Genomic DNA, 83,390 nt, shown 5'->3' on the forward strand with positions numbered 1-83,390 from the left:
CATTTTCGGGATTGACCAGGGCAACACCGGCCGTCCATTGACGTGTTGCCCAGGCTATAGCGTAATCTGTTGCCGACGATTTAACTAAAACTTGGCCTGCCGTGCCGCCCGCAGGGATACCGGTGCCTGCTGCGCCAGGGTCCCCTTTCGGCCCCTGCGGTCCAATTGGTCCCGCCTTACCTTGTGGTCCAGCGGGTCCCTCAGGGCCTTGTATTCCTTGGGAGCCAGCGGGTCCCTGGGGTCCGGCTGCGCCTTGGGAAGCTAATAACGCCCAGTAGGTTTCAGAAGAGGCGTTTCCCGTAGGTGGTACGTTCGTATGCGCGTCTAAACAAAAATAAGACGCGCCCTGATAGCCCACGGCATCGTCTTTTTGGTAGGTAGTAGTATTAGACCATGACCCTTTCCATGCCAATCCTGCAGGACCACCCGGACCGGCGGGACCTCGCAGCCCCTGAGGGCCTGTCGGGCCAACGGGTCCTTGCTCTCCTTGTGGGCCGGCAGGACCCTGTGGTCCGGGCGGTCCCTCGGTTCCTTCTCCGCCGCCAGATGTATACAGCGCCGATACGGCAGTGACCAGGTTTTCAAAGTTTTCATCTGTGACCGTATACCCCTGCTGAGACAATGCCTCAGCGATGGCCGCACACATCATGCTGACCTGGTAAAACAGTTTATTGTGTAGTTCCGGGATAGCACGGCCGGGGATGACACCGTTTTGCCGTTGCGTTGCGGCAGCATATTGCTCATCGGTCATCATGCTCGTTTTGGTTTCATTGAAAATTTTAAAATTTGTAGGCATGTCTTCCCTCCCTTATGCAATCTGCTCGATATACGCCAAACTATAAAAAGGCGGCATATTCGTGTGTGGCTGACCATCGCCAGTTTCGGTCGTTGGGTAAGTCCAGTACTCTGGACCCACGCCAGCGCCCGCCTGCCCTAATTCCCGGCCTTCGTGGATGCCATCGGAACTATGCGAATAGTATTGTGACCCATGACTATGTGAGGGTATTTGGTCTATGGATAACGTTACTGCTGCGGCCCCGCCTGAGGTGCCTGCAGGATACGCTGAACTGGCGACAAGAATAAACCTGCCTCGCAGATCCTGGGTACCGTCGGTGCCGTCGCAAATGTGCCAGGAAGTATTAATTTTGCCACTGAGCCGGTCAATCGGATATTTATTGCCTGTGCCGCCAAAGCTGCCGCGAAACGGCAGCGCTACCCCGGCAGGTGGTACGCCTCCGGACACCAGCGCACTGCCGCCGGCATGAGTTACCCAGCGGACCGTATTATCTGTAGTTATCCCTTCATTGGCCGCCCATGTCGGCTCGGCAGCGCCGCTTATGCCGCCCTGCGTGCAGTAAAACCATTTGGCCATACCTAAGTTCTTACTGTATACGATATCGCTGACCGTGTATTTCGTGTTTGGCTGCCAAAACAAAACGCTACTACCGGCAAGGGACAACAGCGCTTGCGTAATATTATTGGTAAGCAAAGCCAGATCAGCGTCTGACGCGTCAAAGCCCTGATTGGCCACAAACTGCCCAAACGCGGTAACCATCATGCTCCACTGGTAAAACATCTTGTTGTGCATGGCGCTAGGCGCGATTCCTGGCGTTACGCCGTTTATTCTGTAATTACTGCTTTGATAAACTGAATGATCAATCATGTTTTGCTTATTCTGATCAAAAACAAGAAAATTGCTAGTTGCCAATTAAGACCACTCTCCTTCCCCGTATCCCTTGTACATGTCGTCTTCATCACCGTAGGCAAAAACGTACGAATCTGCTCGCAGACCGCCGCCCTGCCAATAACCCCGGTCATAACCCTTCATGGCTGGTGTGTCCATGTCGTAGGCGAATAATGGCCGGCCAGTGGCGGTCAGGTTGATTCTGACCGTCTCAGGTTTCGGAAATAGGTAGCCATGCTCCAACAGGTCCTTTACAAGCGTTCCGACATTCCCAACCAGCAGCACGTCCATGCTCATGTCCTGATTGTCGTAAATCTCCAAGTGATATTCCGGAAAGTGTTCATCCCAATAAGAGTATATAGAAGGCGTCATACCGTCCCATATATTAATCAGGACTTTTGCTTTTAACGCGAACCGGTAAGTACTGTCCCCCATAACCGGACTATAGCCGCCCGAGGGCTGAAAGTCCAAAACACGCTTACGGCCAATGAATTCGCCAAGAATGTCAAGCTGCTTACCTACGGCTGTGTCCAAATCAAAGTATGTGTGAATATTTCTGGCCAGCTCAGCAACATCCTCGCCTTTTTGCAGGCCGGCTTCTAACCAGGCCATAAACTTAGGTTTATCGCGGTATAGAGAGGTGATTAGATTCAGATATTTTTCCATATGCCCTCCTAAGCGGGGTTAACCTTAATATTGGCTAATTCTCCCTTGGTAACACCGTGAAACGGGATCACAATATCCGCTGTACTTTGGGCTTTGCCTACGGTCCCGGCTGTCAACGACTGAATAGAAAAAGACGGCATATGCAAGTCTACATTCGCCGTCATAGCTGCGGCCCATAAAGCCGACAGGGCCAAATCCTGGCCAATGGCCAGGTTGTTGAGGTATGCCACAAGGTTAGCATTTATGTTTTCGAGCACATTGCTGGTGTACCCGGTGAGCTGCTTGATATTCAGTGTAACGGCCATATTATAATAGGTCGGCCGATAGAACCTGATCAGCACATTCTGCCCCCGGTCATTCATAACCAGTATAGCAGTCGTTCCGTTTGTATATCCCCCCGGCGTTTTCCGGGTGTGGATGGTTCTGGCGATTTCCTCATCGTTGCCGCCCTCGATAACTGCAGTCAAACTATGGGGCGGCAGGCCGTTATCATCATACTGGCCTGTATCATTTTCGTAAAGAATATGACGGGTTACACCCGGCAAGGCATAAATCGCGCCATCGATGCCATCCAAGACAGTGGTACTGGGATTTGCCGTACTGGCAGCCTGCCGGCCACGCAGGGCTGAATCGACTTCCGCTGCTTGCCCCGGGCTGGCAGCTGCAGAGTTGGACACGTTCAACCAACCGGCTGTAGGCGTCATGATCTTGTTAATCTCTCCCGACTGCGCGGTTATGTTACCCAGGGTTTGACAGGTGGCTACCGATGATGTGGAGCCGGATGTGCCGATAACTACAGAGGCAGGCAGCGCCCAGTTATACCCGGATACGTCCTGGACAATGCCGTTTGTTATCACCGTGCCGCCTTGGCCGGTGAGGATGACAGGGACAGTTGAGTAAGACGCTGCTTTGCGGTTGATACCGTTAATTCTCACGGTACCATCCAGCGCTGCGTTAGTAGCCGTACTCGGTGATCGGCTGTTATATGCCAGTTGCAAGGTTTGCAGTACGTCATGGTACTTGAGTGACAGCGCGGAGATATATTGGTAGTCGGCGCTGTCGTTTTCTAAATAGATGTCCTGCCCGTAAATCCGCTTTGCCTCGGCAATCATGCCATCTCTGATATCTATATAACTGGGGAGATGTAAGCCGCTGGCGTCGATGTATGGTTTAAAATAAGCCATCAGAATGTCACCTCCTCATCCAAGGTGATAGTGCCATATACCGTATCCACACGGCACTGGAATACGTATTTGCGTGTCTCGTTATCAAAGGTACTGGAAAAATCGAATATATCCGTCACGTCCGTAGTATTTCGGATTCGTTTTTGCAAAATCAGGTCAATGGCCTGGGTTCCCCTGTTTGTTCTGGCACCAAGTATAACCTGAAATAACGGCAATCCATCCTCGGTATCCTCCCACCATTCTGTTAGCAGCAGCTTTAGTCGCGTATAAACTGCCTGTGCTACCGCTTCCTCTTTCGATAGGAAAGCTTGCCGATTTTGGCCAAATGTATAGTCGCCGTTCGCATCCAAACGTCGATAGATCATGTCACGCCTCCTGTTGTGCCGCCGCCTGGTTCCACACCGCCATGGGTGTGCCCCAGGAAGGAACGGCCATCAATGGTGGTATTGGGGCCAATATTGATGTTGCCAGAATTGATGTTGATGTTACTGTCTGCAATTTCTATGATTGCGCTGCCGGCGTCATTCCGAATTTGCAGACTGTCGGTGGACACCCCTGACAATCGGTTCGGCTGTGAAATTTTAGTTATGATGGCCAGCCCGTCGGACAGGTCATGCCGGCGGCGGTCAATTTGATTTTGCACCCCGCCCGACTGCCAGAAAGCGTCATAGCAGCAATCAGCGAAGATCACCAAGCATTCATCATTTTTTTTGACGGGGAAAGTGATCGAATAGCCACCGGCGCGGGGGAACATCACCGGTACATCTACCAGCAAAGGGATATCTGTCCATTCTTGATTCCCGCTTATATTTACTTTCTCACGGATGGCCGGCTTTATGGTAGCCGTCTGTCTGTCAGAATCATAGGATTCGATGATCCCCGGCATGGCCACGCGAATGTCCAGGGCTGTCATAAGCGCCAGGAGCCGGAATAGTTCGGTTTGATCTCCCAGTCGTTCATTGATTGTGAGCATAAAATCTAACCTCCTATTGCGGGTTCTGGTCTGCCGTGGCCAGCATGAGCGGCATCAACCCGTAGCGGCTAACGCCAATAACTTCTGTATACCATTCATCGCCCCGGGTATCGCCAATATGATTTAATTTATATACCTGGTACTGCCCATCCTCGTCCAGTTTGGAAGGTATAAGCCCAATCTGGTACTTGGCTTGGCGAATAAGAACATTATCCAGTTTGATCATTGTCTGCAGTTTGATTGCCGGATTCAACAAGCACCGGAAGCTAACCCCGTCTTGTACTTGCTGCGGCGAACCGATTAAACCGGTTTGCGGTGTCAAAACCAGAGCCTCGTCGGGGGCAATGTCCGTTGCTTTAGCAATGTAAATTTTCCCTTCATCTACCCAGAAACTAGCAGCATTGTCGCGGGCAATATCGCCTAAATAATTTTTAGGCATCCCGAAAAACACTTTACCACGCGGCAACCGCTGAGTAGATAACTCTGGCGATATGCGGCCAATTTCAGTTGGTTTCGTTTTATTTGGGACAATGGACCGCTGAGCAATATGCTCAACGATTTGCCGCTGCGTCACGCCGGCGTTAAGCGTCGTTTTAAGAATGCCATTGTTTAAGAAGGCGTCGCCGTCTAAACAGATTAAAGACAAAACATAATCCACGTTATCTTCCCGGGAGCGGACAAACTGAATAATGTCTCCGTCAAAGATTTTCCCGTACTGCTTAACCTCTGTTTGCTGGCCAGTCTCCGTATCGATAATCCCGTCATAGCCAGCCTCCACGATAATCCGCACGCCTTCTTTGATAATCTCTGTTTCGGTGTCGTTGGTCAGGTTATAAATGTTGATCTCTGCATAATTGGACACCGCTCTGGCCTTTTTCTCAATGCTGAAAGTGCAGCGTAGGTTTGACACATCCCAGGCGTTATCCGCTTTGTCGGCTACGTATACACGGAATTTGCGGCCATACAGATAGTTGCTCATATCGGCGTATCACTCCAAATTAAAATCCAGTCTACCCCTAGATTTGAGTCATTCGGGAATTCTGTTGCAGAATTGCCGGTATTCACCACGTAAGCGCTGCCAATGCCAAGGTAAGAGTATTGTTCTAAAATATTAGCTGCGGGTGGGTCCCCCGGAATCAGCGGAATAGATGAAAGCAGAACGTTGTTCGTCGCCTCATCAGTAATGCCCATAATCCAATAGCCGGCAATCGAATTCCAGGCAACAAAAAAGGACAGTGCTTTGTTCTGTCCATCAATCTGCAGCGTACAAGTGAATTTTTGATTTGGGGCAGTTGTCAGTGGAATTTTTTGATAAGCCATAAAATCACCTTTTGTTATTTTTTACAAGGGAAATTCTTGGTTTTTGTAGAAGTATTGCTTAGAAAGGAGTGAGTCTATGAAAAAACTTATTTTAATCCTGTTTTTCCTCATGCTTTTCAGCGCGCAGGCTTTAGCCCGGCCAATAGTCATGTACAGCACTATTAACGATGGGCTTGCTGTGCCAATTTTGGTTTACTCCTCCGAGAAAGTAGACGCTTATATACCTGATGATATGATTAACTTTAATTTGTTTTGGAGTAAATATCCTCAAAATGGAAATTTCAGTTTCACCGTGTATTACGAGGCTAAAGACGAAGCATTAAGGCAAAATATGGTTAGCGGATTTAAAGAACGCATAAAAAACAGAACTGTAATTTTATTTGGGGGCGCCAACCCCGACTGGTTGAAGGGCTCAATGGAAGCTATCTATTTCGATATGCAAAATAAACAGGCCGTTTCAACAAAGGAAATCTTTGTTGATGCGTATGGGAATTTTATGGGCTCACGAGGAGGATTTAGGCAAGTAACACCTTTAAACGAAGAGCACAAAGTATATTCGAAAATCGCTGAAAACATAGCGGTCTTGTTGGAAAAGGCAAAAAACGACCCTCGTTATGCGTATTTAATAAGAGAGTCTGGGAAAGCGGATAATTAAAAAACTAGTTGCTTCCATTCGAAAGGCTTTTTTCTATCTGGTACCCATACGTTCCTGGGTCCTCAATGGCTTCTGCTTGCAATTGCCCCCGGTCAGTGAAGTCCGTGTCATGCGGCCTTGCACTGACTTTTGTTTTTGCCACATTCACTATAAATATTTCTTTCAGCGTTACCGTGCAGCGAAGGCCGTACAGGGCTTTGGAATCATCAGGCACAGAAATGGTTTCAATCAGCATGTTGTCGTACTGCGTCAGGCGGGTCAAAACACTGACGGGTATCCGCCCTTCCTGAATTTCAAGCAAGACATGATAGGCCGATTTGCTTTTACTTTTATCCGCAGCTGCGTTACCTGGTGCAACATAGCTAATAAATTGCTGATTATACATATCGTCCACAGCATCGGACATTAGGATTTCCATAACTAATACTTTCGGCTCAACTATGGAATGGTCCGTAATATTCGCGCCGTCCTGTACCGGGTGCGAAGTAATTTTTAGGGAGGACGTATGATCCTCCCTGATTACTGCGTCAAAAAAGAATCCGGCGATATTGGTCTTAACCAACACAAGCTGTGATAATTCTGTCGGTAGCCCGTTCCACTCTGGCGGCCGGTAAGCAGTCTTGTTCTGATCCCATTCTGGCGCCTGCTGCTTCTCTTCAGCCCGTTTTAAAACTACTTTCGCAAGATTGTAGTAACCCCATGCTTTCTGTATATCCATATTAAACCATCACCGGCCTTAACTCACGAATTTGAATAGCGGTATTCCGCTGTTGCGCTTGCTGAACGCCTGTTGTAACTGCCTGCTGTATTTGCGCTGGCGTTGCATTCGGCTGCGTGATATTGATATAAACAGGACCGACGGATAGCGAGGAACCGCCTCCTCCCTCGGATACTGGCGCATATGGTGTATAAGCATTTTGCTGGTAAAACGCCATATTGGCTCTTGCATTAGCTAGGGCATTGGAGGTGTCAAAGCCGGTAAAGGCTACAGGGCGTGCAGAGTTGTAATCGTCGTAATACCCTAAGACTTTATCCACATAGTCTTGTGTTTCCCTATACGGCGGAATACCCCCGTACTTCTCAACAGCTCCTGGTCCTGCGTTATACCCGGCCAGTGCTTTTCTCACATCCCCGTTAAATTCATCTAGCATCTGCCGTAAATATTTTGTTCCGCCTAAGATGTTTTCACGAGGGTCATACATGTTAACACCTAAACCGGATGCTGTACCAGGCATAAGCTGCATGTATCCATAAGCCCCTACAGGCGATTGAGCCGTTGGGTTAAAGCCTGATTCCTGCTGAATAACTGCCCGAATCAGGCTTTCTGAAACCCCATATTTTCTAGCCGCCTCCTGTATATACGCAGTAACGTCGGCGCTTTCATTTTCGCTTTTAACTCCGCTACCGCTTGAATCGTCAAAAATACCGCCGACATCTCCCAGAATAGATTTGCTGATAGCTCCGGCCTTCTTGAATTCGCCACCCATGATAGCCCAATTCAATTGTACCAATTTGGCTAGGATGGTTCCAAACGCGGCAAGGCGCTTCAGTTCCCGGCTGAGTTCATCCCCGAACCATTGCCAAAAGCCCTTATACTTTGAGCTACTGGACAAAAGTCCAAGTTGCTCCATTACCTTGGTCAGGCTGACAAAAATATCATCAATGGCCTTTCCGATTTCGTAAAACATGTTTCGAAACGATTCTAATACACCGTTTTTCGCAAGTGACTTGGCTATCTCCCCGAATGCCTCCGCCAGCAAAGGCGGAATGTTTTTAATTGTCGCTTCCAGCAGTTTAAAAACGTCATGCAAAATTTTTACCGATAGGGCGTACCCATCGGATTTTTTTATTTCAGCCCAAAAATCCTGCAAATACCTTTTAATAACAGGCAACAGTTCCTTGATTTTATTAAACCAATCAATTAACTGTTGCCAGATAGGAGCTAGTGTCTTAGATGATTTCCGGCCGTCAATGTAACCATAAAAATCTTCTAGTAAAATTAAAAACGCGGTGATTACCGCGCCTAGGGGGCTAATTTTAAAAGCCAGGCCGATAGCAGCAATTGCCATCGCGGCTTTTTTTACACCGACGGGCAACAGGTCAAATAGTTGCATGATTCCCCGGTATAAATCCCGGATAAACCGGGCACCGGCCATACCAACATTCATAAAGGTAACCAGTACCTCGGCAATCCGCTTCGTCCAATGCGGCATTGTGGCTGTTAGCTTATCATTAAACTCGCTTAACTGCTTTTTTATGTTCGCCAGCGGACCACTGAGATACTTGCCTAGGTAGTATGCCACCCATTCGGTGGCGTATTGTACTTCAAGCTTCATGCGCTTGAACTCAAATAAGATCGAGCGGATATACTGAAGCTGCCCACCGGCGTCGCCGGGAGTTTGCATTTGCCGGCCTTGGCGTACTAGCTGAAAGTACTGCTGCCGTAGCTCTGGAATCCATGCCACGTCCTCCATACTCTCGCCCATGGCGTCCAGTACGGTTTTCAGTTCCTTAGCGTTTTCCTTGGTAGTCCATAATCTGAGCGCGAATTTCTGATACTGCATATCAGCATCAGCTTCTTGTGTCATTAGGCCACCTGTAGCAGCGCCTATAGCGGCCAAAGCCGCCGTGACGCCGGTGGCGGCGGTAGCAAAGTTTTTGGCCATGCCCGCGGTAGTTGATTGAATAGTACGGCCTAAGTCGTTTACAGCCTTCTGAGCCTTATCAAATTCTGGTTGGTTGACCTGAAAGCCCAGGGCAACCAGGTATGATTTTATGACGTCCAGCATGGTCTATCCCCTTTCCGCCGCCTGTCGGGCCCGTAGTTCATTTTCCTGTTTTACGGTTAGCATTTCATGCGCGTCCAACAAGTCATCCAATGTATAGGTGCCGTCCCAAACTTCATGCTGCCGCCACATGCCAGCCATTACTGGGGTGTAGGCAAGTTCTTCGAGATTAACGCACCGAATAGGGTCGTACCCGAGAAGCTGGCGGTTAAGTCCTTCAATGCGTTTCCGTCGAAAAAACTTGAAATATTAAAAATCAGTGCATGAACTGTCAACGTCATAACCGTGACTGTATCGTTTTCCAGCCCTGCCACGCCCCAGGCTCCATTTTCACCGATAACAGGAGCTTTGCCAGCAGGAAGCACCTCATAGCAAACCCCCAGGCAATCGAATTGTAGTTCGGTAAACTCCTGCCTGCTCATAACAGGTAATTTAGGCCCTGGGACTATAGTATTAGCGGCTTCCCCTTTCACCAAGGCATCCATCCCCATTGGTAATACCTGCCCCATAACCTTATAGGCAATATAACAGCCGGTCAGAGCATCGAATTTTTCAATTCGCCACTTCCGGCCGGCCAGTTCCACGATTTTATGATCTTCTCGTTTACTCATACGTCCTCCTTATATCGGTAGTGTTTTCAGATCCGCACACATTAGCGGCCACGTCACTCGCTGACCCTGCGCCTGGTATGGCGTGTCGCCGACTTTCTGAGGGCTTACGCCTATGCCGACATGGGACCGCCCCATCTTCGGCGCACGAATCAGGATAGTAGTTTGTGTCCATTCATCGGTATCAGCCAGATACAGATAGTTATACCAATTCATCAGCCAGTTGTGCAGGCTGGATGTTTGCTGAGCTTGAATTGTGATGATACCATTTTCCCCAGCTAACTTGCTGACCATAACCGCACCGTCGGCAGCTACGTCGTGCGCTGTCCGGTCTGTGGCCATGGCGATAGTCATTTCACCAATGCCCTGGCCGGTGAACGTATACGCGCCAACAGACGGGTGAACAATATTCCCCGTTAAGTCCAAAAAACTATAGGTAGAGATATCAGGCAATTTAACTCCTCCTTTTTACTCGGTTTGTATGTCGGCCGCCATAAGGTTCCATGTGACTAAGTCCCCCTGCGCCCGATAGGGGATATCCCCGATTTTCTGAGGGCTAACGCCCCGCGCTGTGTGCTGAATTTTAAGAGTCCGGCCACGAATCAGAACCGTGGTCATTAGCCATTCATTACGGGGTGTTCCTGGCCCCGATAGGTAGTTATGCCAACCTAGCAGCCATTTATGCAGAGTGGACGTTTGTTGTACTCGGATAGTGATCATCCCATTTCTGCCGGGGATTTGTGTAGGAATGACCGCGCCATCCACGCCAATATCGTGGTTAGTCGAGTCCGTGGCCATGGATATAGTAATTTCACCTACGCCTTTCCCTGTTAGGGTATAGGCCCCGAAGGACGGGTGATTGATTACCCCTGTCAGATCGAGAAAACTATAGGTAGATACCGGCGCAAACAGGGAGGATACGACAGCAAGAGCGGATTTCCAAAAGTCAGCCATGGTTATCTGTTCACATATACGCCGATAACGACACTGTGAACCGCACCAGCTTCTTTAATGGCGATATAAATTGGTGGTGCTTTCCTTGCCTCCCGATCTGCTTCGGTCTGATCGGCGATAGCCTCAGACTGCACTAAGAAGCCCTGAATTAGATAATCGCCGGTGTTGAGGTTCAGGATTTCCTGCCCTGTCCACTTCCCGGGAGCTAAGAATCCCCGCGTAACAGCTTTGTTACTGGCAGAGATACAAGCTTCCACCAGTTGCGTGACGCCGGCCTCGGTTTGCGGAACTTTAGGCAGTTTGTACAACTTATCCATTACGTTAAGTTGGATATCATTGGACAGCATATCAAGATTGAGGACTTCATCGAAAAATGATCCGTCCGCCATGACACCTTCCTCGAACATGTCGTAGTACATACCGCGATTGATGTACACATTGCCATTATTGGCCTTGATATCGAGTAATTCAGTAGAGGTTATCGGCTCTACGGTTACACCCGGCTCCTGCTTGAATTTCAATGTGTATGCGGAATTGGCCATACCTGTATTAGCCCGCATAGCGTAGCCCATGATCGACACTGCCGCATGGGAATTCGTTGTAGAATATTGCCCTATGGAGCGTTTCCGCTTCAGCGCCTTGAGAGCAGGAAACACAGTAGCGTCGTTGGTCGTATAGACTTGCACCGTGGTTGGCGTGGCCACCTCAACATACTCAGCTATTGCCAGGATTTCTTCTTTAGCGGCATCCAGGCAGGATACAGCGTACCATTCCGCATTTTTTCCCCGCAAATGTGCAACCGCGGCGGCGAAGGTTGCTGCTCCTACAGAGGTAATATCAATGGTGCAGCCGGTACCACTGCCGGAGGATACAGTAGTTATCTGGCCAATAGCAGTACTATACCCCGACCCACCACTTAACAGCGTAAGCTCCGCGATTGCGCCTGCTGCGCCGACGGCCACAATATTAACTGTGCAGCTGGTACCACCGGCTGGCGTTACAGTGGTTGTCTGACCGGTAGATATGGCATAACCGCTGCCAGTCGTGTCGATATCAACACTAGTGACAGATCCGTCTTCGTCAATTCCCGTTACAACCAAGGTACAACCGGTACCGCCGCCAACGGTTAAAATGTCTCCTTCTTTATAGCCAGTTCCTGCGTTGGCTATAGTAACTTGCGCTACGCCACCAACCTGGTATACCTCGGTAACCATAAACCGGCCGCCACTACCTCCATCAACCGTCAGAATATTGCCCACAGCATACCCAGTCCCCTTGTTCGCGATAGTATAGCCGGTAATCGTTTGTAACTCTGTTGTGCCTATCATTAGTTTACGCGGTCTAGGGTTTTGGCTGAAATAGAGACTAGCCGCTTTGTATTCCGGCGTTTCAGCCGTAAATCCGTCTTCCAATATGGCATCAAGGCTTTCATATAGTTGGAAAGCGTCTGCCGCTGGGATTAACTCGCTGCTGCCAACAATCATCCCGGTATCAAAGGCCCGTCTAGGTGCGGACAGTGGCGATACCTGGACAACAACATCAACAACAGAGTTTAAGCTTTGTGTAACCATTACACACCTCCATGTGTTTTTGTATTTTTGTCGACGATAACTACGGGAAACACTGTCGTCGTATTAGTTATGCCTGACTCAGGATTACTTTGTATTGTAACCTCAGCAGATTTGATATACGGCACAGTACTGTCATACCGAACTAGAGTATTGAAGCTGGCCGCTACATCCGCCCGTTCCCACCAGCGGCCGCCGAACAATTCCGGCAGGCGCTGCGGCGTTTTAACTCGTGGAATCAGAAATACCTGGTTAGCGGTCAAAGGCTCGCGGTATGGCTCATCGTAAAGGAGCCTACGAATCTTGCTGGCGTTGTTCCAACTGTTCGGACCATACAGCAGCCAATGAACACGGATTACACGGGTCTGGCCCGTGGTCTGATTTGCGCTGTCCTCATCCCCCGCTTGCAATACATTATCACGGAGAATATTTATTTCGTCGTCTTCTTCATCGATACGCAGAAAGGCAACATCTTCATGGATTTTCCACGCCGGTGCGCCTTCGGTTGGCCAGGATATGCGAACAGGCATGAAGGTTGGCGGGTTATCCGGGTCGTTATACTCATCAGGATTAAATCCCAGCATCAACATGGTTACTTTCCAAAACAAGTCCTCCAGTTGCTCGGTTGTTAAGATCAAATCTGCCATTTAATCACCTGCAATTCGCTCGCCTAGTGCCTTGTAGAAACCGTTGGCTTTACGTGGCCAAAGTTGGAAAAGGCGGTACCGTTCACCATTCCAATCTACGTTGTCTGATGTTCCTTTCTCATTCGTTACTAGTAAATCTTCTGTATCGTATACGGCTATAATCCCTTTCACCCGGTCGCCTTCAGGCACTTGCAGCAAGTCTTTGCTAGTAGCCGCAATAATAACGCCACTACGCTGTATATCTTTCTCCGAAGTTCTCGGACGGCCACCGACCAGAACTGTAGTTTTCCGGTAAAGCGTGTACGGCTTACAAAAATCCGGGTCCTGGATAATTTCAGCAACGTTAATCATTTATTCACGCTCCTTCACAACATACGTGATAGCCTGGCGCAACGCTCCACTATCGATTAGCGGCCGGTCGCTGCCTTTAGACTTAGCCGTTTCAGGCGTATTCGGTGCCCAGCCATTTTCAGGATCAACAAAATAGTCTTTTACCTTGTTAGCCGCAAACAGGCCTGCCTTTTCCAGGCCATCCTGCGCCCCCTGGGCATTGCCATTTAATGCGGCTTGCGCCGCCGGCTTCAGTTTTTCGGCAATGGATTCTTGGTGCTTTTTAATCGCTGGTTCGATGATAGGACGCGGCGGCGAATGCCAAAGGGGAGAGCCATGCTCCTGCACGTACATTTCGTAGGCCTTGGAATAGGGTTTCCCCGCATCTATCGCCGGTTGCATTTCCTCGCGCATAGAGCCCGCCCGTACTCCGTGGGTATGAATATAGGCCAGTTCGGCATTGTTAATCTCCTCACCTTGCCGGCTGGCCTCTTCTTCGGGGATACCCACACATACTTCCAGCTTGCCTAAATCGGCCATAATCTTTTTTAAGATGTTTGGGTCGCCTTTGGCCGTGACAGCTACGGTGCCTTTTACCACACGTACATCCCGCCTTTGCCTACTATACGGGCCAAGGTTGCATATTGCTGGCCGAAAGTGGTCAGGTTCCAGGCAGCCCAGCCGTCAAGTCCCTGGGCGATAGTGGAAAAGTCATAACTAACAGATACATCACCGACTGATTTACTGGTCATTAGCCCTCGTGCTTGTCCCGCAGCGACGACCTGCGCCGCAGTGCTGTTTGCATCGACAAAACTCTGCAAGTACAGTGTAAGAAAATGAGCTATAAATAAGCCCATGGCAAACTTCCACCGCTTACGCCAGCGTGATTCCTTCACTACTGCATCCGCCAGTTCGATGTACATTTCGATGATAGAAGTGTCTACCAGGTAGGTAGTCGTCGGCTCACCGTCGGGACCTTCGGAAGGTGTTTCTCTAGGTCCGAAAGCTGGGTACAGGACGTAAAAATCATCCAAAGCATATGGCGGATTATCACCAGAACGCAAATTGGAAGCGGCAGCAATTATGCTTGCACCGCCGCTGTCATATACATACATGATTATTTACTCTTATCGGCAGCAGCCTTGGCTTTAGCATCTGCGTCAGCTTTTTCCTTGGCTTCTGCCTCAGCCCTGGCTTTAGCATCTGCGTCAGCTTTAGCTTGCGCATCGATGTCTTCTGCTGCCTTTTTTTCGGCTGCCGCTTCTTCCTTGGCTGTTTCGGTTACAGTGATATCGCCGTCCTTTTTACCCCACGCAAAAATAGGATCCGATGTTACCCAGTCCGGCACGTCAGCAAAATCAATCGGACGGGTCACTACAGATTCCCCGTCCGCGTTTTTAAACTCAAATGACTTTTTTGTAAAAATTCTCATATGGTCCTCCTTTAAATTCCGTCCGCGTAGCGAATAGGCTGCGTATATCTAACCTGTACTTGACCAACGTTACCTACATACAAACTGTCGTAGCTGGCAGTGCCAACAACGGGCTGTGTCATAACACGGGAGAGGGACACTGGCACAGGCATATTTACAAATCGTTTAGTATTTACGTAGATCACCATACGATTTGTGCCGCCAGAACCTGCACCTAAGCACCAGCGGCAGTCGCCGATAAACAAGTCAGATCCCTTTTCTTTCGCAATGTTGTTGTCGAGCAGGAAGGTTAATATTGTCTTGTCCGCATATCCGGATACCTTCGTACTTGCAATATACGCATAGTTGGATGGATCAATCAAAATATGATTGGCAACCGCCGACTGGTCATATTGGGCTGCGGTCCAGGCAGCAGTAATTCCCTGGTTTATGTCGTTCAGAATTTCGTCAGGCGTCTTGTTTTTCCATAGGGTAGATGTACCACCCTCATTCTGGGCTACGGAGCCAACCGTTACACCCGGCTGGTTTACCAGGCCATACGTGCCGTAAGATGCCTGCCCTTTATAAGTGTTGATATCCAGGTATTTGTCCCAGTCTAGACGGATTCCGTCATCATAAATTTGCTCCAGGCTCCGGCCAGTGACTTTGCCGCGCTCCATATCGACGAATTTAATCTTCATCGCTACCTCGTACGGAAATACCTTGAACAGGTCCTTATCCAAGTTTGCCTGAATAAGACGTACATTATTTTGGACGCCGCCAACAGCATCAGCTTGACCGCCGGACACCGCATAGTCAACATTCATGACAGATGTGGTTTCTACCCAGCCGCCGCCGCTCTCTATGGTAATATCCCTTGCATAGGTTGAACTGGTGAGCGGTTCCAATAGAGTCGGGTCCAGCTTCTCCAGTTCACTTACTAAAAACGCATTACCGCTGGAAATGGCAGCGGCGTCCATGGTCATCGGGCGTACTGCAAATCCGCGGGGAATGCCAGCTGCGCCGTCAAGTGTATAAACTTTTTTCATGAAAATCCTCCTTATACGCCCTGCCGGGTCAGAATGGTTAGCTCTGCCACGCCGTTGGCATCTTTCAATATCGCCCATTTGGCGTTCGTGAGCTGAATAGTATTAGCACCGTCGGCAGCCGCTTCGAATCCGCCGATTACTCCGGCGGGGATAGATCCGTTTGCAGCAATACGGATGTATACCGCACCGCCAATGGTTGGAGTACCTACATTCACACTGACAGTGACGCCACCACGTTCCAGTACGTCCGTAGGCTCAAGACTGGTGTAAAAGGCGCGGTTCTGTGACAAATACTGTGTGGCGCCTTTAATCCGACGCATAGCAACCCCAGCAAATTGGGCTGCGGTATTGCCGGCGCCAAACTTTTGAAAGGTTCCGTCTGTATTTAAAATAACAGGATCGCCAAAATACAGATCCTCAGAACCTTCTTTCAGTGGGCGGGTCCGGCTGATTTCATCGCCTAAACGGGAGATAGTGCCGGGATACCCGTTGTTAAAGGATATTCCTATTACTTTACCAGGCATTATTTACCCTCCTTCTTCATGTGCGGATTGTGCTTGGCGCAATTCTTTCCAAAGTCTCCAGGTTCGCCAGCTTTAGCGTCAGCCACTTTTTTACGTTTCAGGATTTCGGTATAGGCATCCTGAGTAGGAGCTGGCTTTTGCATAGCAGCCCTAAGTTCCTTAGTAAGCGCGTCGGATGCTTTCTTGCGTTCAGCAGCAGGCAGGCCTGCAATGATAGGCTTAACGGCCTTAATAGTTGCCAAAATAGCCGCTTTATCCGTAGTCTTAGCGTCCATAACCTTAGAGCCGTCTTGATTTTCCATCTCCTCTGCCGGAATAGTAACACTTTCCTCGGCATTCTCATCAGTAGTAGGATCATCCGGCTTGCCGTTGGTCATTTCCTCTTCCAGTTCGGAAAGAGCATCCTTGACCTCAGGGGCCGTTTTACCAGCTTTAATTTCAGCTACATCAGCCTGCAAAGCTTTAATAGCAGCCAGAATTTGAGCGTTAAAATTCTCTTCACTCTGCTCGTTGTGCAATTCCTCATCCTTAGCTGGCTCTTTTTTCTCGCCTAGCATCTCATGAGCGGCAGCCAATTCTTCCGGCTCGGCATCCTGAGAAAAAGCTTTGAGAATTTTTCCTAAAAGAGTATCCCTGTCAATCTTCATCTTTTTTCCTCCTCGTGTTTTTGGTTTCGAATCTTGTATAGCAACCTGCGGCCCAGCGCGGCCCCTTTCCACTATGGCCACGTGATTCCCACAGATACCAACCTGGTCATATCCTTGGCCGTCGTCACGGGGCACATAGTTGCAGTCATAGCCACAGGATACTTCCCGCTTGCCGGATTCAATTTCCGATATCAGGATAGGGTCTGTGATCACTAGATCAGCCAGCAGCATATCAGACTGATCGCCGCTGCCACGGTGAACGTTCTGCGCATGGCCTTTTCCATAAGCAGCGATATTATCCGGTCGCACATCTTGCGCGGGGTGATCGTCCGTAACCGCTTTTGCCTCAAAACTGGCGATAGTTCCTGGGGAGAATACTTCCTCTTCTGACCGATACACCTTGACCGAACTATCACCCGGCAGACCGATTTCTCGCGGCAGATAGTCCTGCCAGCCAGTCCGGGCAATGGGTACGTTGTGACAAATTAAAAAGCCCTCCGGGGTCTTGGTCATATTGGGACTAAAACGTGTCCCGTAAAACGCTCGCAAAATAGCGCCTCCTCTCGGGCATAAAAATAACCGCTATTAAGCGGTAACTGTAACTATAGATTTGGACTTGGTAAGGTTGCCTCTCGAAATGGATAACTCGGCGTATACAGATAACTTTCCACTTGCGCCGCTGTAAAAACATACCCTTCATCAGCAAGCGGGCGCTCAAACTGTTCTTCCATGCGGTCAATAATACTCTCATCCAGCCTTCCTAATGCCTTGTTTCTTTCTCTGCAGACGTCAGCCGGTGTTTTTACATGATAGATCGTGAGCCCTTTTTTAAACTCCCTCGCCATGTAAACCCACATTTTACGACGTTCAACGGTTGTATTTGTCGCATCGATTATAACCGTATTCCCCTGCATAAGAAATGTCCTCGCCATTGTCTGAGCAATAGCCCACACAAACGGCTCAGCCCGTCCTATAAACTGGTTTCCATGCAAAGCAAGCCGTATCGTATCCGGGCAAACAACAACTACATTCGGCATGTACTCAGAGCAATTTTTTACCAAAGTGCTTTTTCCGCTTAGAGGTAGACCCACAGTAATAATTAAATCTCCACTTCGTAAAGGACTTATTAAATCCAAGTCAATCATAATTACGCCACCTTTCTAAATTGTTCTTTGCTCATCCTAACAATCCGGCCGCCGTAATGCACCTTATGCGGCCAAGATACATCAGTTATATCAATTAACGGTTCCGGGTAACAGCGGCAATTATAAATTTCACCGGCATTATACGCGCCGACATTCTTTTCCCCGGCCAGCAGCTCAGGAGACGGCGGCGTATCAAATCGGCATAACACACCTTCCATGTGCTTATGGCTGCTCCTGACACGTCCGTCCTGGCTTGTACGCCACACGTACCAGGCTAAGCCTAATCTGTCCGACCTGGCTTGAATAAGGGCTGTATGCGACTTTGACGCCTCAGTGCGAGCAATTAACGCTGCTTTCTTGGCCGACATATGCGGGAACTTTGCTAATAGTTCCTGCGCAATCTGCTCCGGGCGTTTTCCTTCTGCAGTCTGTTCTTGAATATACAATGTCGCTTGGCTGGCCAAGTCGTAAGGCATACTGCGGATGATTCCGGCATTGCGGTCGATGAGCGCATACACCGTATTACCAACGGGGCCTTGCATTTCTCGACGTAGAGTCTCGTATATCAAGCGGCCTTTTGAACCGCCCTTTGCTGCTTCCCGCCACGTCTGCGCCGTATCGAAGAATGCCTGTGTAATCATTCTCTTAGCTGTAGCTAATGCAAAATGATCGAAGCTACCCGTATTAGCCAAACGTTCCAGCCGACGAACAAAGTCCCAGGGATTCAGCAAGTCCGGATCAATACCGATAATCTGCCAAGTGCGTTGTATGAGGCGACGTATTGCCCGGTCATAATCCGTTTCTATGCGTCGCTGGGCTTGCCAGCCTTCAGGTTTCATTGCTGCTCACCTGTTGTTGGTAAGCCCAAATCATTTAGATCCGGCAGCGCTTCACCCTGCTGCGTGGAATCGTCAGCCTTTTCGATATCCTCGTCAGTAATATTCGTCCACATGCCCGTATCCTCGGACATTTGCCTCAATTCCTTGAGCAGGATCTTTTGACTGATTCCTCCGGCCACATACACCTCTTTCGCTGCATTTGTTCGTGTACTGGCTAGATCAGTGCTTTCCTTGGCATTTGGCGTTCGTACCGGATTGATATTGTAGTCCAGATCGTCCGGGATCGCCCCGAACTCAGACATAAACATAATTGGCAGCAGTCGGTCAAGCGGGTCACGTAAATACGACTCTTGTTTTTCCCCTATACTTTCATCATAGTTCTGATTGTCGCTCTCACCCGTAGCATTTAAACCGGCAGGGGAGCGGCCAAACAGCTTTGTAACAGGCATTTCCGCCGCGCCAGCTAGATCCATCATAAAGTTTTCGTACACCTTATCTACGCCGGAAAAGGAATATTGGAATGTCTGAAACTTATCATTTTTCCCTAGCAACTGCGTACCAGTATTACTCATAAGCCAATTCTGCGCTTGAATAACATTGTAAATATCCTGGACGGACTGTTCGTCCATGGTAGTAAACGCCTGCTCCAAATCTTCAATATTCATGACTCTGATATTGGCGTTGAATACCAGGCTGGCTATATTCCAACTAGTATTATCACGCTTTTTTAATTCGTCGAAGACATGTTCAACCTCGGATGCGCCCCAGTACATTTCTTGTTGCTTTTCCCAAAAAGGCAGGTCTCGACCGGTAAACCGAACTATCCGGCTGTGATGCACTTCAATGCCTCGGCTGATCGTCTCGGTCGATATAATATACCTATCCGGCAGACCAAAATCCGGGTCGTTTAAGTCCGTAACCAGTTCTGTAGACAGCGGCATAATGCCGGACCAGCGGTCTAGGATTAGCAGACCCTTGAACGTACCCGGCATCACCGTATCCAGGTCTAACGGCTCGGCCAGCATATCGCCCTGGCCCTCAATAAGGATAACACCGGCAGCTCCACCATACAGACGGCCCCAGCGTAAGCCCTCTAACAATCGCTTTTTCAGCTGAGTCTTACGGACCAAGCTATCAAACCGTTTCAGTGCATCCGGCGGCATTTGACTTGTTATCTTAATCCAGTTTTTCAGCATATCACCTGGTACTACGTCAATAATGCGCCGAATAAGCCAATGCGAGCGGTACAGGCTATTTAGGAGCTGCCAGTTTTGAGTTAGCCTGGTCATTGGGTACTCGGTAGCCTCCAAGAGGTTTGGCGTGCCGAAACCCAGCCGCGCCAGTTGGTTGCGGAATGCATCTTTTGTTTTAACCGTGTCATTGGTCTTTACTGATTTAGCAGCCTTCTGTGCGGCTTTTTTTCTACTACTCATGCAGCTAACCTCCTGGCTGTAATCATTGTTTTTACTACATACCGTGCAGCATCCGGCGCGTGATCATCAACCTTAACCGGCTTTTCTTTGCCACCGTTTGTTATGGCCTTTTCATCCCAAACATAAGATAAGAGTTGTTTAACAAGCACTGGACATTTCTCCTTGTGTATCCGCATTTTGCGCTGTGCCATCATGGAAGACACCATACGGATACCATCCACCACAACATGATCGGCATTGATAATTTCCTCAGTCTCCCGTACTTTCAAATGTCGCCGGCGTAGTTCGGCCTTAAAACTGGCCGCGCTGGGGTCAATAATGAAAAAGGACGGCGCTATGCCGTCTGTACCGATAAAGGTTTCCATATCGTCGGCATATTGTCCGTCTGTCTTTTGTTTCAAACCGTTTTTCTCATCCCGGCTGTCGTAGTAGTACTCATTCACAAACCACAATGTCCGGCCATCGTCAATAACATCCAGGTATACCGTTGCATTCGCTGTGCCGTAGTCAACGCCGATATAGCGGCGATAGGCAGGGTTGTTACACAGGCCTGGCTCCATATCGTCATCAATGAATAGAATCTCATCAGACCAGCAATCCCGATAAATAGCGCCCTGTGCAACTACCCATAGGCCTAATATGAAGCGCTGGAAGAATACGCCGGTATACATAGACTTGTACCGGGTTTTGGTCTCTTCGGCCAGGCTGGGGTTATCGTCCATGATGAAGTGCAAGTGCAGCAGGCGCTTTTCCTGTGCCTTATCCAGCCATTGCACCTTAAACCAGTGCATGGGGCCGTCCGGGTTACAGTTAAACCAGAATTTTGCCCCTGTTACGCTGCAGCGGCCAGTCCCCTGGTTAACAAAGCTTTCCGGCATCAGCGCTACTTCATCGAAGTAGATCCCCGCAAGCGTAATACCTTGTATTAGGTCTTGACTGCGTTCGTCTTTGCCACCAAAAATATAAAAATAATTTACGCGGCCCCGGTGCTGAATGACGATGTGCTTTTCAGGCCCCGTGCGGACTTCCATAACTGTATAGCCTCTGGCCCGGAGCGCCGGCCGTAACCAACTCCACACATTACGGTGGAAAGAGCCTATCGATTTACCACACATACCGAAGTTCTGACCATCAAACTCCTGCATAGCCCAGAACACAAAAGAAAGAGCCATCGGCACCGTTTTACCGGCCCTGATAGCCCCGTCAGCAATGATTCCCGCGTAATTCCTGTATGGACTCAGCGCCATCCACCAAGTAAGGATTTGAAGCTGTTTAAGTGAAAAAGAAACAAACTGAATAGCAGCTTTGGCCTTAACCCGGATACGCTGCATTATGGACATGGTTCTTCACCGCCCCATATATCCGGTACTTTCGCCCCCAACGCTTCCAGGAATCCATCATCGGGCAATTCTTCACCAGCGCCACCGGCTTTAGCCTCGAGAATAGCCAGCTTCTGACGTTCGATTTCCAAACGCGCCCGTTCAAGTTCCCTCTTGTCGTTTAGCTCTGGGTTCATGCGTTTCATATCGAAAAACAGCTTAATTGCGGCGATATTACCTAGTTTGCACTGCCTGAGAAGGGCTTTCCAGACTTCAGACAGTTCGCTATCCGTATACTTGTCAATCTGGTCATTAAGGTATTGAATATATCGCGCGTCTTTCATCCAGCGATAAAAAATTGTTTCCGACAGTCCAGCTGCTTTTATTTTTTCCGCTTTAGACCGTCTATCGTCAGGATTGATAAGGAATTGCGCCATTTTAACAAGTTCAGGACGCGGCACCCAAACACTGCCAGTTTTTTTACGCTTTGCTGTTCGCTTTTTTGGCTTTTTCTCCATCATCACCACCTGCCAATATGTCTGGTACATCGTTGCCAAAGCCATTCCAACGCAAGCCATATTTGTCCAGAATGCTCTGGAAGTCTTCAACGTCATGCGGCTCAATTCTTATCCCTCTAGGGCCAATGCCAATGTGCTTAAGTTCATGCAGCATCAGCAATTTACGTTGATTCTCGGTCATATAACTCATATTGGGCTCGTAGAACGTCACGATAAAGTCAAACGGCAAATACGCCTTGTAAGGGCCAGTCACTTTCCTGCAATCAGCATCTATGATTTTACCGTCTTTCTTTTTAGACTCGTAGCTTAATACATAACCGACGCGGATATCATAAGCCAGGATAAAAGCTAACTCCGGCATACCAGTGATAACCTGTTCACCCAATAGCCGGAGTTCTTCGGATACTTCGTAGTCAATAACGCCTATTCGCTTGGCATATTCTCGGATTAATTCCGTTTTTGCTTGTCGGTCTTGCTCTTGGCCGATTTTGTGTAATGCCTCAAGCGCACTGCAAGGTGCTTTCTCTTTCTTGCAAATTGCTATGTGTAAACACTGTGCACAAACAGGATTCATTTCAGCACAAACCCCGTTAGCCCTTTCTTTTTAGGTCGTGGCGCGGGCGGGTGCACAATCGCAGTATGAGTTAATACCGGCTTTTGCTTTTTATCGGCCATCATAGCTACCTCCTAAAAATGGGCATAAAGAAAGACCGCCTATATCTAGACGGTCGTTTTATGTAAACTTCTCTATGTTAGTACCAATTAAATTCAATATAACCGATTGTCAAATATTTGTCAACCGTTAAACAATTGGGCATTTAGTACAGACACACTTTTTTTCTTCATACGCTCCTTACTTGATTTGCCATTTTTGCTACTCCCTCCTTGAATCTTAACCCCTTCTTGCAAGCTACAAGACCGGTATTCAGCATTTTTTTGCTGTTCGTTCCATCTATCGACGAATGTACCTTCTCTGTCCGGCCAACTCTCATTACGGCATTCTGTGCAATAAAAGTATCCTTCCCGCACTTGCATAGGGACGATATTGCCCGTTGTTAGGCACACATTACAGATCATTTGCTTCGGCATAACTATGCTGCCCCTTTCTCAACTTTTTCTATTCTCGCTTTCAGTGATTGCATTAACGCTTCCTGACCGGTATCTTTCCGCTCCAAGGCTTCTATAGCGTCCTCGTCCCGCGTCCCCTCAGTTACCAACCGTAAAACTACGATTCGCCGCGTCTGCCCCTGCCGATATACTCTGGCATTTGCCTGCTGGTATTCTTCTAGGCTCCATATCTGATCGAACCATACAACAGTCTGACAGCTGGAGTCCTGGAGGTTAAGACCATGGCCGGCTGACTTAGGATGCAACAACAACAGTGGAATTTTATCGCTATTCCAATCGGCAATATCCTGATTGCCATCTCTACCTTTTCGAAGTATCCGGGCTTGCGGGAACCTTTCTTGCATCCGGCTAAGGCTATGCTTGAAATTATAAATCACCATGACCGGTTTACCGTTAGCCGCTTCGATTATATCCTCCAAGGCATCCAGCTTGGCGTCATGGATTAGCTTTACGCCACGCTCTTCGTCGTAGACTGCCCCTGAAGCCATTTGTAATAACTTATTACTCAGTACAGCGGCAGTGGAGGCCACCACATCGGCATCTTTGTAGGGCAGCAATAAATCCCTTTCTAACTGTTTGTACAAGGCCCTGGCATTGTTGTTTAACTTAATCGGGATAATACGGTCAACCCGCTCGGGGAGCTGCAGCCAATCTTTCGCTGCCATGGATACCGCGATATCCTCTATCGCCTCATAAATCCTTTGTTCGGATTCCTTTTTCTGCTTCCAGTTATACACCACATGGCCGCTGCGCTCTCCGGGGACAAAGTATCGGTCCCGATAGGCCGTAATGGTTTTACCTAATCTCTGCCCCTGATCCAGCAAGTAAATCTGCGGCCATAAGTCAATTAACCCATTCGGTGCCGGTGTACCTGTTAACCCGATTACTCTTTTGATCATTGGTCTTACGCGCCGCAAGGCTCTAAACCGTTTGGATTGATGATTTTTGAAACTTGATAGCTCGTCTACCACGACAGTATCAAAATCCCATTTGGTGCCGAGTTCTCCAACTAACCATTCGACATTTTCCCTGTTCGTGACGTAGATATCAGCATTTGCCCGTAAAGCCCTACGGCGCTGATCCGCGCTGCCCAATACTTTGCTAATCCGTAAGTGCCTTAAGTGATCCCATTTATCAACCTCGCGGGCCCAGGTGTCATCCGCTACCCGTAACGGCGCTATAACCAGGACTTTGCCACTGTCGAAGTAGTCATGTAGCAGCAGGTCAATGGCGGTCAGTGTAGATACTGTCTTACCTAGGCCCATTTCCAAAAGCAGGGCTATGAAAGGCGTGTCCAATATCCGCTGTGTTGCGTATTCCTGATACTGGTGTGGTCTATACAGCATTAGCCGTTACCTCAAATATGAATTTATCAATATCCGCCGCTGAATCAATTTTATAAACCTTATGCCCTAACTTCCGAAGAATTTTTGCCCATCTAACCTGTAACGGTTCTAATGGCTTACCGGGTGCCTTCATTTCAACGTACATCGTCCGACCGTCAGGGAGAATAATAAGCCTGTCAGGCACACCTCTGTTACCGGGAGATACCCACTTAGGGGCTTTACCTCCTATTCGTTCTACAGCACTGACTAATTTACGCTCTAGAAATGATTCACGCATTTTATACAACTCCTTAATTAAGTTGCCGTTAATTCTCACACGCACGTATATGTTTAATTTTCGCGTTTAGCATAGGAAGCATATATATATATATTTATCCATTTCCTATGCTAATTTACTTTTATCCTTAATAGTAAAAAATACGGCAACACTAGCAACAATCTATCTAGACCATTGGTAAATACTAGGTTTATGGCTGTTGCTATAAACAGATATTTACGGCAACAGTTTGGCAACATTGGAAACAGCCTCTGTTGCTAACGTTGCTAACGTGTTGCCGAAGAAATAACATAATTAGCAACGCTCAAAAATAAGCTGTACACCATAACCAGGAATGCGGGCTTTGCCTTTTCGCTCTTTCCATCCAGGTGTGCGTCGCATAATATCGCAGATTTCTCGTCCTTCCCATGTGCGCATAGAACCTTTTTTATTACCCAGGCATTCCGTCCAGATTTGGGCGGCGCACACACGTGTACGCAATTCACCTTTATTCTCGCTGTCCCATTCATCCTCAATAGGAGACTCCAGCCATTCCTGAATAAGCCCCTCACGGGGGTCTAGTTCCATATGCATAGCTTGCTGCTTTGTTGCTTCTTCGCGAGATTCGCTATCCAGTGTTAATGATTCTCCCGCCTTAAACCACTCCATAACCTCTGCCCATACTTGGCCGACTACTTCATTAGTAAGATGATCCCAATGGCTTAATTCGGCATTTTCCGGATGAACTTCAATGGGCCAAAAGCGACGGTTACCAGTAGCATCCCGCAGAAAGTCCCTTGTATTGGTGGTGCCAAAGAATACGCATTTGCGGGGAAACTCCGACACTTGACGATCATAGGCCACCCGATAACGGTCTTCTGTTTTTGATAAAAAAGCCTTAACCTCTTCCACCTCAGACCGCTTCATGGCCGACAATTCACCAATTTCAAATATCCATCCAGATTGTAAATGCTCTCCGGCTTCCTTGTTTTCAAATGTCCGCAATGAGTCGCTGAACCACTCGCGGCCTAACTTAGCTAACAAACTGCTTTTCCCGGCTCCCTGCGGCCCTATTAGCACCAACATTTCATCAAATTTACAGCCAGGCATATAAAGCCGCTTAATAGCCGCCAGTAACATCTTACGGGTTACTTGACGCACATAATGACTGTCATTGGCCCCCAGATAGGTGATAAATAGCCGCTCCGCCCGTTCTTCACCATCCCAGACGTAACTCTCCAAATAAGCCTTAATCGGGTGAAATGTGTTCATATGGACTACCTCCGTAAATGCATTCTGAATGGTCTTTGATGAATTAAAATCATGCTTTTTTGAAAACCAATGCTGCAGCCGTTTATCGTCGGCCCCTAGCCAAGGTTCATAGGACTTGTGTGGCCTCTCCCGCTCTCGCCAGGGCAGCGCCTTTTGGATTACCTCAGAATTGCCAAAGGCATCATAAGCTAAGGCACCGTGCCATACACCATGAGACAGGATAAGCTCTATATTGGCCGCAGTCGGTTGTGGTAAGCCGGTCTTGGCATCAACCTCTAATTTGTCCTGCCATGAGTCGTCCTCCTCGTCATCGGTAGTGGCAAACTCCTCCGACAACTCTGCCAGCCGCTCCCGCTTTACCTTCTTATCATTTGCGGCAAAGGACATCATAGCCATATAGCTTGGCAGCTTGGTGACGTTAGTTTTTTCGCTTACCCGGTCATCCATTTTACTGAATTTGTGAATGCGTACTAAATCAAAAGCATTGACCTCCCTGCCGCTGCAAGGATCGCTTTCATGATGGGAATAGGCGAAGGTGTCATCATCATAGACTACAAACCCACCATAACTGGACGCGCCTACAAAGGTATACCTGGTAGTACTGCCGGCTACTTGCTCATATACTTCCGGTAAAAATTCATCAATGACCTCACTGATCGTATAACAGCGGCAGAATGCGCCCACTATGCCCTGCTTGGATCTCGGGTCTTCCATCCGTTTTGCTGATTGCTGTTTGGCTACATCTCCCGCGTGACGCGGCCACTGTAAAGGGTCCCGCCAGTTGTCGTATTCAGCCAATAGGGAGTCTACACAAACTGGCTCCCCTTCGCCAATCTCCAGCACTGGCTCAGCGTCTAAGGAGCAGCTGGGCAAATACATCAGCCGGGCTACATCAAAAGTGGTCTTGTCAAAATACTCCATGCCAATCTGCTCGGCCAGCTTCCGACTCACGGCGGCGTGCTCGTCCGGGTTCATTGGCTTGTCAGCCGGCAACACTAAGCGGTATTTAGGTTTCTTCGGTCTGTGGCTGTGCGTGGAGTATATGGCATAGGAGCAGCCACCCAGGACAAGCTCTACGGTAAATATAAAGTTCTTATCCGCATGGTCAGCGTCCAGGGTGATTAGGCTGCGCGTGTCGATGTTTTCTTTTTTGCGTCGGCCGCCTCGGACGAGCCCACCGACGAAGGCAGGCCCATCCTTGATTTTATGCCGAGCAATGTTATCCATTAGGTCATACTGTGCCATGACTTCCGGTGTCCGGCGTACTTTACGCAGGCGCTTAAGAAACTCACCCCATGTTAGGTATTCCGGCTTCCAATTCGTATCGGCGCGGTGTTTACCAAAGCTGATATCAAGTTCCATGGCAAAGTACCCCGTATTCCCACCAGCACAAACTAGGATTAGGCTGTACATTGGCAGGCCATATACGTGGTTCGCCAATTAGACCTTCCTTCTCCAGCCGGTGAAATACATGCTGAGCTGCTTCCTGTATTGTTTTTGCAAATACTCTTCCTGTGATGTACTTCATATTTGCATCACCTCTCACGCCAGTAAATCATCGAAAGATTCCTGAACGGCAATTCGCAAGTTGCTAACAGCACTTTTGTAATAGATATTTTTAAGCTCTACGCCAACGAACTGCCGCCCCATTTTAATAGACTGATAGCCTTCACTGCCAATGCCGGCAAATGGGCTAAATACGATATCGCCTGGATTACTCCAAAGCTCTACGCCTCGGGCGATAACATCAAGTTGCAGAGGGCAAATATGTTTTTCGTCTTTTTCTTCACGCGCTGACCGGTATTGCAGGGTATTGTTAGGGTTAATGTCCATCCAAACCGGAGAAGCATATTTTTGCCACACTGACACGGATCGCCACATTTTAAACGGCCATGGCTCCCGCCCATTCGCCCGGACTTTGGCCACATGCTGGTCATAAGCTGCGCAGCTTACGTCCAGTCCTTCGCCGATAAATTCCTCAAATTCGCCAGTAATCGCCTCAGGATTTACGCCTGGTTTTCTCATGGTAATGAGATAATCCGGGATTCCCTGCCGGCTCATGGCGCTATCTTTTACAATCTGTTTGTGTAGCAAGCCCAGTGCCTTTGTTCGCTGCTGTGCTATAACAGGGTCTTTCCATATGCATACTTCGGAATGATATATCCAGCCCTCAGCCTCAAAAGCGCGGATCAGATCACCTCTAAAATCCCGAATACCTATGTAGCCGTGGTGAGCTTTGGACGTGGGCAAATTCATGCAATGAAAGCTGACCAGCCTACCTGGCATGATTACCCGGTACAGCTCACGGATCAGGAAGTGGAAATGCCCAAAGAACTCTGTGTCGCTGCTGCAGTTCCCCATGTCGCGGTCACTGTTGGAGTAGGTATATAAAGAGGCAAACGGCGGGGAAAAGATACTATAGTGAACGCTGTTATCCGGCATGTATCGGGTAATCTCTACACAGTCGGCGTTATAAATAGCAAACTCCGGTTCTATGACTTGCTCTATGGTGTTAGCAGGCAATAAACTCACTCCTTAGCCACGCCGGAATTATGATAGGTGTGGTCGCTTTGTATTTGGTAGTTTCTCGCTCCGTAGATCTGATAGATTCTGACGTGATATCCTTGGTGTATTTAATCATTTCATTGATCATCTTCTGAAAGTCTGCTTCTTTGCGTTTGATGTTTTCAGCAGTTGCTCCCTCCCGGCTGGAGGTAATCATATGCACCTGTACAGGCTTTGTTTGTCCAAAACGATAGCAGCGCCGGATAGCCTGGAATACCTGTTCAAAACTATCTGATAGCCCGACAAAAGCTATATTAGCGCAATGCTGCCAGTTCATTCCGAATCCGCAAAGAGAGGGCTTGCTGACCAGAACGCGGATCTTCCCTGCTGAAAAGTCGAGCATTGCTTTTTCTTTATGTTCCCGTTTATCTGATCCTGTTACCTGGACGGCACCGGGAATAGCGGCTGTCAGCATTTCCGACTCAATATTCAGGTCACACCAGACAAGGAAAGGTTCATTTGAGGCATTGACGATTTCAGCGCATGCGGCCATGCGTTCGGCTACCGTTTCGCGACGTGCCTTTTGCCTCTGAGATAAGGTTTTGGCTGGTTCTCCCTCGACTTCGATAACATGATCAGTAATTGTAAGCGGAGGCAGTACATATTTATCATCTGGATAGCCAAGGTCAGACGGCTTTTCTAATACAACGCCCCATGAGGCCACCCAGCGCCAGAAAACATCTTCAGCATGTCCTTTTAGCCTCCATTTCTGAGTTTCTCCTCCATCGTGTACAAAGAACATACTTAACATTTCCGCCCGGCTCATGACGCCCAAGAATTCAGCGTGATTGCCAATCTCCATATAGTCATTCGGCGCCGGTGTAGCTGTGCAGGCCAACCGATAGGGGGTATAGGTAAAAGACTCTATCAGTTCTGTGCGGGTTTTCCCTGTAAATGATTTAAGAATAGAACTTTCATCCAGAATAACGCCATCGAATAGAATTGGCTCAAAGTGGTGTAGCATCTCGTAATTGGTTACGTTGATTCCGGGCTTTACATCATCCTGCGAACGGCAGAAATGAAGCTTATAGCCAAGCGCTGCGCCTTCTCTGATTGTCTGCATGGCCACGGCCAAGGGAGCCAATAGCAGCACGTCCCCGCCTGACAGTTGATGTACTTTTTGGCCCCATTCAATCTGCATACGCGTCTTGCCTAGCCCAGTACCGGCGAATATGGCTGCACGTCCCCGCTGTAAGGCCCAGCGCACTAAATCCCGTTGGAAGTCGAATAAACTAGGATGAAATGTATCTTCATAAAAACCGGAAGGCAATGCAACAGCATGCTTATTTGAAATAAAATCTTCATAATCTTGCATAGGAATCAATCCTTTTGATAAAAGTCGCATTCATACGCCGCGGCTGACAGTGGCAATCCTGGAGCCCAATCGATAGGCTGTCCCATTACGGCGGTTACATGCTTAATCGAGCCAGTGCCTATGGGAGCATCCAGGACAACCTCATCGTGTATGTGCATCGCAGTTTTATAGCCCTCAACGTCAAGCCGCATCATACTGACTGCTAAACAATCACGAGCAATAGCCTGTACAAGGTTTTCCACCAGTCTGCCACCGTAAGTCCGCTGCGGCATCCATTTTTTCTTTATTTGGTCCATGCCCTCAAATACAATGCCGTCTTTACCGAAATTTGGATCAGGCTTTACCCTGGCGTTTACATATGCTAGGCAGCGGCCACTCGGCAGATCCGCGAATAGTATACCGGTTTCATACCGATACTGCACACCGTGAGCCAATTTCACTGTAGTTTTTTCCCGTACTGCCGTAACGGCTGCATTCTCAGTGGCGTACCATAGTTTAACAATATTCGGATTCGCTTTCCGCCAATGTTTGATAATCCCTGGCAGTTCCTCTTCAGGTATACCGCTTTTCAGTGCGCCCATGGCAATAAGCGCCGCAGGGCCTCCTTGATAACCACAGGCCAAAACTGCTACTTTGCCTTTGGCTCGGAGTGCATAATTCTCATGGCCCTTGACTATCGTTTCTATTGGCACATGGAACATTTGGGCCGCGGTGGCCTCGTAGATTTTTCCGTGTCCTTTAAATACATCAAGTACCCAGCTTTCATTTGCTAACCAGGCTATTACACGCGCTTCAATCGCGCTAAAGTCAGACACTATAAGCCGGCAGCCCGGCGATGGTATTAACGCTGTACGGATAAGCTGCGACAAGATAAACGGCGGCGAACCGTATATAATTTCTAGTAAATCAAAATCCCCGGAATATAAGACCTCCCGCGCCCTCGCCAAGTCTTCCACTTTGTTTTGCGGCAGGTTATGCGGCTGAAAGATACGCCCAGCCCAGCGCCAAGTACGGTTTGCCCCACAGAATTGAAATACTCCTCGGATACGACCATCAGCACATACACTGCGTTCCATTGCTTGGTATTTTACTACACTGGTCTTTGACATTTCCCGGCGCAGTTCCAGCACTCGCTTTGTCTGTTCATTCGGCGCGGCATCTAGTAAAGCCGGCATTTGATCTTTGGACAAGCCGTCAGGAGTATCTAGCCCCTGCTCTGCCAGCCACTCTTTTAATTGTGTCAAACTGTTTGGATTGTCCAAGCCGGTCAATTCCTGCGACTCTTGCACTAAACGGGCTCCATACTGGTCATCGCATTGGATTGCTTGTCTTGCCAGAACCTGGTCCAGCCGGACACCAAAATCATTGATACGCTGATCCAGCGCCCACAACTCCCATTCATGGCTAGGTACAGGAAACCGCGATATTTTGCGGCGGATTTCTCTTTCCACCACTACGTCCTGTCGGTTGTAATCAATGAACTCTGCCCACTTCTCCGGGTCATGATGCGGGTAGTTGCGCGTTCTTTGCCCATTTGATTTCGTAGGCTTGCAAGGTACAGAGAAATATTTAATCAAGTTTTTACCCCGCGTGTCCTTTTGTGCCGATAGTTTTAATACCTCGGCCACTCCCGCCAGATTACCAGGCAGGCCAAGCGTCAGGGCATGCACAGAAGTACATTTCCATTGCCTTGAGTCACACGTGATATTAAAGTGCTTGGCAATACAAGTTCTTTCAAAGTTGGCGTTATATGCGGTTTTCGTTACAGCCGGATTAACCAGGTCCTGCATAACCTTTTCCGGCACGTCCTCAAAGGCCATCAGGTCAATTACTCGGACTGGATCATCATCGTAGGCATAAGCGAATAAAAGAATCTCAAAATCGGGTGCCTCAGCATATCGGTAAACGCCGCAGTCAGCCAGGTTAACACTGGAGTACGTTTCAATATCGATTTGTAAAATAGTCATAAGCTTTTCTCCTAGAAGTAGGGGGACTCCGTAGAGTCCCCGCAGTTTTTTAGCTCATGAAGTCGTCGTCATCGTCATAGAAGTCTTCATCAAATTCAACATCGGCAAAGTCATCCTGGAGATTAGCGCGTCCGCCTAAAAATTCTCCGTCTTGCACTTTAACAACATTATTTAGGCCTGCTGCAATACCGCGGCTTCCTTTTTTATCAAAGGGAAAAAAATTTAAACTTACACGGGCATAACAGCCAGAATAAACTTCGGTAGTGTCGGTAATTTCTTGAAACTTCATTTTACCGTCAGCCCCTTTACCTATGGGTTTCGCTATACCAGGCTTATTTTTGCTTGAAGCATTGAGAAAGTAATGGCCCGCATATGCTTCATCATCTGGGCGCTCTTCGTCCCCATCTCGTAAAGGTGTCTTAATATTTGAAGGTATTTTTCCGCCCCATTTACTTTTTCCCATTTCTTTAGCAGCATCAACGGCGGCTTTAATGCGGCGCAGTGTTTCCTTATCCGTTTTAGGAATAAGTATAGCTGTACTATACTTCTCCTCATCCTGGTCATCTTTTTTAGGGGTAAAAATACTGGCATATGAAAGCCGAACTCTACCAGTTATAACTTTTGTGGTTTCTTGAGCCATATTAGATCAACTCCTCCATATCAATGTCAGCAAAATCACTCTCAATGCTGTTTAATTGTGGCCTACTGTCCGTTTCTGGAACCAACGCTGGTTTACCAGGTGGCTTAATAATCATGTCTTTCAGTACCCCCGCAATGGTTTTCTTGCCATGCTTCTTTTCTAAAGCACTGATACCCAGCATTTCCTGTGGCTTCATAATTTGATCTAAGGTAAACTCAGCAGCAAGTAATGCGCTCTTGGCTGCTTCTGCATCCTTAATAACCCTGTCACTCTTACCCTCAACGAGTTTCCATTGTGGTATAACTACCCCGGCTAGTGCCTGGTCATAAGCGAAGTCTTTAACGTTTTTAGCCCAGGCCTGCAGCTGATCGGCAATGAACAGAATTGCGCTGATTTCATCAATGGTAAGTAACGCAGGGTCTTTAAACTGATAAGATAGGGATTCCATATTCTTGTCAGCCCGGGCTTTGCAGTTAGCCTTTGCTAAGCACCACTTGCAATGGTCGCCGGAACTAAAGTCCCCTTTACCATCGAATGCGAGCTGCGCAGCAGGCCTGACCGCATTATCTGCCCATTCTAGTAGTTCATCAATCGGTAGTACCTCAGTGCTAATATTGTCACGACGTGGCTGGATAATGGTCATACGCACTTCGCTGATATCATACAGATAGCTGTATTCATTCCAGGCACCCAGGCCATATAGCCGTATTTGGGGATTTCTCTCTGCGCTAACGGGGACGCCCTGACCATATTTGAGGTCAATTACTTCTAATACGCCCTCGGATATAATCACTACATCACAGGTGCCGAATGACTCCGGCACCCATTCGCTAAGGTCTATAAGCTCCTCCAGTAGGATTTGAGCATCTTCTGACCGGGCTTTAGCTTCCATGAAACGTTCTGCGACCTGTTCAACATATTCCTGAATGGTATGCTCCATCTCAGAATTGTAGTATTGGTCCTGCTTTACTTGCTCCAGTTCTTTGTCCAACACTTCCCGCTGTTTGGAATTGCAAACGGTTAAATTACGGCGGAGTTTAATCTCAGCAAGTTTATGCGCTACAGTACCTTCGTCAGCGTAAGAACTCCCATTATCAGGCATCTTCTCAGTTAGCCGGGCGCTAGGTGGACAGTTAATCCACCTAGCTGCGCCTGACGCACTTAGTAATGCGTGACCGGACATTATAACTCCTCTAGTGCGGCGAGGAACGCAGCACGCTTGTCCTCGGGTATGGCGGAAAGGGATTTGCTCTCGAATGACACTAGTAAATCCTTAATGGCTTTTTTTCCTTCCAGGGTCTTGCCCTTTTCCACAGCAGCTTTTTTGATTTCTTCTACCGTTGGAATTGTGTCCGCTGCTTCCTCGGCAGTTTCTGATGTAGCGTCATCATCAGACGGGGCAGTAGTAGTTGCTGGATCGGGTTCAGGAGTTTTCTGGGCAGTTGGCTTATTATTGCGTGGTGCGTTCTTCTTAGGATCTGCAGCAGCTTCTGCAGGCTTAGTTTGGGTATGTACTACACCCGTTGCAGATAGTTCCTTAATAGCTGCTAAAATCTCTTCCGTTGTGTCAGCCTCAATGTTCAAATGGATATGCATGGTGTAAATTTCCTCCTTTTATTTAGGCCCAATTTGGGACATTCATCAGGGATACAAAAGTGCCGACGGGGGCAGATATCGCAAGGAAATTTAATCATTTTTACACTCTCCCTTGCATTTTTAAAAATAACGGTGTTATAATGGTGATGAAAAATTAACGAATCTCCTCTGAATTGGTCGCTGCGCTAACAGCGGCCTTTTCTTTTGCCAGTGTTTCCATTTCGTCAATGGTAAAATATTGCCGCATAAGTGCTCTGTTGTTTAAATCACCATCGCAAAGTAGATCAATTATGCTGTCATACATAAGTCTGTCCCTCCTTTCTACACGCGGCGTTTTTCTTTTGTGCGGATATTAGCCAATTTCCAATACCTGCGTATCCTGCGCGGTTTTGCTATGACGTAGATTAGACCTATTAGTGCTAAGGCGACTAGGCTCCATTCCAATTTGTTCTACCTCCTTTTGGGTTACGATGTTGAAACAGACAGTACCAAAACAACCGAGATTCTCAGGCAACGGCTTGTCCTGGCATTGGCCAGCAGCGTTGTGAACGCAAGTGCTGGCGTTGATGATGCACATCATTACGATTCACCTTCTTTCGCATCGCCTACATATTCATAGAACAGTTTAGGCGAAATATAATAATTCCATCGGGTATGAACCTTAACTGCGGTTCCAAATGGCAACAAACCGCGTTGCAGCCCTACACGGACAAATTGCTGACACTTACCCATGATTTCAGCGGCTTGCTTGACAGAGATTTGATTTTGCATGAAACTCACCTCGCTTTCTCGAATTGGGCATTGTGTAACATCCTTTCCCTTAAATTTATTTTCGCGTATCCGCGACAAATTGACTAAAAAAAATATCGCATGCTTCTGAGGTAGTTAATTGTAGTTCTTCTACAATAAGATCGGCGTCCCGGATTGTAATAGGGCATTGGCCGTTTAATTTGCGGTAAAGCGTACTTTTATTAATACCAATTGCTTTTGCAAGGGCTTCGACAACAAAACCTTTTTCTATGATCTTTCCTTTTAATTTTTTAGTGTTAACCATAATTACATTCTATCCTCCTTTGTCGCGTATTCGCTACAGCATTAGTATAAGGCAGCAGTTTTCATAAGTCAATATCATTTTCGCGTATCCGTAATTTTATTTGCTTATTTTAAATATTTTTGTTGCATATTTGCGAATATCGATATATAATAAGTACCAAAGAAGGAGGAGTACCACCTGTGAGTATACATGAGCGGATCAAAGCAAGACGTAAGGAATGTGACCTTTCTGTTGACGACGTAGCCTTGGAATTAGGGGTATCTAGAGCAACTGTATATCGTTACGAGTCTGCTGAAATCAAAAATATGGGGATCGATAAGATTGAGCCTCTCGCTAAAGTATTAAAAACTACACCTGAGTATTTAATGGGATGGGTAGATGATCCTGTCAACTATAATGATCCTGAACTAATTGCCGACTTGCAGGGACCAGTATTAGACCATTTCGACGGCGATGTAAAAAAAGCTCTAGAGTTTAGAAAGGCCGTTGATGAAGATGCTATCTCCGATATTAGGGATAAAAATATAAAAACCTCTAATAAAACTCTTCCACCCCTCACATCTAAAGACGAACGAGAAATTGCCAAAGACCTTGAAGCCATGTTAGCTGCACTAGACGATAAATCTGGTATGGCGGCTTTCAATGATCCTGAAGATGAAGAAGATAAAGAATTACTTAGAGCAAGTTTAGAATACTCCATGCGTTTAGCGAAACAGATGGCCAAGAAAAAATTTACTCCCAAAAAATATCGTAAGGAGTAACATATCATGGATACCAAACAAATTGTCGAAGAATTGATCACAAAGCATGATTCCAATAATCCTTTCGTTATTGCAGACAATTTAGGAATCCCCGTAATATATCGTAATATGAAAAACGTTCTTGGATTTTTCAATATGTACAAGCGGATTAAAATCATTCATCTCAATAATAATCTTTCAGAAAAATTAGAAACCTTCGTTTGTGCCCATGAATTGTGTCATGCTATCAAACACTACGATAGAAATACTCCTTTTCTAAAGCGTCACACACTATTTTCCACTGACAAGATTGAGCAACAGGCTAACACCTTTGCTGTTGAACTACTAATGCCGGACAGTCTGCTCCGTGAATCAGAATGCAGTATCTACCGCATGGCTGCGGTATTAGGGATTCCAGAAAAACTAGCCGATTTGAAAAGAAAGGACTAGCGAACAATTATTAAACAAAATTTTCGAGAAACAGTCTGCCTGGAAGAATACAAAATAAAAAGACCGCCCAGTGCTACCAACACTAGACGGCCTTGCGTACCAATAACCAAATGTATGGTCAATCGGCACCCTCAATAACATTATACCCGATTGGCCTCCCAAAAAACCACTTAAATTTAAGGAGGTCTATTTTTTATGCCCAAAATGAGACTCCCCAATGGGTATGGCAGTGTTTTTAAACTGTCTGGTAACCGTCGCAACCCATGGGTTGCGCGGAAAACTATTGGATATAATGATAAAGGCCATCCTATTTATGAGCCGATAGGATATTTTGCTAAAAGCATCGAAGCTTATCAAGCGTTGGCAACGTACAATACTAACTTACTTGATACCGATACCGCTCCGGTTGACAACTCCCCAACTCCCAGTTATCCCCAGACATCTAATAACGTCCATAATAGCATTCCAGATACCGCCTCTAACAATAAAAAAACCATCATCAGGGAAACTTTTACAGATGTTTATGAGCGTTGGATAAAATATAAGTATACCAATAAGGGCAAACAGATTAATAGGGGCTATGTTGCGGCTTACAAGGCCTGCAGCAATATACATAAAATGGCTTTCGCGGATATTAAAACTGAGCATATGCAAAAAGAGCTTGACGGCTGGGAAATTGGACATGCCTCTAAGCAAAATATGAAAATACTGTTCGGGCTGCTTTATAAATTCGCCATACAAAATGACATCGTTGAAAAAAATTATGCCGAGTTTGTAGAGTTAGAGGCGCCAGAAGATGAAGAAGATCAAATACATAAACCATTTACCACCGAGGAGTTAACCATCCTCTGGGAAAATTCAGCAGACAAAGCCGCGCAGTTAGCTCTTATATACTGCTATTCCGGTCTGCGCCCTTCTGAGTTCATAAAGATAAAGACGGCTAATGTACACTTAGAAGAACGCTACATGGTTGGCGGCATAAAGACCCGAGCTGGTAAAAATCGTGTGATACCAATAGCGGAAAAAATACATAAATTCATCACTACCATGTATAATCCCAAAAATGAATATTTGCTGACTGATTACGATGGCCCCTTGTCCTACGGTAGTTTAAACTGGAGATATTGGACGCCATTGATGGAAAAGCTAAGTATGGACCATTTGCCCCACGATGGCCGTCATACCTGCGCCACACTGCTGGACAATGCCGGCGTTAATAAAACCATAGTCAAAAAAATACTCGGTCATGCAGGCGAGGGTGTAACCGAAAAAATATATACACACAAAACAATACAGCAGCTTGTGGAAGCTATTAACCTCATATAAATTTGTTACTAATGCGTTACTAGCTTGTTACTAGCATTAAAATTTTTATCGTTTTTTACGTGTTCTTATCAGGAAAAATTTCTAGTAAATCCGGGTATTCCGGGATTTGTTGGTGTTAAAACAGTTCACTGCAAATTAACGCAATCTTAAATAAAAAAACAAGTAGTTATGCTGTAATAAAACAAAAAGAATTTCTTCACAATAAATATGAGCAGGATTTTATCAAAAAAAGCGAAAAACAATAGTAATCTTTAACATGAGAGTAGTTAGGAGCTGAACATTTTGACCGAACGGGTAGCAATCATTGATTTAGGCTCGAATTCGGCCCGCCTGATTGTGATGACTATTTATCATAATGGCGCGTATAATCTAGTATATAACCAAAAGGAAACCGTCCGGTTGAGCGAAGGTATGGCTGAAACGGGACTACTCGCCCGTGATGCTATGTGGCGCGCTATTGGCACATTAAAGGTCTTTGCTCATATGTGCGAACTGGTGAAGGTGGATAAGATCCTGGCAGTAGCCACTGCCGCGGTGCGCAATGCGAAAAATAGCGCCGAGTTTATTGATTTGGTACATCAACATACTGGTATTCCTCTTAGAGTGATTAGCGGTGAGAATGAGGCCCATTTTGGCTATACTGGTATTATTAATACGATTGATATTGAGGATGCGCTGCTTTTTGACCTGGGAGGCGGTAGCACTGAAATAACATTAGTTAAAAACCGCCAATCGGTTAAAGTCTTTAGTATCCCTTTTGGCGCTGTCAATCTTACAGAAAAATTTTCCTCTCAGGATAAAATAAGTGATTCGCAATTAACAGCCATGCGGGAATATATTGTGAATCATCTGGAAAAACTACCTTGGCTTAAGCGGTTAGGGCTACCCCTTGTAGGTGTAGGCGGCACTGCCCGTAATATTGCCAAGATGGATCAGAAGCATAAAAACTATCCCTTTCCCAAGGTACACAATTACCGGTTTAGTCTGATGGCCTTTGAGGAGTTGTGGCGGGAATTGACTAAGACCAGTTTGAATCAACGCCGCAAATACCCCGGTCTCAGCAGTGAACGCGCTGACATTATTATCGCTGGAACCACTATTGTTAAGTCACTGGCAGATATATCACAGACCACCAACATAATCGTCAGTGGGTGCGGCGTCCGGGAAGGAATGTTCCTGGAGTACTATTTATCCAAACAACAGTCTTCCGTCATTATTCCTGATATTCTGCTACACTCCACTCGCAATATGCTGTTATTCTACAAGGGCAATGAGCCCCATGCCTATCATGTCGCTAAGTTGGCGGATACTATGTTTGAAAAATGGCAGCCTATTTTACGCCTGTCCAGTCGCGACCGGCATCTCCTTTGGGTAGCCGCCTTACTGCATGATATTGGCATTACCATCAACTACTATGATCATGCCCGTCATAGTGCCTATCTTGTTGAAAATGCCCGACTATTCGGCCTGACTCACCGCGAACAAATGCTGGTTGCTGTTGTGGCTGGCTGGCATAATGGACCGGCCGCTAAATACGTCCGCAATAAAATCTATAATGAATTTCTCGATCAACACAACTGGCAAACAGCCCGCAAGCTGGCACTTTTACTGGCGCTGGCAGAAGGTCTGGAAACAACCCAGCTTGGCTTAGTACAAGATGTTGAACCATCCATCACCGGCAGTCAAGCTTTGCTCAAGCTAATCACCAATGATCCTGTCAGTATCGAACGTCAGGCGGCATCCGAGCACCGCAAATGGTTCAAAAAAGAGCTGGGATTTGAACTGATTATTGAGTAAGTAAGTCAACGGACAAAGGAGGGCGCTATGGTTTCGTCTCTGACCACTTCCACCTCAGGCCTTATCCTTTTAATCAGGTTTGTGCGGGAAGTATTTCCGCTTGTAGACAAGGAGCTGGCTTGTTGGCAAGGTTATGCAGCCACACATGGCATGCGCGAACTATCAGAGCAAGCCCTTGCCAGTATCCGCACCAAAAAATTTCACTGCCAGGGCGGCAGTGTCTATAGCTTATATAAGGGCATGCCTACTGGTGATTTTGTCCGGCTGGTAGTCGCATTACAAACCATCAGCGATTACCTTGACAATCTCTGTGACCGGGCCGGCATTGCCGACGAAGCGGCCTTTCGCCAGCTGCATCTGGCCATGACTGACGCCCTTGATCCGGATCGGCCATTAAGCGATTATTATGCCGCCTATCCGTATAAAGACGACGGTGGTTATTTACAGACGCTTGTCACGACTTGCCGCCGGGAAATTGCTAAACTACCCTCTTACTATCTAGTTAAGCCAGAGGCACTGCGCCAAGCCGGATTATACAGCGAGCTTCAAACCTATAAACATCTTGACCCCCTGGTACGGGAACAAAAAATGCTGACCTGGATTAATCCCCACCTACCTCACTATCCGGGTATTACCGCCTGGGAATTTGCCGCTGCCACCGGTTCAACCTTAGGGCTGTTTATGTTATGTGCAGCCGCCCATAATCCTAACCTCACCGCAAGCGAGGCTGAGACAATTGGTCATGCCTATTTCCCCTGGATAAATGGTCTGCATATTTTGCTGGACTATTTTATTGATGAAGCCGAAGACCGCCAGGGCGGCGACCTAAACTTTGTCTCTTACTATGGGAGTAGTCAGGAAACCCTGTCACGACTGACTCTTTTTGTTCACCAAGCCCGCTCACAAGCCAATTCGCTGCCAGAAACAGCTTTTGTTCGAACCGTGGTTGACGGTTTATTGGCTATGTACCTGTCTGATCCCAAAACCGCGCCACCTACAGAACGCGCTATCCGCGACAGTCTACTGCACTCAGCTGGTTGGTATCCCCGGCTTATGTATGGTCTCTGCCGCTTGCTACGGAAAAGACATATGCTATAAATAGCAGCACCAACTTAAAAGCGAGATTGCCACGCAAACACTCACACTGGCTGAAGAAAAGGTTAGGGCATTGGGTGAGGTACGTCGTGGCAATCTCGCTTTACATTTCTATAGCTCAGTTTGTCCGGCAGCCTTAATAATGGCTAGAGCCAGCTCACTAATGGCATAGAGATCTTCCTCCTTGATGAACTCATCAGTGGTATGCACTTTCGACATACCGGTACCGAGTACGGCTGTCGGAATACCATAGCTATTAAAGAAGTTAGCATCACTGCCGCCGCCAGTTGCCTTAATTACTGGTTCGAGTCCAATACTTGCGGCAGCCTGACAAGCCAGTCGTACAACAGGTGCTGTCTCTGGCAATATATAAGCGTCATATTCTTTGGTTACATTGACTTGTGCTTTGCCACCAGCAGCCTTGACAGTTTCTTCAAATACCTGGCACATATGCTTAGTCTGAGCGGCTAATTTTTCCATGTTACGGCTACGAGCTTCAGCCAGGATTACCACTTTATCAGGCACAATGTTCGTGGCTGAGCCCCCTTGGATCGTGCCGATATTGGCCGTGGTTTCCGAATCAATACGACCATCATTAATTTTGGCTAAGGCTTTGCCTGCTAATATGACAGCATTTACGCCTTCTTCAGGTGCAACGCCAGCATGGGCTTTCTTCCCATAAATGTTAATCTCCAGCCTATTCTGACCAGGAGCCATGTTGACAATCTCCCCCGGTGATCCCCCGGAATCCAGCGCATAACCAAAATCGGCCCGGAGTAATGCCGGGTCAATACTTTTGGAACCCTTGAGACCGCCTTCCTCGGCGACCGTGAAAATGATCTGGATATTGCCATGAGGAATATTTTGTTCTTTAATCACGCGAAGAGCTTCCAGGATAGCCACTACCCCAGATTTGTCATCAGAGCCAAGGATGGTATCACCTGTCGAAGTAATAATGCCGTTTTTTAAGGCAGGTTGAATATTGCCGCAAGGTTCTACGCAGTCTAAGTGAGCGGTAAAAAGCAGGCTAGGTGCGCCTGCCACTGTACCGGTAAGAAAGGCCAGCACATTGCCGCAATTGCCGCCAATTTTGCTGCCGGTATCGTCTTCTGCCACCTCCATATGTAAGTCAGCCAGTTTTTGCTTAATAACATCAGCCACCTGCCGCTCGGCGCGGGTAGGACATGCAACCCGTACCAGTTCATAAAATTCATCAAGTATCCGTTTCCGGCTAATCATTACCATCCCTCCTGCATATTTAGTGCTGCACCCAGTTATATTAATGTTACGTCTGACATTAGCATTTGTAGAAAGGGTGCTCCTCATGTCAAAAACAATTGCGTTAGCCCACTATAATGACAAACTGGCTAACGAACTTACCGCCCAAGGCTTCCGGGTAGTAGACAGTTCGCACCTTGGCCGTCCGGGTCAAGCCGCTGACGCTTATTTATATACCAGCTACCATCCTGATACAGATACCTGGGCTGGAACTCAGGCTGAGCACGCAGACATTACTGTGGGTAATTACCATTATACTATCGCCGACCATCCGGCCACTATGCTGCTCAATATTACCGGTTTAACTACCGACCAGATTGCCGATAAACTACGTCATTGTTTGGCCCGTTGTTCCCGATTGTAATCTATATGCAACATGGTAAAAATTCTTGCTGCTATCGCTGCCGCGCTATCATGGAACGCCCGCGGGTAACAGCAGCTTCACCAAAGCGCTCTTTTACCTTGTCAATAGCTTGGGCAACTGCCGCCGCCTTTTCATCGCCCTGGTCAAAAAGAGACATCTGTCCCCCTGCAGCCACTAAGCCGCTTACTGTAACTCCCAATAGCCTTACCCCCTCGTTTAATGCAACCTTACTTACTATCTCTTCCGCAACATGGTAGAGGGTCTCGTCAAGGCAGGCGGCTACTGCCAATGTCCGGCTGCGGGTAATCGTGCGAAACGAAGCAAACCGAATCTTGATTGTTATCGTTCGTCCGCTTAACTTTTGCCGTCTGAGCCGCCAGCCAACCTTTTCCACCTGGGACCATAACTCAGTCTTGAGATCCTCCAGGGCCGTAAGGTCTTTGGTAAAAGTAATTTCTTTACCAATTGACTTGGGCTGCCACTCAGAATCAACCAGGCGGCTATCCTGACCATTTGCCAGCTGATGCAAAGTATGCCCAAATTGTCCACAGTGTTTAGCAAGTAACTCCGGCTCAGCCTGTGCCACTTGCCCGATGGTCTTGAGCCCTAACTTAATCAGTATCTGTGCTGTTGTCTTACCTACTCCCCATAACCGGTTAACAGGCAAATCGGCTAATATAGCAGTAATCTCTTCCGGACGAATAACCATTAGACCATCAGGTTTATTCATATCTGAGGCCAGTTTGGCCAAAAACTTATTCGGAGCTACTCCGGCGGAGGCGGTAAGATCAAGCTCAGCTTTAATCCGCGCCTTAATTTTGACAGCAATATCAACCGGGCTGGCAAATAAGCCCTCCATGCCGGTGACATCAAGAAAGGCTTCGTCCAGAGATAATGGCTCCACCAGGGGCGAGAAGTCCGCAAATATATGTAAAATTTCTTGTGAAACCCTGCTATATTTCTTATGGTCTGATGGCAAAAAAATGCCTTGGGGACAGCGCCGTCTAGCCTCAAGGGATGACATAGCCGAACGAACTCCGAATTTACGGGCTTCATACGAGGCAGTGGCTACAACGCCGCGCGGCCCCGTGCCTCCGATTATTACCGGACAGCCCCGCAGTTCAGGATTGTCCCGTTGCTCAACTGCTGCAAAAAAAGCATCCATATCTACATGAATAATCCAGCGCTGCATAAACTCACCTCCTATCCGTTTTGGAACATATGTTCTTGTTAATTGTACAACAAACTACCGGGTTAATCAACACAGCTATTGATTAATTCTTTCCTAATAGCTGCTTATATGCTACACTAATAAGTAGAAATACGGAGGATTGACGCATGAAAATAAGCTTGGTCCTATTTGTTTTACTGCTTACACTGCTACAGCCTGTATCGGCTGAGATAGCACCTATTCTTTGGTCCGAATCTATACATACTAAGCCAAAGCCGACAACTGAGTGGCTCAATGTAGATAATTATGTGATTATCAAATCAGACCGCACCCTTTCACTGGATCTGACAGATCATTCACCGATAAAAACCATTATCCTGCGTCCAGATACTAGCTCCTCGGCATATTTTGAAAAGAAATCTTTTCTATTTACGATTGAGTTATCTGATAAAACAAAAAAGTTTATTGATATTCCTTTTGGCGAACATAAGTTTAATTAAGCAAAAGAAGTCCGTGGCGGCTGAGCACCGTCAGGACTTCTTTTTTACTTACCAAAGTATCGCACAATACTATCAAGGATGTCGGCAACCATGTCAGCACCTGCCCATTGATTGACATTGACCAATTCTACAGCAAAAGTTATGTTGTCCAACTTAATAAACGGCACCAAGGCATGGTTTGTTTGCAGAAATGTCGGAGCAGCAAAGGTATGTACTATGGTTTGCTGACCACTGGCTTTCTGCTGTTTGCCATACTGGTCAAAAATTCCCTGCACGGTATCCAGGCAATTTCCCGCTTCATCATAGATGAAACTATATTTAGGCTCTACACTCACCTGTACTGGCTCATCACCCAGTCCGGCCTGCTCCTTGGCTTGTTTAACCCAGGCTTTATCAACACTAACTTGAACGTTGCTGACAACTGGCTCCCATATTTCATCGACAATCGGTTGAGTGAGCTCAAATAGCAGAATACCCGCACTAGCTGCCATGTCTTTAATATCCTTCTGGTACACCGGTTGAGTTACGATGACCCCCATAACCTGCCCCGGTATATCCCTGAGCATCCGCAAAAAAATAAATAGTTCTGCCAAACTTGCCTGCTCTTTGGCCTGAATAACAGCCTTATAGGTAATATCCCCATCAGTAAATTCCCAGTACACATCAGCCTCATGAGTTGAGGTTTTGCCTTCAATTACAGCATTGTACTGGACCTTACAGGTTTTAACAGCATCAACGCCAGCAATGGCTTCGTATATCTCGCGAACGGCTTGCTGATAGACATTTAGGCTTGTCAAAATACCACCACCATACTTATTAATTCATCGATCTGTTTTACCATCGTTTTTTAGCTTATCATGCTAAACTTGGCCGGTATACCTCTCGCCGCAGCGTAGCACTGCGGTTAAAGCCGCCAGGCTCAGCCCGCCCGGTCTCACGGGAAAACTGCTCGGTTTTCGCGCTAAGATTATCCAGGTAATGCAACAGCTCGGCCTCCAACAACATTGGTTCCACCGGACTGCCCCACTCGGCCTGTCCATGATGAGAAAGAATACAATGCTTGAGCATTAACCCAAGTTCTGGCGCCAAGTCCACTGCCTGGCAGGCGTGTTCCAGCATCTCCATACCAAGTGAAATATGCCGCAACAACTTCCCCTCTCTGGTAAAGCCTATGCCCATACCAAACGCATCCACCTCAATCTCTCGCACTTTACCAATATCATGAACCAAGGCAGCCGCCAAGAGAACATCCCTGTTTATCTGGTCATTGCGGTTACAGTAGTCCAACGCAGCTGCGGCCACCTCAAGAGTATGCGCAAGCAAACCGCCAATATATGCATGATGGTTCTTGACAGCGCCTGGATGTCGCTTAAACTTTTCGGCAAACGGCTTATTGGTATCAAAAATAGCGACCAACAAATCCCTGAGCCCTTCCTGCTTGATACTAGCGATAATAGCCGTTAATTCACTAACCATATCATCAATCTTCCTGGGAGCCATCATGCCCAAACTTTGCAATGATTGATCGATTTCCACTGGTGATGGTACATACCCGGCGACAATTGTCAGCTGCGGACTGTCTTTAAAAAAATCTAACATTGCTTCCAGCCGCAGTATTCCATTTTGCTGAAACAGCATTGCACTATCACCAGATATATCCCAATACTTAGCAGGTACCTCAAAACTGTGGTCACTAATGAGGCAATCCCCGTAAGACTTACCATTTCTTGCTGTTTTAACTTCAAACCGCGAAATCCGGTAAATACCCACTACCTTAAATCCTTTTGGGTTTTTAACCAATTCCCCAAGTGTCATCCTGTTCCCCTCCACCAATAAGCTTCCTCTCCTTATGATAATCTCATAGGAAATTCTCCTGGGTACAGGCAAAATCCTTTATTTTAAAGAAAACACACTTGTTCCGGGGCTTGACGACTCCATGTTTCCTTTATCCTGCCAAGATCTTGCACACCTTTCAAGCTTACCAGCAATATATTGTAACAAGGAGTTAAAAGGAGGTTTTCAGATTGGCTTCTTATGACAAAATGATAAAGTACCTGGTAGAAAAGCTTCAGCTTGCCCTAACACCACTTGAGCAAATTGCCAAAAACCAAAGCATCCTGGTAGCGCAGAACAAACAGATAATTGATTTGTTAGCACAACTTAACGGCAGCCGGGAAACGCCCACCGAACCGGAACAATCAACGGCTAAAGAAAGCCAGGGAACTACCACTCAGCCGGCTGGTGATGACACTACAGAGTAACCTCACGTAGTAGACTGAGTGTGGCCCAATCCACATGGACTCTTCCCGCTGGCGAAGCATCGCCACTATTTCTCATTTAGTAACTATATCAAAATTTCTTTCTCTTTATGCTAGCTGACTTGACAGCATCACCAAATTATGAGAAATTTTAATAAAACGCTAAGGAGTATCCCATGAAAACAAACGCAACTTTGGAAGAAACTTGCTCTAGCTGCAAAGGATCAGGCAAAATTGGAACCGAGCCTTGTCAAACTTGCCAGGGAACAGGAACTGTTCTTAATCAAGAAGGGAAAGAAATCCTCAATTTCTTACGAAACAGTATTCGCTCCTCCGAACATTGAATACCCATTGACTATCACTGCCTGAGGCAGAAAAACAGCCGTCCTACCCGGAGCGGCTGTTTTTCTGGATTAATTCCTAAAGAAAACATTACTTGCTCTACTTAAAAATTGCTGAGATCGAACTGCAAAACGTGTAAATAGTTAACAAGGCTGTAAATATCACAATAGGATTATGGCGAAATCGAAGCAAACTAGCCCTCACCTCACTCTTTACTAAGCTAGTTTATACTATTCCCAACTTCCCCTCTTGTTAAACCAATTATTCTCCAAAACCAATCATGCCACATACATAGTATTCATTTTCTCACTCTATTTTATCTGAGACCAAAAGCCCGACTACCCTTCAGATGAAGTTACAACCTCAGTTGAAGCTAACTTCCACTTGATACACACAAGCTGTCTCGCCTTGTGAAATTCGACAATTAGGCGATCCAATTCCCTGCTAAGAGAAATGACATCAGGATCTTGCATATCGAATTTCTTCGCTACCACTAGAGCATTCAGCCGGACACGCATATCTTCGATCTTTATTGCTTGCCGCATGCGTAACTCCCCCTTTTGTCATTCGAGTATTTTACCTAACTTTATATGCAAAAAGCGCGCCAAAATGTACGTCTTCCCTATATAATTTTAAAATAGTCTTCCGGCGACCCTGAAAGGCGCATTACTCTTTCGTAAATTTAAGCAGACCCGGTGGTAATAGCGACAGATTTTTCCCCAATTCAGGCTATAAACTCATAAATTTCATACAAAAATTGCATAGTAATGCAGTTTTTGTATGAAATTTATAGTAATGGACCTAAGTAGTAAGATCATGAAGGCTCCCGGCTTAGCCGAGAGCCTTCATGATTTACCACTATAACTATCGACTAAACTTTAGTTGGGGTTAAATCTTCAGTCTTACCATATAACCGGCGCCTCATAATACATACCTGTTTCGCCTTTTCAAAATCGGCAATCAGACGATTCATCTCATCACTTAGCAAGATGAGTTCAGCATCTTGCATATTAAAGCCCTTCGCCAACACTAATTCCCCCAGTCGAGTCCGGGCATCTTCGATTTTTAATTCCTGCTCCTGTAACTCTTCCATTCATGCCATCCTCACTTTCACGTTTCTTTCCAGTTACTTACGCCGCCTGCCACACCTGTCATCAAAATTGCTTACTGTTTAGTGTAGAGTGACACTTTATTGATAACCAGATCAAAATGTGTTCCACATCCTACCAACTACTAATGCAAAAAGCGCGCCAAAATTGGCACGCTTACTTATTACTATGCAAATAATAGTATTACGATAGGCAAAACACAGTATCTTCGCCAGATTCACAGACCATATACTCAGCAGTAGCACCTATGGTTTCTCTACACAAAAGTTTACGAAGCTACTATTTCTACCAAAAGTTGCAGTAAAATGAAGTTTTTGTATGAAGTTTATTTCACTAGATCCTACTAATTTCTTGCTTGATCCGCTTTTTTTCTAGCCGATAAAACAGCGCCCGCAAGGAAATCCCCAGATATTTAGCTGCGGCTGCATAATTACCTTCACAGGCAGCTATAACCTCGTCAACAATATCATCACAGAAGCTTTTTAATGAATAGCCGCCAGACGGAAAGGGTAACACTAGTTGTTGCTTGGCCGCATCCGTACCCAGTACTTGGCTGAATGCCTGGCTGCGGCTTTCCTCCCCCAACAAATGTGAAAGATGGTTCACTTGCAGTTCTTCCGCATCATAAGCAAAAGCAACATATTCGATAACATTTTTTAGTTCTCTTATATTTCCCGGCCACGGATATTCGTTCAGTAGTCTTGCCGCCGCAGAAACTATATGGTGAAATCGTTTCTTTTTTTGCCGCGCGGCATCAAGCAGGAATGCGTTCGCCAGCGGCACAATTTCGCCTTTTCGCTCTCGCAGCGGTGGTACTTTGACATATCCAACCTTCAGGCGATAATAGAGATCCTGGCGGAAAGCACCATTTTTAACTTGTTCCTCAAGTAAACTATTGGTAGCACAAATAATCCTGATATCAATTTTAATCTTCTTCAGCCCGCCAACCCGGTAAAACTCTTTTTCCTGAAGTACCCGCAGCAGTTTTGCCTGCAAATTAAGCGGTATTTCACCGATCTCATCAAGGAATAATGTCCCGTTTTGCGCCATATCAAATTTCCCTTTCGCACCTTGGGTTGCACTGCCGGTGAAGGCGCCAGCCTCATAACCAAACATTTCACTTTCAAACAGGGAAGGCGTCAAAGCACTACAATTAATAGCAACAAACGGTCTGTTTGTTAATTCATCTATTTTCACACCATAGTGGATGGCTTTGGCTATGACTTCTTTGCCAACACCAGTTTCCCCTTGAATAAGCACAGGGATTGACCTATCAGTATGAAACTGCTGCGCTTGCTCCAGCAATTGGCGAGTGCTTTCCCCAAAAACCCCCACTTGACCGATGATTGACTCTGCCAAAACCTTCTTAACAGTAGAGAGTTCGCGCCTGGTTGCCTCAGTTGCCGCACAGACTTCATCCTGGAACCGATCAGTTAGCTTTTTATTTTCCCGCAACAAGGCCTGATGCTCAGCAACCCGGTCAATCGTTAGTGCCAGCTCCTGCGCATCAACCGGCTTTTGCAGATAATCATAAACCCCGGCACGTAAAGCGGCTACAGCAGATTTTATATCCGCATATCCTGTAAAAAGAACAATATCGGTCCGCCAACTGTCTGACAGTTGTTTGATAGCCTGCGCCAATTCAATGCCAGACATGCCCGGCATATTAATATCAGAAAGCACCATTGGATAATCTGCATCAACAAGCTTAGCAAGTGCCTCAGCCGCATTAGAACACTCCGTAACCTCGCAGTCGCTGTTCTGTAAAAGACGTTTCACCACAACTCTGCTGACCTGGTCATCATCCACCAGCAGTACCCGCATTTCTTGCGCCTCCTTGCTTACATCTAGTGTCTAGTAAGTAATACCTATCTGTAACTGCCTATTAATTCCGGTTGCGTAATCGGCTAATAAGCATTAATTATACCATAATAATACATATTCTCTACGACTTTCCAACTTTCCTTTATGTGTCATGTCACCAAGTCTATATTCTACGCCTAAATCCGCAATCTTGTATAAAGAGTTTATCTTAAACCGCCATTGGTGTATTAATAAAAAATTAAGCTATAAAAACAGAAAAAAGTAAAGACAATGAAGGCTCCCGGAAAACCGGGAGCCTTCATTGTCTTTATTACCATGCACTATAACCATTCCAAGCCAGTCGTCGCTTTTCTGTTTGGCTGTGGTTGAATACCTTAGAATTTGTAGTTGGTTCCAACCATCATCCAGGTGCCTGGGTTAGGATAAAACAGTTCTTCCTCATAGTGTTTGTCGAAAATATTATGTACGGTAATATACCAATCCTGTTTTTCACTAACTTTGCGGCTTATTTTTAAATCTACCACATGGTAGCTGGGAAGATTAGAGTAAGTGGTATTAACTGACCGGGTATCACCGCTGTTAGTATCAGCAGTATAGCGCCGCCCCACCAAATGGCCGGTAAGATTAAAATGATACCCTTTATCAGCCTGATAATTAAGCCCATAGTTTATATGATGTTTCGGGGTATAAGTAAGCTCTGTCACCGTTCCATCTGTATTTTCAGCGGAGGTATCTAGATAAGTATAATTGACAAAGCCGTTTAGTCTGTCCGATATTTTTTTGTTCAATTCAAGTTCTATTCCTTTAATTTTAGCCCAGTTAAGATTACGATATTTAGATTTTTTATTAAGTCTGTCAATTTTATCCTCAATATCATTTTGAAAAATAGCAATATCGCCTGTCAGGGTTGCATCAAATTCATGTTTTAACCCAATTTCATAGTTTTTTGCTTTTTCCGGTTTCAGGCTGGCATTACCGGAGGTATCAGCAAAAAGCTGCTCGGCACTAGGAAAATTGTAAGTCTGCCCATAAGACGTGCGTAGTGTGTTACGCTTATCCATCCGGTAAACCATGTTGACTGTGGGATTTGTAGATGAACCATTGATACTACTGTTATCCACATTTTCTACTTCATTGGTGTCATGCCTGACACCAATAGTAACAGTAGTTCGGTCATTAGCAAGAATATTATCCTGCACATAATAGCCATAGCGTTTGTTATTATAATCCAGCCATGAATAATTATCCGGATCTGAGAGAGCAGAGTCAGATTTACTCCAATTGATCGTATTATACAGCATGCCAAAAGTTACAGTGTGCATCTCATTTAGCTTCCAATTGCTCGCCAGCTCCACCCCAGTTAAGTCGCTATCCCAGTAACTGACATTCCACCGATCTTTACTATAAGTAGACGGGGTTACCCCCGAATTTGCGTCATAGTCTGACCCGTTAGCCCACAGGCCTTGGCTTTCGGTAAACCGATATACTTTTACGTCAAAATCCAGTTTCTTATTGACCTTTTTGGCATAATCCAGGGACAAGTTGGTCTTTTCCCAGTCGCGGTATTGCCAATTGTTTAATCCTGGCCAAAAGCCGGTCTTATAACTTATCGTCTTACCACTTACCGGATCAATGGCATTTGGGCAATCTTTATCTGTTGTCGAATACCCTCCCGTAAAAGTCAGTGATGCATCATTATCAAACGTCCATTTTAATTTCGAATTAAAGTACTGGGTATCCTTTTCGTAACTCCGATAACCGTCAGTACGTTCAGAACCGGCGTCAAAATAATAATTAAACTTTTTATCGCCGCCGCCATAAGAAACTGAACCATTCATCGTCCCCCAAGTGCCTGCGGCAAGCGAAAGGTTGCCTCCCTGATAGGCGCTGCCGTTTTTCGTGGTAATTAATATTACCCCGCCTTTGGCGTCTGTGCCATAAATAACCGGCGCTGGCCCTTTAATTACTTCAATTTTAGCAATATTATTTACAGGAATCATGGAAATATCTACCGCTGCGCTGCTGGTCATTTTAGCAAGCGGATTCACTAACACACCATCAATATATATTTTTACTTCTGATGAACTAAGACCGCGGATTTCAATAGCAGTATTGCCTTTTCTTCCCTGATGGAGATTCAGTCCTGGCACATCCTCTAATACCTCGGTCAAATTTCGCGCCCCTTTGGCCTCAATATCCTTGTCGGTAATGACACTTGTTGTAACCAGATATTTTTCCAAAGGCACAGCAGTAACCACTACCTCTTCCAAAGTTATGCTTTCCGCATCTGCCGCTTTACTATCTGCCGCCCAAGCCAAACTAGGCAGCAACAGTAACAGGCAATTAATAATTGCCAGTTTATCACGAATATCCTTATTCATTTTACCCTACTCCTCTCTGTGCAATTTTTATATCATCGGGTTACACCCGTAACTTCCACTTATCGCTATCCTCTCACGATAACAGCGGCACACAAACCTTCAGCTGTTTTGACACCCCGTCGTCAATTTCGACGATCTTGACCTTGGTTGTATACAGATCACTTAGAATACTGTCAGTAACAACCTCTTCCGGAGTGCCCATCGCCGTAATTTTTCCGTTTTTCATAATCAATACTTTGTTGCACAACAAAAAAGCATGATTGGGAAAATGGGAGGTCATAATAATCGAATAACCCTGTTTTGCCAGCCTGTCGATAACCCGCAGTATCCGAACCTGGTTCCCATAATCAAGGCTGGATGTCGGCTCGTCCATAATTAATAACCCCGCACGCTGCGTCAAGGCACGGGCAATGAGTGTCAGTTGCCGCTCACCGCCACTGATACGACTAAATAAACACTCTGCCAAATGGGCTATACCCAGTTCAGAGAGCGCCGCTTCCGCCATAGCATAATCTTCATCAGTGGGAACCGCAGTAAAGCCCACATGCGGTGTACGTCCCATAACAACAATATCCAGCACCCGGTGCGGAAATACTGTTGTTGCCGCCTGCGGTACATACGCCAGGTCGCTAGCCAGCTCCCTTGCTGGTATGGAACCGATTTTGCGACCCCTAATCTTGATACTGCCTGTCCGCACCGCGGCAATCCCCAGCAAACACCGCAGCAACGTGGTTTTGCCGGCGCCGTTCGGCCCTAGGAGACAAACAACGTCTCCCTTAGCGACGGAAAAGGAAAGATCAGTAAGCAAATCACCAGCCGATGGGTAACCAAAACTGATATTCTCTACTGCAAGCAAGTTTATCCCTCCTCATCAACACATTCAAACGCCTACAATGACAAAGGCTGCCCACCATACGTTCGCCCGCATATTCGCTATCTTCCTTTCTGTTCGATAGCTATCGCCAGCTTAGATATCCCGGCTTTATGCATTTCATCCATAACCTCCACTACCCGCCCGTGGCTGGTTTCCTTATCGGCCTGAATAGATACCGTCGTTTTTCCCATACCGTTTACCGCTGCTGCCAATTGCTCTTTAGCTACCGGCTGGCCATTCACCGCAATCCGTCCATCCTTAGCAATTAACACTACAATCTGTTTTTCTGCTTGTTTTTCCGCCGACGCCTGGGGCAAATTTACAGCAAAGCCGGGATAAACGGTAACAAAAGCCGTTGTCATCATAAAAAAGATGACTAGCAGCATCATTACATCAACCATCGGCGTCATATCAACATGCACCCCGATTTGTTGCCGCCGCGTTCTACTGGCCACTGTCATTTCCCCCTTTAATTAACAAAGACGAAAATTCTTTCGCTCTGGTCTCCAGCATGCACAGCCGCCGCGCCGACCAGTTGCGGTAATGATTGTGGCAGATAATGCAAAATATTGTAACAAACAAACCAGCAGCTGTATTATACAGAGCTTCCGAAATGCCTTCAGCCAATAACTGGGGATTACCTGCCCCGCTCATTGCCGCAACATGAAAAGTTTTAATCATCCCCAGCACTGTGCCTAGTAAGCCAAGCAGTGGCGCAATCGTAGCAATTGTTGCCAATATATATAAATATTTCTCTAACCGTAAACTCTCTTTATCCAACACCACTTCGGCTGCCTCACTCATTTGACCGCTTGCTTTCGTGCAGACTTCCTGCATAACAGCCCACAACCTTGCCAGCGGCCCGTCGCTATCGCCAAAAGGCCGGGTATTGCCGGCGGCAACAGCCTGGCCTAACCCCGGCATATACTTGCTGTCTTCCCGCTCTACCGAGCGGTAAAACCACCAACGCTGAATCGCAACTGTCATCGCCAGCAGCGAGCAAGCAATAATAATACAAAACACGACCCCGCCCTTCGCCACGACATCATACATACCGACCATCTCCTTAAGCACTTGCTGTAATAATTATTCCTGTATAAATAATTCCTGTTCAGATAACTGACTTGCTGTATTTATATCAACATCCGGCCGCACCGTTAGCGTGAGACTCTGGTCGTTTTTCAACCACTGTACCCTATTACGCAATGGATTATTCTGGTAAATAAACCTAGCTGGATTAGCCAGGCGCGCCCGGGTCAAGCCCTGGAGGACATCAGCTAAGCATGCGTCTCCTTCCACCTTCAGCTGGAGATATGGCGATTGAATTTGCCCAAAATGAGTCTCAACCAGCAGAGCCATTTTTACCGCCAACTCCAAACCCAGACATTGCTCGCCATGATGGGCTAACGCCTGTTTATAATAAAGTGCTTTGCGCGTTTGGTATTCACGGGGCAGCAAATAAGGAGTTTTAGGGGAAAAAACAATATCTGCTTCAAAATATGGCTTTATATCCAGCACTAGCGTCCCGTCCACCGCATCAAAATCACGCACATATAGCCGATCTTCCTCGACCTTTTCCAGTTTCACCAAGGTTAATGCAATTGGATTAGGACGTGCCGCGCTTCGCAGTCCAAACACGCCATGTTTGGGTAAATCTGAATTTACTTTCGACGGTACAACCTGCAGCACCGATCTGTCAGCCTGTCCAAACCAACTCAAAATCCACAGATGGCTATGATCGCCAATCCGATACAAAGCAGGCTGATACTCTGGCTTAATATGAATAATTGCGGTTACTCCACCAAGCGGTACAGCTAGAGTGCTTTGCCAGGGGCTTTCAACATATCCTACCGGCTGGATCGTACTGCCATCGGTTATTGTTAGCTCAGTCACAACTACACGCTCCTTCTCTTAGGACAAGTAATATACTCTATTATTGGGGAACAGCAGTTACTCCCAGCCCTTTTTAGCTTTGGCCAGCAGAAATACAAAAAAAGGTGCACCAATTAAAGACGTAAGAATACCCACCTGGATTTCCAGCGAAGCTATGCTGCGACTTAAATTATCCATTATCAACATATACGTACCTCCTATGACCAATGACGCCGGCAGCACTGTTGCAAAATTTGCCCCAAACAGCATCCTGGCCACATGGGGAACCAGTAAACCTACCCATTGGATAATGCCGCCAAGACTGGTGGCTGCAGCAGCCAGCAAGGTGGCGCAGACCAATACCACTAAGCGGGTATGCCGGACATTAATACCCAACGTATGTGCTTCTTCTTCGCCAACACTAAGTACATTAATCTGCCAACGCACGAAATACAGTACTATCATCGGAACAAGTATGGGAATAAGCGACCATAATACATCTTGTTCCTTGACCTTCGACAGCCCGCCCATCAGCCAAAAGCTGATTTCCGGCAAGGTATTCATCGGATCAGCGAGATATTTTAGAACCGAAACCAGCGCCTGAAAAAAGGCGGAGACCGCAATCCCGGCAAGCACTAACGAAATCATTGACTTATTGCCAAAATGCGAGCTGACGGCAATCGCAATGAAAACAGCCACCATGCCGAAGACAAAAGCCGATGCCTCCACCCATATCCAGGATAAGTGGAGAATCATACCCAGCACTGCGCCAAAAGCGGCCCCCCAGGTAGCGCCTAATAGGTGCGGCGCCACCAAAGGATTACGAAACAAATTCTGATAAGCTGCCCCGGAAACTGCCAGCGCCCCGCCCACCAGCAAGGCAGCTGCAATCCGCGGCAAGCGGATTTCCAGCACAACCGTTTCCATGGTGTCAGTCCAAACCTGTGGCAGCGCCAGCACTTTGGACCAGAGAATAGCCATCACCATATCGGGTGCAACCGGGTATCGCCCGATTAAAAAGGAACCAAAAAAGGCGATTACAAGTACTACCAGCATTACAGATACCTTCAACATCCCCCCGCGCGCCTGCCTCGTCCGAGTGCCTCTGTCTCTGCTTGCCACCCGGTCTGTCGGCATATCATCTTCCTGCTGGGTTGTTGGTAGGCCATTTCCCATATTCATCGCCTCCTTATACTGCTGCTTGCGACTACCGCGTTACCGTTACTGCGCAGGCAACACAAGCAATCTTACCCTCACGTAACCTTGTCCATGGTTCCATCACTTGTTCACCACAATACTCACAGCACGGCGAATTATAGATCATTTCTTTTTCCGGTAAAACAACCGTAACCGGTTCCACTTTAAGCAGCGTCTCGTCTGGAGCTGTCATGATCTCCCGTATCCGCGCTTCGCGTTCACTCTTATAGCGGCGGTACTCATCATCTGACACCTTGCCGCTCATTACCCTTCTCGTTAATTCATCACTTTCCGCTGAATACTTGTAAGGCCGCTGAATCACCCGCACAGCCTTGCCGCTATTCCGGCACCCCACAGTAAAAGCCTGTTTGCCGGTAGAATTTATGTACAACTTACCTTTACCAATAGTACAACCAAGTACAATTTGAAAGGGATCAATTGTACAGCGATCGCTTTCCGCAATCGTCACCAAATCCCCCTCTTCCGGGTCCTGATACCCCAGTGCCGCCAGTGCCGCCTTGGCCAGACGGTAGCCAATGGCCAACCCCGGACATACATGTCCATGAAACTCAACTACTTTTCTCCAATCTGTCGAACATTCAGATTCCATTCCCTCATCCTCCCACATTCATTTTATCTGATTGACCAAGCTGCTCTAAAACTCTCTCTTCTATAAGCTTAGTCGAACAACTTCTCAGGAAGTTGTTCGACTAAGCTTCAAGGTGGGCTCAACCCCCCCTGAAGTAAGGTTCACTTTATCGATGAATTACCCCCAGGCATCCCTGATTAGCCAAATTCCTGGCAAAACATTCAATCGCAATATCTGTGCCTGTCACTGTATGCATAAACATACTCCGGTTTCCCACGGCAATGCTCTTGCCGTCAAACCGTTCCCCCACCGTACCGGACGGAATCGAGGTCAAATACCCGGAAAAAGGATATTCCTTGTTTTCATCATCTTCCTGATAGGATCTATAGCCGGGCGGATAAGCAAAAACCTGATGTTTACCTGTACTTATTGACAAATACTGCGCTTCACCGTTTTCATAAGCATACCAGCCTTTGCCGTTAGCGCACGAAGTATATGGCAGACGGAAATCCTTGATTCCCACACCCTCGACTAAAATGAGCGCCACTTTTTTCTCCCGCAAAATAGCGTCAATACCATCACTGATATCTGTGATGGAGTTTACCTCTCCCAAGGCCGCTGATACCGGAATAGAATAATTACAGGCTGGTATCATTACTGGCTGCCGCAATAATGTAGATCTGAAGCAATACCCCTCTTTGGCTACTGCCAGATATTCCGGCAACCGATCAGCAGACACCGGTTCACTGCTGAATAAAGACATGAATTCTTCTTTGCTGACCAGCCTTTCAATCCTGGCAAGCTGCCGCAAATAGCGCATATCGGCCGGGCTGATACCATAAAGACCGGCATACCGGGTCATCCAGTGGCTCGTAATAGCCAAGCCATCCAACCGGCTCAAATCAATATATTCTTTTACTGGAATCATGTCACCGGTTCCCACAACTACCGGAAAAAATCCCGATTCTTCTCTAAAGCGTTCCACTTCTTCAAAGACGTCGTCAATGAGCTGCTGGCGCTTAGCCTCCCCTGGATGTTCAAACCGAAATGAATAATACTGCTGTGCATAGATTAAAAAAGCAAAGTTCGGGTCATACCTGTCAACTAAATCCAATGCCGTATCTGTCACCCATTGGTTACCCTTGTCATCAATATCACCAGGAAACGGATGTTCTCCCAGCACAGCTTTTACCATCTGGGTTTTCGGAGAATTATCCTGCCGTTTCTGACCTGTCTTAAGATCAAATGTATTCTGCCACGCTCTGGCATCAATAATTGCCAAACTCATAGCTGACCTCCTTGCCCATTCCACTCAATGCGATCGCCATGCAGCTTAATCCTATAACCACATTCAGGACACGCCTTATTCCGGCAGTTATAGCGATCCAGCTTATCCCCGCCGCACCCCAGGCTAAACCGTTCTATTACCGCACTGCCACACTGAGGACAAAGTGTATTGACCCAGTCAGAGCCGACAAAATTATGAAAATAAACGTAAGACAATAATTGGCGGCTTTTTTCTAATGCACCATTTATCGCCTCAATATTGGGATACTCGGCTTCTTTCATTTTGTATTCCGGCAACAGACGAAAAACATGCCACGGAATTTCCTTGTCAACATCGGCCAGAAGGGCCGCAATTTGATCCAGCTCATTATCATTAACTGACTCGATTACCGGAGTTGTAACCTCCACATGAGTCAGCGATGCCAGTCTTGTAATGTTCCGCAATATTGGCTTAACATCTGGAATTCCTACATACTGACGGCAAAAATCTGCCGCCAGCCCTTTTAAGCTTATATTAACAAACGAAAACACCGAAGCCAGAAGTTCTGTCGCTTCCTCGGTAGTATACGCATTGGTGAGACAGCCCATCGGTATTCCCGCCAAGCGCGCCTCCTTAGAAACCTCTAGCAGTGAAGGCAGCGAAACGGTCGGTTCATTAACATTAAATACGATATTATGACACCCGCGTTTAATCGCCATCTGGACAAGTTCTGCCGGAGTAAACGTATACATTGTATCCTGAAGTGTAACCGGCTCTTCTTTGGCAATAAAAGCATTTACGCAATACTGGCATGCCATATTGCACCCGGTTGTGCCAATAGTCATACTTCTACTGCCTGGATAAGCATGATAAAATGGCACCGATTCAACCCGCGAAATGACATACGTGCACCACTTATGAGGAAAGCGCTCTTTTATCGTCCCGCCTTCCTCCTGATACATGCGACACACACCATAGTTATCGCCGCCCAGCTCACAACGCCATTCACAATAATTACACTTCATGCTATCCCTTCCTTCTTCATGCTTCCCTGAGATAAGAAACGGTAACAATTTACTTTCTTTGCGTTCCGGTAACCAGCTTGTCTAACTCCTGCTCAGAAAGCTGATAATGATAAAATAGCGCATAAAATCGCTTAACCTCAGAACGAAAATCAAAAGGATATACATCAGGATACAGCAAATTTGCCACCCACCTGATACCAATAAGGCGATTTATCCCCGGCGGACGGTCAAACCAGTTAAAGGGACCGGTAGGAATTTCATACACTCTTCTGTTGCCTACCGCCTGGATATTTTGCCATCCTTTGTCGTCCATGATCGCTGGAAAGCTGCTGCTTTCGCCGTCGCGAAAGTAACCTACTAATATAACTTCCGGATTCCAGACTATCACTTGTTCCAACGACACCGGACTACGGCCAATATTGCTGCCGCCTGGCAAATCAGGGTCAGCGACATTTTCTCCGCCGACAAATTGAATAATCTCGGTATGCCACGATCCACGCGGCTCAGTTTCCAGACCGCCGCGGCCTTCCGCATAGTAAACTGTGACTGGTTTACGGTTCGCCAAAAGTGCTTTTTTTTCTGCTACCATTCCAATCGTCTCCCGGCAATACGCCGCAAGCTCGGTTACCCGTTCCTCGCGGCCAAGCACTTTGCCGGCAGCCAAATAAGTTTGTTCCATTTTAGTCATTTCTTTATCCAGCAGAACTACTGGTATTTTTGTAATTTTTTCCAATTCGTCCGCATATTCCTTATTCGCCGGGGTGATATCATTCACCATCAAGATGATGTCCGGATTCATCTTCATAATTTCCTCAACATTGCCGGTAGAGCCGCGATTAATCCAGCCAAGAACCGGCAAGTCGCGATAGGCTGGCAGAATATAGTCCGCCTGATCAGCACCCATATGATAGCTCCAACCTGGCAGAAACTCAGGATCAATAGTATAAAGCAGTATCGATTCCACTGGCGACACCGGGTACACCTTCCGGATTATCTGCGGTAATACAACCTTACGTCCTGCCATGTCGGTAATAACCCTGCCGCTATTTGCCTTGACCGCCGTATCAGAACCTAAGTTATTTTGCTTCCCGCACCCTGTTATAATAACAAGAATAATGACGACAATCGCTATCCGCAACAAACATAGCTTTTTCATATTTCCCTCCAATAAGAAATCACTAACTGGCAATTGTCTTAACACTCATTTATTAATGAACTTAGCTTATAGTTTGCAAGATAATTACTAAGCTTTTCCACATAGTAAGTAAATGACACCGGTCACCAGTATTGTGGCCGGTGTCATTTGGACTGCTTATCATTTCTATTCGACAGTCGTCCCACCTAATGCACGGATACGTTTTATAGCTGCATCCCGATGATGCGTATCTTCTAGCGGCACATTTTCCAACATGCTGCGATATGTTGCAATTGCTTCTTTATATAAATGCTGTTTTTCATATGCTGTACCTTTGTTTAAATACCCCGCAGGATACTTAGGATTAAGCTCAATGGCTTTATTACAGTCAATAAGGGCTAAATCATATTTACCAATTTTATTGTACATAAATCCCCGGTGGTCATAAGCCATTTCATATGTAGGATCATTGAATATTGCTAGTCGATAATCCTCAATCGCCTTATCATCCTCGCCTCTTTTCTCATAGAGATACCCCTGATCCAAATAAGCGCCTGCGATTACTCGATTATAATCTTTGAGAGCTAAGTCATATTGCTTTTGCGCAAAATATGCCTTACCGCGTTTATAATAAGCCACTGTATCATAAGGATTATCAGCAATAATTGTATTACTGTCGGCAATTATTTGGTCATTATCCACCGCGGGTTGTTTTTCAGCTGCAAAACCTACAGCACCTGATATCCCAAGACCATACAATAATAAAACGAAAGCAATAATAATCCCCTTTTTTTTCACACTAAACGCCTCCCTCAAACCATATCAAGTAAAAGCCTATCCCATTAGAACTCAGTTTCACAAATGCTGTATATGAATACCGCACTCCTGATGTTGAATATTATGGATAACCAGGCAAGCTTTTCCCTTATTGACCATAATACTATAAAAACAGCTATAAATCAACACAGTCAAAGTATATTTATCCGCATTGTTTGTTTTTGTTTGTTTTTGTATGTTTTTTTGATAACTATCATAGTAAATAAACCCGCAAGAGCCTTTTACTCTTGCGGGTTTATTTACGTCACTTCCCCGTTGATGCAGTTAATTTATGATTTCTGGCAAATGTTTAACTAAGTTCCCTGAAAACACAGCCTAAGTTAAACCAACTGCCGCTTTGCCAATTGAGCAAATAGTCCTTGCTTTTGCATAAGTTCAGTAAAATTACCTGTTTCCACAATTGTTCCTTCATGCAAAACCATAATTTTCGTTGCCTTTTGAATGGTACTTAATCTATGAGCTACAACAATCCTTGTCGCGTTTAGCTTTTCCAGTGTTTCCGCAATAATTGCCTGGGTATGGTTATCAAGCGCACTTGTCGCTTCGTCAAAAATAATAATACGCGGTCTGTTTACAATGGCGCGGGCAATCAATATACGCTGCCTTTGGCCACCAGATATATTGTTGGCGCCTTCACTAATTACCGTGTCTATCCCCATTGGCATTTCCTTGATATCTTCTTCCAGGCCAGCTAGTGCTGCTGCTTCGATCGCATCTTCCCGGGTCAATGGCAGTGAACCGATAATATTATCTAAAATACTGCCTGCCATAAGCTGGCCATGCTGTAATACTACTCCAATTTGCCGGCGTACAGAAACAGCCGTTACTTTATTTAAATCAGTGCCGTCATATTCAACAATCCCATTTTCCGCTTTTTCCAGCCCCAGAAGTAAGCGCAGCAGAGTAGATTTGCCGCAGCCTGAAGCACCTACTATCGCGATAAAATCACCCGGATTGGCGGAAAAAGTAACCTCTTTTAACACCAATGGTTTTCCTGCGCCATAGCGAAAGCTCACATTATCTACAACAATTCTACCGTTAAATTCCCCGGCTTCCAATTGATCACCACTACCCTCAACTTTGGTTTCCAGAATTGGCCTTGCCCTTTCGCCAAGCGGCAAGATAGCCAAAGAAGTACCAATAGCCGATAATAAACCCATTATCGAACTGCCTAAGCCGCCCAAGGCCGCATTAAACCCTAAAAAATCCGGTTGTGATAAAAAAGTAACCTTCTCTTCTATTCCAATATCAAGCCAATGAATTGTCATCCAAAAAATCAACATGGTAAGCAGCATATTCATGACTGCATTTAGAAAGTCCAAATAATTTTGCTGCCAACGGGATTTCCGGTTCCATTTCCATTCTTCACCAAATTTTTCCGCCCATAAACTAAAGGCCCGTATTTCTGCCGCCTGTACCCTAAATTTACTGATGCTATTAAATAGCTGGACTGTCTGTCCTGCAACCTTACCAAGCGCTGCCGTTTTTTTTCGCTGATATCTGACTAAACGAACCGAAAAGAAAATAGCTGCCATTGCGTAGACCGCCCAAAATAGTAGCGCAACAAGCGTCAGTTTGGGACTGTAATAACACATCACAAAAATGTTCCAAAAAGAAAACATCCCATTAAAAATGCCACTGGCAACAACAGTGGACATACTGCTATAAATCTGCCCTACCCCCTGCATACGCTGCGCTAAATCACCGATATGGTATTCCCGAAAAAAACTGGCAGGCAAAGATAATAAGCGCAGCCACAAAGACGCTTCTGATACAACATGCATTTTATTTTTAATGCGCAGTACTGCCACGCCGCGCACTAAATTCACCATTACACTGACTGCTGCCGTAACAAACATAACCTGAACAATAATTAAATGTGCCTTTTTGTCATGGCTTGGAATAATATCCTCAAATACAGTCTGCGTAATAAATGGTGTAATAATCGGAATAATTCCGGCAATGATACAGGCAAACAATAAAATCCATAAATCGCGTTTCCAGCAAAATTTCAAAGACCATTTCAGCCATTTGTGAACAGAAGTTATCTCTGATGGTAACTGTGGGTAAAAGGTATAGGCAGTTTCTTCTATTTCCTCAGCAAGCTGTTGATCAATTAGCTTCACTACCCCATTCACCGGATCAACGAATTGATATCGAGAACTGGTTACCGGTGTCGCTGCATAAGGGTTACCATCAATAAAAATCAACAATTCGCCATGATCATGTAAATACCAGTCCCCTGTTAGTTTCACTTTCCGTTGGATCATACCGGCAGCAGTAGCCGCGGCCTGTACCAACTCATTTTGCGTCACTTTTAAAAGACTGGAATTAGAACTTTTAAACTGATATGCTGACAAACCCATATTTTGAGCAATAACGCGAGCAACAACAAAAATCGCCGGCAGCTGCTGCTCATTTCTTTTTATTACTGGCGGCAATGACTTTACATCATTTTTCAGCAATTCATGAATAGCATAGTTCATAACCGTGTCATTCTGCTGCTTGTCATTCAGCATTTTTTCACTGTCACTTAAACGATAGTCTACCATGTGATCGGCAATGACAGCTAAAAACCATTGCTGTTCTAACGTAAACAGATTAAGAAGTGCATTTTCTTCTTTTAGTTTTGCAAGCATTTCTGTAGAATAGGCAATACACTGCGTTTTTTCAGTGCTTTTTAGCCAGATATTGCGGGAAATAGCTACAATATCACCTTCGAATACTGTTCCTTCCCTCGCGCCGCATAATTGTAAGCGGCCAACGGTAACCTCAATCCACAGAATTTCATCTAAATCTGCAGTTTTTATATATTGACTTACTGCCAGCTCCAGCTTCTGCCCTGCTTGCACTGGCTGATAAACACGGGGATTTAAATATTTATCCGGCCAATTTAAGAGAATTTGCAAAATAGAATCTACCGTATCTGCGGCTACACCTGTCTCTTTCCACGTTCTAAAGCTTGCTTCGCCGGCCGTTGTTACCAAAGCCAAAAGACGAATTTTATCGGCAGATACCGGCAAGCCGACCATAGATTTGCCTGCAGCTAGCTCATCAATATAAATGCGCCTGCCTTCGGGCAAAACGATATAAAGTTCAGCTGTCGCAGTAAATAGTTCCAATAATAAGTCTGCCTGGTCAAGCCACAGCCATTGTCCTGCTTGTAACGTTATCACGTTCTCTTTATATGCCATATCCATCATCAACCTTCACTGTCAATCAACTGCCGGTATGCACCGCCTGCCGCAATAAGCTCCTCATGTGTACCTCGCTGCACAACCCGCCCCTTTTGAAGAACAATGATTTCTTCACAATCACGAATTGTACTCAAACGATGCGCAACAATCAGGCACGAACAACCTCGCCTGCGAATATTTTTCATAATCTTTTTTTCCGTTAACGGGTCAAGTGCACTGGTAGCTTCATCAAAAATCAATAACCGCGGATTCTCGGCCAGTGCCCGGGCAATTTCCAGTCGCTGCCTTTGCCCGCCGCTGAAATTATACCCGCCTTCAGCTACAGGTGCATCATAGCCGCCGCTTAGTTTTAAAATATCCTGATGAATTTCTGCATCCTTTGCGGCCTGAACAATATCCTGATATGATATTGCGGCATTAAACAGCGTAACATTCTCAATAACAGTACCTTCAAATAAAGAAATATCCTGTTCTACTAAAGCTACAGAAGAAGCCATAATCTGACGCGGAATTTCCTGGCGTGAATTATTGTCAAATAGTATTTCGCCTGACCAGGGTTCAAGTAAACCTGCTGCCAGTTTTGCAACCGTCGATTTCCCGCTCCCTGAAGCACCAACAATAGCCACCCGTTTACTGGGTTTTAACTCTAATTTGAACTGTTTTAATATTGGTTTATCCAATTTACTGTACCCAAAGGATACTTTATTCATGGTCAAACTGCCACTCAATTTGCTAGGCATAGTACCAAGCGCCTTTTCACTTTGGGTTAGAGGGTCGACTTCATAACGCAATACATCCTCTAACCGCACCAATTGTGAATGATATTGCTGTACGCTTTGGGCAAGAGACAATACTCTGCCCACAGGCTCCTGAAAATTACCCATCAATCCCTGAAATGCAATAAAGATACCGATACTCATAAAGCCGTCCATTATCTGAAAACCACCGACCATCATGATAATGGCACTATTAACTCCTGCCAGCAAAGCTGGTACAAGATTAATTAACTGGCTATAATACTCCGAACGTTGGGTTAAAATCAACATTCGGGTATTAAAACCAGCCCATTTCATAAAAAAGTCCTGTTCATTGCCATTGGCTTTTAGCGTTTCAATTGTTGCTATTCCTGCAATTGATAAACCATACAATTTTGCCGATTCCTGTTGAATAAGCATTTGCTGTTCTTTCAACCATTGAAAAGAATAATAAAGAACCACCATATTGAGTGTCGTAAACAGCAGACCAACTATCGTTAACTGCACATTATATTCAAATAGCAAAAATAAATAAAATAGAGCAATTGCAATGTCAAGTACAACGCGGGCCAGCTGTCCGGATATAAAATCTGCAATACTTTCAGCAAATTGGGCTCTTGCCGCTACTTCACCGGAATAACGCTGCTGAAAAAACTCAATCGGCAAATGTAGTACATGGTGAAAAAATTCTGCGGAACGCCCAATCGTCATACTCCCTTGCCATTTGGTCAATGTCCAGGAATTCAACAAATTAAGTATACCTTTTATTACAAGGATAATAGCCATACCAAGCAGCAAATCAAACAGCCATTCCCGGTGCAAATAAGTCAAAATCTCATCAAAAAAAAGCTGCGTAAATACCGGTGTAACCATTCCACAAATAGCGGTTCCTAAACCAATCAACAGGACAAACAGCAATACAACTTTATTGTTGCGGCATAATTGCTCATAAAACGGTTTCCACAATGAAGGTTCCTGACCGTTAGCAGTAAAGTCTTTCCCCGGCGCTACCAAAATAGCAATCCCGGTATAATTCTCTTCAAATTCCTGCAGGTCTACTGTCCGATGTCCGCGTGCCGGATCATTTAGATAGACTTTACCGTTTTTGCTGCCTTCTACAACCAAAAAATGATTAAATCCCCAGTGTACAATCGCTGGCATCGGTGCTTTTAGCAGCCGTTCGGCAGAATACGTATACCCTTGCCCAACAAGACCATATTTTTCAGCAGCTCGCAGAATATTCCCTGCCTTACTGCCATTGCGGCTAACGCCACAGGTAAGTCGCAACTCTTCTAGCGGTAAAAACAAACCAAAATGCCCCAGAACAATTCCCAGCGCAGCCGCACCGCATTCAGTTGCCTCCATTTGCAGCATCAAAGGCGTTTTTTTACGTTGATTTATTTCTGGCATTGTCGTCAATCACTCCGTACCCACTGGCTGAATTTCCGATATGCCTTAACAATCGGCGCATCCCGGTGAACAATAACCTTGGCGGTACAGGCCGTTCCTGTGGTAATTTTTTCATCCGGGCCAACTACTGATGTCCATAAATACCCGGAAGGTGTAGCATTATCTTTAATCAGTTCTACGTTCACTTCCAACATAGAGCCGCCAGACTTACCCGCAATCCAGCTTACCAAGTCTTTATTCCTGGCAACCCAAACCATAATAGAATCGCTGCTTACAGGATATTCGCTCACACTGACAACCCTGCCTACCATAGCCCCATGCTGAGAAGAATCAACTGAGCCTGGTGAAATTTGAATGGTCATCCCCTCTTTTACCTTTTTCCCTTCTAAAACGGGAACATATACCACAGCCATGATATCTTCGCGCGCAGACATCTGACGCAATACATAAAACGTTGTACCTGTTGAAACAAGATCGCCTTCTTTCACCCGTTGTTCTACAATAATGCCATCAAACGGGCTAACAACCTGCACTTCTCGCTGCAGTTCATCTTTCGTTGAACTGTATTGCGCTACCCGGTCCCGCATATCGGTACTCGTTTTCCCTAAAGCAAGCCGTTCTTTGGATAGTAACGCATTTTGCTCCAGTTGTGGTTGCTCTATATATGCAACTATCTGTCCTTTTTTTACGGTTTCACCAATCTTCACAACCATCTTTTGTACCCGTCCTGCCGATGTATGCGCAATTGAACTGACCCCTGCGGAATCTACAATAATCCCATAGCCATTCACTTTATCTGCCATTACACCAAAAACAGACCAGATAATACCCGAAAACAAGACCAGCATTACAGCAGCAATCAATAGCCAGCCAAGCGAACTTGTAATTGTAAACAATTGATCAAGCTGCATCGGTTTCCTCATTTTATCCAATGCTTTTTTTTGAAACAATGGTTTATTTTCCATGGTTAAGCACCTTTTCTTCATTATGAATAATCCGTACTTGATCACCGGTTGTAAGACCTTGTTTTCCGGAAATTATCACAGTTTCCCCTTCACTGAGACCAGATAAAGTTTCAACATAAGTATCGTCTCTTTGTCCTAATGACACCTTCCGAACAGCCAGCTTATTATTGCCATCAACGACAAAAACCTCCGCGTCTTCCGGGTGATAAATATCATTATATATCAGCGCCGATAGCGGAACACCCAGAATTTGAGTACCATTTTGAGCAATAATATCCACATCGCCATAGCTTGTCGGCTCAATTGAGCCGTCTTGTCCTACGATATGCCACGTCAAGGTACGAACATCAGCCGGTTCTGAAAAAGCCGGAATAGCTTCCACCAGTTCTACCGGAACCCTTGACTCATACCCCTTACGCTGGCTGTCATTAACATTATAGGCCCGATTTTTCAAAATGGTTTTATTAAGAGGAATATAAAAATTCTTTATTTTCCATAAATTTTTGGCAATTTCATCATCAAGTGAAGTCTGAAATATCATTTTGGAAAAATCACCAATTAGACAGATTGATTCACCGGTGCGAATATAATAACCCTGGTGACAGTACAAATTTAAAATATCACCTGTTCGCGGCGCAATAATTACATTTTTACCTTGTTTAACTAGTAGCTGCTGGCGTTGAGCAATGGCTGCATCCAGTTCGCCCTGGGCAACAGCCATCGACATTTTGGCATCTTCATATTGTTTTTGCGAAGCTGCACCCTGTTCAGCTAAAATGCGGTACCGTTCAACATCCTGTTCAGCCCCGACTCGTTTCGCCTTGGCCTGGCTGATAACGCCTTCTGCCTGTGCAATCTGTGCCGGCAAATCCACGTTTTCCACTTCGGCAATAACCGTGCCTGCCTGGACATGATTACCTGCCTGGATAAAGACTTTTGTAACCATGCCATCAATTTGTGCCTGAATGTCTTCCATCCATTCGGCCCGCACAGTAATACTCTTATGGGTTAGCGACGGATGAATTTCATAATAGCCAACTTTAGCCCCTGTTACAGAAGCATACTGGGCCTGTGTCATTTTTTCAACATGCTGATTGCTTACTACGTTGATATAAATTCCATAGCCAACAATCAGCACAACTACCAACATAATCGCTACAATTCCTATTTTTAAATATTTATTTTCCATTCTATTCACCTAAATTATTATATAAAAAAAACAAAGAGCAACCCTGCACTCTTTGCTTTTTTTGCTCCATCAAATAAATACTATCGCACCGACGACAACAACAACTGCAGCAGCCTCCGCTGCACTCGCCACAGTGGTTACATTCACAGCAAGTTCAACATTTGTTCCAATATTGACATTCACTCCATAATTAATATTCGATACGGAATTTTTGCCACCGCCAGCAACCAGGTCAAGCTCAGCTGCTGTTAGTGTATCAGGTGACGGATGCAAAACAATATACCTGGTATCTTCCGTATTCTGCACAATTCTGAATTCAACGCCTTCCGGAACAACGGTCTGTTGTTCACTTTCTACAGCGGCAAGCATCATTTTCGAAATCGCCTTGACCGATTCAGCTACCTTCTTATGTGGCAGCACAATATATTTTACCATTTTGGGTGCTTCAATTACTTTGTACTCCACACCTTCTTCAATTGGTACGCCAAACTCTTCCATAACCTCCCCGGGATTGGCGATGAATTTAGCCTTAAAAGCATCATCCTCCCAGCACTTGGCAATCAATTCACCATAAAGTACCTGTACATCCTTTTCCGTCATAATAATCCTCCCTCATTAATACTCTACCAAGCAGCCTGCCTTGAAAAGATAATTTATACAGTAAAACGTTTCCGCCGGCGCAATGTCATTTTTTGTCAAAAGCGTACTTGCGATCTGCCTAGCGGTCCATTTTTTCTGTTGTATTAATTCTCCAATCATCCCATAAATATCCTGCTTTATTTCCGGAGAATTTTGAAAATTAACTCGAAATTTTGCCTTGCTTGCAAGAGTAAAGCCCTCTTTCGACGGACAGCTGGTATAATACTCCTGAAAACGCAGGATTTGTCCAGAATCCAAACTTATTGGCATATAGGTATTAATCATTAGCGTCATCTTTTCAGCAAAATCAGCGCTATTGGTAAACAGCATCTGCCCTGGTTTAATTTCTCCGGTAGGATGTGCTTCATCTGCATTGCAAGGTGTCGTCAGGCGAATACTTTTTTCCACCAGATTAACTATAAAGCCAGAAGCGCAACTAATTGTCTGGGCTACTGACTCCTCACCATTTTCTTCTCTAGCCCGTCCCGCTTTGGTCACCGTATTATACGCTGCTGCTTCCGGAAAGCGAGGCAATAACTCGACAAACAACAATTCTTCCGGTGCGAAATACTGCAAAATTTCCCGATACAACTCCAAAGTTAAAACTGAAAAACGATGAATACCTGGCATTTTTGCCGCTTCCTGAAGAAATTTTTTCGTTCTCTCTGGCTGCCGCATGGCCGCTGCCGTAGTTACCTGCGGTACTACACCAAATATCTCCTGATAAATCCGGCTGAACTCTTCATAATCGGGATTATCAAATGGTTCTGTAGCACAATAACATACCCCGGAACCGGCAGCATCACCGATAATCTCCCGCGACTTAAGCAAAATATCCCGCCATAGGGTGCTATTCTCCGTTGTCGCCCGGAATATACCCTCCAGTTTTGCCGATGCTAGTGCACAAAACTCGCACCCCATAGAACAACCTTTTGACAATTCAAAAACAAGCGGTACATGAATAAATCCCACATTATTACTGCCAAGTTCACCCCAGCAGCGATTCAACTGGCGTTGCCGCCAAGCTTTAAATGCGGGATTTTTCGGAACGCAGTCATGTTCCTGCAAACGATTGCGGTGGCCTATCTTTTCAAGCATATAAGCCGAATACCATTGTACCGCTACAGGTAAATTTTCATATTTACCCTGATATAAATTACATAGCGGATCTTTACAAAGGCAGTCCATGTCTTCGACCTTCACATTTAGCTGGTAGCAAGCAAGAGTTTCCGATGGTGCCTGTTCATAGGCTGCACGAAAATCCGGATCACCAATATACCACTCTAAAAACCGTTTTACCTGGGCCACTGTATGCATTTGCCTGCTATTACGTTCCCCAGACTGAATGATTTTCGGCACGGCCTCCATCATTTTTAAAAATTCTTTATTCACCAACTATGCCACCCTCTTTATCTTCAAAATGAATATTCCCGACAGGAAGTCCGCTCCCGCGGCGATACGGAAGAGCAGGAAACTGTACTGCCAAAGCAAGAATTTCTTCACCAATCTTTATCATCAGCCTAGCCGTCAATAAGCCTTCGATAGCACCATCAATCTCAGCTGCGGAATACTTGCCGTCTAACAATTCTCTTACTTTGCGGCAGGTAATTGCTATAGCGGCAAATAAATAAACCTCTTTATCCACACCTGTCAGCGTATACACGCTCTGCACCGCACAATCTCTTAAATCACTGATTTCCAGGCAGTTGTCAAATATACTCATCACCAGACGGTCACCACGGCCAACATTATAGAGCTCAATCCATTTAGAAATCTGTGCTGCAAGTTTTTGCCATAAGCCTACCTTAGTACGATATAAATCATCGTCGGCAATTGACTTTGGCAAATAATATTCTGCTGTTCGCTGAATAAAATTCTCATCATCCAAACCAACATAGTGATACAACTCAATCGGCTCCAGCTCGAGTCCATATGCTGCGGGATTCATGGTATACGAGCTGTTGCGCTGAAAAATAACCGAATTCAAATGTGTCGGCGGCTGTAAATGACTAATTAGCGGCAATAGCTCCACCATTTCCTGATACCATTCAGCTTGATCACCAGGCATGTCCTTTAATAAATTCCATACAACTAAGATGCCATAATAACGGCAATATTTTAATAATTCAACATGTTTAATCGCCCGGTTTCCCTTATTCATTAACCCCAGCAAATTATCTTGCAAGCTCTCAATTCCCGGCTGCAAATAGGAAAAACCGGCTTCGCGAAAGGCCTTAACATCATCTTTTGTTAGATTTGATTTCACTTCGGCAAAAAATTTAAATTTTTGTTCATTGTTGGCCAGGCGTGGCAGCAACTCCCGAATATGATCATTACTTAAAATGCAATCAGTAAAAATAAAAGTATCTATTGTGTACCGTCCATACTGTACGTTAAGTTCTTTGATAATGTCTTCGCTGCTTTTCTGGCGATACTGTAATGTTTCTTTACTTGTATGAATTCCGCAAAATGTACAGCGTTTTTTTTGTCCCCACCAACACCCACGCGAACCTTCTATTAATAAGCAGGGAACAATATGTTTTTTAAAATCAAATTCTTCCAGACTACGAAAATAGTCATAAAAGTCAGGTATTGCCATATTTGCCATAAGGCTGCGTCCCCATGACATTTTCTGCCCGCCAGCAACCAACGCACTGGGAAACAACGTATGGATAAACTCCTTAGAATCTCCTGCTAACACATGCTTGCAAAACTCAGGAAATAGATCGTCAGCTTCGCCGGAAAAGACATAATCGACAGTTGGCATATAATCCGCAAGTGCCTGTCCGATACTGCCAGTACAACTATTTCCTCCCAATACTGTCACAATTGACGGATCACGTTCCTTAAGCAGCCTTACTAATGCCAAAGATGCATTTTGCTGCTGATAGGTAATGTCACAGCCAACAATTCGCGGCTGATATGACAAAATGACTTCCACCATTTCCAGCAAGAATGAGTCGATAAACGGCTTAGTAGCTTCAAACCGGGCATAGCAGGGTTCATATATCTGCTCTACATCAAGATGGTTTGCCTGTATTTCCTGTTTGGCATACGCAAAATACTCTGCCGAATCACGATGTTTAGAAAATCCAGCCAAGTGACTGAATATCAATTCACCTAGTAACTCAAAGGAACCAATATCTTTCATAAAATCGCTGTATTTTTTTAATCCCAGCCTTTTGGCAAACCGCAAATTACCGTATTCAATCACTGCCGACAAACCTGCTTTTTGCACTTCTCCCTTCAATACACTCAGTGCCATCGACGGATTACCTAACATAGAAAAAGGCATGTGCACTAGACAAACATCTGCCACTGCTACCACTCCTAAACTAAAATCGCCTATTTATTCTTGATTAGCCGGTTTTTATGGCATCTCCTTGTAAAGGGTTTTACTTATATGTAGCGAAACATAACCTTGATTAAAAATGTATAAAAGGAATGTGCTTATGGAGATTATTGTATTACACCAAAAGACAGCACGACTTTTTTATCAGCAAATGCTAACAAAATGCCATAGCTGTATCAGGAATCCAGCTTACATCGCCCTGGGCGCAATTGATGAAACCACTGGCACGCCGCTGGGTGCATTAGTCGCATTGCTGGAAAATGAAACTATATTCATTCAATCATTATACATAGATGTGAATTATCGGCAGCAAGGTATCGCCAAAAAATTGCTTTCAGCACTCAAAGAAACTGCCAATGAAAAACACTGCCAAAAAATATCCATTTACTATGTACTACCTAAATCTGAAATTGCAGTGTTTGATCATCTTCTCTGTCAGTGCGATTTTCAAACACCCGTATATCAAGGAGAAATTTTCTGTTTTAATCCATACAATATTGTAAGTACTAAATTTACCAGCAAGACACTTGCCCGGGGCAGCGCCTTTTTGCCGGAAGGATGGAATGCCATCCGTTATAATGAATTGACCGAAAATATCAAGCAAAGATTAAACGACACAGAGGAAACGATTTTTCCCAATTATCTAAGTTATAAACTTCATTGGGAAACGCTGGATCTACCACACAGCATCATTTTGTTAAACGACACTGACATTATCGGTTATTTATCTCAACAACGGCTGGCAGCCCATTCTGTATCTGTTCCCTGCTTTGCCGTCAATCCTAATTATCGCGGTGCTGGTCTCTATCTACTGAAATACTATATGTACGTTGTACACTTCGAAACACCAGAGATTTATGAAATCCGCTGTCATTTCACCCCCAAAACAATCACAGGCTGGAAACTCTTCGAAAAATATACAGAAAATCGTTATCACCGTCATTCTATTGAGAAAACGGCAGAACTTCTGTTGAACTACTAACACGCTGCTGGCTGCTATCTTTTTTGCAATTACTTACATAACTAGCCTTATTTTACCTTTTCTGGAGATACAGCAACATTTCCTCCCATTTTTATTTCTTATGTTATTTTTTTAGTAATATCCCAATAAATATTACTAATCCTATGTTAAAATAGTAATATTATTAGTTAGGATGGTGTTTGCAGTTGGAAAAAATCATACAGAAACTTAAAGAAAAAGGCTGTAAAATTACCCCCCAGCGTAGAGCCGTAATACAATCCTTGCTCAATTTTAGTAAATTCCCTACTGCCCTAGAGGTTTTTAATGATATTAAAGCAACAAACCCTGACGTGGGTTTGGATACTATTTATAGAAATCTCAATCTGCTTGTTGAAATTGGCATCGTAAACTCGATTAATCTGCCAGGTAAAGACGTGAAAGTATTTGAGTTGTCTATTGATGGGCACCACCATCATCTGGTTTGTCTTAGTTGTGGGCAAGCCGATTGTTTAGATTATTGTCCAATTGATGAGCAACGTCTGCAAACGGCCGCCGGCTCAGAATTCCAGATCACCGGGCACTCACTGGAAATCTACGGCTACTGCCACAAGTGTAAATCCGCCCCCAAGTAAAGCAGCTTCTGTTGTAAGCTAAGTAATACAAGGTTAGTAGGTGCTTAGCTGCCAGCAATATTATAGGAACAGAAAATTATACTTGACTAGGGAAAAAATGGTATATATACTGTAGTTAGGAATATTCCTATTTGACACCATTCCTATTTGAGTGATAATTACGTTTGGAGGTATTGTAATGTTTTCAAAATTTGTTAAGTTAGTAGTAATAGCGGTCATCAGTTTTGCTATGTTGACTGGTTGTGGACAAAGTAAGGTTTCTAATACGCAAAATTCCATCAATACGGGACAAAAAGAGAATTTTACGATAGTAACATCCTTTTATCCCATGTATATTGCCACTATTAACGTTACCAAAGGCATTCCTGGTATTGAGGTAGTTAATATGACAAAACCACAGACTGGCTGCCTGCATGACTACCAACTAACTCCGGAAGATTTAAAAACGCTTGAAAAAGCAAATGCTTTTGTTATCAACGGAGCAGGCATGGAAGCTTTCTTGGATAAGACAATAAAGCAGCAACCGCAACTAAAAATAATTGATGCCAGCAAGAATCTTGAACTGCTAAAAGATGAAACCGGGGAAGAGAATCCTCATGTATGGGTTAGTGTTTCTAATGCCATTCTTCAGGTCAATAATATCGCCGAACAACTGGCGGCGGTAGATACGCAAAATGCAGCGCAATATAAAAACAATGCGGCTGAATACGTGAAAAAATTGGAAGCCTTGCAAGATACCATGCATAAATCATTGGATGGTGCCAAAAATAAGGATATCATTACCTTCCATGAAGCCTTTCCCTATTTCGCCAAGGAATTTAAGCTAACCATTGTTTCAGTTATTGAAAGAGAGCCTGGCTCAGAGCCATCCCCGGCGGAATTAGAAGCTACTATCAATACAATAAAAAAATCTCATATCAAAGCATTATTTGCTGAGCCGCAGTATTCGTCAAAAGCTGCTCAGACAATTGCGCAGGAAACAGGCGCAAAAGTTTATACCCTTGATCCGGTGGTAACTGGTGAAGCCAAGCCTGATGCCTATGATGCGTATATCCGCACAATGGAAAATAATTTAAAAATATTACAAGAGGCATTGCAATGATAGAAAATAATTGGCATCCATGTTCTCACAGCGAAAATGACTGCAGTCGGTTATGCTGCACCAAAATCGAAAATTTTAACGTTACTTTTGGAAATACACAAATATTTCATGACGTAAATCTCCATATTCACTGTGGGGAACTTACGGCAATAATTGGGCCTAACGGGGCAGGTAAGAGTACCCTTTTGAAAGCAATTCTTGGTGAAGTGAAGCATTCCGGAGTACTTAAGTATTTTGATGCAAAGGGTGTCCATAGCGGACACCCTTTGATTGGGTATGTTCCACAATACCTAAATTTTGATCTCAGTACACCGACAAGTGTACTTGACCTGTTTACAGCCTATCTAACAAACATTCCCTGTTGGTTAACTAGTTCCAAACGTATCCGGGACCGAGTCGGTCAAATTCTTATCAAAGTAAAAGCGGAGCATCTCATTGACAGAAGGCTTGGCGCATTGTCAGGCGGCGAACTGCAAAGAATACTATTAGCACTCTCGCTTGAACCCATACCAGACCTATTGCTGCTGGATGAACCTGTCTCCGGAATTGACCAAAACGGATTAGAATTGTTTTATAATATCGTTTCAGATCTTAGGGCCAACCATGATCTGTCAATTATCTTAATATCTCACGACCTTAACTTGGTTGCAAAATATGCAGATAGAGTCGTTCTCTTAAATGGAACTGTGATCTGTAATGGTTCCCCAGCGGAAGTATTTAATGATCCTCGAACCCGAAATGTGTTTGGCATGCTAGTGCAGCATACTATGCAGGGGAAAGTCCAGCCTGACAGGGAGGGCGCTTCATGTTAGATGTGTGGTATGAGTTGACTACTTTCCTGCTTCCTTTTCAATGGCTGAGCCATACCTTTATGAAAAATGCGCTGCTGGCAGTGCTGCTGGTTACGCCGTTGTTCGGCTTGCTGGGCACCATGGTAGTTAGCAACCGGATGGTATTTTTCTCTGATTCACTTGGCCATGGGGCATTTACCGGCATCGCAATCGGGGTGCTAATTGGAGGCATTAAGCCCCTTACAGCCCTTGTCCTATTTTCTTTATTTTTTTCCATTGTTATTACCGTTATTAAGAACAAGAGCAGCGTTTCCACAGATACCATTATCGGAGTATTTTCATCCACAGCGATCGCATTAGGTTTGATGATTATGTCTCAGGGCGGCAGTTTTGCTAAATTTTCATCCTACCTGATTGGCGACTTATTAAGTATAACGCCAGTTGAAATTGGTATGCTTTTTGGTGTGTTTATTGGCATCGTGTTGTTGTGGCTTGTCATATTTAATAAAATACTTGTCATTAGCATCAATCCATCTTTGGCGGCAAGTCGGGGTATTAATACATTACTTATCGAGATATTGTTCTCCTCAGCACTGGCTATCGTTGTAGCCATTAGCATCCAATGGGTAGGGCTTTTGATTATCAACTCCATGTTAGTTCTGCCGGCAGCCGCTGCGCGAAATGTAACAAGCAATGTCAGGCAATATCATCTTGTTTCTGTTTTGCTCGCTATTTTCGCGGGTGTGGCAGGATTAATACTTTCGTACTACTGGAATACGGCAACAGGAGCAACCATCATTTTGGTGGCGGCAATGCTGTTTTTTACTACATTTTTACTCCGAAATCGTTTTATAGAATAGCATAACACCTGCTACAAATTAAAAAGGGGCTGAGGAAAACTTAGAAATAAGCTTTCCTCAGCCCCTTTTTCGATACATCAAATAAATAGTACGGCTTTCGTTATATCTCTCATCTTATTTTGAAACGACGTCTAATATAACGCTTTAAATATGTCACGAATTTCATTTCTGCTAAGTGGAACATAATTATTTACTAACAGTCTCTGTTGACCTTCTATTACGGTATCCGTAAAAATTTCAACTTCTTCTTCTTTCATTCCATAGTCTCTAAGAGGTTTTTTAGCTAGTAAATTGTCAAGACGTTTTGAAAGCTCATCATAAACAGTAGTAGTATCTGAAACTTTTAAAATTCCAGCCAGTATCTCATTAAGTTCTTTTATTTTTCCATCAGGATTCTTTTGGTTGTAGGTCTTAAATACTTCAATAAAAAATTGATAGTTTGCTTCTCCATGAGGAACGTGGTAGTTTCCACCTAGCGGATAGGATAATGCATGTACCGCTCCCACACCAGTATTTCCAAAAGCTATTCCCGCAAAATTGCTGCCAATTAGAAAATCTTCTATTATTTCTAATCGATACTCAGATCCTTTATCTAGTATATCCATATATCCCTTAAGTATTAATTCCATAGCTTTTACACTAAATAATTCGGTAGAACTATTAGATTTAGGCGAAACATATGATTCGACGGCATGAATTAAAGCATCAATTGAACTTGTTACGAAAAACTTATAGGGAAGTTCTTTTACTAATTCCGGTATTAATACTGCATAATCAGGATATAACTCATCTACTCCAAGGCCCATTTTGGTATGTTTTGATTTTATCTCAGCTATTGATATATTGGTAACTTCACTACCTGTACCACAAGTAGTTGGAACTATTATCAGTTCTCTTCCTTTTATTAAAGGAATTTTCTTTTCAAATAACGCTAGCGCACTTGTAGCATCTTTGATAACTAAAAGCTTAGCTATATCTATCACCGAACCACCGCCAATAGCAATGATTCGCCGATAATCTTTGCCACCCATGCCTTTCATAATAGCATCGATCATTTCATCTGAAGGTTCACCCTTCCCATACTTTTCCCGGAACATGAAGTCAGCGTTAAGATTTAATCCTTTCATATAGGAGTTATATAAAAATTCGTTTGTTAATACGAAATCTCCAGCTGCAATAGCAAAAAATTCAGCAAAATCTTTAAAATGAGTAAACTTATGAATTTGAGGTTTCACTTGAAGTAATTTCATATTTTTCTCCTTTTATAGTAATATTTCTATTTTAAACTTTTATACCGCTTTTGTCACATCCAGACAGCCGATATCCAATATATATAATACTTGGATAATTTAATCTCGCCCCCTGTATACAGGCTATTTTAACAACTGAGTAAATATTCTTCAATCACCTCAGAGAAATAGACCACACTAACAATATCGTTTGGTGATATGGATTTACCATAAAGGTTTTCAAAAAAGGTAATCAGTCCCGCTACTGAATCTATTGCAGGATTCTGATGGACTAAGTCTTCTGCCGTCAACTGGGAGAATTTCTTTATATATACCTTATCAATCATCGCCTGATACATTTTTTTCTTTGGGCTTAACCTATCCCCAAAAGTAATCCACACTATGGAATTTTCCACATATACATCCCTTAAATCACCTAATCTAACAGTACAATGTTTCATCCGATTCTGTAGTAATTTTTCATGATATGACGATTGGAAATTTAATGCGAACATAATTTTCCTCCTAGATCTGCAATAACGTCATTTAAGAGTATTATCAACTTTACCATTCTGTCCGGATACTCAAATCAGCTTTCTGTTGGGCTTCACCAATTTTAAATAATTTATAGAGAATAAAGAGTCCGCCATACCAGACAGGAGCAACATAAAGACCAACCAGATTATCATGGTCATACCCCATACCCAAAGTTACAGCAAGCATAAATGCTCCTACTATATAATTGGCATAGGGATAAAAGGGCATGGGATATTTTAGCTTGGCAACTTGTTCAATGCTCAGGCTTTTCCGCCATTTGAACTGAATATACATAATTAATGACCACGTCCACATACAACCCGTTGTGGTAATTGCCGACATGTAGTAAAATACGCTGTCAGGAGCTATATAGTTGAAATAAACACCAACTAGGCATACAGCACCAGAAAACAAGACACCATTGGCAGGAACTTGATTGCCAGAAAGTTCACCTAAGAACTTAGGTGCTTCGTTCCTCAGAGCCAGGCCATATAGCATCCGTCCACACACATACATACAGCTATTTAGGCAAGAGGCTGCCGAAGATAGAATTACGCAGTTTATAATAGAAGCAGCATAAGGAATCCCTGCTTTTTCAAAGATCATTACAAATGGGCTGACCCCTTTGGGCAAAGTCTCATAGGGAAAAATAGACAATATCGCTACCATGGAACCAACATAGAACACAAGCACTCGCCAAAACACTTTATCAATCGCAGATTTCAATGAATGTTCAGGATCGGCGGCCTCACCTGCGGTAATCCCGATCAGCTCAACCCCGGAATAAGCAAATACCACCATAACCAAAGCCATGGAAACACCAGTCCAGCCAAACGGCATAAACCCACCATGTATCCATAAGTTAGAGAAACCAATGGCAACACCGTCATTACTAAAACCAAAGAGAATCATGGCAAAGCCAACAATCAGCATGGCTATAATCGTTATAACCTTGATCAAGGCAAACCAAAATTCAAATTCGCCATAATATTTTACAGCAACTAAATTTATCATAATGATGAAAGCAAGGCAAATCAACGCCGGAATCCATTGCTGTATATCTGGTGACCAATATCTCATGTATAGACCCACAGCAGAAATTTCAGCCATGCCCAGAACAACCCATTGGTACCAGTACGTCCACCCAGTAAGAAAAGATATTAACGGTCCGCAAAAAACTCGTGCATAACCCGCAAATGAGGACGCAACAGGATGTTCTACGGCAACTTCACCAAGGGCACGCAGCACGAAATACATGATAACTCCGCCAATAGCATAGGCTAGTGTGAGAGCCGGCCCTGCCAGCTTACTTGCCTGAGCAGAACCCATAAACAAGGCAACACCAATAACACCGCCAATAGCAATAAGTTGTATATGCCTATCCTTAAGGTCTTTTTTTAGATTTTCTTTTTCTAAATGTAACGATTTCTCTTTCATAAACATGCTCCTCCCTCTTTTTTATAGTTATACAAAAAGACGCACATCAACAACGTTACCCATTGTCGACAAGCGTCTTTGCTTACAACTTTTTACTTATACTATTCTATACTTCTGCAGTAGCCCGCAGTATACTTTGTTCTAAAACGGTAAGCCCACGATCCAGTTGTTCGTCAGTAATCACCAGCGGGATCAGTAAACGAATTACATTACTGAAAACACCGGCACTGATTACTATCACGCCTTGCTCCAGGCAATATTTCACTACCTTACCAGTAAGCTCTTTCGCTGGTTCTTTGGTTTGCCGGTCTTTGACTAGTTCAATACCAATCATCGCGCCGACTCCTCTCACGTCACCAATACTACTGCATTTTTCCTTCAGGGCTTCCAGTCTCACCATGGTCTTACGGCCAATTTCTTCAGCCCGGCTGCAAAGATTATTTTCTTCAATAAACTTTATCGTCTCTAAACCAGCCACACAAGCTAACGGATTGCCACCATAAGTTCCGCCAATATTTCCCGCGTCAGGTGCATCCATATATTCGGCCTTGCCTGTAACAGCACTTAGTGGCACGCCAGCAGCAATCGATTTTGCTGAGGTCATTAAGTCAGGCTCCACACCCCAGTTTTCAATGGCGAACATTTTTCCTGTACGGGCAAAGCCGCTTTGCACCTCATCAACAATGAATAATATCCCCTTACTTTCACAAATAGCTTTGAGACCTGGTAAAAATTCTGGTGGCGGCACGAGGAAACCACCTTCTCCTTGCACCGGTTCAATAATCATCGCGGCAATGTGCTCAGCATCAATTTCCGCTGTAAAAAACCGTTCAAAATTTTCCAGGCAATGCATACCGCAGCCTGGATAAGTGGAGCGATAATGGCAACGATAGCAGTATGCAGAAGGAACCTTATAAACCTCTGGAGCCAAAGGCCCAAATCCATATTTATAAGGCTTAACTTTACTGGTAAGACTCATGGTCATAAAAGTGCGACCATGAAATGCACATTCAAAAGCAATGATCCCCGTTCTTTTAGTAGCATGCCTGGCAATTTTTACTGCATTTTCAACAGCTTCCGCACCACTGTTAGCAAACATGGTCTTTTTTGGAGCAGAACCTGGCATCAATGAATTCATCTTTTCTGCCAACTCCACATAGGGTTCATACATGCCGATAGCAAAAAAAGAATGAAGTAATTTATCTGCCTGTTTTTGTATGGCTTTGACCACTGGCTCTGGACAATGTCCAACATTTAAAACTCCAACTCCTGCATAAAAATCCAGAAACTCTCTACCGTCTACATCGGTAATCACAGCTCCACTAGCCTTTTCTACAAAAACCCCTGTAGAGTTGGCTATCCCCCTGGCAACTGCATTGTTTTTTCTTATTATAAGCTTTTCGGTCTTGCTTCCCATAGTACTCATCGTAAAACCTCTCCCTTGTATGATAATGTTCAAATAATAAAAACGCCGACTATATCCCTGAGGATATAAATTCAGCGCCATTGCTAAATCCATATGTTGTTCATGCCTCAATAGTATCAGATACACCTCAGTGCGTCTATGTGAATACCTCACATAATATTCTATAGCTTTTTGTGAAGTATTCACTTTTACGTTCACGAATCATTTGCCTGAAAATCCACATTTGACTCTAAAAGCAGTATCAAATGTTTCAGCCACCGAAACTACCCGCTCCGTGGGAAGTAAAAGTGAAACTCCCACTTATAGTGATATGCTACCCCCAGACAGGACAGTGAAATAAAAAACACTGTTCAGTCTGGGGGTAATATTATGCCGAAAAAAGGAAAGATAGCGGCAGAAGAAAAAATACGTATCGTAGAATCATATCTATCAGGAAAAGTCGGATGTTGTGAAGCGGGACGATTGGCAGGAGTAAATCATAAGACGATTGCAGATTGGGTCAGCCGATATAAGTCGGAAGGGTCGGGAGGATTTCTGCCCCAAAAGCATGAGCGGGCATACAGCAAGGAAACGAAGCTATCGGCGGTTTTTGATTATTTGACTGGAAAAGGTTCCTTGTAGGAAATATGCCAGGAATACAAAATACGGAGTACCAAACAACTCCGGGACTGGTTAAAGGTGTATAATCGTCATGAGGACTTCACGATACAGACAGGAGGAAGCCGCATGACGAAGGGCCGGAACACCACCGCACAAGAGCGGATACAGATTGTAAAAGAGTGTATTTCCAATGGATATAATTATGGCGCAGCAGCGCTCAAATACCAAGTTTCATACCAGCAGGTCTACACGTGGACAAATAAATATCGCAAGATGGGAGAAGCGGGGCTGGAAGACCGGCGGGGACACCGCGCCGGAACGCTGCCGAGCCGTACGCCGGAGGAAGAACTAAGAGACCGGATAGCGCAGCTTGAACGGGAAAAATACGATCTTGAAATGGAGAACGCCTTGTTAAAAAAAGTGAAGGAATTGGAAAGGAGGCGACGCTGAGCTTCGTAAGGTGTCAGTCAACCTATGAAGCAGTGAGAATACTATCTGAGGAGCGGTCATTTCCTGTATGGAAGCTCTGCGACTTTTTACACATCACGCGTTCAGCATATTATCGATGGCTGATGCATCCGAAGAGCAACCGTGAGTTGGAGAACGAGCGAATTGCAGGTGTAATTGGGAATATACATAAAGCGCATCCGGATATGGGATACCGTAGAATACGGGACGAGTTAGACAGGAAACACGACATCCATGTAAATGATAAACGTATTCTTCGGATCAATCGTGCTCTTCATATCCAATCAACGATTAAGTATAGAAGGCACGGATGCACCAGGAGCGCGACATCTCCGGAATACATCGCCAAAAACTATCTAAAACGGCAGTTTCACGCAGATGTGCCAAACTCGAAATGGCTGACGGATGTGACGGAGTTCAAGTATTACATTGGGCCGGAAGTCCACAAGATATATTTGAGCGCTATATTGGATCTGTATGATCGGCGCATCGTCTCCTATGCCCTAGGCGATCACAATGATAACAGGATCGTTTTCGACACATTTGACGCTGCAGTGACCTCCAATCCCGATGCCCATCCGATGTTTCACAGCGACCGTGGTTTCCAATACACAAGCCGTTCTTTTCACATGAAGATTCAGGCCGCAAGAATGAAGCAAAGCATGTCTAGAGTGGCGCACTGTATCGATAACGGTCCGATGGAAGGCTTTTGGAGCATTCTAAAACGTGAAATGTATTATGGGTACAAATTCACCAGCCGGGAACAGCTTGCGCAAACTATTTCCGACTACATCTATTATTACAATTACCAGCGTTTACAGCGTCGTTTGTCTGTCATGACACCGATGGAGTTCCATCAACAGTACACAAAGGCTGCATAAAAAAACGCTGCCCACCATTCGGTCAACAGCGATCAAGTTCTTCTATTTTTTCATTGTCCTCTTGACGGGGTGCACAGCACAGCGCAGATGAGTCTCTTTATGTTTGACATCCTCATATCACTACCTTTA

Annotated in this window: 91 protein-coding genes (1 of these 91 cut by a window edge); 18 read left to right on the forward strand and 73 right to left on the reverse strand. The window is 45.3% G+C overall.

All coding sequences use genetic code 11. The annotated features are described in order from the left end of the window. The 8 genes in view from SALPA_RS10995 to SALPA_RS11030 are tightly spaced (at most 13 nt apart) and all read right to left on the reverse strand, a layout consistent with a single transcriptional unit that may run on beyond the window. Positions 1 to 796, reverse strand: the 5' portion of a protein-coding gene (locus tag SALPA_RS10995) for a hypothetical protein (RefSeq protein ID WP_145093564.1). 272 nt of this gene lie to the left of the window's left edge; only the first 796 of its 1,068 coding nucleotides appear in the window; its start codon is at positions 794 to 796; its stop codon lies beyond the left edge, outside the window. A gap of 12 nt (positions 797 to 808) precedes the next feature. Further along, positions 809 to 1,708 carry a hypothetical protein gene (locus SALPA_RS11000; protein ID WP_145093567.1) on the reverse strand — a complete coding sequence of 300 codons (900 nt, stop codon included), beginning with the start codon at positions 1,706 to 1,708 and terminating at the stop codon, positions 809 to 811. Then, positions 1,709 to 2,350 (reverse strand): DUF2612 domain-containing protein, encoded by a 642-nt coding sequence (locus tag SALPA_RS11005; protein WP_145093570.1) that lies wholly within the window; start codon positions 2,348 to 2,350, stop codon positions 1,709 to 1,711. Between the two features lie 8 nt (positions 2,351 to 2,358). Beyond that, positions 2,359 to 3,534 (reverse strand): baseplate J/gp47 family protein, encoded by a 1,176-nt coding sequence (locus SALPA_RS11010; RefSeq protein ID WP_145093573.1) that lies wholly within the window; start codon positions 3,532 to 3,534, stop codon positions 2,359 to 2,361. Continuing rightward, positions 3,534 to 3,899: a hypothetical protein gene (locus tag SALPA_RS11015; protein WP_145093576.1), complete on the reverse strand. Its 366-nt coding sequence runs from the start codon at positions 3,897 to 3,899 to the stop codon at positions 3,534 to 3,536. The genes SALPA_RS11010 and SALPA_RS11015 overlap by 1 nt, the downstream gene beginning before the upstream one ends. Beyond that, a complete protein-coding gene (locus tag SALPA_RS11020; protein WP_145093579.1) occupies positions 3,896 to 4,507 on the reverse strand; it encodes a Gp138 family membrane-puncturing spike protein in 612 nt (203 codons plus the stop codon). Before SALPA_RS11020 ends, SALPA_RS11015 begins: the two co-directional genes overlap by 4 nt. 13 nt (positions 4,508 to 4,520) lie before the next feature. Further along, entirely contained in the window at positions 4,521 to 5,486 is a 966-nt protein-coding gene (locus SALPA_RS11025) for a hypothetical protein (RefSeq protein ID WP_145093582.1), read from the reverse strand. Further along, positions 5,483 to 5,827 carry a hypothetical protein gene (locus SALPA_RS11030; protein WP_145093585.1) on the reverse strand — a complete coding sequence of 115 codons (345 nt, stop codon included), beginning with the start codon at positions 5,825 to 5,827 and terminating at the stop codon, positions 5,483 to 5,485. Before SALPA_RS11030 ends, SALPA_RS11025 begins: the two co-directional genes overlap by 4 nt. Before the next feature lie 76 nt (positions 5,828 to 5,903). Here SALPA_RS11030 and SALPA_RS11035 point away from each other — a divergent pair, with 76 nt between their 5' ends. Next, the gene (locus SALPA_RS11035; RefSeq protein WP_145093588.1) at positions 5,904 to 6,482 is read left to right on the forward strand and encodes a hypothetical protein; all 579 of its coding nucleotides are present in this window, start codon (positions 5,904 to 5,906) and stop codon (positions 6,480 to 6,482) included. A gap of 4 nt (positions 6,483 to 6,486) precedes the next feature. Here the strand turns inward: SALPA_RS11035 and SALPA_RS11040 are convergent, their stop codons facing one another. The 36 genes from SALPA_RS11040 to SALPA_RS11195 all read right to left on the reverse strand — a co-directional run bounded on the left by SALPA_RS11040 (position 6,487) and on the right by SALPA_RS11195 (position 35,399). Further along, positions 6,487 to 7,200, reverse strand: coding sequence for a phage baseplate protein (locus SALPA_RS11040; RefSeq protein ID WP_145093591.1), 714 nt, complete (start codon positions 7,198 to 7,200; stop codon positions 6,487 to 6,489). A 1-nt stretch (position 7,201) separates the two neighbouring features. Then, complete coding sequence (locus SALPA_RS32435; protein WP_304624550.1) at positions 7,202 to 9,271, reverse strand: lytic transglycosylase domain-containing protein; 2,070 nt, start codon at positions 9,269 to 9,271, stop codon at positions 7,202 to 7,204. Between the two features lie 3 nt (positions 9,272 to 9,274). Then, entirely contained in the window at positions 9,275 to 9,409 is a 135-nt protein-coding gene (locus SALPA_RS30335; protein ID WP_222427957.1) for a 4-alpha-glucanotransferase, read from the reverse strand. Then, a complete protein-coding gene (locus tag SALPA_RS11050) occupies positions 9,409 to 9,879 on the reverse strand; it encodes a phage tail assembly chaperone (protein ID WP_145093594.1) in 471 nt (156 codons plus the stop codon). The genes SALPA_RS30335 and SALPA_RS11050 overlap by 1 nt, the downstream gene beginning before the upstream one ends. 9 nt (positions 9,880 to 9,888) lie before the next feature. Next, positions 9,889 to 10,329 carry a phage protein gene (locus tag SALPA_RS11055; protein WP_145093597.1) on the reverse strand — a complete coding sequence of 147 codons (441 nt, stop codon included), beginning with the start codon at positions 10,327 to 10,329 and terminating at the stop codon, positions 9,889 to 9,891. A 15-nt stretch (positions 10,330 to 10,344) separates the two neighbouring features. Further along, positions 10,345 to 10,830 (reverse strand): phage protein, encoded by a 486-nt coding sequence (locus tag SALPA_RS11060; protein ID WP_145093600.1) that lies wholly within the window; start codon positions 10,828 to 10,830, stop codon positions 10,345 to 10,347. Between the two features lie 2 nt (positions 10,831 to 10,832). Next, a complete protein-coding gene (locus SALPA_RS11065) occupies positions 10,833 to 12,401 on the reverse strand; it encodes a DUF3383 family protein (RefSeq protein ID WP_145093603.1) in 1,569 nt (522 codons plus the stop codon). Beyond that, the gene (locus SALPA_RS11070) at positions 12,401 to 13,045 is read right to left on the reverse strand and encodes a hypothetical protein (protein WP_145093606.1); all 645 of its coding nucleotides are present in this window, start codon (positions 13,043 to 13,045) and stop codon (positions 12,401 to 12,403) included. The genes SALPA_RS11065 and SALPA_RS11070 overlap by 1 nt, the downstream gene beginning before the upstream one ends. Further along, a complete protein-coding gene (locus SALPA_RS11075; RefSeq protein ID WP_145093609.1) occupies positions 13,046 to 13,396 on the reverse strand; it encodes a hypothetical protein in 351 nt (116 codons plus the stop codon). Then, a complete protein-coding gene (locus tag SALPA_RS11080) occupies positions 13,397 to 13,975 on the reverse strand; it encodes a hypothetical protein (RefSeq protein ID WP_145093612.1) in 579 nt (192 codons plus the stop codon). Then, a complete protein-coding gene (locus tag SALPA_RS11085) occupies positions 13,969 to 14,490 on the reverse strand; it encodes a DUF4054 domain-containing protein (RefSeq protein WP_145093615.1) in 522 nt (173 codons plus the stop codon). Before SALPA_RS11085 ends, SALPA_RS11080 begins: the two co-directional genes overlap by 7 nt. A 2-nt stretch (positions 14,491 to 14,492) precedes the next feature. Beyond that, a complete protein-coding gene (locus SALPA_RS11090) occupies positions 14,493 to 14,807 on the reverse strand; it encodes a hypothetical protein (RefSeq protein WP_145093618.1) in 315 nt (104 codons plus the stop codon). Positions 14,808 to 14,818: 11 nt separating this feature from the next. Further along, positions 14,819 to 15,835 carry a DUF2184 domain-containing protein gene (locus SALPA_RS11095; RefSeq protein ID WP_255451150.1) on the reverse strand — a complete coding sequence of 339 codons (1,017 nt, stop codon included), beginning with the start codon at positions 15,833 to 15,835 and terminating at the stop codon, positions 14,819 to 14,821. 11 nt (positions 15,836 to 15,846) lie between these two features. Further along, on the reverse strand, positions 15,847 to 16,359 hold the full coding sequence (locus SALPA_RS11100; protein WP_145093621.1) for a hypothetical protein: 513 nt from the start codon (positions 16,357 to 16,359) through the stop codon (positions 15,847 to 15,849). Continuing rightward, positions 16,359 to 17,555 (reverse strand): DUF2213 domain-containing protein, encoded by a 1,197-nt coding sequence (locus tag SALPA_RS11105; protein WP_145093624.1) that lies wholly within the window; start codon positions 17,553 to 17,555, stop codon positions 16,359 to 16,361. Before SALPA_RS11105 ends, SALPA_RS11100 begins: the two co-directional genes overlap by 1 nt. Positions 17,556 to 17,608: 53 nt before the next feature. Next, positions 17,609 to 18,151, reverse strand: a complete 543-nt coding sequence (locus tag SALPA_RS11110) for an ATP-binding protein (RefSeq protein WP_145093627.1) — start codon at positions 18,149 to 18,151, stop codon at positions 17,609 to 17,611. 2 nt (positions 18,152 to 18,153) lie between these two features. Further along, positions 18,154 to 18,990 (reverse strand): phage minor head protein, encoded by an 837-nt coding sequence (locus SALPA_RS11115; RefSeq protein ID WP_145093629.1) that lies wholly within the window; start codon positions 18,988 to 18,990, stop codon positions 18,154 to 18,156. Then, entirely contained in the window at positions 18,987 to 20,423 is a 1,437-nt protein-coding gene (locus SALPA_RS11120; protein WP_145093632.1) for a DUF1073 domain-containing protein, read from the reverse strand. The genes SALPA_RS11115 and SALPA_RS11120 overlap by 4 nt, the downstream gene beginning before the upstream one ends. Further along, positions 20,420 to 21,763: a PBSX family phage terminase large subunit gene (locus SALPA_RS11125; protein ID WP_145093635.1), complete on the reverse strand. Its 1,344-nt coding sequence runs from the start codon at positions 21,761 to 21,763 to the stop codon at positions 20,420 to 20,422. Before SALPA_RS11125 ends, SALPA_RS11120 begins: the two co-directional genes overlap by 4 nt. Beyond that, positions 21,754 to 22,263, reverse strand: a complete 510-nt coding sequence (locus tag SALPA_RS11130) for a phBC6A51 family helix-turn-helix protein (RefSeq protein WP_186451023.1) — start codon at positions 22,261 to 22,263, stop codon at positions 21,754 to 21,756. The genes SALPA_RS11125 and SALPA_RS11130 overlap by 10 nt, the downstream gene beginning before the upstream one ends. Next, entirely contained in the window at positions 22,223 to 22,834 is a 612-nt protein-coding gene (locus SALPA_RS28955) for a putative metallopeptidase (RefSeq protein WP_186451024.1), read from the reverse strand. The genes SALPA_RS11130 and SALPA_RS28955 overlap by 41 nt, the downstream gene beginning before the upstream one ends. A 221-nt stretch (positions 22,835 to 23,055) precedes the next feature. Next, complete coding sequence (locus SALPA_RS11135) at positions 23,056 to 23,337, reverse strand: hypothetical protein (protein ID WP_222427958.1); 282 nt, start codon at positions 23,335 to 23,337, stop codon at positions 23,056 to 23,058. A gap of 14 nt (positions 23,338 to 23,351) precedes the next feature. Then, positions 23,352 to 24,734 carry a DEAD/DEAH box helicase gene (locus SALPA_RS11140; protein WP_145093644.1) on the reverse strand — a complete coding sequence of 461 codons (1,383 nt, stop codon included), beginning with the start codon at positions 24,732 to 24,734 and terminating at the stop codon, positions 23,352 to 23,354. After that, positions 24,724 to 25,011: a VRR-NUC domain-containing protein gene (locus SALPA_RS11145; RefSeq protein WP_145093647.1), complete on the reverse strand. Its 288-nt coding sequence runs from the start codon at positions 25,009 to 25,011 to the stop codon at positions 24,724 to 24,726. The genes SALPA_RS11140 and SALPA_RS11145 overlap by 11 nt, the downstream gene beginning before the upstream one ends. A gap of 294 nt (positions 25,012 to 25,305) precedes the next feature. Then, positions 25,306 to 27,624, reverse strand: coding sequence for a virulence-associated E family protein (locus SALPA_RS11150; RefSeq protein ID WP_145093650.1), 2,319 nt, complete (start codon positions 27,622 to 27,624; stop codon positions 25,306 to 25,308). Next, a complete protein-coding gene (locus SALPA_RS28960) occupies positions 27,614 to 27,790 on the reverse strand; it encodes a hypothetical protein (protein ID WP_186451025.1) in 177 nt (58 codons plus the stop codon). Before SALPA_RS28960 ends, SALPA_RS11150 begins: the two co-directional genes overlap by 11 nt. Positions 27,791 to 27,804: 14 nt before the next feature. Then, positions 27,805 to 28,785, reverse strand: a complete 981-nt coding sequence (locus SALPA_RS11155; protein ID WP_145093653.1) for a DNA methyltransferase — start codon at positions 28,783 to 28,785, stop codon at positions 27,805 to 27,807. Then, a complete protein-coding gene (locus SALPA_RS11160; protein WP_145093656.1) occupies positions 28,775 to 30,142 on the reverse strand; it encodes a helicase-related protein in 1,368 nt (455 codons plus the stop codon). The genes SALPA_RS11155 and SALPA_RS11160 overlap by 11 nt, the downstream gene beginning before the upstream one ends. 5 nt (positions 30,143 to 30,147) lie before the next feature. Continuing rightward, on the reverse strand, positions 30,148 to 32,109 hold the full coding sequence (locus tag SALPA_RS11165) for a DNA polymerase (protein ID WP_145093659.1): 1,962 nt from the start codon (positions 32,107 to 32,109) through the stop codon (positions 30,148 to 30,150). Positions 32,110 to 32,158: 49 nt separating this feature from the next. Continuing rightward, positions 32,159 to 32,749, reverse strand: a complete 591-nt coding sequence (locus tag SALPA_RS11170) for a DUF2815 family protein (protein ID WP_145093662.1) — start codon at positions 32,747 to 32,749, stop codon at positions 32,159 to 32,161. A gap of 1 nt (position 32,750) precedes the next feature. Beyond that, a complete protein-coding gene (locus tag SALPA_RS11175) occupies positions 32,751 to 33,932 on the reverse strand; it encodes a DUF2800 domain-containing protein (RefSeq protein ID WP_145093665.1) in 1,182 nt (393 codons plus the stop codon). Then, complete coding sequence (locus tag SALPA_RS11180) at positions 33,932 to 34,345, reverse strand: hypothetical protein (protein WP_145093668.1); 414 nt, start codon at positions 34,343 to 34,345, stop codon at positions 33,932 to 33,934. The genes SALPA_RS11175 and SALPA_RS11180 overlap by 1 nt, the downstream gene beginning before the upstream one ends. A 154-nt stretch (positions 34,346 to 34,499) precedes the next feature. Then, positions 34,500 to 34,649, reverse strand: coding sequence for a hypothetical protein (locus SALPA_RS28965; protein ID WP_186451026.1), 150 nt, complete (start codon positions 34,647 to 34,649; stop codon positions 34,500 to 34,502). Between the two features lie 48 nt (positions 34,650 to 34,697). Beyond that, entirely contained in the window at positions 34,698 to 34,925 is a 228-nt protein-coding gene (locus SALPA_RS11185; protein ID WP_145093671.1) for a hypothetical protein, read from the reverse strand. After that, positions 34,925 to 35,116 carry a hypothetical protein gene (locus SALPA_RS11190; protein ID WP_145093674.1) on the reverse strand — a complete coding sequence of 64 codons (192 nt, stop codon included), beginning with the start codon at positions 35,114 to 35,116 and terminating at the stop codon, positions 34,925 to 34,927. Before SALPA_RS11190 ends, SALPA_RS11185 begins: the two co-directional genes overlap by 1 nt. 55 nt (positions 35,117 to 35,171) lie before the next feature. After that, positions 35,172 to 35,399: a helix-turn-helix transcriptional regulator gene (locus SALPA_RS11195; RefSeq protein ID WP_145093677.1), complete on the reverse strand. Its 228-nt coding sequence runs from the start codon at positions 35,397 to 35,399 to the stop codon at positions 35,172 to 35,174. Between the two features lie 179 nt (positions 35,400 to 35,578). Here SALPA_RS11195 and SALPA_RS30340 point away from each other — a divergent pair, with 179 nt between their 5' ends. The 5 genes from SALPA_RS30340 to SALPA_RS11220 all read left to right on the forward strand — a co-directional run bounded on the left by SALPA_RS30340 (position 35,579) and on the right by SALPA_RS11220 (position 40,810). Next, positions 35,579 to 36,160 (forward strand): helix-turn-helix domain-containing protein, encoded by a 582-nt coding sequence (locus SALPA_RS30340; RefSeq protein ID WP_222427959.1) that lies wholly within the window; start codon positions 35,579 to 35,581, stop codon positions 36,158 to 36,160. 6 nt (positions 36,161 to 36,166) lie between these two features. Beyond that, positions 36,167 to 36,589 carry an ImmA/IrrE family metallo-endopeptidase gene (locus SALPA_RS11205; protein ID WP_145093680.1) on the forward strand — a complete coding sequence of 141 codons (423 nt, stop codon included), beginning with the start codon at positions 36,167 to 36,169 and terminating at the stop codon, positions 36,587 to 36,589. 195 nt (positions 36,590 to 36,784) lie between these two features. Beyond that, a complete protein-coding gene (locus tag SALPA_RS11210; protein ID WP_145093683.1) occupies positions 36,785 to 37,915 on the forward strand; it encodes a tyrosine-type recombinase/integrase in 1,131 nt (376 codons plus the stop codon). A 282-nt stretch (positions 37,916 to 38,197) separates the two neighbouring features. Next, positions 38,198 to 39,712 carry an exopolyphosphatase gene (ppx, locus tag SALPA_RS11215; RefSeq protein ID WP_145093686.1) on the forward strand — a complete coding sequence of 505 codons (1,515 nt, stop codon included), beginning with the start codon at positions 38,198 to 38,200 and terminating at the stop codon, positions 39,710 to 39,712. 27 nt (positions 39,713 to 39,739) lie between these two features. Continuing rightward, a complete protein-coding gene (locus tag SALPA_RS11220; RefSeq protein ID WP_145093688.1) occupies positions 39,740 to 40,810 on the forward strand; it encodes a tetraprenyl-beta-curcumene synthase family protein in 1,071 nt (356 codons plus the stop codon). 108 nt (positions 40,811 to 40,918) lie between these two features. On the opposite strand, the gene SALPA_RS11225 is transcribed toward SALPA_RS11220, so the two are convergent. Further along, the gene (locus SALPA_RS11225; protein ID WP_145093691.1) at positions 40,919 to 42,046 is read right to left on the reverse strand and encodes a M20/M25/M40 family metallo-hydrolase; all 1,128 of its coding nucleotides are present in this window, start codon (positions 42,044 to 42,046) and stop codon (positions 40,919 to 40,921) included. Between the two features lie 85 nt (positions 42,047 to 42,131). Here SALPA_RS11225 and SALPA_RS11230 point away from each other — a divergent pair, with 85 nt between their 5' ends. Continuing rightward, positions 42,132 to 42,449: a hypothetical protein gene (locus tag SALPA_RS11230; protein ID WP_145093694.1), complete on the forward strand. Its 318-nt coding sequence runs from the start codon at positions 42,132 to 42,134 to the stop codon at positions 42,447 to 42,449. A 31-nt stretch (positions 42,450 to 42,480) separates the two neighbouring features. On the opposite strand, the gene dinB is transcribed toward SALPA_RS11230, so the two are convergent. After that, positions 42,481 to 43,641, reverse strand: coding sequence for a DNA polymerase IV (dinB, locus tag SALPA_RS11235; protein WP_145093697.1), 1,161 nt, complete (start codon positions 43,639 to 43,641; stop codon positions 42,481 to 42,483). A gap of 146 nt (positions 43,642 to 43,787) precedes the next feature. Between dinB and SALPA_RS11240 the strand changes: the two genes are divergently transcribed. After that, positions 43,788 to 44,120 carry a hypothetical protein gene (locus tag SALPA_RS11240; protein WP_145093700.1) on the forward strand — a complete coding sequence of 111 codons (333 nt, stop codon included), beginning with the start codon at positions 43,788 to 43,790 and terminating at the stop codon, positions 44,118 to 44,120. 44 nt (positions 44,121 to 44,164) lie between these two features. Here the strand turns inward: SALPA_RS11240 and SALPA_RS11245 are convergent, their stop codons facing one another. Continuing rightward, a complete protein-coding gene (locus SALPA_RS11245) occupies positions 44,165 to 44,917 on the reverse strand; it encodes a hypothetical protein (RefSeq protein ID WP_145093703.1) in 753 nt (250 codons plus the stop codon). Between the two features lie 58 nt (positions 44,918 to 44,975). Further along, positions 44,976 to 45,935 (reverse strand): 3'-5' exoribonuclease YhaM family protein, encoded by a 960-nt coding sequence (locus tag SALPA_RS11250; RefSeq protein ID WP_145093706.1) that lies wholly within the window; start codon positions 45,933 to 45,935, stop codon positions 44,976 to 44,978. Positions 45,936 to 46,144: 209 nt separating this feature from the next. Here SALPA_RS11250 and SALPA_RS11255 point away from each other — a divergent pair, with 209 nt between their 5' ends. Together SALPA_RS11255 and SALPA_RS33235 are read left to right on the forward strand one after the other, a co-directional pair. After that, positions 46,145 to 46,381: a hypothetical protein gene (locus SALPA_RS11255; protein WP_145093709.1), complete on the forward strand. Its 237-nt coding sequence runs from the start codon at positions 46,145 to 46,147 to the stop codon at positions 46,379 to 46,381. Between the two features lie 173 nt (positions 46,382 to 46,554). Then, positions 46,555 to 46,722 (forward strand): tryptophan RNA-binding attenuation protein, encoded by a 168-nt coding sequence (locus SALPA_RS33235; protein ID WP_145093711.1) that lies wholly within the window; start codon positions 46,555 to 46,557, stop codon positions 46,720 to 46,722. A 336-nt stretch (positions 46,723 to 47,058) separates the two neighbouring features. Here SALPA_RS33235 and SALPA_RS11265 read toward each other — a convergent pair whose 3' ends face one another. The 21 genes from SALPA_RS11265 to SALPA_RS11365 form a co-directional block, all read right to left on the reverse strand. Continuing rightward, the gene (locus SALPA_RS11265; RefSeq protein WP_145093714.1) at positions 47,059 to 47,265 is read right to left on the reverse strand and encodes an aspartyl-phosphate phosphatase Spo0E family protein; all 207 of its coding nucleotides are present in this window, start codon (positions 47,263 to 47,265) and stop codon (positions 47,059 to 47,061) included. 326 nt (positions 47,266 to 47,591) lie between these two features. Continuing rightward, the gene (locus tag SALPA_RS11270; RefSeq protein ID WP_145093716.1) at positions 47,592 to 47,813 is read right to left on the reverse strand and encodes a hypothetical protein; all 222 of its coding nucleotides are present in this window, start codon (positions 47,811 to 47,813) and stop codon (positions 47,592 to 47,594) included. A 349-nt stretch (positions 47,814 to 48,162) separates the two neighbouring features. After that, the gene (locus tag SALPA_RS11275; RefSeq protein ID WP_145093719.1) at positions 48,163 to 49,653 is read right to left on the reverse strand and encodes a sigma-54 dependent transcriptional regulator; all 1,491 of its coding nucleotides are present in this window, start codon (positions 49,651 to 49,653) and stop codon (positions 48,163 to 48,165) included. 374 nt (positions 49,654 to 50,027) lie between these two features. After that, positions 50,028 to 52,034 carry a TonB-dependent siderophore receptor gene (locus SALPA_RS11280; RefSeq protein ID WP_145093722.1) on the reverse strand — a complete coding sequence of 669 codons (2,007 nt, stop codon included), beginning with the start codon at positions 52,032 to 52,034 and terminating at the stop codon, positions 50,028 to 50,030. 73 nt (positions 52,035 to 52,107) lie between these two features. Next, positions 52,108 to 52,890, reverse strand: a complete 783-nt coding sequence (locus SALPA_RS11285; protein WP_186451027.1) for an ABC transporter ATP-binding protein — start codon at positions 52,888 to 52,890, stop codon at positions 52,108 to 52,110. A gap of 77 nt (positions 52,891 to 52,967) precedes the next feature. Next, positions 52,968 to 53,363: a biopolymer transporter ExbD gene (locus SALPA_RS11290; RefSeq protein ID WP_186451028.1), complete on the reverse strand. Its 396-nt coding sequence runs from the start codon at positions 53,361 to 53,363 to the stop codon at positions 52,968 to 52,970. Continuing rightward, positions 53,353 to 53,961 (reverse strand): MotA/TolQ/ExbB proton channel family protein, encoded by a 609-nt coding sequence (locus SALPA_RS11295; protein ID WP_186451029.1) that lies wholly within the window; start codon positions 53,959 to 53,961, stop codon positions 53,353 to 53,355. The genes SALPA_RS11290 and SALPA_RS11295 overlap by 11 nt, the downstream gene beginning before the upstream one ends. 33 nt (positions 53,962 to 53,994) lie before the next feature. Next, positions 53,995 to 54,801 (reverse strand): tRNA (N6-threonylcarbamoyladenosine(37)-N6)-methyltransferase TrmO, encoded by an 807-nt coding sequence (gene tsaA / locus SALPA_RS11300; protein ID WP_145093733.1) that lies wholly within the window; start codon positions 54,799 to 54,801, stop codon positions 53,995 to 53,997. A gap of 57 nt (positions 54,802 to 54,858) precedes the next feature. Continuing rightward, complete coding sequence (locus SALPA_RS11305) at positions 54,859 to 55,956, reverse strand: iron ABC transporter permease (RefSeq protein ID WP_222427960.1); 1,098 nt, start codon at positions 55,954 to 55,956, stop codon at positions 54,859 to 54,861. Positions 55,957 to 55,987: 31 nt separating this feature from the next. After that, a complete protein-coding gene (locus SALPA_RS11310) occupies positions 55,988 to 56,587 on the reverse strand; it encodes an FmdE family protein (protein WP_186451030.1) in 600 nt (199 codons plus the stop codon). Between the two features lie 145 nt (positions 56,588 to 56,732). Further along, positions 56,733 to 57,854 (reverse strand): hypothetical protein, encoded by a 1,122-nt coding sequence (locus SALPA_RS11315; RefSeq protein WP_145093739.1) that lies wholly within the window; start codon positions 57,852 to 57,854, stop codon positions 56,733 to 56,735. Continuing rightward, positions 57,851 to 58,858, reverse strand: coding sequence for a radical SAM protein (locus tag SALPA_RS11320; protein WP_145093742.1), 1,008 nt, complete (start codon positions 58,856 to 58,858; stop codon positions 57,851 to 57,853). The genes SALPA_RS11315 and SALPA_RS11320 overlap by 4 nt, the downstream gene beginning before the upstream one ends. Positions 58,859 to 58,907: 49 nt before the next feature. Beyond that, positions 58,908 to 60,014 (reverse strand): ABC transporter substrate-binding protein, encoded by a 1,107-nt coding sequence (locus tag SALPA_RS11325; RefSeq protein WP_145093744.1) that lies wholly within the window; start codon positions 60,012 to 60,014, stop codon positions 58,908 to 58,910. A gap of 165 nt (positions 60,015 to 60,179) precedes the next feature. Continuing rightward, the gene (locus tag SALPA_RS11330) at positions 60,180 to 60,791 is read right to left on the reverse strand and encodes a tetratricopeptide repeat protein (protein ID WP_186451031.1); all 612 of its coding nucleotides are present in this window, start codon (positions 60,789 to 60,791) and stop codon (positions 60,180 to 60,182) included. A 359-nt stretch (positions 60,792 to 61,150) separates the two neighbouring features. Then, on the reverse strand, positions 61,151 to 64,033 hold the full coding sequence (locus SALPA_RS11335) for an NHLP bacteriocin export ABC transporter permease/ATPase subunit (protein WP_145093750.1): 2,883 nt from the start codon (positions 64,031 to 64,033) through the stop codon (positions 61,151 to 61,153). Next, positions 64,033 to 66,192 (reverse strand): NHLP family bacteriocin export ABC transporter peptidase/permease/ATPase subunit, encoded by a 2,160-nt coding sequence (locus tag SALPA_RS11340; protein WP_145093753.1) that lies wholly within the window; start codon positions 66,190 to 66,192, stop codon positions 64,033 to 64,035. Before SALPA_RS11340 ends, SALPA_RS11335 begins: the two co-directional genes overlap by 1 nt. Positions 66,193 to 66,197: 5 nt before the next feature. Then, positions 66,198 to 67,157: an efflux RND transporter periplasmic adaptor subunit gene (locus SALPA_RS11345; protein ID WP_186451033.1), complete on the reverse strand. Its 960-nt coding sequence runs from the start codon at positions 67,155 to 67,157 to the stop codon at positions 66,198 to 66,200. Continuing rightward, entirely contained in the window at positions 67,147 to 68,346 is a 1,200-nt protein-coding gene (locus tag SALPA_RS11350) for an efflux RND transporter periplasmic adaptor subunit (protein ID WP_145093759.1), read from the reverse strand. Before SALPA_RS11350 ends, SALPA_RS11345 begins: the two co-directional genes overlap by 11 nt. 69 nt (positions 68,347 to 68,415) lie before the next feature. Then, entirely contained in the window at positions 68,416 to 68,946 is a 531-nt protein-coding gene (locus SALPA_RS11355) for an NHLP leader peptide family RiPP precursor (protein ID WP_145093762.1), read from the reverse strand. Between the two features lie 15 nt (positions 68,947 to 68,961). Beyond that, positions 68,962 to 70,377: a radical SAM family RiPP maturation amino acid epimerase gene (locus SALPA_RS11360; RefSeq protein ID WP_145093765.1), complete on the reverse strand. Its 1,416-nt coding sequence runs from the start codon at positions 70,375 to 70,377 to the stop codon at positions 68,962 to 68,964. Then, complete coding sequence (locus SALPA_RS11365; RefSeq protein ID WP_145093778.1) at positions 70,370 to 72,304, reverse strand: RiPP maturation radical SAM C-methyltransferase; 1,935 nt, start codon at positions 72,302 to 72,304, stop codon at positions 70,370 to 70,372. Before SALPA_RS11365 ends, SALPA_RS11360 begins: the two co-directional genes overlap by 8 nt. 133 nt (positions 72,305 to 72,437) lie before the next feature. Between SALPA_RS11365 and SALPA_RS11370 the strand changes: the two genes are divergently transcribed. From SALPA_RS11370 to SALPA_RS11390, 5 genes are all read left to right on the forward strand, one after another. Continuing rightward, positions 72,438 to 73,319 carry an N-acetyltransferase gene (locus SALPA_RS11370; RefSeq protein WP_186451034.1) on the forward strand — a complete coding sequence of 294 codons (882 nt, stop codon included), beginning with the start codon at positions 72,438 to 72,440 and terminating at the stop codon, positions 73,317 to 73,319. A gap of 185 nt (positions 73,320 to 73,504) precedes the next feature. Then, complete coding sequence (locus SALPA_RS11375; RefSeq protein WP_145093784.1) at positions 73,505 to 73,930, forward strand: Fur family transcriptional regulator; 426 nt, start codon at positions 73,505 to 73,507, stop codon at positions 73,928 to 73,930. A 178-nt stretch (positions 73,931 to 74,108) separates the two neighbouring features. Continuing rightward, positions 74,109 to 75,032, forward strand: a complete 924-nt coding sequence (locus SALPA_RS11380) for a metal ABC transporter substrate-binding protein (RefSeq protein WP_145093787.1) — start codon at positions 74,109 to 74,111, stop codon at positions 75,030 to 75,032. After that, a complete protein-coding gene (locus tag SALPA_RS11385) occupies positions 75,029 to 75,844 on the forward strand; it encodes a metal ABC transporter ATP-binding protein (RefSeq protein ID WP_145093789.1) in 816 nt (271 codons plus the stop codon). Before SALPA_RS11380 ends, SALPA_RS11385 begins: the two co-directional genes overlap by 4 nt. Continuing rightward, the gene (locus tag SALPA_RS11390; RefSeq protein ID WP_145093792.1) at positions 75,838 to 76,683 is read left to right on the forward strand and encodes a metal ABC transporter permease; all 846 of its coding nucleotides are present in this window, start codon (positions 75,838 to 75,840) and stop codon (positions 76,681 to 76,683) included. The genes SALPA_RS11385 and SALPA_RS11390 overlap by 7 nt, the downstream gene beginning before the upstream one ends. A 131-nt stretch (positions 76,684 to 76,814) precedes the next feature. On the opposite strand, the gene SALPA_RS11395 is transcribed toward SALPA_RS11390, so the two are convergent. The 4 genes from SALPA_RS11395 to gabT all read right to left on the reverse strand — a co-directional run bounded on the left by SALPA_RS11395 (position 76,815) and on the right by gabT (position 81,312). Further along, a complete protein-coding gene (locus SALPA_RS11395; RefSeq protein ID WP_145093795.1) occupies positions 76,815 to 77,933 on the reverse strand; it encodes a 4-hydroxybutyrate dehydrogenase in 1,119 nt (372 codons plus the stop codon). A 128-nt stretch (positions 77,934 to 78,061) separates the two neighbouring features. Then, positions 78,062 to 78,427 carry an ASCH domain-containing protein gene (locus tag SALPA_RS11400; protein ID WP_145093798.1) on the reverse strand — a complete coding sequence of 122 codons (366 nt, stop codon included), beginning with the start codon at positions 78,425 to 78,427 and terminating at the stop codon, positions 78,062 to 78,064. 49 nt (positions 78,428 to 78,476) lie between these two features. Next, a complete protein-coding gene (locus SALPA_RS11405; protein WP_145093801.1) occupies positions 78,477 to 79,886 on the reverse strand; it encodes an amino acid permease in 1,410 nt (469 codons plus the stop codon). Between the two features lie 106 nt (positions 79,887 to 79,992). After that, entirely contained in the window at positions 79,993 to 81,312 is a 1,320-nt protein-coding gene (gene gabT, locus SALPA_RS11410; protein ID WP_145093804.1) for a 4-aminobutyrate--2-oxoglutarate transaminase, read from the reverse strand. A 369-nt stretch (positions 81,313 to 81,681) separates the two neighbouring features. Here gabT and SALPA_RS30345 point away from each other — a divergent pair, with 369 nt between their 5' ends. From SALPA_RS30345 to SALPA_RS30355, 3 genes are all read left to right on the forward strand, one after another. Beyond that, on the forward strand, positions 81,682 to 81,933 hold the full coding sequence (locus tag SALPA_RS30345; RefSeq protein ID WP_222427961.1) for a helix-turn-helix domain-containing protein: 252 nt from the start codon (positions 81,682 to 81,684) through the stop codon (positions 81,931 to 81,933). A gap of 105 nt (positions 81,934 to 82,038) precedes the next feature. Further along, positions 82,039 to 82,362, forward strand: coding sequence for a helix-turn-helix domain-containing protein (locus tag SALPA_RS30350; RefSeq protein ID WP_222427962.1), 324 nt, complete (start codon positions 82,039 to 82,041; stop codon positions 82,360 to 82,362). Next, the gene (locus tag SALPA_RS30355; RefSeq protein ID WP_255451414.1) at positions 82,359 to 83,261 is read left to right on the forward strand and encodes an IS3 family transposase; all 903 of its coding nucleotides are present in this window, start codon (positions 82,359 to 82,361) and stop codon (positions 83,259 to 83,261) included. The genes SALPA_RS30350 and SALPA_RS30355 overlap by 4 nt, the downstream gene beginning before the upstream one ends. Positions 83,262 to 83,390: the final 129 nt, after the last annotated feature.

Source organism: Sporomusa sp. KB1 (genome assembly GCF_007830295.1).
In the GTDB taxonomy this organism is placed as follows: domain Bacteria; phylum Bacillota; class Negativicutes; order Sporomusales; family Sporomusaceae; genus Sporomusa.

What these genes read in the sequence shown, in the direction of transcription:
- SALPA_RS11310 (WP_186451030.1), bottom strand. Translation starts at nt 56,587, where the DNA reads ATGGAATCTGAATGTTCGACAGATTGGAGAAAAGTAGTTGAGTTTCAT.
- SALPA_RS11305 (WP_222427960.1), bottom strand. Translation starts at nt 55,956, where the DNA reads ATGGGAAATGGCCTACCAACAACCCAGCAGGAAGATGATATGCCGACA.
- SALPA_RS11370 (WP_186451034.1), top strand. Translation starts at nt 72,438, where the DNA reads ATGGAGATTATTGTATTACACCAAAAGACAGCACGACTTTTTTATCAG.
- SALPA_RS11115 (WP_145093629.1), bottom strand. Translation starts at nt 18,990, where the DNA reads ATGAAACCTGAAGGCTGGCAAGCCCAGCGACGCATAGAAACGGATTAT.
- SALPA_RS11220 (WP_145093688.1), top strand. Translation starts at nt 39,740, where the DNA reads ATGGTTTCGTCTCTGACCACTTCCACCTCAGGCCTTATCCTTTTAATC.
- SALPA_RS11005 (WP_145093570.1), bottom strand. Translation starts at nt 2,350, where the DNA reads ATGGAAAAATATCTGAATCTAATCACCTCTCTATACCGCGATAAACCT.
- SALPA_RS11350 (WP_145093759.1), bottom strand. Translation starts at nt 68,346, where the DNA reads ATGGAAAATAAATATTTAAAAATAGGAATTGTAGCGATTATGTTGGTA.
- SALPA_RS11385 (WP_145093789.1), top strand. Translation starts at nt 75,029, where the DNA reads ATGATAGAAAATAATTGGCATCCATGTTCTCACAGCGAAAATGACTGC.
- SALPA_RS11395 (WP_145093795.1), bottom strand. Translation starts at nt 77,933, where the DNA reads ATGAAATTACTTCAAGTGAAACCTCAAATTCATAAGTTTACTCATTTT.
- SALPA_RS11035 (WP_145093588.1), top strand. Translation starts at nt 5,904, where the DNA reads ATGAAAAAACTTATTTTAATCCTGTTTTTCCTCATGCTTTTCAGCGCG.
- SALPA_RS11050 (WP_145093594.1), bottom strand. Translation starts at nt 9,879, where the DNA reads ATGAGTAAACGAGAAGATCATAAAATCGTGGAACTGGCCGGCCGGAAG.
- SALPA_RS30345 (WP_222427961.1), top strand. Translation starts at nt 81,682, where the DNA reads ATGCCGAAAAAAGGAAAGATAGCGGCAGAAGAAAAAATACGTATCGTA.
- SALPA_RS11075 (WP_145093609.1), bottom strand. Translation starts at nt 13,396, where the DNA reads ATGATTAACGTTGCTGAAATTATCCAGGACCCGGATTTTTGTAAGCCG.
- SALPA_RS11275 (WP_145093719.1), bottom strand. Translation starts at nt 49,653, where the DNA reads ATGCGGGTACTGCTGGTGGATGATGACCAGGTCAGCAGAGTTGTGGTG.
- SALPA_RS11160 (WP_145093656.1), bottom strand. Translation starts at nt 30,142, where the DNA reads ATGCAAGATTATGAAGATTTTATTTCAAATAAGCATGCTGTTGCATTG.
- SALPA_RS11380 (WP_145093787.1), top strand. Translation starts at nt 74,109, where the DNA reads ATGTTTTCAAAATTTGTTAAGTTAGTAGTAATAGCGGTCATCAGTTTT.
- SALPA_RS11280 (WP_145093722.1), bottom strand. Translation starts at nt 52,034, where the DNA reads ATGAATAAGGATATTCGTGATAAACTGGCAATTATTAATTGCCTGTTA.
- SALPA_RS11190 (WP_145093674.1), bottom strand. Translation starts at nt 35,116, where the DNA reads ATGCAAAATCAAATCTCTGTCAAGCAAGCCGCTGAAATCATGGGTAAG.
- SALPA_RS28960 (WP_186451025.1), bottom strand. Translation starts at nt 27,790, where the DNA reads ATGAAGTACATCACAGGAAGAGTATTTGCAAAAACAATACAGGAAGCA.
- SALPA_RS11250 (WP_145093706.1), bottom strand. Translation starts at nt 45,935, where the DNA reads ATGACACTTGGGGAATTGGTTAAAAACCCAAAAGGATTTAAGGTAGTG.
- SALPA_RS11150 (WP_145093650.1), bottom strand. Translation starts at nt 27,624, where the DNA reads ATGGAACTTGATATCAGCTTTGGTAAACACCGCGCCGATACGAATTGG.
- SALPA_RS11010 (WP_145093573.1), bottom strand. Translation starts at nt 3,534, where the DNA reads ATGGCTTATTTTAAACCATACATCGACGCCAGCGGCTTACATCTCCCC.
- SALPA_RS11230 (WP_145093694.1), top strand. Translation starts at nt 42,132, where the DNA reads ATGTCAAAAACAATTGCGTTAGCCCACTATAATGACAAACTGGCTAAC.
- SALPA_RS11140 (WP_145093644.1), bottom strand. Translation starts at nt 24,734, where the DNA reads ATGCTGTATAGACCACACCAGTATCAGGAATACGCAACACAGCGGATA.
- SALPA_RS11225 (WP_145093691.1), bottom strand. Translation starts at nt 42,046, where the DNA reads ATGATTAGCCGGAAACGGATACTTGATGAATTTTATGAACTGGTACGG.
- SALPA_RS11175 (WP_145093665.1), bottom strand. Translation starts at nt 33,932, where the DNA reads ATGTCCGGTCACGCATTACTAAGTGCGTCAGGCGCAGCTAGGTGGATT.
- SALPA_RS11040 (WP_145093591.1), bottom strand. Translation starts at nt 7,200, where the DNA reads ATGGATATACAGAAAGCATGGGGTTACTACAATCTTGCGAAAGTAGTT.
- SALPA_RS32435 (WP_304624550.1), bottom strand. Translation starts at nt 9,271, where the DNA reads ATGCTGGACGTCATAAAATCATACCTGGTTGCCCTGGGCTTTCAGGTC.
- SALPA_RS11315 (WP_145093739.1), bottom strand. Translation starts at nt 57,854, where the DNA reads ATGAGTTTGGCAATTATTGATGCCAGAGCGTGGCAGAATACATTTGAT.
- SALPA_RS28955 (WP_186451024.1), bottom strand. Translation starts at nt 22,834, where the DNA reads ATGAATCCTGTTTGTGCACAGTGTTTACACATAGCAATTTGCAAGAAA.
- SALPA_RS11090 (WP_145093618.1), bottom strand. Translation starts at nt 14,807, where the DNA reads ATGAGAATTTTTACAAAAAAGTCATTTGAGTTTAAAAACGCGGACGGG.
- SALPA_RS11130 (WP_186451023.1), bottom strand. Translation starts at nt 22,263, where the DNA reads ATGATGGAGAAAAAGCCAAAAAAGCGAACAGCAAAGCGTAAAAAAACT.
- SALPA_RS11325 (WP_145093744.1), bottom strand. Translation starts at nt 60,014, where the DNA reads ATGAAAAAGCTATGTTTGTTGCGGATAGCGATTGTCGTCATTATTCTT.
- SALPA_RS11180 (WP_145093668.1), bottom strand. Translation starts at nt 34,345, where the DNA reads ATGCATATCCATTTGAACATTGAGGCTGACACAACGGAAGAGATTTTA.
- SALPA_RS11020 (WP_145093579.1), bottom strand. Translation starts at nt 4,507, where the DNA reads ATGCTCACAATCAATGAACGACTGGGAGATCAAACCGAACTATTCCGG.
- dinB (WP_145093697.1), bottom strand. Translation starts at nt 43,641, where the DNA reads ATGCAGCGCTGGATTATTCATGTAGATATGGATGCTTTTTTTGCAGCA.
- SALPA_RS11210 (WP_145093683.1), top strand. Translation starts at nt 36,785, where the DNA reads ATGCCCAAAATGAGACTCCCCAATGGGTATGGCAGTGTTTTTAAACTG.
- SALPA_RS11110 (WP_145093627.1), bottom strand. Translation starts at nt 18,151, where the DNA reads ATGATTGACTTGGATTTAATAAGTCCTTTACGAAGTGGAGATTTAATT.
- SALPA_RS11295 (WP_186451029.1), bottom strand. Translation starts at nt 53,961, where the DNA reads ATGTATGATGTCGTGGCGAAGGGCGGGGTCGTGTTTTGTATTATTATT.
- SALPA_RS11120 (WP_145093632.1), bottom strand. Translation starts at nt 20,423, where the DNA reads ATGAGTAGTAGAAAAAAAGCCGCACAGAAGGCTGCTAAATCAGTAAAG.
- SALPA_RS11165 (WP_145093659.1), bottom strand. Translation starts at nt 32,109, where the DNA reads ATGACTATTTTACAAATCGATATTGAAACGTACTCCAGTGTTAACCTG.
- SALPA_RS11070 (WP_145093606.1), bottom strand. Translation starts at nt 13,045, where the DNA reads ATGGCAGATTTGATCTTAACAACCGAGCAACTGGAGGACTTGTTTTGG.
- SALPA_RS11100 (WP_145093621.1), bottom strand. Translation starts at nt 16,359, where the DNA reads ATGCCTGGTAAAGTAATAGGAATATCCTTTAACAACGGGTATCCCGGC.
- SALPA_RS11240 (WP_145093700.1), top strand. Translation starts at nt 43,788, where the DNA reads ATGAAAATAAGCTTGGTCCTATTTGTTTTACTGCTTACACTGCTACAG.
- SALPA_RS11390 (WP_145093792.1), top strand. Translation starts at nt 75,838, where the DNA reads ATGTTAGATGTGTGGTATGAGTTGACTACTTTCCTGCTTCCTTTTCAA.
- SALPA_RS11145 (WP_145093647.1), bottom strand. Translation starts at nt 25,011, where the DNA reads ATGCGTGAATCATTTCTAGAGCGTAAATTAGTCAGTGCTGTAGAACGA.
- SALPA_RS11265 (WP_145093714.1), bottom strand. Translation starts at nt 47,265, where the DNA reads ATGCGGCAAGCAATAAAGATCGAAGATATGCGTGTCCGGCTGAATGCT.
- SALPA_RS11340 (WP_145093753.1), bottom strand. Translation starts at nt 66,192, where the DNA reads ATGCCAGAAATAAATCAACGTAAAAAAACGCCTTTGATGCTGCAAATG.
- SALPA_RS11205 (WP_145093680.1), top strand. Translation starts at nt 36,167, where the DNA reads ATGGATACCAAACAAATTGTCGAAGAATTGATCACAAAGCATGATTCC.
- SALPA_RS11320 (WP_145093742.1), bottom strand. Translation starts at nt 58,858, where the DNA reads ATGAAGTGTAATTATTGTGAATGGCGTTGTGAGCTGGGCGGCGATAAC.
- SALPA_RS11015 (WP_145093576.1), bottom strand. Translation starts at nt 3,899, where the DNA reads ATGATCTATCGACGTTTGGATGCGAACGGCGACTATACATTTGGCCAA.
- SALPA_RS11335 (WP_145093750.1), bottom strand. Translation starts at nt 64,033, where the DNA reads ATGATGGATATGGCATATAAAGAGAACGTGATAACGTTACAAGCAGGA.
- SALPA_RS30350 (WP_222427962.1), top strand. Translation starts at nt 82,039, where the DNA reads ATGACGAAGGGCCGGAACACCACCGCACAAGAGCGGATACAGATTGTA.
- SALPA_RS11060 (WP_145093600.1), bottom strand. Translation starts at nt 10,830, where the DNA reads ATGGCTGACTTTTGGAAATCCGCTCTTGCTGTCGTATCCTCCCTGTTT.
- SALPA_RS11095 (WP_255451150.1), bottom strand. Translation starts at nt 15,835, where the DNA reads ATGAAAAAAGTTTATACACTTGACGGCGCAGCTGGCATTCCCCGCGGA.
- SALPA_RS33235 (WP_145093711.1), top strand. Translation starts at nt 46,555, where the DNA reads ATGAAAACAAACGCAACTTTGGAAGAAACTTGCTCTAGCTGCAAAGGA.
- SALPA_RS30335 (WP_222427957.1), bottom strand. Translation starts at nt 9,409, where the DNA reads ATGGCTGGCATGTGGCGGCAGCATGAAGTTTGGGACGGCACCTATACA.
- SALPA_RS11125 (WP_145093635.1), bottom strand. Translation starts at nt 21,763, where the DNA reads ATGTCCATAATGCAGCGTATCCGGGTTAAGGCCAAAGCTGCTATTCAG.
- SALPA_RS11345 (WP_186451033.1), bottom strand. Translation starts at nt 67,157, where the DNA reads ATGGAAAATAAACCATTGTTTCAAAAAAAAGCATTGGATAAAATGAGG.
- SALPA_RS11195 (WP_145093677.1), bottom strand. Translation starts at nt 35,399, where the DNA reads ATGGTTAACACTAAAAAATTAAAAGGAAAGATCATAGAAAAAGGTTTT.
- SALPA_RS11135 (WP_222427958.1), bottom strand. Translation starts at nt 23,337, where the DNA reads ATGATCTGTAATGTGTGCCTAACAACGGGCAATATCGTCCCTATGCAA.
- SALPA_RS11170 (WP_145093662.1), bottom strand. Translation starts at nt 32,749, where the DNA reads ATGGCTCAAGAAACCACAAAAGTTATAACTGGTAGAGTTCGGCTTTCA.
- SALPA_RS11065 (WP_145093603.1), bottom strand. Translation starts at nt 12,401, where the DNA reads ATGGTTACACAAAGCTTAAACTCTGTTGTTGATGTTGTTGTCCAGGTA.
- SALPA_RS11400 (WP_145093798.1), bottom strand. Translation starts at nt 78,427, where the DNA reads ATGTTCGCATTAAATTTCCAATCGTCATATCATGAAAAATTACTACAG.
- SALPA_RS11355 (WP_145093762.1), bottom strand. Translation starts at nt 68,946, where the DNA reads ATGACGGAAAAGGATGTACAGGTACTTTATGGTGAATTGATTGCCAAG.
- SALPA_RS11185 (WP_145093671.1), bottom strand. Translation starts at nt 34,925, where the DNA reads ATGATGTGCATCATCAACGCCAGCACTTGCGTTCACAACGCTGCTGGC.
- SALPA_RS11405 (WP_145093801.1), bottom strand. Translation starts at nt 79,886, where the DNA reads ATGAAAGAGAAATCGTTACATTTAGAAAAAGAAAATCTAAAAAAAGAC.
- SALPA_RS11270 (WP_145093716.1), bottom strand. Translation starts at nt 47,813, where the DNA reads ATGGAAGAGTTACAGGAGCAGGAATTAAAAATCGAAGATGCCCGGACT.
- SALPA_RS11025 (WP_145093582.1), bottom strand. Translation starts at nt 5,486, where the DNA reads ATGAGCAACTATCTGTATGGCCGCAAATTCCGTGTATACGTAGCCGAC.
- SALPA_RS11085 (WP_145093615.1), bottom strand. Translation starts at nt 14,490, where the DNA reads ATGTATGTATATGACAGCGGCGGTGCAAGCATAATTGCTGCCGCTTCC.
- SALPA_RS28965 (WP_186451026.1), bottom strand. Translation starts at nt 34,649, where the DNA reads ATGTATGACAGCATAATTGATCTACTTTGCGATGGTGATTTAAACAAC.
- gabT (WP_145093804.1), bottom strand. Translation starts at nt 81,312, where the DNA reads ATGAGTACTATGGGAAGCAAGACCGAAAAGCTTATAATAAGAAAAAAC.
- SALPA_RS11030 (WP_145093585.1), bottom strand. Translation starts at nt 5,827, where the DNA reads ATGGCTTATCAAAAAATTCCACTGACAACTGCCCCAAATCAAAAATTC.